Source organism: Pararhizobium sp. PWRC1-1 (assembly GCF_049897905.1).
Lineage (GTDB): Bacteria > Pseudomonadota > Alphaproteobacteria > Rhizobiales > Rhizobiaceae > Pararhizobium.
The window spans coordinates 1-111758 of sequence record NZ_JAFCXE010000007.1; the positions used below are offsets into that span (position 1 = coordinate 1).

The 111758-nt window shown below is 59.1% G+C and carries 116 protein-coding genes, 2 tRNA genes, 1 pseudogene and 1 riboswitch (1 of these 120 running past the window's edge); of the genes and pseudogenes, 71 read left to right on the forward strand and 48 right to left on the reverse strand.

Annotated elements, in window-relative coordinates; translation table 11 throughout:
* Nucleotides 1-258: 258 nt before the first annotated feature.
* Both ACP7E0_RS12665 and lexA read right to left on the reverse strand, forming a co-directional pair.
* Nucleotides 259-729: a hypothetical protein gene (locus ACP7E0_RS12665; RefSeq protein WP_426125331.1), complete on the reverse strand. Its 471-nt coding sequence runs from the start codon at nucleotides 727-729 to the stop codon at nucleotides 259-261.
* Between the two features lie 74 nt (nucleotides 730-803).
* Nucleotides 804-1520: a transcriptional repressor LexA gene (gene lexA / locus ACP7E0_RS12670; RefSeq protein ID WP_426125333.1), complete on the reverse strand. Its 717-nt coding sequence runs from the start codon at nucleotides 1518-1520 to the stop codon at nucleotides 804-806.
* Between the two features lie 341 nt (nucleotides 1521-1861).
* Here lexA and ACP7E0_RS12675 point away from each other — a divergent pair, with 341 nt between their 5' ends.
* A complete protein-coding gene (locus ACP7E0_RS12675) occupies nucleotides 1862-2098 on the forward strand; it encodes a hypothetical protein (RefSeq protein WP_426125335.1) in 237 nt (78 codons plus the stop codon).
* Between the two features lie 118 nt (nucleotides 2099-2216).
* Here the strand turns inward: ACP7E0_RS12675 and ACP7E0_RS12680 are convergent, their stop codons facing one another.
* Nucleotides 2217-2495 carry a hypothetical protein gene (locus tag ACP7E0_RS12680; RefSeq protein WP_426125337.1) on the reverse strand — a complete coding sequence of 93 codons (279 nt, stop codon included), beginning with the start codon at nucleotides 2493-2495 and terminating at the stop codon, nucleotides 2217-2219.
* Nucleotides 2496-2715: 220 nt separating this feature from the next.
* Here ACP7E0_RS12680 and ACP7E0_RS12685 point away from each other — a divergent pair.
* A tRNA-Asn gene (locus tag ACP7E0_RS12685) sits at nucleotides 2716-2790 on the forward strand.
* Between the two features lie 75 nt (nucleotides 2791-2865).
* Here ACP7E0_RS12685 and ACP7E0_RS12690 read toward each other — a convergent pair.
* Nucleotides 2866-3780, reverse strand: coding sequence for an SDR family oxidoreductase (locus tag ACP7E0_RS12690; RefSeq protein WP_426125338.1), 915 nt, complete (start codon nucleotides 3778-3780; stop codon nucleotides 2866-2868).
* A gap of 93 nt (nucleotides 3781-3873) precedes the next feature.
* On the opposite strand from ACP7E0_RS12690, the gene ACP7E0_RS12695 reads away from it, so the two are divergent.
* The 10 genes from ACP7E0_RS12695 (at nucleotide 3874) to ACP7E0_RS12740 (ending at nucleotide 13372) form a co-directional block, all read left to right on the forward strand.
* Nucleotides 3874-4434, forward strand: coding sequence for a TetR/AcrR family transcriptional regulator (locus tag ACP7E0_RS12695; protein WP_426125340.1), 561 nt, complete (start codon nucleotides 3874-3876; stop codon nucleotides 4432-4434).
* A gap of 154 nt (nucleotides 4435-4588) precedes the next feature.
* Nucleotides 4589-5407 (forward strand): APH(3'') family aminoglycoside O-phosphotransferase, encoded by an 819-nt coding sequence (locus tag ACP7E0_RS12700; RefSeq protein WP_426125342.1) that lies wholly within the window; start codon nucleotides 4589-4591, stop codon nucleotides 5405-5407.
* 96 nt (nucleotides 5408-5503) lie between these two features.
* Nucleotides 5504-6136 (forward strand): LysE family translocator, encoded by a 633-nt coding sequence (locus ACP7E0_RS12705; protein ID WP_426125344.1) that lies wholly within the window; start codon nucleotides 5504-5506, stop codon nucleotides 6134-6136.
* A 178-nt stretch (nucleotides 6137-6314) separates the two neighbouring features.
* Nucleotides 6315-7772 (forward strand): cryptochrome/photolyase family protein, encoded by a 1458-nt coding sequence (locus ACP7E0_RS12710; RefSeq protein WP_426125345.1) that lies wholly within the window; start codon nucleotides 6315-6317, stop codon nucleotides 7770-7772.
* The gene (locus tag ACP7E0_RS12715) at nucleotides 7769-9112 is read left to right on the forward strand and encodes an NAD(P)/FAD-dependent oxidoreductase (protein WP_426125346.1); all 1344 of its coding nucleotides are present in this window, start codon (nucleotides 7769-7771) and stop codon (nucleotides 9110-9112) included. The genes ACP7E0_RS12710 and ACP7E0_RS12715 overlap by 4 nt, the downstream gene beginning before the upstream one ends.
* Before the next feature lie 24 nt (nucleotides 9113-9136).
* Entirely contained in the window at nucleotides 9137-9991 is an 855-nt protein-coding gene (locus ACP7E0_RS12720; protein WP_426125347.1) for a DUF1365 domain-containing protein, read from the forward strand.
* A 43-nt stretch (nucleotides 9992-10034) separates the two neighbouring features.
* Nucleotides 10035-11288 (forward strand): SAM-dependent methyltransferase, encoded by a 1254-nt coding sequence (locus ACP7E0_RS12725; RefSeq protein ID WP_113315631.1) that lies wholly within the window; start codon nucleotides 10035-10037, stop codon nucleotides 11286-11288.
* Nucleotides 11281-12621 carry an MFS transporter gene (locus tag ACP7E0_RS12730; RefSeq protein WP_426125349.1) on the forward strand — a complete coding sequence of 447 codons (1341 nt, stop codon included), beginning with the start codon at nucleotides 11281-11283 and terminating at the stop codon, nucleotides 12619-12621. Before ACP7E0_RS12725 ends, ACP7E0_RS12730 begins: the two co-directional genes overlap by 8 nt.
* An 81-nt stretch (nucleotides 12622-12702) precedes the next feature.
* Nucleotides 12703-13059 carry an SMR family transporter gene (locus ACP7E0_RS12735; RefSeq protein WP_426125350.1) on the forward strand — a complete coding sequence of 119 codons (357 nt, stop codon included), beginning with the start codon at nucleotides 12703-12705 and terminating at the stop codon, nucleotides 13057-13059.
* Complete coding sequence (locus ACP7E0_RS12740; RefSeq protein ID WP_426125351.1) at nucleotides 13046-13372, forward strand: SMR family transporter; 327 nt, start codon at nucleotides 13046-13048, stop codon at nucleotides 13370-13372. The genes ACP7E0_RS12735 and ACP7E0_RS12740 overlap by 14 nt, the downstream gene beginning before the upstream one ends.
* Here ACP7E0_RS12740 and ACP7E0_RS12745 read toward each other — a convergent pair.
* Together ACP7E0_RS12745 and ACP7E0_RS12750 are read right to left on the reverse strand one after the other, a co-directional pair.
* Entirely contained in the window at nucleotides 13360-14202 is an 843-nt protein-coding gene (locus ACP7E0_RS12745; RefSeq protein ID WP_426125352.1) for an SDR family NAD(P)-dependent oxidoreductase, read from the reverse strand. The two genes, ACP7E0_RS12740 and ACP7E0_RS12745, sit on opposite strands and share 13 nt — an antisense overlap.
* Nucleotides 14203-14310: 108 nt before the next feature.
* Complete coding sequence (locus ACP7E0_RS12750; protein ID WP_426125353.1) at nucleotides 14311-14958, reverse strand: ChrR family anti-sigma-E factor; 648 nt, start codon at nucleotides 14956-14958, stop codon at nucleotides 14311-14313.
* Between the two features lie 313 nt (nucleotides 14959-15271).
* Between ACP7E0_RS12750 and ACP7E0_RS12755 the strand changes: the two genes are divergently transcribed.
* The 5 genes from ACP7E0_RS12755 (at nucleotide 15272) to ACP7E0_RS12775 (ending at nucleotide 19049) form a co-directional block, all read left to right on the forward strand.
* The gene (locus ACP7E0_RS12755) at nucleotides 15272-16312 is read left to right on the forward strand and encodes a cysteine synthase A (protein WP_426125355.1); all 1041 of its coding nucleotides are present in this window, start codon (nucleotides 15272-15274) and stop codon (nucleotides 16310-16312) included.
* A gap of 8 nt (nucleotides 16313-16320) precedes the next feature.
* The gene (locus tag ACP7E0_RS12760) at nucleotides 16321-17067 is read left to right on the forward strand and encodes an alanyl-tRNA editing protein (protein WP_426125356.1); all 747 of its coding nucleotides are present in this window, start codon (nucleotides 16321-16323) and stop codon (nucleotides 17065-17067) included.
* 3 nt (nucleotides 17068-17070) lie between these two features.
* Nucleotides 17071-17925, forward strand: a complete 855-nt coding sequence (sseA, locus tag ACP7E0_RS12765) for a 3-mercaptopyruvate sulfurtransferase (protein WP_426125357.1) — start codon at nucleotides 17071-17073, stop codon at nucleotides 17923-17925.
* Nucleotides 17926-17930: 5 nt separating this feature from the next.
* Complete coding sequence (locus tag ACP7E0_RS12770; RefSeq protein WP_426125358.1) at nucleotides 17931-18497, forward strand: GNAT family N-acetyltransferase; 567 nt, start codon at nucleotides 17931-17933, stop codon at nucleotides 18495-18497.
* An 81-nt stretch (nucleotides 18498-18578) separates the two neighbouring features.
* The gene (locus ACP7E0_RS12775; RefSeq protein ID WP_426125360.1) at nucleotides 18579-19049 is read left to right on the forward strand and encodes a DUF1203 domain-containing protein; all 471 of its coding nucleotides are present in this window, start codon (nucleotides 18579-18581) and stop codon (nucleotides 19047-19049) included.
* A 54-nt stretch (nucleotides 19050-19103) separates the two neighbouring features.
* Here ACP7E0_RS12775 and ald read toward each other — a convergent pair whose 3' ends face one another.
* On the reverse strand, nucleotides 19104-20222 hold the full coding sequence (gene ald, locus ACP7E0_RS12780) for an alanine dehydrogenase (RefSeq protein ID WP_426125361.1): 1119 nt from the start codon (nucleotides 20220-20222) through the stop codon (nucleotides 19104-19106).
* Between the two features lie 154 nt (nucleotides 20223-20376).
* Between ald and ACP7E0_RS12785 the strand changes: the two genes are divergently transcribed.
* Entirely contained in the window at nucleotides 20377-20838 is a 462-nt protein-coding gene (locus ACP7E0_RS12785) for an Lrp/AsnC family transcriptional regulator (protein ID WP_426125362.1), read from the forward strand.
* A 28-nt stretch (nucleotides 20839-20866) separates the two neighbouring features.
* Here the strand turns inward: ACP7E0_RS12785 and ACP7E0_RS12790 are convergent, their stop codons facing one another.
* A complete protein-coding gene (locus ACP7E0_RS12790; protein ID WP_426125628.1) occupies nucleotides 20867-22108 on the reverse strand; it encodes a diguanylate cyclase in 1242 nt (413 codons plus the stop codon).
* 193 nt (nucleotides 22109-22301) lie between these two features.
* Complete coding sequence (locus ACP7E0_RS12795) at nucleotides 22302-22613, reverse strand: HlyU family transcriptional regulator (protein WP_426125363.1); 312 nt, start codon at nucleotides 22611-22613, stop codon at nucleotides 22302-22304.
* A 110-nt stretch (nucleotides 22614-22723) separates the two neighbouring features.
* Between ACP7E0_RS12795 and ACP7E0_RS12800 the strand changes: the two genes are divergently transcribed.
* The gene (locus ACP7E0_RS12800; protein WP_426125365.1) at nucleotides 22724-23629 is read left to right on the forward strand and encodes an alpha/beta hydrolase; all 906 of its coding nucleotides are present in this window, start codon (nucleotides 22724-22726) and stop codon (nucleotides 23627-23629) included.
* 2 nt (nucleotides 23630-23631) lie between these two features.
* On the opposite strand, the gene ilvA is transcribed toward ACP7E0_RS12800, so the two are convergent.
* On the reverse strand, nucleotides 23632-24879 hold the full coding sequence (gene ilvA, locus ACP7E0_RS12805; protein WP_426125367.1) for a threonine ammonia-lyase: 1248 nt from the start codon (nucleotides 24877-24879) through the stop codon (nucleotides 23632-23634).
* A gap of 179 nt (nucleotides 24880-25058) precedes the next feature.
* Between ilvA and ACP7E0_RS12810 the strand changes: the two genes are divergently transcribed.
* The gene (locus tag ACP7E0_RS12810) at nucleotides 25059-25673 is read left to right on the forward strand and encodes a hypothetical protein (RefSeq protein ID WP_426125369.1); all 615 of its coding nucleotides are present in this window, start codon (nucleotides 25059-25061) and stop codon (nucleotides 25671-25673) included.
* A 4-nt stretch (nucleotides 25674-25677) separates the two neighbouring features.
* On the opposite strand, the gene ACP7E0_RS12815 is transcribed toward ACP7E0_RS12810, so the two are convergent.
* The gene (locus tag ACP7E0_RS12815) at nucleotides 25678-26433 is read right to left on the reverse strand and encodes a competence/damage-inducible protein A (RefSeq protein WP_426125371.1); all 756 of its coding nucleotides are present in this window, start codon (nucleotides 26431-26433) and stop codon (nucleotides 25678-25680) included.
* Between the two features lie 162 nt (nucleotides 26434-26595).
* Between ACP7E0_RS12815 and wrbA the strand changes: the two genes are divergently transcribed.
* Together wrbA and ACP7E0_RS12825 are read left to right on the forward strand one after the other, a co-directional pair.
* Nucleotides 26596-27195, forward strand: coding sequence for an NAD(P)H:quinone oxidoreductase (gene wrbA, locus ACP7E0_RS12820; RefSeq protein ID WP_113315613.1), 600 nt, complete (start codon nucleotides 26596-26598; stop codon nucleotides 27193-27195).
* A gap of 297 nt (nucleotides 27196-27492) precedes the next feature.
* Nucleotides 27493-27735 (forward strand): DUF2188 domain-containing protein, encoded by a 243-nt coding sequence (locus ACP7E0_RS12825; protein ID WP_426125372.1) that lies wholly within the window; start codon nucleotides 27493-27495, stop codon nucleotides 27733-27735.
* 272 nt (nucleotides 27736-28007) lie between these two features.
* Here the strand turns inward: ACP7E0_RS12825 and ACP7E0_RS12830 are convergent, their stop codons facing one another.
* Both ACP7E0_RS12830 and ACP7E0_RS12835 read right to left on the reverse strand, forming a co-directional pair.
* The gene (locus ACP7E0_RS12830; protein WP_426125374.1) at nucleotides 28008-28157 is read right to left on the reverse strand and encodes a hypothetical protein; all 150 of its coding nucleotides are present in this window, start codon (nucleotides 28155-28157) and stop codon (nucleotides 28008-28010) included.
* Between the two features lie 141 nt (nucleotides 28158-28298).
* Entirely contained in the window at nucleotides 28299-28559 is a 261-nt protein-coding gene (locus ACP7E0_RS12835) for a hypothetical protein (RefSeq protein WP_426125375.1), read from the reverse strand.
* A gap of 193 nt (nucleotides 28560-28752) precedes the next feature.
* On the opposite strand from ACP7E0_RS12835, the gene ACP7E0_RS12840 reads away from it, so the two are divergent.
* From ACP7E0_RS12840 to ACP7E0_RS12870, 7 genes are all read left to right on the forward strand, one after another.
* Nucleotides 28753-28837: transfer RNA gene (locus ACP7E0_RS12840), tRNA-Leu, on the forward strand.
* A 39-nt stretch (nucleotides 28838-28876) separates the two neighbouring features.
* The gene (gpt, locus tag ACP7E0_RS12845; protein ID WP_426125376.1) at nucleotides 28877-29374 is read left to right on the forward strand and encodes a xanthine phosphoribosyltransferase; all 498 of its coding nucleotides are present in this window, start codon (nucleotides 28877-28879) and stop codon (nucleotides 29372-29374) included.
* 181 nt (nucleotides 29375-29555) lie between these two features.
* Complete coding sequence (locus ACP7E0_RS12850) at nucleotides 29556-30146, forward strand: hypothetical protein (protein WP_426125377.1); 591 nt, start codon at nucleotides 29556-29558, stop codon at nucleotides 30144-30146.
* Nucleotides 30147-30784: 638 nt separating this feature from the next.
* Entirely contained in the window at nucleotides 30785-34594 is a 3810-nt protein-coding gene (locus ACP7E0_RS12855) for a vitamin B12-dependent ribonucleotide reductase (protein ID WP_426125378.1), read from the forward strand.
* 194 nt (nucleotides 34595-34788) lie between these two features.
* Nucleotides 34789-35775: a D-alanine--D-alanine ligase family protein gene (locus ACP7E0_RS12860; protein ID WP_426125379.1), complete on the forward strand. Its 987-nt coding sequence runs from the start codon at nucleotides 34789-34791 to the stop codon at nucleotides 35773-35775.
* Nucleotides 35776-36002: 227 nt separating this feature from the next.
* Nucleotides 36003-37841, forward strand: a complete 1839-nt coding sequence (locus ACP7E0_RS12865) for an adenylate/guanylate cyclase domain-containing protein (RefSeq protein ID WP_426125380.1) — start codon at nucleotides 36003-36005, stop codon at nucleotides 37839-37841.
* A gap of 354 nt (nucleotides 37842-38195) precedes the next feature.
* Complete coding sequence (locus tag ACP7E0_RS12870; RefSeq protein WP_426125382.1) at nucleotides 38196-38978, forward strand: tetratricopeptide repeat protein; 783 nt, start codon at nucleotides 38196-38198, stop codon at nucleotides 38976-38978.
* Between the two features lie 114 nt (nucleotides 38979-39092).
* On the opposite strand, the gene ACP7E0_RS12875 is transcribed toward ACP7E0_RS12870, so the two are convergent.
* From ACP7E0_RS12875 to ACP7E0_RS12895, 5 genes are all read right to left on the reverse strand, one after another.
* Nucleotides 39093-39494 carry a VOC family protein gene (locus ACP7E0_RS12875; RefSeq protein ID WP_426125384.1) on the reverse strand — a complete coding sequence of 134 codons (402 nt, stop codon included), beginning with the start codon at nucleotides 39492-39494 and terminating at the stop codon, nucleotides 39093-39095.
* Nucleotides 39495-39570: 76 nt separating this feature from the next.
* Nucleotides 39571-39888 (reverse strand): chaperone modulator CbpM, encoded by a 318-nt coding sequence (locus tag ACP7E0_RS12880; RefSeq protein WP_426125385.1) that lies wholly within the window; start codon nucleotides 39886-39888, stop codon nucleotides 39571-39573.
* 1 nt (nucleotide 39889) lies between these two features.
* Nucleotides 39890-40801, reverse strand: coding sequence for a DnaJ C-terminal domain-containing protein (locus ACP7E0_RS12885; protein WP_426125387.1), 912 nt, complete (start codon nucleotides 40799-40801; stop codon nucleotides 39890-39892).
* Nucleotides 40802-40977: 176 nt separating this feature from the next.
* Nucleotides 40978-42030: a hypothetical protein gene (locus ACP7E0_RS12890; protein WP_426125388.1), complete on the reverse strand. Its 1053-nt coding sequence runs from the start codon at nucleotides 42028-42030 to the stop codon at nucleotides 40978-40980.
* Between the two features lie 166 nt (nucleotides 42031-42196).
* The gene (locus ACP7E0_RS12895) at nucleotides 42197-42895 is read right to left on the reverse strand and encodes a L,D-transpeptidase (protein WP_426125629.1); all 699 of its coding nucleotides are present in this window, start codon (nucleotides 42893-42895) and stop codon (nucleotides 42197-42199) included.
* A gap of 309 nt (nucleotides 42896-43204) precedes the next feature.
* On the opposite strand from ACP7E0_RS12895, the gene ACP7E0_RS12900 reads away from it, so the two are divergent.
* From ACP7E0_RS12900 to ACP7E0_RS12930, 7 genes are all read left to right on the forward strand, one after another.
* Entirely contained in the window at nucleotides 43205-44170 is a 966-nt protein-coding gene (locus ACP7E0_RS12900) for a formylglycine-generating enzyme family protein (protein ID WP_426125390.1), read from the forward strand.
* A 14-nt stretch (nucleotides 44171-44184) separates the two neighbouring features.
* On the forward strand, nucleotides 44185-45165 hold the full coding sequence (locus ACP7E0_RS12905; protein ID WP_426125392.1) for an HAD family hydrolase: 981 nt from the start codon (nucleotides 44185-44187) through the stop codon (nucleotides 45163-45165).
* A gap of 258 nt (nucleotides 45166-45423) precedes the next feature.
* The gene (locus ACP7E0_RS12910) at nucleotides 45424-45609 is read left to right on the forward strand and encodes a hypothetical protein (RefSeq protein ID WP_426125393.1); all 186 of its coding nucleotides are present in this window, start codon (nucleotides 45424-45426) and stop codon (nucleotides 45607-45609) included.
* Nucleotides 45610-45618: 9 nt separating this feature from the next.
* On the forward strand, nucleotides 45619-46125 hold the full coding sequence (locus tag ACP7E0_RS12915; RefSeq protein WP_426125395.1) for a hypothetical protein: 507 nt from the start codon (nucleotides 45619-45621) through the stop codon (nucleotides 46123-46125).
* The gene (gene dapA, locus ACP7E0_RS12920) at nucleotides 46118-47044 is read left to right on the forward strand and encodes a 4-hydroxy-tetrahydrodipicolinate synthase (protein ID WP_426125396.1); all 927 of its coding nucleotides are present in this window, start codon (nucleotides 46118-46120) and stop codon (nucleotides 47042-47044) included. The genes ACP7E0_RS12915 and dapA overlap by 8 nt, the downstream gene beginning before the upstream one ends.
* A 334-nt stretch (nucleotides 47045-47378) precedes the next feature.
* On the forward strand, nucleotides 47379-47657 hold the full coding sequence (locus ACP7E0_RS12925) for a hypothetical protein (protein ID WP_426125397.1): 279 nt from the start codon (nucleotides 47379-47381) through the stop codon (nucleotides 47655-47657).
* A 171-nt stretch (nucleotides 47658-47828) separates the two neighbouring features.
* Nucleotides 47829-48164: a hypothetical protein gene (locus tag ACP7E0_RS12930; RefSeq protein WP_426125399.1), complete on the forward strand. Its 336-nt coding sequence runs from the start codon at nucleotides 47829-47831 to the stop codon at nucleotides 48162-48164.
* 78 nt (nucleotides 48165-48242) lie between these two features.
* Here the strand turns inward: ACP7E0_RS12930 and ACP7E0_RS12935 are convergent, their stop codons facing one another.
* A complete protein-coding gene (locus ACP7E0_RS12935) occupies nucleotides 48243-49229 on the reverse strand; it encodes a DUF1775 domain-containing protein (protein WP_426125400.1) in 987 nt (328 codons plus the stop codon).
* 103 nt (nucleotides 49230-49332) lie between these two features.
* Nucleotides 49333-49728 carry a DUF2946 family protein gene (locus tag ACP7E0_RS12940; protein ID WP_426125401.1) on the reverse strand — a complete coding sequence of 132 codons (396 nt, stop codon included), beginning with the start codon at nucleotides 49726-49728 and terminating at the stop codon, nucleotides 49333-49335.
* Nucleotides 49729-49888: 160 nt separating this feature from the next.
* Nucleotides 49889-49976: riboswitch (glycine riboswitch) on the forward strand.
* Between the two features lie 142 nt (nucleotides 49977-50118).
* On the opposite strand from ACP7E0_RS12940, the gene gcvT reads away from it, so the two are divergent.
* The 3 genes from gcvT to gcvP are packed head-to-tail and all read left to right on the forward strand — an operon-like array spanning nucleotide 50119 to nucleotide 54500.
* Entirely contained in the window at nucleotides 50119-51258 is a 1140-nt protein-coding gene (gene gcvT / locus ACP7E0_RS12945; protein WP_426125402.1) for a glycine cleavage system aminomethyltransferase GcvT, read from the forward strand.
* A gap of 15 nt (nucleotides 51259-51273) precedes the next feature.
* Nucleotides 51274-51636 (forward strand): glycine cleavage system protein GcvH, encoded by a 363-nt coding sequence (gene gcvH / locus ACP7E0_RS12950; RefSeq protein WP_060640913.1) that lies wholly within the window; start codon nucleotides 51274-51276, stop codon nucleotides 51634-51636.
* Entirely contained in the window at nucleotides 51636-54500 is a 2865-nt protein-coding gene (gene gcvP / locus ACP7E0_RS12955) for an aminomethyl-transferring glycine dehydrogenase (RefSeq protein WP_426125403.1), read from the forward strand. The genes gcvH and gcvP overlap by 1 nt, the downstream gene beginning before the upstream one ends.
* 77 nt (nucleotides 54501-54577) lie before the next feature.
* Here gcvP and ACP7E0_RS12960 read toward each other — a convergent pair whose 3' ends face one another.
* From ACP7E0_RS12960 to ACP7E0_RS13000, 9 genes are all read right to left on the reverse strand, one after another.
* Complete coding sequence (locus tag ACP7E0_RS12960) at nucleotides 54578-56452, reverse strand: PAS domain S-box protein (RefSeq protein WP_426125405.1); 1875 nt, start codon at nucleotides 56450-56452, stop codon at nucleotides 54578-54580.
* Between the two features lie 119 nt (nucleotides 56453-56571).
* The gene (gene sufA, locus ACP7E0_RS12965; protein ID WP_426125407.1) at nucleotides 56572-56964 is read right to left on the reverse strand and encodes a Fe-S cluster assembly scaffold SufA; all 393 of its coding nucleotides are present in this window, start codon (nucleotides 56962-56964) and stop codon (nucleotides 56572-56574) included.
* Nucleotides 56965-57054: 90 nt separating this feature from the next.
* Entirely contained in the window at nucleotides 57055-57435 is a 381-nt protein-coding gene (locus ACP7E0_RS12970) for an SUF system Fe-S cluster assembly protein (RefSeq protein ID WP_426125408.1), read from the reverse strand.
* 12 nt (nucleotides 57436-57447) lie between these two features.
* Nucleotides 57448-58689 (reverse strand): cysteine desulfurase, encoded by a 1242-nt coding sequence (locus ACP7E0_RS12975; RefSeq protein ID WP_426125409.1) that lies wholly within the window; start codon nucleotides 58687-58689, stop codon nucleotides 57448-57450.
* Nucleotides 58690-58702: 13 nt separating this feature from the next.
* A complete protein-coding gene (gene sufD / locus ACP7E0_RS12980) occupies nucleotides 58703-59977 on the reverse strand; it encodes a Fe-S cluster assembly protein SufD (protein WP_426125410.1) in 1275 nt (424 codons plus the stop codon).
* 11 nt (nucleotides 59978-59988) lie between these two features.
* Entirely contained in the window at nucleotides 59989-60744 is a 756-nt protein-coding gene (gene sufC / locus ACP7E0_RS12985; RefSeq protein ID WP_426125411.1) for a Fe-S cluster assembly ATPase SufC, read from the reverse strand.
* Nucleotides 60745-60755: 11 nt separating this feature from the next.
* On the reverse strand, nucleotides 60756-60983 hold the full coding sequence (locus ACP7E0_RS12990; protein WP_426125412.1) for a hypothetical protein: 228 nt from the start codon (nucleotides 60981-60983) through the stop codon (nucleotides 60756-60758).
* Nucleotides 60984-60996: 13 nt separating this feature from the next.
* The gene (sufB, locus tag ACP7E0_RS12995) at nucleotides 60997-62466 is read right to left on the reverse strand and encodes a Fe-S cluster assembly protein SufB (protein ID WP_426125413.1); all 1470 of its coding nucleotides are present in this window, start codon (nucleotides 62464-62466) and stop codon (nucleotides 60997-60999) included.
* A 145-nt stretch (nucleotides 62467-62611) separates the two neighbouring features.
* The gene (locus ACP7E0_RS13000) at nucleotides 62612-63778 is read right to left on the reverse strand and encodes a cysteine desulfurase family protein (protein WP_426125415.1); all 1167 of its coding nucleotides are present in this window, start codon (nucleotides 63776-63778) and stop codon (nucleotides 62612-62614) included.
* Nucleotides 63779-64002: 224 nt separating this feature from the next.
* On the opposite strand from ACP7E0_RS13000, the gene ACP7E0_RS13005 reads away from it, so the two are divergent.
* Both ACP7E0_RS13005 and ACP7E0_RS13010 read left to right on the forward strand, forming a co-directional pair.
* Entirely contained in the window at nucleotides 64003-64680 is a 678-nt protein-coding gene (locus ACP7E0_RS13005; protein WP_113315586.1) for an alpha/beta hydrolase, read from the forward strand.
* Nucleotides 64681-65004: 324 nt separating this feature from the next.
* A pseudogene (locus tag ACP7E0_RS13010) lies at nucleotides 65005-65718 on the forward strand (DNA helicase).
* 67 nt (nucleotides 65719-65785) lie between these two features.
* On the opposite strand, the gene ACP7E0_RS13015 reads toward ACP7E0_RS13010, so the two are convergent.
* Entirely contained in the window at nucleotides 65786-66979 is a 1194-nt protein-coding gene (locus ACP7E0_RS13015) for a diguanylate cyclase (RefSeq protein ID WP_426125416.1), read from the reverse strand.
* Between the two features lie 103 nt (nucleotides 66980-67082).
* Entirely contained in the window at nucleotides 67083-68225 is a 1143-nt protein-coding gene (locus ACP7E0_RS13020) for an anhydro-N-acetylmuramic acid kinase (RefSeq protein WP_426125419.1), read from the reverse strand.
* Between the two features lie 146 nt (nucleotides 68226-68371).
* Between ACP7E0_RS13020 and tyrS the strand changes: the two genes are divergently transcribed.
* Nucleotides 68372-69625, forward strand: a complete 1254-nt coding sequence (gene tyrS, locus ACP7E0_RS13025) for a tyrosine--tRNA ligase (protein ID WP_426125420.1) — start codon at nucleotides 68372-68374, stop codon at nucleotides 69623-69625.
* 51 nt (nucleotides 69626-69676) lie between these two features.
* On the opposite strand, the gene ACP7E0_RS13030 is transcribed toward tyrS, so the two are convergent.
* Complete coding sequence (locus ACP7E0_RS13030) at nucleotides 69677-73081, reverse strand: DUF3971 domain-containing protein (protein ID WP_426125422.1); 3405 nt, start codon at nucleotides 73079-73081, stop codon at nucleotides 69677-69679.
* Nucleotides 73082-73446: 365 nt separating this feature from the next.
* Between ACP7E0_RS13030 and ACP7E0_RS13035 the strand changes: the two genes are divergently transcribed.
* The 5 genes from ACP7E0_RS13035 to ACP7E0_RS13055 all read left to right on the forward strand — a co-directional run bounded on the left by ACP7E0_RS13035 (nucleotide 73447) and on the right by ACP7E0_RS13055 (nucleotide 78358).
* A complete protein-coding gene (locus ACP7E0_RS13035) occupies nucleotides 73447-73929 on the forward strand; it encodes a peroxiredoxin (RefSeq protein WP_426125423.1) in 483 nt (160 codons plus the stop codon).
* A gap of 2 nt (nucleotides 73930-73931) precedes the next feature.
* Complete coding sequence (locus ACP7E0_RS13040) at nucleotides 73932-74759, forward strand: ferritin-like domain-containing protein (RefSeq protein WP_426125425.1); 828 nt, start codon at nucleotides 73932-73934, stop codon at nucleotides 74757-74759.
* Between the two features lie 97 nt (nucleotides 74760-74856).
* A complete protein-coding gene (locus ACP7E0_RS13045) occupies nucleotides 74857-76173 on the forward strand; it encodes a M23 family metallopeptidase (protein ID WP_426125427.1) in 1317 nt (438 codons plus the stop codon).
* Nucleotides 76174-76383: 210 nt separating this feature from the next.
* A complete protein-coding gene (locus ACP7E0_RS13050; RefSeq protein ID WP_426125428.1) occupies nucleotides 76384-77919 on the forward strand; it encodes a DEAD/DEAH box helicase in 1536 nt (511 codons plus the stop codon).
* Nucleotides 77920-77935: 16 nt separating this feature from the next.
* Nucleotides 77936-78358 (forward strand): NUDIX domain-containing protein, encoded by a 423-nt coding sequence (locus tag ACP7E0_RS13055; RefSeq protein ID WP_426125429.1) that lies wholly within the window; start codon nucleotides 77936-77938, stop codon nucleotides 78356-78358.
* Here the strand turns inward: ACP7E0_RS13055 and ACP7E0_RS13060 are convergent.
* On the reverse strand, nucleotides 78348-78665 hold the full coding sequence (locus ACP7E0_RS13060) for a TfoX/Sxy family protein (protein WP_426125430.1): 318 nt from the start codon (nucleotides 78663-78665) through the stop codon (nucleotides 78348-78350). The two genes, ACP7E0_RS13055 and ACP7E0_RS13060, sit on opposite strands and share 11 nt — an antisense overlap.
* A 115-nt stretch (nucleotides 78666-78780) precedes the next feature.
* Entirely contained in the window at nucleotides 78781-79230 is a 450-nt protein-coding gene (locus tag ACP7E0_RS13065) for a flavin reductase family protein (protein ID WP_426125630.1), read from the reverse strand.
* A gap of 228 nt (nucleotides 79231-79458) precedes the next feature.
* Here ACP7E0_RS13065 and ACP7E0_RS13070 point away from each other — a divergent pair, with 228 nt between their 5' ends.
* The 7 genes from ACP7E0_RS13070 (at nucleotide 79459) to ACP7E0_RS13100 (ending at nucleotide 85417) form a co-directional block, all read left to right on the forward strand.
* Nucleotides 79459-80547, forward strand: coding sequence for a branched-chain amino acid ABC transporter substrate-binding protein (locus ACP7E0_RS13070; RefSeq protein ID WP_426125431.1), 1089 nt, complete (start codon nucleotides 79459-79461; stop codon nucleotides 80545-80547).
* The gene (locus tag ACP7E0_RS13075; RefSeq protein ID WP_426125432.1) at nucleotides 80544-81551 is read left to right on the forward strand and encodes a P1 family peptidase; all 1008 of its coding nucleotides are present in this window, start codon (nucleotides 80544-80546) and stop codon (nucleotides 81549-81551) included. Before ACP7E0_RS13070 ends, ACP7E0_RS13075 begins: the two co-directional genes overlap by 4 nt.
* Before the next feature lie 85 nt (nucleotides 81552-81636).
* Nucleotides 81637-82314: a ribulose-phosphate 3-epimerase gene (gene rpe, locus ACP7E0_RS13080; protein ID WP_426125434.1), complete on the forward strand. Its 678-nt coding sequence runs from the start codon at nucleotides 81637-81639 to the stop codon at nucleotides 82312-82314.
* On the forward strand, nucleotides 82311-83048 hold the full coding sequence (locus ACP7E0_RS13085; protein WP_426125436.1) for a DUF2259 domain-containing protein: 738 nt from the start codon (nucleotides 82311-82313) through the stop codon (nucleotides 83046-83048). Before rpe ends, ACP7E0_RS13085 begins: the two co-directional genes overlap by 4 nt.
* A 20-nt stretch (nucleotides 83049-83068) precedes the next feature.
* On the forward strand, nucleotides 83069-83599 hold the full coding sequence (locus ACP7E0_RS13090) for a hypothetical protein (RefSeq protein ID WP_426125438.1): 531 nt from the start codon (nucleotides 83069-83071) through the stop codon (nucleotides 83597-83599).
* 61 nt (nucleotides 83600-83660) lie between these two features.
* Entirely contained in the window at nucleotides 83661-84962 is a 1302-nt protein-coding gene (gene purB, locus ACP7E0_RS13095) for an adenylosuccinate lyase (protein WP_426125439.1), read from the forward strand.
* Nucleotides 84963-85111: 149 nt separating this feature from the next.
* Nucleotides 85112-85417 (forward strand): PilZ domain-containing protein, encoded by a 306-nt coding sequence (locus ACP7E0_RS13100; RefSeq protein WP_426125440.1) that lies wholly within the window; start codon nucleotides 85112-85114, stop codon nucleotides 85415-85417.
* 71 nt (nucleotides 85418-85488) lie between these two features.
* Here ACP7E0_RS13100 and ACP7E0_RS13105 read toward each other — a convergent pair whose 3' ends face one another.
* Nucleotides 85489-86295: a DUF2189 domain-containing protein gene (locus tag ACP7E0_RS13105; RefSeq protein ID WP_426125441.1), complete on the reverse strand. Its 807-nt coding sequence runs from the start codon at nucleotides 86293-86295 to the stop codon at nucleotides 85489-85491.
* Between the two features lie 226 nt (nucleotides 86296-86521).
* Between ACP7E0_RS13105 and ACP7E0_RS13110 the strand changes: the two genes are divergently transcribed.
* The gene (locus tag ACP7E0_RS13110; protein ID WP_113315566.1) at nucleotides 86522-87076 is read left to right on the forward strand and encodes an RBBP9/YdeN family alpha/beta hydrolase; all 555 of its coding nucleotides are present in this window, start codon (nucleotides 86522-86524) and stop codon (nucleotides 87074-87076) included.
* Between the two features lie 97 nt (nucleotides 87077-87173).
* Nucleotides 87174-89765 (forward strand): sensor domain-containing protein, encoded by a 2592-nt coding sequence (locus ACP7E0_RS13115; RefSeq protein ID WP_426125442.1) that lies wholly within the window; start codon nucleotides 87174-87176, stop codon nucleotides 89763-89765.
* 51 nt (nucleotides 89766-89816) lie between these two features.
* On the opposite strand, the gene ACP7E0_RS13120 is transcribed toward ACP7E0_RS13115, so the two are convergent.
* The gene (locus tag ACP7E0_RS13120; protein WP_426125444.1) at nucleotides 89817-90131 is read right to left on the reverse strand and encodes a DUF1476 domain-containing protein; all 315 of its coding nucleotides are present in this window, start codon (nucleotides 90129-90131) and stop codon (nucleotides 89817-89819) included.
* 233 nt (nucleotides 90132-90364) lie between these two features.
* On the opposite strand from ACP7E0_RS13120, the gene purC reads away from it, so the two are divergent.
* The 7 genes from purC to ACP7E0_RS13155 all read left to right on the forward strand — a co-directional run bounded on the left by purC (nucleotide 90365) and on the right by ACP7E0_RS13155 (nucleotide 93552).
* Nucleotides 90365-91129: a phosphoribosylaminoimidazolesuccinocarboxamide synthase gene (gene purC / locus ACP7E0_RS13125; protein WP_113315563.1), complete on the forward strand. Its 765-nt coding sequence runs from the start codon at nucleotides 90365-90367 to the stop codon at nucleotides 91127-91129.
* A 16-nt stretch (nucleotides 91130-91145) separates the two neighbouring features.
* Nucleotides 91146-91388: a phosphoribosylformylglycinamidine synthase subunit PurS gene (gene purS / locus ACP7E0_RS13130; RefSeq protein ID WP_426125446.1), complete on the forward strand. Its 243-nt coding sequence runs from the start codon at nucleotides 91146-91148 to the stop codon at nucleotides 91386-91388.
* 20 nt (nucleotides 91389-91408) lie between these two features.
* Nucleotides 91409-91666, forward strand: coding sequence for a hypothetical protein (locus ACP7E0_RS13135; RefSeq protein ID WP_426125447.1), 258 nt, complete (start codon nucleotides 91409-91411; stop codon nucleotides 91664-91666).
* Complete coding sequence (gene purQ / locus ACP7E0_RS13140; RefSeq protein WP_426125448.1) at nucleotides 91663-92334, forward strand: phosphoribosylformylglycinamidine synthase subunit PurQ; 672 nt, start codon at nucleotides 91663-91665, stop codon at nucleotides 92332-92334. The genes ACP7E0_RS13135 and purQ overlap by 4 nt, the downstream gene beginning before the upstream one ends.
* Before the next feature lie 50 nt (nucleotides 92335-92384).
* Entirely contained in the window at nucleotides 92385-92792 is a 408-nt protein-coding gene (locus ACP7E0_RS13145; protein WP_426125450.1) for a hypothetical protein, read from the forward strand.
* 410 nt (nucleotides 92793-93202) lie between these two features.
* Nucleotides 93203-93475, forward strand: a complete 273-nt coding sequence (locus ACP7E0_RS13150) for a hypothetical protein (protein WP_426125451.1) — start codon at nucleotides 93203-93205, stop codon at nucleotides 93473-93475.
* Nucleotides 93454-93552: an ArsC/Spx/MgsR family protein gene (locus ACP7E0_RS13155; protein WP_426125452.1), complete on the forward strand. Its 99-nt coding sequence runs from the start codon at nucleotides 93454-93456 to the stop codon at nucleotides 93550-93552. The genes ACP7E0_RS13150 and ACP7E0_RS13155 overlap by 22 nt, the downstream gene beginning before the upstream one ends.
* A gap of 15 nt (nucleotides 93553-93567) precedes the next feature.
* On the opposite strand, the gene ACP7E0_RS13160 is transcribed toward ACP7E0_RS13155, so the two are convergent.
* Nucleotides 93568-93708, reverse strand: coding sequence for a DUF1127 domain-containing protein (locus ACP7E0_RS13160; protein WP_426125454.1), 141 nt, complete (start codon nucleotides 93706-93708; stop codon nucleotides 93568-93570).
* A 192-nt stretch (nucleotides 93709-93900) separates the two neighbouring features.
* On the opposite strand from ACP7E0_RS13160, the gene ACP7E0_RS13165 reads away from it, so the two are divergent.
* Nucleotides 93901-95319 (forward strand): PLP-dependent aminotransferase family protein, encoded by a 1419-nt coding sequence (locus ACP7E0_RS13165; protein WP_426125456.1) that lies wholly within the window; start codon nucleotides 93901-93903, stop codon nucleotides 95317-95319.
* A 99-nt stretch (nucleotides 95320-95418) separates the two neighbouring features.
* Here the strand turns inward: ACP7E0_RS13165 and ACP7E0_RS13170 are convergent, their stop codons facing one another.
* Nucleotides 95419-96144: a glyoxalase superfamily protein gene (locus ACP7E0_RS13170; RefSeq protein ID WP_426125457.1), complete on the reverse strand. Its 726-nt coding sequence runs from the start codon at nucleotides 96142-96144 to the stop codon at nucleotides 95419-95421.
* A gap of 277 nt (nucleotides 96145-96421) precedes the next feature.
* Between ACP7E0_RS13170 and purL the strand changes: the two genes are divergently transcribed.
* The 6 genes from purL to ACP7E0_RS13200 all read left to right on the forward strand — a co-directional run bounded on the left by purL (nucleotide 96422) and on the right by ACP7E0_RS13200 (nucleotide 102571).
* Nucleotides 96422-98656: a phosphoribosylformylglycinamidine synthase subunit PurL gene (gene purL, locus ACP7E0_RS13175; protein WP_426125458.1), complete on the forward strand. Its 2235-nt coding sequence runs from the start codon at nucleotides 96422-96424 to the stop codon at nucleotides 98654-98656.
* 17 nt (nucleotides 98657-98673) lie between these two features.
* Nucleotides 98674-98907 carry a BolA/IbaG family iron-sulfur metabolism protein gene (locus tag ACP7E0_RS13180; RefSeq protein WP_037095612.1) on the forward strand — a complete coding sequence of 78 codons (234 nt, stop codon included), beginning with the start codon at nucleotides 98674-98676 and terminating at the stop codon, nucleotides 98905-98907.
* 8 nt (nucleotides 98908-98915) lie between these two features.
* A complete protein-coding gene (locus ACP7E0_RS13185) occupies nucleotides 98916-99137 on the forward strand; it encodes a hypothetical protein (RefSeq protein WP_426125459.1) in 222 nt (73 codons plus the stop codon).
* A gap of 139 nt (nucleotides 99138-99276) precedes the next feature.
* Nucleotides 99277-99612, forward strand: coding sequence for a Grx4 family monothiol glutaredoxin (gene grxD / locus ACP7E0_RS13190; protein ID WP_426125461.1), 336 nt, complete (start codon nucleotides 99277-99279; stop codon nucleotides 99610-99612).
* 400 nt (nucleotides 99613-100012) lie between these two features.
* Nucleotides 100013-101248, forward strand: coding sequence for a multidrug effflux MFS transporter (locus ACP7E0_RS13195; protein WP_426125462.1), 1236 nt, complete (start codon nucleotides 100013-100015; stop codon nucleotides 101246-101248).
* A gap of 39 nt (nucleotides 101249-101287) precedes the next feature.
* Complete coding sequence (locus ACP7E0_RS13200; RefSeq protein WP_426125463.1) at nucleotides 101288-102571, forward strand: multidrug effflux MFS transporter; 1284 nt, start codon at nucleotides 101288-101290, stop codon at nucleotides 102569-102571.
* Nucleotides 102572-102664: 93 nt separating this feature from the next.
* On the opposite strand, the gene ACP7E0_RS13205 is transcribed toward ACP7E0_RS13200, so the two are convergent.
* The 7 genes from ACP7E0_RS13205 to ACP7E0_RS13235 form a co-directional block, all read right to left on the reverse strand.
* Nucleotides 102665-103240: a class I SAM-dependent methyltransferase gene (locus ACP7E0_RS13205; protein ID WP_426125465.1), complete on the reverse strand. Its 576-nt coding sequence runs from the start codon at nucleotides 103238-103240 to the stop codon at nucleotides 102665-102667.
* 171 nt (nucleotides 103241-103411) lie between these two features.
* A complete protein-coding gene (locus ACP7E0_RS13210; protein ID WP_426125466.1) occupies nucleotides 103412-104002 on the reverse strand; it encodes a Crp/Fnr family transcriptional regulator in 591 nt (196 codons plus the stop codon).
* Between the two features lie 239 nt (nucleotides 104003-104241).
* Nucleotides 104242-105066, reverse strand: coding sequence for an inositol monophosphatase family protein (locus ACP7E0_RS13215; RefSeq protein WP_426125467.1), 825 nt, complete (start codon nucleotides 105064-105066; stop codon nucleotides 104242-104244).
* Nucleotides 105063-105875 (reverse strand): tRNA 2-thiocytidine(32) synthetase TtcA, encoded by an 813-nt coding sequence (gene ttcA, locus ACP7E0_RS13220; RefSeq protein ID WP_426125631.1) that lies wholly within the window; start codon nucleotides 105873-105875, stop codon nucleotides 105063-105065. Before ttcA ends, ACP7E0_RS13215 begins: the two co-directional genes overlap by 4 nt.
* Before the next feature lie 211 nt (nucleotides 105876-106086).
* Entirely contained in the window at nucleotides 106087-107025 is a 939-nt protein-coding gene (locus ACP7E0_RS13225; protein WP_426125468.1) for a glutaminase, read from the reverse strand.
* Nucleotides 107026-107126: 101 nt separating this feature from the next.
* The gene (gene rpsD, locus ACP7E0_RS13230; RefSeq protein ID WP_113244728.1) at nucleotides 107127-107744 is read right to left on the reverse strand and encodes a 30S ribosomal protein S4; all 618 of its coding nucleotides are present in this window, start codon (nucleotides 107742-107744) and stop codon (nucleotides 107127-107129) included.
* A gap of 227 nt (nucleotides 107745-107971) precedes the next feature.
* The gene (locus tag ACP7E0_RS13235; RefSeq protein WP_426125469.1) at nucleotides 107972-108496 is read right to left on the reverse strand and encodes a MarR family winged helix-turn-helix transcriptional regulator; all 525 of its coding nucleotides are present in this window, start codon (nucleotides 108494-108496) and stop codon (nucleotides 107972-107974) included.
* A 121-nt stretch (nucleotides 108497-108617) separates the two neighbouring features.
* Here ACP7E0_RS13235 and ACP7E0_RS13240 point away from each other — a divergent pair, with 121 nt between their 5' ends.
* Nucleotides 108618-108953, forward strand: coding sequence for a cupin domain-containing protein (locus ACP7E0_RS13240; protein WP_426125470.1), 336 nt, complete (start codon nucleotides 108618-108620; stop codon nucleotides 108951-108953).
* A gap of 23 nt (nucleotides 108954-108976) precedes the next feature.
* Here the strand turns inward: ACP7E0_RS13240 and ACP7E0_RS13245 are convergent, their stop codons facing one another.
* The 3 genes from ACP7E0_RS13245 to murI form a co-directional block, all read right to left on the reverse strand.
* Complete coding sequence (locus tag ACP7E0_RS13245) at nucleotides 108977-110491, reverse strand: helicase HerA domain-containing protein (protein ID WP_426125472.1); 1515 nt, start codon at nucleotides 110489-110491, stop codon at nucleotides 108977-108979.
* Between the two features lie 225 nt (nucleotides 110492-110716).
* On the reverse strand, nucleotides 110717-111148 hold the full coding sequence (locus tag ACP7E0_RS13250; protein WP_426125632.1) for a GNAT family N-acetyltransferase: 432 nt from the start codon (nucleotides 111146-111148) through the stop codon (nucleotides 110717-110719).
* 4 nt (nucleotides 111149-111152) lie between these two features.
* Nucleotides 111153-111758: the 3' portion of a glutamate racemase gene (gene murI, locus ACP7E0_RS13255; protein ID WP_426125474.1), read on the reverse strand. It continues 201 nt past the right edge of the window; the window shows 606 of its 807 coding nt (coding positions 202-807); the start codon falls outside the window, past its right edge — the gene reads right to left on this strand; its stop codon occupies nucleotides 111153-111155.

Consider the following 111758-nt stretch of genomic DNA (forward strand, 5'->3'; position numbering starts at 1 on the left):
GGGGGCTTGCCTCAGTGCCAGGGGACATGCCGAGTGTCGCATTTCTAAAGGGCTAAGATGCCGCCCAAAGTGACACATTAACTTTGCTAGGATCCGGACATTTCAATCCTGCCGCCACAAAAAATCGTCTGTAGGGTGGGTTCAAGGATGACGACAGAGACAGTATTGGCCATGATTTCAGGATAATGGAATGGCCGCCCCCCCCCGCGTTTGAAGTTGCGGGACAGCCAGTCGCATCACGATTGTCAATGGAGGTTTCTACGCTGCTGCGAAATCAGCGCGAGTATCCATGTAGACAGACGGATTTGGCTCGCTTTTCATCATCGTCTTTCGCCAAGCCTCTTGCTCGGCATTTATCAGGGCCAACTCCCAAATGCAGGCAATCACGGGTCTCTTTACTGTGTCCATGGGCTCGGTGGCAGAATACAGCTTTCGATAGATATGCTGACAAAGCACCGAACCCTGTATCCACCAGTGAGCCGAAATGGAAACACCAAGTTCGCCAGGATGAATGATCACAAAGCCCATGCCATTGTCATCGCCCTCGTCCGCTACACGCGGTAGAACATCCCGTCGCACAAATGACTGTGCGAGGATTAGCATGGCTTGGTCTATCGTCCGGTTGTCTGCGACAAGACCATAGATTTTAAGTTTGAGACCGGCCATGTCCCATATACCTAAATTTGAAACTCCGCGTGGATGATAGATTTCAATTGTTTTTGAGTTCAAAGTCGCACTCCGCTCGACCTATTGGTGCTAATCGATGATCAATTTGGGGTGCATCTGAAGGGTCGCCTTTCCAGCTAGTGATAGCGGCGGATCAGGCCGACGAGTTTACCCTGGATCTTGACGCGGTCCGGTCCGAAAATTCGGGTCTCGTAGGCCGGGTTGGCGGCTTCAAGTGCGATGGAGGCGCCCTTGCGGCGGAAGCGCTTCAACGTCGCTTCCTCGTCATCCACCAGAGCGACGATGATTTCACCAGGGCTGGCGGTATTCGTATTGCGGATGATGACGGTATCGCCATCCAGAATTCCTGCCTCGATCATCGAATCGCCACGGACCTCTAGTGCGTAGTGTTCGCCGGATCCAACCATTTCGAACGGAACGGAAATATCATGTGTGTTGTTCTGGATTGCCGAGATCGGAACACCTGCCGCGATTCGTCCCATGACCGGTATGGAAACGCTGTCACCATTGGCAGCCGCCGGTTTGACGGCAACGGGCGGGGCCGGTGCCTGAACGCCAAGACTGCCCTGGATGACGCTGGGAGAAAAGCCGCGCTTGGGCTGGAGGCTCATCGAGTAGGCCTCCGGCAACTTGATCACTTCGAGCGCCCTTGCCCGGTTGGGCAAGCGCCGGATGAAGCCCCGTTCCTCAAGCGCTGTAATCAGCCGGTGAATGCCGGATTTCGACGCAAGATCCAGCGCATCCTTCATTTCATCGAACGATGGCGGCACCCCCGATTCCTTCATTCTTTCGTGAATGAACAGAAGCAGTTCCTGTTGCTTGCGGGTCAGCATGAACGATCACTCCAGAGTCGAGAAACAAATCAAGAACGAACACTATCTGTTCCATATGTGTTCCGCAAGTCCCTAAAATTCATTGAGTGTTTTCAAAGACAAATAGCGATTCCGATCGCCGGATCGAGGCTAACATGTTTTCGCCTTTCACCGACTTGCGTTCGCTCACCCATCAGCTTCCCGCATTTCGGAACCTTTGCGTGCCTGCAGCCGTTCATTTGACGCAAATGAATGACTGTTTCAGGAGGCAATGATGGCACGATATGTCGATGAGCGTGGCGATGTCGTTTCCACGGAGGAACAAACCGAACCGTCGTCATGAGTGGCGTGAAGGCACGTCAGTGCCTTTTGGGCCGGCCGGTTTTGATGGTTCTGATGTGCGCCTTTTGCTGGCTTTGATTGCCTGGGCTGGGGCTGAAATGTTTGGCGAAAGCTTGGACAATGATGCCACGACCCGCGCCCAGGAGAATGCGCCCGCAGCCGATGCGGCGGAGCCATCCAACCAAGGAACGGTCGATAATACACGGAACGGCAATCCGTCTCAAATGGCACCGGCCGACAAGGATACCACGCCGTAGACGGGGTCAGGCGGCTAAGACATGCGGACAAACCTACGTCTTTCCGACGGCTGTGTTTTAGACCCCGGAGCCCGTCGCGTGATTCGAACGTCAGGAGATATGACGCGATGGCTCTATTCTAGTTGGATGTCTGCCATTTTCGCGCCCACCAGACCGATAGCTTGCGCCGCCGGCGCCGGACGAAGGCGAGATCATGCGACAGGACCAGCAATCCCAGCGGTACCATCCAGAATCCGAGAACAGGCAGGAAGCCCAGAATGCCGCCGAAGATCAACACGCAGCCGATGGTAATACGCAAAAGACGCGATTGCGGCAGCCGCATCCGCCATGAACCGATAATCAGTTCATGTGTTGCGGCGTCGATGCCGAATTTTTTCGTTTTTTGCGGTTCAGCCATACATTCCACCTATCGAGCCTAAAGCGCGTCCCTGTAATGCTGCAATCCCGCAATGCCAAGGGTTTGGCTTGCGCGGCAGTCAGAATGCGCTGCCTCCCACAGATGGGAAGTTCTCCACAGTCTGACAAGATTGTGCGTTTTTTTTGAAAAACCGCTTGGCAAATCGGAAAAGCATTTGTATTAGCAGCCTCACTTCTGCAGCACACACCGCCGCAGGTGATCCCTGGTAGCTCAGCGGTAGAGCATTCGACTGTTAATCGACAGGTCGCCGGTTCGAATCCGGCCCGGGGAGCCAGTTTTCAAAGGCCTTGCTGAAAAGCAAGGCCTTTTTGGTTTCAGAAGCTATCGCCTCTCGCCTGTTCTTATTTCCCTACCGATAACCGGTGGCGTCCGCCGGTTTCCCCGCGCCCTGTACCTCGGTTATGTAGCGCCAGCAGTCAGGCCGCGATCCGTCGAGATCGGTGAAGCCGTAGATCTTGGCGAGATCACCGCTTGAGGTAGACTGGCCGTTGAAGCGGCCCCGATCCGGATCTGCAGCAAGCGCCGCAACGGCACGGCCGGTAAAACGCGGTGCTTCGGAGATCACGAAATGCGGCTGGACTGCTTTAGCCTCCATCCAGTTTTCTTCACGGACGCCGTAAATATCGAGCATCATTTCGGAGCGCATCCAGCCGGGTGAGATTGCCACCGATGTCGCCGCGTGTGGCGCAAGGTCCTGCGCGTGCGCCCAGGCCATGCGGATGACGCTGGTCTTGGCGAGATCGTAGAACGGGCTGAGCCGGTAATGGGTAGCATTGTATTCCGCTGTACCATCGGTCACCTCCACCAGCAGCCCGCCGGGCCTTTCGATCATCAGCGGCAATGCGTAATGGGCGGTGATCAGATGGGTATCGATTGCCAGCCGTAAAAGTTTCAGGCCCTTTTCGAGCGCGTGTTCCCAGACCGGTTTGTTCCACTCGGTCAAATGCTCACCGCCCCAGATATCGTTGACGAAAATATCAAGTCGTGCTTCCTCCCGGCGTATGCGGGCGACCAGTGCCTCGACTTCCGCGTGGACAAGATGATCCACCCGCACGGCAATGCCTTTGCCGCCGGCTTGGGTAACCAACTCGGCCGTCTCTTCGATCGTTTCCGGGCGGCCGTATTCCGATTGCTGTGTGCGTGTCGTGCGCCCGGTCACATAGACCGTTGCCCCGGCAGCCCCCAGCTCCACTGCGATGCCTCGGCCGGCACCGCGCGTACCGCCGGCCACAAGCGCGATCTTCCCTTGCAGGTCGGTTGCCATGTCATTGTCCTCCTCAATGGAATCGGAACCACAAACAGAGTTGATAATAAACGAACGTTCGTTCATAAACAAAATGAACGCAAGAGGAAATTGATGCCTCGCCCACGCACCCTGTCCGACCAGCACCTTCTTGATCTGGTGCTGACGCTGATCCATGCCGAGGGGCCGGAGGCGGCAACGTTTTCGGCTGTCTCCAAAGCAAGCGGCTTATCCGGCTCGACACTGGTGCAGCGGTTTTCGACCAAGACAGCGATGCTGCGTCAGGCTTTGCTGCATGCCTGGGACGAGCTGGATGCCGAGACGGCGCAGCTGTGCGGCTCAATCCCGAAGACACCTCTAGGTGCCGTCGCGCTGCTTGTCGGCCTGTCGCAGAACTACGGCGACAGCGCCGCCGTCTATGCCGACGGCCTGCGTTTGCTGCGCGAGGATTTTCGCGATCCCTTGCTGCAGGCCCGGGGAGCTGCCTGGGGGCGAACGCTGGTCGAGGCTATCAGCGCGTGTTTTGTGACTGTCAGTCGACCGGAAGTGACCGCCCGGCTGATGCTGGCGCAATGGCAGGGCTCGCTGCTCTGGTGGGGATTTGAGGTAGATGGCCCGGTCGTGCCCTATGTGGAAGCGCAGCTCCAGGAGTTTCTTGCCGAACTTGGCACATAATCCACGCCCCCTCGCCGGCTTTTCATCCGCAAATACGGCCCGGCGTAAAAACTCGGACATTTTCTGTTCGGTGATAGTGAAATCGCGGTTTCCAATATCTATCTCGTGCGGGGGCGTGAAATTGCCTTCGCCAAGCAAGCCGTGGGGGTGATGCGTGACTGACTATCGATCCGGTGCAACCCGGGCGACGGGCTTTTCTCTCGGAAGCCAGTGGATTGCCTATCATCACGGCGAATCGGGTGACGCGCTATTTCGGCGCACCGATGGTAGCGCTTATGCCAAAGTGGCTACCGGCAGCGGCGTGGCGCTGCTGGATGACGAGCGGCGGCGGACTGCATGGCTTTCCCCCTTCAGGATCGGATCTCCCGCAGTTCTCGATTGGCAGGTGTCGGACGACGTCGCGTGCCTCGTGACAAGTGCCGTGCCCGGCATTCCGGCAGATCAGCTCGAAGCGACTGAACTGATCAAAGCCTGGCCTTCGATCGCGGCGCGGGTGCGCGACCTCCACGCGATTCCGGCACAAGATTGCCCGTTTGACCGCGGCCTTCAGACCATGTTCGACCGGGCGGCCGACGTGGTTGGACGTGGCGGCGTCAATCCGGATTTCCTCGATCCAGACGATCAAGACACACCGCCGCAGACCCTGCTCGACCGGGTGCAAGCCGAACTGTCCGAGCGGCTGGTGCAGGAAAGCCTTGACCGTGTCGTTTGCCACGGTGATGCGTGTATGCCCAATTTCATGATCGATCCGGAAACGCTTCGCTGCACGGGAATGATCGATCTCGGGCGGTTGGGCATGGCGGACCGCTATGTCGACTTTGCACTGCTTGTCGGCAATACCCGCGAAACATGGCGCACCGTCGAGGAAGCGCAGGCTGCGCAAAATCGTTTGTTCGAGATGCACGCGATCGCGACTGCCGACCGGGCAAGGCTCGATTTCTATCTGCGTCTCGACCCGCTGACCTGGGCATAATGATCATTCGGCACGGAAGCCCGGCACAACATGTGCACGAGACTTTCTACTGACGGTAGTGTAGAGGAATTCAATCACCCACGACAGGAGCGGACAATGCCGTCGATCGAGTTGCTTATCGCCTTCATAGCCACCACGGCGGTCTTTGCCTATATTCCTGGTCCGGCAATGCTCTATGCGGCGGCCCAGACCATCGCACGCGGCCGTTGGTCCGGACTGATGGCGTCGCTGGGTATTCACCTCGGCGGCTACTTTCATGTCATTGCTGCGGCCGCAGGTCTGTCAATCCTGTTTCATGCCGTGCCAACACTTTACATGATCGTCAAATTTGCCGGCGCGGCCTATCTGATCTGGCTCGGCATTTCTCTGTTTCGTGCAAAGGTCGAGGACGCCGCCGCCCTGCCCGGCATCGCGCCGAAATCCGGCCGCCGCGCCTTCTTCGAAAGCGTCACCGTCGAGGTTCTCAATCCCAAGACGGCGATTTTCTTCGTGGCTTTCCTGCCGCAATTCGTCGATGCGTCGGCCACCTTCCCGGTCTGGCTGCAGCTGGCAATCCTTGGAACGATCGTCAACCTGATGTTTTCGTCGGCGGATATCGTCTGCGTGTTTCTGGCCGGTGCCGTGATGACAAAGCTGCGCCGTTCGAGCTCCGCACAACGCCTGATGCAGCGCGCCGGTGGTACCATGCTGGTCGGTCTTGGGGCGCATCTGGCTTTCCAGAAGAGCTGATCCCTTCCGGCCTCCGATGGCTGCGACTGCCGCTTCTTGCGAAGAAGCGGCAGTTCCAATTTGGTCGGCAGTATTCCCCCGCAAAACGATGAAATAAAAAGCTTTCTCCGCGAAACCTTTGATCCGCCGCACCCGTATCTGCGTAGACGACAACGTTGGATACGATGCGCGGATAAAAATGAAAAACAACGACCTTTCCCAGGAAAACCCTATCATCGTCTGGTTTCGCAAGGACCTGCGGCTGGACGACAATCATGCGCTTCATGCTGCTGCCCAAACCGGCCGCAGTATCATTCCCGTCTATATCCGCGAGCCTTCACAGTACGGCACAGGGCCGCTCGGCGCCGCACAGGCCTGGTGGCTGCATCATTCGCTGAAAGGCTTGGAAAAGGCACTTGGTGACCTCGGAAGCCGGCTTGCCCTTCGCAGCGGCGAGCCGGGTAGCGTATTGGCAAAGCTGATTACTGAGACCGGCGCATCAACCGTCCATTGGAATCGCCGCTATGACCCAAACGGCATCGCTGTCGATGGACCACTGAAAGACACGTTGGCCTCCACGGGAATAACCGTCAAAAGTTTTGCCGGACAGCTTCTCCACGAGCCCACACGGTTGAAGACGGGCTCGGGCACGCCATACCGCGTCTATACGCCATTCTGGCGCGCGCTCGAGGCATCCGGCGAGCCGGATCAGCCGCTGGAGCAGCCAGATGCGCTGGTTTCTCCAGCCGTATGGCCCGGCAGCGAGGATCTGGCCTCCTGGGCACTGTTGCCGACCGCTCCGGACTGGGCACAGACGTTTTCTGAAATCTGGACGCCGGGCGAGGCTGCAGCACTCGAAAGGCTGGAAGCATTCGTCGAGGATGATCTGTCCGGCTACAAGGTCAGGCGCGATCTGCCGGGAACCGACGGCACATCGCGGCTTTCGCCGCATCTGGCCATGGGGGAGATCTCCCCTGCCCGCATCTGGCACGCCACCCGCAATCTGCGGGATGTTCCCGCCGATGACTTGGTCACCTTTCGCAAGGAACTGGTCTGGCGCGATTTTTCCTACCACCTGCTCTTTCACAATCCGGATTTGCCGAAAGAAAATCTCAACCGGAAATATGACGCCTTCGCCTGGAGCGGCACCGACGACGATTTCAAACGCTGGACGAAGGGCCAAACCGGCTATCCGATCGTCGATGCCGGCATGCGCCAGCTTTGGCGGCACGGCACGATGCACAACCGCGTCCGCATGATCGCGGCATCCTTCCTGATCAAGGACCTGCTGATCGACTGGCGCCGGGGCGAGGCCTGGTTCCGGGATACGCTGGTGGATGCGGATCCGGCCTCCAACGCGGCAAGCTGGCAGTGGGTGGCCGGCAGCGGCGCCGATGCGTCGCCTTTCTTCCGGATCTTCAATCCTGTCTTGCAGGGGGAAAAGTTCGATCCCGACGGCATCTACGTCAAAACCTTCGTGCCGGAACTGTCGGACCTGCCCGCAAAATTCGTGCACCGGCCCTTCGAGGCGTCTCGAAGCGTCCTCGATGCCGCCGGTCTAAGACTGGGGGATACATACCCGGAACCGATCGTCGACCATACGAAGGCACGCGACCGCGCACTCGCCGCCTATAACAAGATCAAGGACGCAGCATGAACGCCCTCTTTTCGCAAGGCCAACATCATATTTCTGGCCGCCGCCTGTCGATCGCGGTTATAGGCTCCGGCGTTTCGGGCAGCTCTGCCGCATGGGCGCTCAATCCCGTCCACGATGTCATTCTCTATGAACAGGATACTCGCCCCGGCGGTCACACGGCCACGGTCGATATCGACTACGATGGCACGCCGCTCTCCGTCGATACCGGTTTTATCGTCTATAACGAGGCCAATTATCCAAATCTTAAAGCGCTATTTTCAGAGTTGGACGTCACGACGCATAAGAGCGACATGAGCTTTTCGGTGTCGCTCGATCAGGGACGGCTGGAATGGAGCGGCGACAATCTGGCCACCGTCTTTGCCCAGAAGCGCAATCTCGTCCGCCCCTCTTTCCTGATGATGCTGCGCGAAATCCTCCGGTTCAACCGCATCTGCCTTGAAGATCGAAGCGCGGGTCTGCTCAAGGCCATGTCGATCGGCGACTATCTCAACTGGCGTGGCTTTTCACCCGGCTTCACCAACAACTACCTGGCACCGATGGCAGCCGCGATCTGGTCGTCGCCGACAGCCAAGATGCTGGATTTTCCGGCTGAGAATTTCATTCAGTTCTTCGACAATCACCGGCTCATCTATTCCAAGCCGCACCCGTGGCGCACGGTGACCGGCGGCAGCCGAAACTATCTGCGCAAGCTGTTGCAGCCGCTTGGCGACCGGGTCCGTCTTGGATGCGGCGTGACATCAATCCGGCGGGAAGACGGCAGGGTGAGCATCACCGACGAGCGCGGCTCGACAAAAATCTTCGACAAGGTGATCATCGCCGCCCACAGCAACCAGGCACTGGCCATGCTTTCTGATCCCACCCCCGCGGAAAGCGCGCTGCTGTCGGCCGTTCCCTACCATCCAAACCGGGTCATCCTGCACCGCGATACCGCATTGATGCCGAAACGAAAAAAAGTCTGGGCTTCCTGGAATTACCTGCGCGCGACCAAACCCTGTGGATCGCAAGGTGTCGCCGTCAGCTACTGGATGAACCGTCTTCAGGGCATTGCGCCACAGCATCCATTGTTTGTGACGTTGAACCCGGAGCGCGAGCCAGCACCCGGGACCGTGTTTGCCGAATTTTCCTATGATCATCCGCAGTTCGACGCAGGCTCGATGGCCGCCCAGCGTGCCCTAAAGGCGATCCAGGGCGATAACGACACCTTCTTTGCCGGCGCCTGGACCGGATACGGCTTTCATGAGGATGGCCTGGCATCGGGGCTTGCTGCTGCAGAGGAACTTGGCGGTATCATCCCCTGGCGCCAGCAGATATCATCGGTGTTCAGGGAGGCGGCAGAATAGATGCGTGCGTCATCCGGATCGGACATGACGAGGAACGGCGCGCCGCCGCAGGCGGCGGCAGCGCTTTATGCCGGCCAGGTCATGCATCAGCGGATGAAGCCGGTCGGCCACCGTTTCAGCTATGATGTCTTTTCTCTGATGATCGATCTCGACAGGCTCGACGAGGCGGATAGGCTGAGTAAGGTCTTCTCCGTCAATCGCCGCAATCTTCTGTCGTTCCACGAGAAGGATCATACGGGCGATAGTGCAGTGTCGCTGCGCCGCTACGTCGATACGCTGTTGCGGCAGACTGGCATGCCGATCCTTCCGGCGCGAGTGCTTCTGGTCTGCTACCCGCGTATCCTCGGTCTCGTCTTCAATCCGCTTTCGGTCTATTACGCCTATGAAAACGACGGCGCCCTGAGTGCGATGATCTACGAGGTTCGCAACACGTTCGGCGAACGCCACACCTATGTCTGCCCGATCGGACCGGATGATGTCTCGGACGCCGGCATTCGCCAGCAATGCGACAAGCTGTTTCACGTCTCGCCGTTCATTCCGATGGCCATGCGCTACCAGTTCCGCATGCTGCCGCCGGGAGATGCTATCCGCTGGCGCATTCTGGAGACCGACAAGGACGGGCCTTTGCTGGCTGCAACCTTCTCCGGTGTTCAAGTGCCGTTGAAAACAGGCAAGATTTTGCGTCTTGTTGCCCGCATTCCGCATCTTACACTCAAGATCGTCGCAGGGATTCACTGGGAGGCCTTGAAGCTCTGGATCAAAGGCGTCCGCTATATCCCGCGGCCGCAGGCGCCCGAACCGACGAGCGCCTGGAAGGAGGGCCGCAGGACAAGCCACGATTTTTCTCATGAATCCCAGGTTGGCGGCCCGGCGGAATGAGGCTATTTTGTGTCACGAGCAATGATTGCTGAGGAACTGTCGAATGAGCACAGCAGGCACCGGTTATTGTGACCCGAAAGATGGAGAGCGTCTTTCAACGGAAAATTTATCGCGCATTGTCAAAGGCCTACCCGCAAAAGCTCAGATGGTTCTGCGTGGTCTTGTCCATATGCAGGCGGGATGTCTGAAGCTGACATTGCCTGATAGCCGCACCGTGGTCGTCAAGGGCAAGGCGCAAGGGCCTGTCGCTTCCGTCACGCTGCATAACTGGAACCTGCCGCAACGGGCGCTGACCGGCGGCACCATTGCCGTTGCCGAAAGCTACATGGACGGCGACTGGGACAGCCCGGATGTTGGCGCATTTCTGGAACTCTTCCTTGTCAATACCGACGTCGGCCGCAATTTCTCCAATGGCGCACGCGGCGTGCTGCGGCTGGTCGAAAAATTCCGCCACTGGATGAACGCCAATACCAAATCCGGTTCGAAGAAGAACATTTCCGCCCATTACGATCTTGGCAATGCCTTCTACAAGCAGTGGCTCGATCCGACGATGACCTATTCCTCGGCCCTCTATTCGACGGGTGCCAATGACCTGCAATCGGCCCAGCGCGCCAAGTACAAGGCGTTAGCGGATGCCGCCGGTATCAAAGCCAGCCACCATGTGCTGGAAATCGGCTGCGGCTGGGGTGGTTTTGCCGAATATGCGGCAAGTGAGATCGGCTGCAAGGTGACAGGGCTGACGATCAGCCGCGAACAGCTTGCTTTTGCCAACGAGAGGATGAAGAACGCCGGCCTGTCCGACAAGGTAGAGATCAAGTTCCAGGACTATCGCGACGAGGCCGGGATGTATGACCGGATCGTCTCCATCGAGATGTTCGAGGCCGTCGGAGAAAAATACTGGCCGGCCTATTTTTCGCAATTGCAGCGCTGCCTGAAGCCGGGCGGCAAGGCCGGACTGCAGATCATCACCATCAAGCCGGAAGCCTATGAAGAATATCGCGCCAATCCGGATTTCATCCAGAAATATGTTTTTCCGGGCGGCATGCTGCCGACCCCGCAACATCTGATCGATCTCGGCCGCAAGGTGGGTTTGAAGATCAGCGGCGATTTCGGTTTCGGGCTGGATTACGCTCGCACGCTCGCTGAATGGCGCGAGCGCTTCTGGAACGTCTGGGACAAGGTCGAACCGCTCGGTTTCGATATCCGCTTCAAACGGCTTTGGGAGTTCTATCTGTTCTATTGCGAAGCCGGTTTCCGGGCCAAGAATATCGACGTCAGACAGATCGTGTATGAATAAACCCGCAACCGGCGGCGGTGCCGAGATGCAGATCAGCCGCCGGATGCTTTTCGCCTACGCCCTTCCTGCAGCGCCGCTCGCAGCCCTCGGCCTGCCGCTCTATTCGCTTGTTCCTACCTACTATACAGAAACTCTCGGCCTGCCGATTGCCTCTGTCGGTTGGGCGGTGCTGATCGTGCGCCTGTTCGATGCGGTCACCGATCCACTTGCAGGCTATGCAGCAGACCGGATCAATCCGGGTTTCGGCCGCCGCCGGCTGCTCTTCCTTCTGTCCTTGCCTATCGCTGCCCTGTCGGCCTTGATGCTCTATTGGCCTGCAGACGGCGCCGGCGTTGCGTGGCTTACCGTCTGGGGCATGCTGACATCGCTGGGCTTCACGCTGGCGGTCGTGCCCTACTCCGCCTGGGGTGCCGAGCTCGTCTCGGACTATAATGGCCGTACGCGGCTGACTTCGACGCGGGAAGGCCTGACGCTGGTCGGGACGCTGATCGCCATCGTTTTGCCGTTTGCAATAGGCTTTGAGCAGAAGGGCTTTTCCGGTCTTGCGGTGCTGGGCATCGCCGTCGCCGCGATGCTCTTGCTGTTTGGCAGCCTCACCGTCTGGCTCGTTCCCGAACCCGTAGACACAACAAAAAGACGGTTGCCGTTGCTGCAATCGCTGTCCTTCCTTGTAGCCAACAGGCCTTTCCTGCGGCTGATCGCTGCATTTTTCCTCAACGGTCTCGCCAACGGTATTCCGGCGACGCTGTTTCTCTATTTCGTCTCAGCTCGGCTGCTTTTGCCGGAACTCCGCGGGCCGTTGCTCTTCCTGTATTTCCTTAGCGCCATCGTGGGCGTACCGCTTGCCGCGCTGGCGGCGCGAAAGCTTGGCAAACACCGTGCATGGTCTGTCGCGATGATTGCCGCTTGCGCCATTTTTTCAATGGCGCCCTTTCTGTCCTCCGGCGCAGCCATCCCTTTCGCGCTGATCTGCTCGGCAACCGGCCTGTTGCTTGGTTTCGATCTGGCTCTGCCGCCCTCGATCCAGGCCGATGTCATCGATGCCGATACCGCCGCCTCCGGCGATCAGCGCAGCGGTCTCTACTTCGCCGCCTGGGGTCTTGCGACAAAGCTTTCGCTGGCAGCCGGCGTCGGCATAGTTTTTCCGTTACTCGGCTACTTCGGTTTCAATCCTTTTCCCGATGCGCATAACGACGAAACGGCGCTATTTGCCCTTGCCGCGATATATGCCTGGGTGCCGGTAGCGCTGAAACTCGCAGCGATAGCACTGATGTGGAATTTTCCGCTGGATAAGACTGCCCAGAACGAATTGCAGGCTCGTATCCGGCAATAACGTCACCGCCCGCTTTACCGCCTTCTCCGAAATGCCTATGGAAGCAGCAGTTTTCCAACTGCTAGTATCGAAGGTGACGGCGTGCGTCTTGCATGGATTTTTCTGGCGCTTGCCATTGCAACCGAAGTGATCGGCCTGACCGTGATGAAGGCAGCGTCCACAGGCGGCGGTGTCTGGGGCTATGCCGTCATGTATGTATCGATTGCCCTCTCCTACGTTTTCCTTGCCAAGGCCGTGAAGAGAATCTCCGTCGGCGTCGCCTACGCGATCTGGGAAGGGTCCGGCATCGCGCTGATAACCCTGGTTTCGGTGTTCGTTTTCAATCATGTGCTGAACTATCAGGAAATGATCGGCCTGATGATGGCGGTTGGCGGGATCATCCTGGTCAATGCCGGCGAAGTGCACGAAGAAGAGGAGGTTGCCGATGACCTCGCCTAACATCTATTTCATCTTCGCTGTTCTGGCCGGTGTGCTGGATGTCGCCGCCAATCTTGCCTCCACCAAGTCGAACGGCTTTGCCCGCCGCGGCTGGGGTGTGCTGTCCATCCTGCTCGTGCTTGCAGCCTTCGCCTTGCTGGTCGAGGCTGTCAAGGGCATGGAACTGGCGATCGCGTATGCCATCCTCGGCGCAACCGGCATTTTCGGCACGGCGATCTCGGCCCGCATTCTTTTCGGCCAGAAGCTGAAGCCGATTGGCTGGGTAGGACTTGCTCTTGTCTTCGGGGCAGTGATCGTCCTTCACACCGCCTGAGGATCCCGCTCAAGCACATCGACGGCATGCCCACCGGTGACCAGCGGCCGCGTTTTCCATCCGGTCGCCCTATTGATCAGCCAGAAATAAACGCCATAGGGCAAGAGGTTTAGCAGCTTCATGACGTAGGTGAAGCGCCTTGGAAACGTGATCTCGAAGCCGCTGGATTTCAGGCCTTCTGCAATGCGATCGGCCGCCACCTCGGCACTGACGAGGGCTGGCATCGGAAATGCATTCTTTGCCGTTGCCGCTGTTTCAACGAAGCCGGGATTGATGATCTGCAGGCGCACCCCCACCTTGTCGAGATCGAACTTCAGGCTTTCCGCCATGTTGATCAGCGCTGCCTTGGTTGCGCCATAGGCAGCACTTGTCGGTAGGCCGCCATATCCGGTGACCGAGGACACGATAGCAATCTGGCCATGCCCCGTCGCCTTCATATGACGCACGGCCGGCAGCAGACAGTTGACCGTTCCGTTCAGGTTGATTGCAAAAGTCTTTTCGAAATCCTCACGGTGCAGGTCTTCGCCGTGAACGGCAACGTAGACGCCGGCATTGAGAACCGCGAGCACCATCGATCCGTGCTCGTATTCGATAGCAGCCAGTATCCGTTCCATATCGCGCGGATCGGTCACGTCGCCGTCGAGCACGATAACCTTGCCAGGTCCGGGTGATTCATGCTGCAACTGGACCAGTTTCTCGTGATCACGCGCGGTGACCACGACGTTGAAACCGTCCCTGACCAGCCGCAGAGCCAGGGCCCGGCCAATGCCGGAGCTTGCTCCCGTGACCCAGGCCAGACCCATCTCGGGGTGTGCGACAAAATCGGTCATGGGGTTTCCTTTCGCTGCTTTATCGCGGACCCCGGAAACCGGGATCACCAAACAATACGCATTGAAATGTAGTTTGTTCCCGCATTCGGGCCATTGTTCGGCAAAATGTCAGCCGATCATGTCACCGAGCAATTGTCTCCATGAGCCGGTCAGCTTGACGGGTGCCTGGGAGACGGCAAAGCCAATGCACGGGCATTCGGCTTCCGCCACGGGACGGTGGTCGATGCTTTCGTCTGCCACCGATATGTCACCTTTGGCAAAGCGCCCGCGCGTATCGTTGAAGGCGCCGTCGAGAACCAGCGAAAGCTCATAGCCTTCATGCGTATGGGCCGGAATCACGCGTCCCGGCTTCAGCCAGAAGAAGCTGACATCGCAACCGTCGATCTTTCCAAGGCTGTATTCCTTGAAGCCCGGCAGCTTTCGTTTCCAGGGGATTTCAGCGGCATTAAGCCCGGCAAAATCGCGAATGGCCTTTGGAAAAAAGGCGTTTACAGGCTGTGCGGATGCCGTGTCAGCCATTGCCAGAGGGGCTGCCGCGAAAACGGCTTTCAATGCTTCGTCTCTTAACCTGAGAGAAACCGGCTCCATGTGTTCCAAGATATCGCCGACGACCGTTTCGTACTCGGCAACCTGGGGTCTATTAACGGATTGCATCTCAAGATGCGCTTCGACGAGTACACGCGCCGGCTCCGGCAGAATGCCGGCAGCATATCGTGCCATCAAGGCATCTACTGTATCCAGCTGAACATCAGCCATTGATTGTCTTTACCTGTTTTGCCGCAGGGCGAAGCGGAAACTACCGCCTCACTACGCTAAGGGTCAAGAAATGGATCACCCCGGTTGTGAAACGCCGTCCTCCACTTTTGGGTCGATTTTTGCCCGCGACAGCGTCAAGGTGAAACGCTATTTCTTGCTTGAGCAGCAGCGTCGGCCGAAAAGACGCTAGGATTTCGGTATGTTGAACTGCAAGGGCTTTTGTGGCTCAGGCAGTTCCATCATGTCCTGTTCAAATCCTCATCCGCTTCAGGTTCCTGCCTGACGCAATTATCCGCAGCCGAGAGGTTTACTCATGCCCGTTCTGACTTCCGTTCTCGATGCCATCGGCAATACGCCGCTGATCCGCCTCAAGGGTGCCTCGGAAGCAACCGGGTGCACGATCCTCGGCAAGGCCGAGTTTCTCAATCCGGGCCAATCGGTCAAGGATCGTGCCGCGCTGTCGATCATCCGTCACGCCGAAAAAACCGGCCAGCTGAAGCCGGGCGGCGTCATCGTCGAGGGCACGGCCGGAAATACCGGAATCGGCTTGGCGCTGGTTGCCCAGACGCTCGGCTACCGCACGGTCATCGTCATTCCGGAGACGCAGAGCGAGGAAAAGAAGGACGCGCTGCGTCTTCTCGGCGCCGAACTCATCGAGGTTCCCGCGGTTCCGTACAAGAACCCCAACAATTACGTAAAACTGTCCGGCCGTGTCGCTGCTGAACTGGCAAAGACGGAACCGAACGGCGCGATCTGGGCAAACCAGTTCGACAACGTCGCCAACCGCGACGCCCATGTCGAAACCACCGCACCGGAAATTTGGCGCGATACCGATGGCAAGGTCGATGGCTTCATCTGCGCGGTCGGCTCCGGCGGCACGCTGGCCGGCGTCGCCCTTGGCCTGAAGGCGAAGAACCCGGACGTCAAGATCGGTATCGCCGATCCGGAGGGCGCGGCACTCTACAATTTTTACGCCCATGGCGAGCTGAAATCGGAAGGTGGATCGATCACTGAGGGCATCGGCCAAGGACGCATCACCGCCAACCTCGAAGGTTTCACGCCGGATTTTGCCTATCAGATACCGGATGCCGAAGCCGTACAGTTGGTGTTCGATCTTGTTGAAAAGGAAGGCATTTGCGTTGGCGGTTCCTCCGGCATCAACATTGCCGGCGCCATTCGCCTGGCAAAAGATCTGGGACCGGGACATACCATCGTGACGATCCTCTGCGACTATGGTAACCGCTATCAGTCGAAACTGTTCAACCCGGCATTTCTGAAATCCAAGGGCCTTCCTGTTCCGGCCTGGCTGACGCGAAATTCCGGAATAACGGTGCCATACGAACCCGCCGGATAAAGCATCTCATGACCACACTTCCTCTTTTTCGCGACGATTTCTATCTTTCAACCACGGAAGCAATCGTCACAGGAATACGGGAAGACGGCGGCATCGAGCTGGACCAGACCTGTTTTTACGCGACGTCGGGTGGTCAGCCCGGCGATAACGGTTTCTTCGAGCGCGCCGATGGCAGCCGCATCGAGATCGAGACCACCTGCCACGGTGACACCAAGAATATCATCATCCATGTCCCTGCTGCCGATCAACCCTTAGCGCTGGTCGGGGAAAAGCTGGTTCTGCACATCGACTGGGCACGCCGCTACAAGCTGATGCGCATGCACACGGCCTGCCACCTGCTCTCGGTTGTCTGTCAGTATCCGATTACGGGTGCCGCCGTCGGCGAAGATGAGAGCCGCGTCGATTTCGACATGAGCGAAACCATAGACAAGGACGCCGTCACCGCGGCGATGATGGCGCTGGTCGAGGGCAATCACCCGATATACCTGCAATGGATCACCGACGCGGAACTGGCGGCCAATCCCGATATCGTCAAATCGAAGAATGTCCGCCCGCCGATCGGCCTCGGCCGTGTCAGCCTTGTCTGCATCGGCGAGAACGCATCGGTCGATAGCCAGCCCTGCGGCGGCACGCATGTGTCCGAAACCCAGGAGGTCGGTGCGATCTACATTGCCAAGATCGAAAAGAAGGGCAAGGAAAACCGGCGTTTCCGCATCCGTTTCGGCACGCCAGACGCCACGTCCACCGGAGAGTAATCGATGACCGAACAGAAAAGCGCTTTCGTCGTTTCCGCCGATTGGTTGCAGCAGCGGCTGACCGATCCTTTGGTGAAGGTTGTCGATGCAGCCTGGTATCTGCCAGCACAGAAGCGGGACCCGAAGGCCGAATACGCCGCTGGACATATTCCCGGCGCCATCTTTTACGACCAGGACGCCATCGCCGACCTGACGAGCGGCCTGCCGCACACCATTCCCTCGCCCGAATCGTTTGCAGAATCGGTCGGCAAGCTGGGCATCAGCGAGAACGATACGATCGTCGTCTATGACGGCCCGGGTATCTTTACCGCGCCGCGCGTCTGGTGGCTGCTGCGCAGCATGGGTGCGAAGTCGGTGTTTGTCCTGGATGGCGGCATCGATGGCTGGAAGGCGGAGAGCCGCCCGGTCACCACGGATGTCCCGCAGCCAAAACCTGCAACATTCCATCCAACGTTCAACGCTGAGGCCGTGAGCTCGTTTGCGCAAATGCGTGACATCGTCGCAACCGGCTCTCGCCAGATTGCCGATGCCCGCGGGGCCGCACGCTTTACCGGCGAGGAAGCCGAACCCAGAGCCGGAATGCGCTCCGGCCACATGCCCGGCGCCAAAAGCCTGCCTTCCGGTGTCTTTTCGACTGGCGGCAAGCTGAAATCGCTCGACGCCCTGCGCGAAACGATCGAGGCGGCGGGTATCGATCTCGACAAGCCAGTTGTCACCTCCTGCGGTTCCGGCGTCACCGCAGCGATCATCATGCTGGCATTGCAATCGCTGGGCCACACCGACAATACGCTCTATGATGGCTCGTGGTCCGAATGGGGCAGCCGGGCAGATACACCCGTCGTTACCGGGAAAGAATGATCAGCATGGCCAAGGACAAAGCAGTCGAAGCGCTCGACGTTCGCGTCACCGAACTGGAAATGACCGCACCACCCAAGCAGAGCCTGCCGGTGCCGGTCAATATCCAGACCGCGATCATGCGCGTTCCGGAAATTCCGCTGCCCTTCTATCGCTTTCTCTACCTGCAGGTCGGCAAACGCTGGAACTGGGTCGATCGGCTGCGGATGAGCGATGCCGACCTTGCCGGCGCCCTGCACGACAAGCGCAATGCCGTCACGGTGCTCTACGTCAACGGCGCGCCCGCCGGTTTCTTCGAGCTGCTGCAGGTGGATGAGGATACTGTCGAACTCTCCCATTTCGGCATGTTCGAACATGCGCTTGGCCTTGGGCTGGGCAAATGGTTCCTGCTGCAGACGCTCTATGCCGCCTGGAACTTAAATCCGAAGACGGTGCGTGTCGCGACCAACACCCTCGATCATCCCCGCGCGCTGCAACTCTACCAGCGATTCGGTTTTTCCCCGGTCTCGACCCATGATGCCAAGGTCCTGCCGCTCAGTGACGACGAGCTGCTGGGGTTCGCACGCGGGCTCTGACGTTCGCAACGGCAAGTATCGGGTGTCGCTCCATGTCGGCACATGGCATTTCCTTCGGCATTGAAACCGGAGGAACCCGAGATGCCCCTACGTTACCAACCGATGCCGAGCGATCTTGCCGCGCGCTACCGCCGCCGCGAGCCTGATGCCTACGGCCTGACACCGGAACTGCATGTCTCCGATGGCCACGGCATGCCCTGCCGTCATTGCCTCGCCAATATCGCCGAGGGTGATGGCTATCTGATTCTTGCCTATAGCCCCTTTCCAGAGCTTCAGCCCTATGCGGAAACCGGACCCATTTTTCTGCATGCGGACCAATGCGAGGCCTATATCGGTGGCGAGGCCGTCCCGCCGATCCTGACCACCAGCAAGGATTATCTTTTGCGCGGCTACCGTGCTGACGACCGGATCGTCTATGGCACCGGCGCAGTCATTCCGGTTACCGGTATCGATGTCCGGGCAAGCGAGCTGCTGGAGAAACCTGAGGTAGCCTATATCCATGTTCGCTCGGCCCGCAACAATTGTTATCAATGCCGTATCGAGCGCGCATGAAAACGGGGCCGGAAGATGCCGGCCCCGCCTACATCAACACTTCTGACGATGGGATCACGCGATCTTCAATACCGCCTCCGGGGCATAGCTCTCATAACCAAGAGCCTCAGCAACCGCCTTGTTGGTGATGCGCCCCTTGTGAACATTGAGGCCTGCACGCAGATGCCGGTCCTCGGCAATCGCCTTCAGGCCACGGTCGGCCAACTGCAGGCCGTAGAACAGCGTCGCATTGTTGAGCGCATGTGCCGATGTCACCGGAACGGCTCCGGGCATATTGGCGACGCAATAGTGCACGACGCCATCGACTTCATAGGTCGGATCGGAATGCGTCGTCGCATGCGAGGTCTCGAAGCAGCCGCCCTGGTCGATGGCGACATCGACGATGACAGCGCCCTTCTTCATGCCGGACAGCATCTCGCGCGTCACCAGTTTCGGTGCTGCGGCACCGGGGATCAGCACGGCGCCAATCACCAGATCGGCAGAAAAGACTTCCTCTTCCAGCGCATCGATGGTCGAAAACCGGGTATGGACGCGCCCGGCAAACAGATCGTCGAGCTGGCGCAGGCGGGGAATGGAGCGGTCGAGAATGGTCACGTCGGCCCCAAGTCCGGCGGCCATGCGCGCGGCATGTAGACCGACGACGCCACCGCCGATGATTGTGACCTTGGCGGGCAGAACGCCTGGCACGCCACCGAGCAGGATACCGCGGCCGCCGTTGGCTTTCTGCAGCGATGTGGCGCCGGCCTGGATCGCCAGCCGCCCGGCAACCTCTGACATTGGCGCCAAAAGCGGCAGGCCGCCACGATCGTCGGTGACTGTTTCATAAGCGATTGCTGTGACGCCGGAGGCAAGCAGCCCCTTGGTCTGTTCCGGATCGGGAGCAAGATGCAAATAGGTGTAGAGGATCTGACCGTCGCGAAGCTGCGCCCATTCGGCCGGCTGCGGCTCCTTGACCTTGACGATCATGTCGGACTTTTCAAAGACGTCCTTGGCGGTGGCGACGATTTTTGCCCCGGCCGCTCGGTAGCTGTCGTCTTCCGCGCCAATGCCTGCGCCGGCCTTTGTTTCGATGATCACCTCGTGGCCATGCGCCACATATTCCCTCACAGATCCGGGTGTTAAACCGACACGATATTCATGGTTTTTGATTTCCTTCGGGCAACCGACACGCATCTTCGCGTTCCTCTCCTATGCAGCTTTCGCCATCGTTGTTTTACCCGCGTAGCGAAACAGAAAGATCACCGTATGTCCTTGCAAAATGACGGGTTGATCGCGTAATATTTGGTAGATTATTGCGTTTTTGATGGAAAATTCGAAGGATATTCGATTGGCGGCAATGGATGCAATTGATGCTGCGATCTTGAGGATTATGCAGCAGAACGGTCGGATCGCCAATGCTGAACTGGCCGAAAAAATCGGCCTGTCGGATTCGGCCTGCTCGCGCCGGGTCGATATCCTCGAAAAATCCGGCGTCATCAGCGGCTATCACGCGCGCCTGTCGCACAAGGCGCTCGACTACCGCATCATGGTCATCGTCCATATCTCGCTGTCAGGCCAGTTTGCCAAGACCTTGACGGAGTTTGAGGCAGCGGTGAAACTCTGTCCGAATGTGCTGGTCTGCTATCTGATGTCGGGAGAATACGACTATATCCTGCGCGTCGCCGCCAAGGACCTTGAGGACTATGAGCGCATCCACCGGGATTGGCTGTCGGCCCTGCCCCACGTGGTCAAGATCAATTCCAGCTTCTCGCTGCGGGAGATTATCGACCGGCCGAATGTCGGTGTTTGAATGCCGCTATGGGATAGTTTCCAGCGCTTCAGACCACGCAATTGCGCCCTCTGCGCTTGGCTTCATATAACCGCAAGTCGGCCTTCGACAGCAGATCGCGGGTGGTCGTTCCGTCGATAGGTGTCGAAGCAATGCCGATGCTGACGGTAACGGCAGATTGATCCGATGTCGTCACGTCACTGAGAACACGTAGCCGCAACTGCTCGGAACGTGATAAGGCGCCGTTGTGATCCAAACCATCACACAGGACGACGAATTCCTCTCCGCCGTAGCGAAAAAGGTGATCACTCGGGCGCAGGCCTGCCTGGATGGCGTCGGTAATAGATTTCAGCACCCGGTCGCCTTCGAGATGACCAAAGCGGTCGTTAATGCTCTTGAAGTGATCGGCATCGATCATGATCAGGCTGATGGCGCTGCCCGACGTCACCGCGTGGCGGATCAACCGCGGCGCTTCGAACTCGAAACGGCTGCGATCAAGCACACCGGTCAGCATATCTCGCCCCGACTTCGATAGCAGGTCCTCGTAACGCTCCCGGAATGTCAGCGTGTTGAAGATGTCACCGATCGGCTGCCGCAGGACGGACAGGACCGAATGACTGGAAAAATGCAGATAGGCACCCAGAATCAGCGAATAGACGACCGCCGCCCCCATCTTGGCAATCCAGCCGCCCCAGAACACTTCGGCCGGAGCATCGTTGAGTGCATGCAGAGCGAGATGGAACCCAGCCTGGTCGAAGGTCAGCACCACGACGCCGCAGATGAGAAAGCGCAAGGTAAGAAACCCGCGCATCCAACGGCCGATCCGCTCGTAAAGCAGGATGATCAGCAGCGAGTCGAGATAGAGCAGCAGCGTCCCCCACAGCATCAGCCAGCCCATCTCGTCGATGAACGCGAGGTCCGCACTGCGATTGGGAACGGCCGCAACTGTCTGATGCATCTGTAAGAGCAGGCTGAGGGCGACGGTGAGAAAATTGCCTGCCAAAAGGCCGTAGATTGGCTGACGCACGGTTGCTGCGTCCTCCTTCACGTAAAGAAGGAGGATCATCATCAACTTGCCGGCAAACAGCACGGCAGAACCCGGCGAAATCACGCCGAACGGCAGGTGCACGTAGAAAACAGCTGCCAGATAGGTCTCGATGAAATGCAGGACGCCGAGAGCTGCGATAAAGACGCCAAGGCCCAGACGGTGGCGCAGGTGTAGCAGCGTGACCATGACTGCGAGGTAGACAAGGCCTTCGCAGAAAAACAGGGCTACATTGCTCATCGCCAGATATTCACTCGAATTTTCACTGTGCGAATCTATAAACGGCAAATTTAAAGAAACGTTTAGGGTTTTGCGGCCGCTTGTTAAAAGCGAAACGATGGGGGCGCCTCAAAGTCGATCGCGTGCGGCCCTTCAATTTTCCGCAGCAAGAACTTCTGCCGACGGCAGTTCGAACAACAGAGTTTTCAAATGTCCGGAGTTATACCTGCCGGGAGGCAACGTCATCGGCAAACAGCGACGGGCCGTGCTGGTCGATGATCTGATGCGCTTTGCGCAGCGTCGCGTCGATCACATCCTGTTCCGACGTGAAAACGTCGGCACGGATGAACGTGCGGACACGTATGCCCCCTTCGATCTCCTTTTCAACCGAACCAGCCAGCCGGAACTGTGAACCCTCGCGGATCGGCGTGGCGCGAATCAGGCAGTCGCCATAGGTCTCCGTCTTGCCCGAAGACGCAGCCGGCTCGGAGCCCTTGGAAAAACCGAACAGTTTTGACAGAAAAGAAGCCATGCGAAAGACTTACTCATGGCAAACAGGGCTGTCAAAGGCTAAGTTCTGCCCATCCGCGATCCGCTCGCAGGTTCGAGGAAAAATGGAATGACAAGGGTGCTGCCGCGATCATGACATCGGGTTTTTCGGCCATCGGATCGACTGACTGTGTCGAAGCATATCTCGCCGCCAGCGAATCGGCCTTCCCCGATATCAGGCCGGGATTGGCCAAGCAGGTCGTCTGGGCCGATCCTCTCGCAAAGCACCGAACGCCGCTTGCGATTGTCTACATCCATGGATTTTCCGCGTCCAAGGGCGAGGTTCGTCCCCTGCCCGATCTCGTGGCGACGGCGCTTAACGCCAACCTGTTTTACACGCGCCTTGCCGGACATGGCCGCAGCGGCGATGCAATGGCTGAGGCCTCGGTGGACGACTGGCAGGAGGATATGCGCGAAGCGCTGGATATTGCCGCGCTGCTCGGCGACAGAACGCTGATCATTGCAACCTCTACCGGCGCGACACTCGCCACCTGGGCTCTTTCGCAGCCCCCATTGGCCGCACGCATCGAGGGCGCCGCTTTTCTGGCTCCCAATTTCCGGATCAGGGGACGTGGCGCGTTCCTTTTGACGGCGCCGCTTGCCCGCCTGAGCTCGCGTCTCATCCTTGGCCGCCGCCGCTCTTTTGCCCCGCTGAACGCCCTTCACGCTGCCTATTGGACCACGGACTATCCGGTCTGCGCGCTCCTGCCTGTGGCATCACTGGTCGCGAAAGCCCGGTCGCTACCCTTTGAAACGATACCGACCCCGACGCTGTTCATTCAATCGCCGGCGGATCAGGTTGTCGATGCGCGGCAAACCTCTGCTGTCGCCGCGCGTTGGGGCGGCCCGGCAGATATCCTCGACCCAGGTGAAATCGGCGATCCCTATGGGCACGTGGCCGCAGGCGACGTCCTGTCGCCAAAAACGACAGACCGGCTGGCGGATATCATCATTGATTGGTTTAATAAAGCCAATCAATGGTCGGATATTAAAGAATAATATTAGATTACCAAGTTAGCCAATATCTCATTGTCGGTGATATCCTGATAATGCAGTCCGGCCCGGTCGAAAGCCGCTTTCAGCCTTGGAAAATTCTCCGGATGTTTGGTTTCGATGCCGATCAGGATCGAGCCGAAATTGCGCGCCGATTTCTTCAAATATTCGAACCGGGCGATATCGTCCTCCTCGCCGAGCAGGCCGAGAAAATCCTTCAGCGCGCCGGGGCGCTGCGGCATCCGCAGGATAAAATATTTTTTCAGGCCGGCATGCCGCATTGCCCGTTCCTTGACGTCAGGCAGGCGTTCGAAGTCGAAATTGCCACCGGAAACCACGGCGACAACCGTCTTGCCCTCCAGCGCCGCTCGGCCGAGCGTTTCCAGAGCCGTGATCGACAAGGCACCCGCCGGTTCCAGCACGACGCCTTCGACGTTCAACATGTCGGTGATCGTGACGCAGATGGCATTTTCCGCCAGAAGCAGAACTTGATCTGTTGAGAAATGCTTCAGCGCCGCGAAATTCAGGTCACCGATACGCCCGACTGCAGCGCCATCGACGAAATTATCGATCTGGTCGAGTGTTACCACCGACCCTATCTCTAAGCTACGGCGCAGGCTCGGCGCGCCCTCCGGCTCACAGAAGATGAAGGCTTCGGGCCGGATACGGTCATTCAGATAGCCGGTCATGCCGGCCGAAAGGCCGCCGCCGCCGACCGGCATGATCACCAGATCCGGGATGACGCCGTCTGGCAACTGCTCAACCATCTCGGCGGCCACCGTCGCCTGGCCTTCGATGATATCGGCATGGTCGAACGGCGGCACCATGACACCGGCGATCCGCTCCACATGCTCGCGTGCCGCCTGATAGCACTGGTCGAAGAAGTCGCCGACCAGCTTGATGGTGATGAACTCGCCGCCGAATATCCGCGTCTTGTCGATCTTTTGCTGCGGTGTCGTCACCGGCATGAAGACCACGCCCGGCACGCCAAAATGGCGGCAGACAAAGGCAAACCCTTGCGCGTGATTGCCGGCAGACGCACAGACGAAGGTCTTTCCGGTTCCACCAGTGGCAATCACCTTGCGGAAAAAGTTGAACGCGCCCCTGATCTTGTAGGATCGCACCGGCGAAAGGTCCTCGCGCTTCAGATAGATCGTCGCGCCGTAACGCGCGCTCAGATGATCGTTGAGCTGCAGCGGCGTTGCCGGGAACAATGCGCGCAAAGCCTCGACGGCATTATCAACGTCCTGCTTCATGGAATGCGGTCTTTCGTTCGGGTTCGGATCGCCCTGCCTATGCCACATCGCAGCCGGCTAAACCACAGCTATTCGTCATTAAGTGGATTAGATTACTCACCTTTTTGAGTGTTGGCCCGCCTTGACTCCGGCCGGCAAATGCCGAACATCCGTAACAATGCAGGATCAGGGGAGAGGCAATGCGCAACGGCAATCGAAAAGGCGGCCTGACAGGCGCAATCACCGCAGCCCCTCTCCTGTTGCTGTTGGCCAACCCTGCTCTCGCCGGACCTTTCGCAGAGGCAGCAACGAAGGCGGAAGCGCTGGCAGCGGCCGGCGATACGCTCGGTGCCCATGATGCTATGCGCTCTGCAATCAGCGCATTTTCAGCGACGTTACCCTTTTCCGTCGGCAAAGCGGTGTTCGTCGCAGCTCCTCCTATTGGTTACGCCATGTATGAGCAAAAGCCGCAGCCGGTGTTCAAGCCGGGTGAAGCCCTCATCTCCTATGTCGAGCCGATAGGCCTGAATTGGAAAACGTCGGCGGTTGCAGGCAAGGTAGAAACGCATTTTACGGTCGATTTGGACATTCTCAGCGCTTCGGGCGAGGTGCTGGGCAATAAGAAGGCTTTTGGTGACTTTACGTTCACCAGTTTTTTCCACAACCAGGAAATCTATGCGACGTTGACCACGGACGTCAGCGGCGCTGCAGCAGGCGATTATGTTCTGCGGTTTCATTTCAACGATCTGAACAGTGGCAAGTCCGCAAGCGTCGATCAGAAGTTCACGATCGCTGCCGCACCTCCAGCGCCGTAACGGCTCAGGCCTTGTTCTTCGACGCCGCGATCATGTCGATCATCATCTTCACATCCGCCTCCGCCGCGTCGAGAAGGGCTTCGTCGCGGGCGCGGATGACGAGATCAGTCGAAAATGATGTGCCGTCGAATTTCGGATAGGACCCGATGCTGGTCAGGGGATGTGCCTTCTGCACCTCGCCGAGCGGTCCGCCGATATCGCCTTCCCCGAAAGGAGAGCGCACGGTGCGTGATTTGACGACCATACCGCTTTCAAGCTGCGGCAGGAGTGCATCCAGCATGGCCTGGAACACCTGTGGCACACCGGCCATTACGTGGACGTTGCCGATGATGAAGCCGGGCGCCGTCGATACGGCGTTCGGAATATGACGCGCGCCGTTCGGCATGCGCGCCATCCGCCGACGCGCTTCGGTGAACTCCAAGCCGCGCCGCTCGTACATGGCGCCAAGCAGGGTCATCGCATCCGGGTCGTGAATACATTCGACGCCGAACGCCCGCGACACCGCGTCGGCGGTGATATCGTCATGGGTCGGGCCGATGCCACCCGAGGTGAAGACGTAGTCATACTCGCTCCGCAACCCGTTGAGAGCTGCCACGATTGCCGGCTCGTCATCGGCAACGATGCGAACCTCCTTCAGATCGATACCTGCGAGTGTCAGCACATCTGCCAGATGGCCGATATTCTTGTCCTTGGTTCGGCCGGAGAGCAGTTCGTCGCCGATGGCGAGCATGGCGGCGGTGACGATTTTTTCGCTGGTCATCGGAAAGTCCCGTGTAAACTGAGATTGTTCAGTCAAAAACCCGACTGTCTCTTATTTTTGAACAGTCTGTCGCCCGCTTCGCTTCTGACAACGGACAGGTAAACTGATAAATCCTATCTCCAGCGGCAATCAAGCGGAATTGCCAACTCAAAGGAGAATACGATGGCTAAGGTATTGGTGCTCTACTATTCGGCATATGGACATATCGAAACCATGGCCTACGCGGTTGCCGAAGGTGCAAAGTCCGCCGGTGCCGAAGTCACCGTCAAGCGCGTGCCGGAACTGGTCCCGGCCGACGTTGCCAAAGCCTCTTATTTCAAGGTCGATCAGGCCGCCGAAATCGCCACTCCGGATGAACTGGCCGATTACGATGCCATCATCTTCGGCGCCGGCACGCGTTTCGGCACCGTTGCATCGCAGATGCGCAATTTTGTCGATCAGACCGGTGGGCTGTGGATGAAGGGCGCGCTGGTCGGCAAGGTTGGCTCGGTGTTCACCTCGTCGGCAACCCAGCACGGCGGTCAGGAATCGACGATTCTCGGCTTTATCCCCACCCTGATGCACCAGGGCATGGTCGTTGTCGGCCTGCCCTATGCCTTCCAGGGCCAGATGGGGCTGGAAGAAATCAAGGGCGGCTCGCCCTATGGCGCATCGACGATCACCGGTGGTGACGGTTCCCGTCAGCCGTCCGAAATCGAACTGGAAGCTGCACGCTACCAGGGCGCCCATGTCGCCAAGATCGCGGCCAAGCTGTCGGCCTGAGGCGCAAGCCACACCCACACAGTGAACGTCAAGGGCGGCCGTAAGGTCGCCCTTTTTACGTCTGCGCCGGAAGGACGGATGACGGCTGCAGCAGTTGGGTAGCCGGAGTGCCCATCGCGCGGGCCGGAAAACTGGAAAACCCCTCCGATTTCGTGCTACCTTTGGGTGCCGCGACGCAAGGCAAGAATTAGCAACGCGGATTTTAGCGATTGGAACGTTTGCCTCTATTGGCCGTTCCTGTCCGGTCACGTCGACTCCATGAGATATTGGAATGCGGCGCACTCCAGGGAGTACGAAATGACCAAAGTGATCTATGCAATCGTCGAGCATGACGGCGGGTGGGCCTATAAGCTTTCCGACGTATTTTCCGAAGCTTTCCCGAACCGCGACATGGCTGTAGCGGCTGCTAAAGCCGCAGCGGCTGAGCAGCAAGTCGGCGGCGATGATGAGGAAATCAGCTTTCAGGATCAGAGCGGCCACTGGCATTTCGAGCATGCCGATGGCGGCGACCGTCCCGAAGCCGTCGTCGAGGATCAATAATTCCAGGCGACGGGGGCAGCTTGCCAGACTGCAGTTCGAAAGGAGATGCCCCTCTCCGGCGCCGGAGAGAGGCGTATTTTTTGGTGCTGAAAATGCCGAGTTTCCCTCCCTCGGCACCATCCTTAAAGCCTGACGGGGCGCACACATCAATCGAAAGCTTTGATTAACCTTCACAGGTAGGGTTAATCGCCACGTCTGAAAATGATCGGGGGGCCTACGCTCAAGGCGCCATCAGGATCACGACCGAAAGGCCAGCCGGCTTTCGCTTCCAGTTAAGCCGCCTTGGCGGTGTTTTCCTTTGGGGTCTGCTGCGCCTCGAGTATGGCCATGCAAATGAGATAGCTCAGGATGACATCCTGCTGGGCATCGGCTAGCAACTTTGCAGCCTGCAGAAGGTCCGTGACATGCACGCGGTGTGACATCGAAGCTCCCTTTCAAACGATTGCAAAGTCAATAGTAGTATCATCATTTGATAATTCAACTATAAGTTATTAACGATGATTATCCATAGTTGCGCATTACCTGTTTACGCCGCGAGGTTGATTGCGCCGTCATGGTCCAGCCTATGACGGCTGCATGTCTTCAAGCAAACCTGCCTGCCGAAACCATTGCTCGACGCTCGCCTGTACGGCAGCCATCGCTTCATCTAATGTGTCGGCCGACTGAAAATCGAACCGGATGGTGCCGTTGCAACTGGAGACCATCCACTTCCAGTTTTTCTGACCATCATGTTGCAACACATAGGCCAGTTGCTGCTGGCCAAGCATGCCTGCAAACGAGTGGTTTCTGATCGGCTTCCATATCAATGGGATTTCCTGCAACACGTGGGTTCTCGCTCCATGTTCTTTCTTGACTCCGAAGTGTAATGGACCCGCCATTTGCACATAACCCTGCCGTTTAAGGGGTTTTTCAAAATCCGGCCTTGCTTATGAACGGATTGTGGAATTCGTTGTCAGGAACGTGTTTTAACAAACAGCCTATTGACCTTGATGCCCGAGTGTTTGAAAGGAAAAGCAGGCGGACGTGGCGAAACTGGTAGACGCAAGAGACTTAAAATCTCTCGGAGAGATCTGTACGGGTTCGACCCCCGTCGTCCGCACCACTCCCGAAACCGGATGCCTCTATCAACTGGAGCTTGAGCATGTCACTTCCTGAAAAAGCATTTCCCGTTTCCTGGGACCAGTTTCACCGTGACGCACGTGCGCTTGCCTGGCGTCTCGCCGACAATGGCGGTGAGTGGAAGGCGATCGTCTGTATCACCCGTGGCGGTCTCGTCCCAGCGGCCATCGTCTGCCGTGAGCTGAACATCCGGCTGATCGAGACTGTCTGCGTTGCCTCCTATCATGACTATGATGCGCAGGGGCAGATGTATGTGCTCAAGGGCATTTCGGAGGAATTGAAGGCTGATGGCGGCGAAGGCGTTCTGATCATCGACGACCTCACCGACACCGGCAAGACCGCAGCCGTGGTCCGCGCCATGCTGCCCAAGGCCCATTTCGCCGCTGTCTACGCCAAGCCGAAGGGCCGGCCACAGGTCGATACCTTCGTCACCGAAGTCAGCCAGGATACCTGGATCTACTTCCCCTGGGATATGGGCCTTACCTATCAGGAGCCGATCGCCAAGGGATCGCGCGACTAGAGCATTTTTGGTGAAGCGTCCACAGCTGCATACAAGACTTATTGAATATTCCTGTTTGAACAACGAACTGTTCTGCTAGATTGAACCATCTTCTGCGGCACTATCGCGGCAGAAGCAGGCGCCCAGACGGAATGCCCCAAGGCTTTCTCAACGGATCGCATGATCGCATGGGAGAGGACGGATGATCGTGGGCAGGACGTTCTTCATCGCTTCGGCTAGCGCGGCGCTCAGCCTGATGCAGATCGCGCCATCAATGGCTGGTGACGTTCACGTCGAGCCGGTTACGGCCTATGTCGAGGCCAATATCCGGGCGTGGATCGAAGACCCGGTCATCATCGAAGCGCTGAAGAGCCAGAATGTGCTCCACGCCCACCTCACCCAGGCTGCAATCGACGATCTGGACGCCATGTGGCGCACCGAATTTGCAAGCGACGCCCATCCCCTGATCGATACGGTCGTCGGCAATCCACTGTCGATGTTTCTCAAGGACAGGCAGATCGCCTCGGGCGGCGTCATTACCGAAATTTTCGTCATCGACGCCAAGGGTCTGGCCGTTGGCGAAAGCGAAATCAGTTCCGACTATTGGCAAGGCGACGAACTGAAATGGCAAAAAACCTATCTTGCCGGGGCTTCGGCCCTCTTCGTTGACGCGGCAGAGAAGGACGAATCGACACAAATGCTGCAATCGCAGGCCAGCTTGACGATCTCCGATCCAAACACCGGACAGCCGATCGGCGCCATCACAATCGGCATCAATCTCGACGCGCTCTAACCCGGCAGCAGCTTTCCGAATCAGTTTTCGCGAGGCGCCACATTTCGCGTGCCATGGCTATGGCTAGGGGCACCATGGTAAATATAGTGTGGTTTCTGACCCGCAAAATTTCGCAAAATTGCGTGCCGCTGCGGACGGTGCTGGAGGGAACCCGGCGAAGCGTCTGATTTTACTGAATTTGCCCGCTGTCCCCGTTTTCCACAGGCCACACACACAACATCTGGTGTTCGCAATTACGACACAAACCACCCCTTGACGGACTCGGGTCGAATGCCGTTAATGGATTCTACGTTGCGGCGGCGGCGGGACCGGAAAGTAACGAGGCCGGTTCATTTCAGAAAAAATCGTCTGTGTTTTCAAAACTGTCCGGTGGATGATCTACTGGTCGTGACGGTTATTTTTTGTGATCTCTCCAGGCGCCAAACACGTCACAAAAAGCTGGCGTAAGGAAGTTGTTGATACTATATTTAGTGTTTGCAGCCAAAATCAGCACAAGATACAGGGTCTCCCGAGGCGGGTTTCCCATCAGAGCGGAAAACGGAAACTGGCTGCGCATCAATCGCGTGGCCGGATGCGAACAATTGCGCCCTGAGCCTGGATAGGTTCGGGCCTGCGGCAAACAAAAGGACACGGGACAGATGCAGATCGAACGTCGTTTCACCAAGCCAGGCCAATCGGCCTATGCTGAAATAGAGTTCCGCAAGGCCATCAGCGAGATCAAGAATCCCGATGGCTCGATCGTGTTCCGTCTCGCGGATATCGATGTCCCCGCGCAGTTTAGCCAAGTCGCGGCCGACATTCTGGCGCAGAAATATTTCCGCAAGGCAGGCATTCCCGCGCGGCTGAAGAAGGTCGAGGAAAACTCCGTTCCGTCCTGGCTGTGGCGTTCCGAGGCGGACCTTGCCGCCATGAAGGATCTACCGAAGGAAGAGCATTACGGTTCGGAAACCGACGCCCGCCAGGTTTTCGATCGCCTGGCCGGCACCTGGACCTATTGGGGCTGGAAGGGCAATTACTTCGCATCGGAAGAATCCGCCCTCGCCTTCCGCGACGAGCTCGCCTACATGCTCGCCACCCAGCGCGTCGCACCGAATAGCCCACAGTGGTTCAACACCGGCCTGCACTGGGCCTATGGCATCGACGGTCCGGGCCAGGGCCATTTCTATGTCGACCCCTTCACCAACAAGCTGGTGAAGTCGAAGTCGTCCTACGAACATCCGCAGCCGCATGCCTGCTTCATCCAGTCGGTCGGTGACGATCTCGTCAACGAAGGTGGCATCATGGACCTGTGGGTGCGTGAAGCCCGCCTGTTCAAATACGGCTCCGGCACCGGTTCCAACTTCTCCTATCTGCGCGGCGAAGGCGAAAAGCTGTCCGGCGGCGGCAAGTCGTCGGGCCTGATGTCGTTCCTGAAGATCGGCGACCGCGCCGCCGGCGCCATCAAGTCGGGCGGAACAACGCGCCGTGCGGCCAAGATGGTCGTCGTCGATATCGATCACCCGGATATCGAGGATTACATCAACTGGAAGGTCAAGGAGGAGCAGAAGGTCGCAGCCCTCGTCACCGGCTCGAAGATCGTCGCCAAGCACCTGAAGGCGATCATGAAGGCCTGCATCAATTGCTCGGCTGAAAACGACGCATGCTACGATCCGAAGGAAAACCCGGCCCTCAAGCGCGAGATCAAGGCTGCCAAGCAGAGTCAGGTTCCGGAAAACTACGTCAAGCGCGTTATCCAGTTCGCCAAGCAGGGTTATAAGGACATCGAGTTCAAGACCTATGACACCGACTGGGATTCGGAAGCCTATCTGACGGTCTCCGGCCAGAACTCCAACAATTCCGTCTCCCTGAAGGACGACTTTTTGCGCGCTGTGGAGGCCGATGGTAACTGGAACCTCACCGCCCGCAAGGACGGCAAGGTCATGAAGACGTTGAAGGCCCGCGACCTGTGGGAACAGATTTCCCACGCCGCCTGGGCATCGGCTGATCCGGGCCTGCATTTCAACACGACCATGAACGACTGGCACACCTCGCCGGCCGCAGGACCGATCCGTGCATCCAACCCCTGTTCGGAATACATGTTCCTCGACGACACCGCCTGCAACCTTGCCTCGCTGAACCTGCTTCAGTTCAAGGATGCTGCCACCAAGAACATCGACATTGCCGATTACGAGCATGCCGTGCGCCTGTGGACGCTGGTTCTTGAAATCTCTGTCATGATGGCGCAGTTCCCGTCGAAGGAAATCGCCGAGCGCTCCTATGAGTACCGCACGCTGGGCTTGGGCTACGCCAATATCGGCGGCCTGCTGATGTCCTCCGGCATCCCCTATGATTCGACCGAAGGCCGCGCCATTGCCGGTGCGCTGACCGCCATCATGACCGGCGTCTCCTATGCCACCTCGGCCGAAATCGCCGCCAAGCTCGGCCCGTTCCCGGGCTTCAAGCCGAACCGCGAATCGATGCTGCGCGTCATCCGCAACCACCGCCGCGCCGCCCATGGCGAAACGCAAGGTTATGAAGGCCTGTCGGTCGATCCGGTGGCGCTGATCCACGGCGAATGCCCGGATCAGGACCTGATCGTTCACGCCAAGGATGCCTGGGACAAGGCATTGACGCTCGGCGAAAAGCACGGCTACCGCAATGCCCAGGTCTCGGTCATTGCGCCGACAGGCACGATCGGCCTGGTGATGGACTGCGACACGACGGGCATCGAGCCCGATTTCGCCCTGGTGAAATTCAAGAAGCTCGCCGGTGGCGGTTACTTCAAGATCATCAACCGCGCCGTTCCGGAAGCCTTGCGCACTCTTGGTTATTCCGAGAGCCAGATCGCCGAGATCGAGGCCTATGCCGTCGGTCACGGCAATATCAACCAGGCACCGGCGGTCAACCCGGGCTCGCTGAAGGCCAAGGGCTTTACCGACGACAAGATCGAAGCGATCAACGGCGCCACCAAGGCTGCCTTCGACATCAAGTTCGTCTTCAACCAGTGGACGCTCGGCGTCGATTTCCTAAAGGACACGCTGAAGGTCACCGACGAGCAGCTCGCCGACATGAGCTTCAACCTGCTTGAGCATATCGGCTTCTCCAGGAAGGACATCGAAGCGGCCAACGTGCATGTCTGCGGTGCGATGACGCTGGAAGGTGCGCCATTCCTCAAGAACGAGCACCTGCCCGTGTTCGATTGCGCCAATCCCTGCGGCAAGATCGGCAAGCGTTATCTTTCTGTCGAAAGCCATATCCGCATGATGGCGGCTGCCCAGCCGTTCATCTCCGGGGCGATCTCCAAGACCATCAACATGCCGAACGAGGCGACGGTCGAAGATTGCAAGGCCGCCTACATGCTCTCCTGGAAGCTGGCGCTGAAGGCCAACGCGCTCTACCGCGATGGCTCCAAGCTCTCCCAGCCGCTCAACGCCTCGCTGATCGAGGACGATGAGGACGAGGATGCGATGGAGGACTTTTTGGCCGCGCCCGCCGCTGCCCAGGCCGTCACCGTCACCGAAAAGATCATCGAACGCGTCATCGAGCGGGTCACCCGCGAGCGCGAAAAGCTGCCGAACCGCCGCCAGGGCTACACCCAGAAGGCAATCGTCGGCGGTCACAAGGTCTATCTGCGCACCGGCGAATTCGGCGATGGCCGCATCGGCGAGATCTTCATCGACATGCACAAGGAAGGTGCTGCCTTCCGGGCGATGATGAACAATTTTGCCATCTCCATCTCGCTTGGCCTGCAATACGGCGTGCCGCTGGAAGAATTCGTGGAGGCCTTTACCTTCACCAAGTTCGAGCCGGCTGGCATGGTGCAGGGCAATGACGCGATCAAGAACGCCACGTCGATCCTCGACTACGTGTTCCGCGAACTCGCCGTCTCCTACCTCAACCGCCATGATCTGGCGCATGTCGATACGTCCGATTTCTCCAACACGGCGCTCGGCAAGGGCATCCAGGAAGGCAAGACCAACCTGCTCTCCACCGGCTGGACCCGCGGCCACAAGCCGACCCTGATCCAGGGCGGCCAGATCGATCGCACGTCCGGCGAGCCGAAGGGGGCTGCGACTGCGGCTCCTGCCAAGGCATCCTCCGGCGGCGCCAATGTCACCGCCTTCTCCGGTAGTGCCGCCCGCAAGCTCGAACCGGCAATCTCCATCGCCACCTCAGAAATCGTCGCCTTCAAGCGCGATTACGAGGAGCGCGCCGTCGAACTCACCGAAGAGATAGCCGACGACGCCAACAGCGAACCGGACGTCACCGCCCTCTTCTCCGACAAGGCCGCAGCCGAAGCCGCCGCCGCCAAGTCCGACGCCAAGAAACTGGAAGCCGCGCGCCGCATCCGCTCGATTGCGCAGGGCTATACGGGCAACATGTGCTCGGAGTGCCAGAATTTTACGATGGTGCGCAACGGCACATGCGAGAAGTGCGACACGTGCGGCGCCACGAGTGGGTGCAGCTAACATGTCTTGAACCGTTGACGGACGGATGCCTCGAAAGGGTCCTTGATCTCCCTAGGTGTGGAGCCTCAACAACCAGAGCCGGTAGATTTCCGGGCGATTCCATCGCCCGGAAACTTTCAATTTTAAATGCAGGCAATGCCCCGGCGCGACTGACGCGCCCTCTGACCGTTTAAGATACAGAGAGGTGGCCGAGCGTGAGGATTGGCATCACATTCGATCTGCGCGAAGACTACGCGCGCGAAGGGTATGACGAAGAAGAAACGGCTGAGTTTGACCACCTCGATACCATTCTAGCGATTGAGTCCGCTTTGCATTCGCTTGGTCACATCACGGATCGCATCGGCCACGCGCGCGCCCTTGCCAAGCGATTGGTCGATGGTGACCGTTGGGATCTCGTTTTCAATATTGCGGAAGGAATGCACGGCTTTGGCCGTCAGGCCTTGGTGCCAGCACTGCTCGATACATACCGGGTGCCCTACACCTTCTCCGATCCGCTCGCCCTCGCCGTCACGCTGCATAAGGCAACCGCGAAGCGCGTTGTTCGCGATCAGGGCCTTTGCACAGCCGATTTTGCCGTGGTCGAAACTCTGTCAGATGTCGAGTATGTGACACTGCCCTTTCCGTTGTTCATAAAACCTGTTGCCGAAGGTACGAGCAAAGGCATTTCAGCCGCATCCAAGATCCGCGACCTGAGCGAGTTGAGGCGAGAATGCGAGAGATTGCTGGCGCGTCATTGCCAGCCGGTACTGGTTGAGCGTTACCTGCCGGGCCGCGAATTCACCGTGGGAATCCTTGGCACAGGATCGGCCTCGACGGTGCTCGGCGTCATGGAGCTGGAGTTGCGGGCAGAGGCCGAACCCGAGATTTACTCCTACGAGAACAAGAAACACTTCGAAGAACGGGTCAAGGCTCGCCTGGCAATGGATGCCGTCGGTCTTGCCGCCGCTGAACTGGCGCTTTCAGCCTGGAGAGGACTTGGCTGTCGCGACGCAGGCCGCATCGACGTGCGATGCGACGCAGAAGGCAAGGTAAACTTCCTCGAGGCGAACCCTCTGGCGGGGCTGCATCCCAAAGACTCCGATTTACCTCTGCTTGCGCGATTGAAGGGTCTTCCATACCGCACATTGATTGAGGGGATCATCGCTTCAGCGTTGAGCCGTGTCGCCAAGAGCGCCACCTGAATAGTATTGCCCGCTCAGTAAAACCTTATCTTGCTAAAATGCTCAATCACGCTCAAGGTATATTAGAGTATGCCGATGTACTCGTTGGGGCGGCTTGCACATTTTCTTGATCGCTCGGTGCACAACGGCCGAATGATCCCACCTTTTCTGCAGAGCCGAACTGACGCCCGGATACGCGTGTTTCATCCGGGTCGAATGCTGCGAAAGTGGCTGAAGTGGAAGGGTTGATGCAGCGCAGGCTAGTCACAATTCTAGCGACGGATGCGGTCGGATATAGCCGTTTGGTCGCAAGGGATGAAGACGCAGCTCTTGCGCTCTTCAAGGAGCATGCTGTGATCATCGAAGACCTTATCCGGGTCCACGAAGGCCGCGTCTTCGGGGGCGCGGGCGACAGCCGGATAGCGGAGTTTCCGAGCCCGGTTGAAGCGATGCGTTGCGCGGTCGAAATTCAGAACCAGCTGGCCCATCTGGATGAGACGCTCGATGAGGATTGGCGCATGCGATTTCGCGTCGGCCTCAACCTCGGGGATGCCGTCGTCGAGCAGGACAATCTCTATGGCGAGGCTGTCAATGTGGCCGCGCGTCTGGAAGGGCTGTCCGAACCGGGCGGTATCTGCGTGTCTGGAACACTCTACGAGCAGGTGAAGCACCTGCCGAACATCGGATTTCACGATCTGGGCTCACGCAAGTTGAAGAATATCCCGACACCGGTGCACGCCTATTCCGTGAAGGGAGTAAGCGCTCTCACTGCGCGCAAGCGCTATATGCGGTGGCCCTGGGCCGCTGCTGCAACAGCGCTTCTGGCGATCGTCGCGATCCCTGTCGGCTGGATTTACATGCCGGAAATGGCCGCAAGCAATAACACATCATTGCAACTGCTGCCTCCAATACAGCCATCGATCGCAGTCCTGCCGCTCGACAATCTCAGCGATCCCGCACACGAATACTTCAGTGAAGGCCTGACCAACGATATCACGACCGATCTGTCCAAATTCTCCGGTCTCTTTGTCATCGCCTACAACTCCGCATCGACGTTCAAAGGCAAACCGACAAAAGTTCAGGACATCGGTAAAGCCCTGGGTGTTCGTTATGTCCTGGAGGGAACGGTACAGAAAACCCCGGAGCGGCTGCGCATCAATGCGCAGCTCATCAATGCCGAAACCGGATTTCACGTCTGGGCCGAGCGTTATGACCGGATCCTGGGTGATACCTTTACCGTGCAGGAAGATATTACCAAGAACATCGTGACGGAACTTGCCGTCCAAGTCACTGCGGCCGAGGAGCAGAGGTTGGGGCGGAAGTTGACGGGAAGCATGGACGCCTATGACTATTACCTGAAAGGCAAGGCAATCTGGTCGGATCCGGATAAGGTGACGCCGGAAGGGAATGAGGAAGCGCGCCAGCTGTTCGAATCGGCAATCAAGCTGGATCCGTTCTACTCGTCCGCCTATGCGGAACTCTCCTATTGCCATGTCCGAGCCTATCAGAACGGATGGAGCCCCGATGGTAAGGCCTCCCTGCGCGAGGCAAAGCAACTTGCCGAGAAAGCCCTGAGCCTCAACGACGATTTCGGTGGCCACTGGAATCTCGCCGTCGTTGCCTGGAACCAGGGGGAGTTCGACAAAAGCCTCCACGAATATGAGACGGCGCGCCAGATCAACCCCAACGACCCGGATCTTGCCGCGGATATGGCCGAAGCGCTGGTCTATGGCGGTGAGCCTGAAAGGGCGATCGAGCAGATCAGGGGTGCAATGCTGCGCAATCGCTTTTATCCCTTCTGGTACACTTGGAATTTCGCCCGCGCATTTTACATGGCCGGCCGCTACCAGGAAGCAATCGATGCCATCGCAACAATGACCGATCCTCCCAATGATGTGCGGTTGATCACCGCTGCAAGCGAGGCGCAGCTTGGACACCTTGCCAAGGCGCGGGCGATTATGGCGGAGTTCAGCAAGATAGATCCGGATTGGTCGATCGAACAGTCGGCCGCCTACTATTATCGAAGGGATAGCGACCGTCAGCATTGGGTCGACGGACTGAGAAAAGCCGGGCTGAGAGAGAAGTAAAGTGGATGAGGAACGGTATCAATCGCGGAAATACAGCCGTAAATGTACATTATTATACATCTACGGCAGCTTTGGTTACGTTGACAACTATAAGTTCAAGCGTAAATTGACACAATTCAGATCAGGAATAAGGGGCGCTGTTGGTTGAGACCCTTCGCAGAGCGTGCGGCGTTTTGCCCCGAAGGGCCTGTTTCGGCGTGAAACTCATCGAGTGCAGATACGCTGCCAGCACGACCGTCAGATGTAACACCTGTCTACGATGCATGATTTCAGACCTGCAAGTTGTATGAACTTGATGCGCGCGCACCGCTATTCTGGCGGGCGCCGGAACAATATTGGCCAATGGGGGATAGCATGATGCAGACCGCCCAAGACTACTGCCGCGAAGGAAGACAGCAGCCCTTGACCCCGGAAGGGAATGAAAAGGCGAAGGAATGTTATGAGAAGGCAATCAAGGAAAACGACAAATACCTGCCCGCTTATGCCGAATATTCCTATGTCCATCTCCGCGACTGCCAGAATAGATGGACCCCGGATCGGGAGGCCTCCCTCGATGAGGCCGAGCGGCTGGCGGACATAGCTGTGGCGCTGGGCAATGATGTAACCAGCGGCTGGCACAATGACTTCAGGGGGCGCTGGTATCGAGCCATGGTGTATTGGAACCGGGGTGATTTCACGACGAGTTTTCAGGAGTTTGCCGCCGCCCGCGCGCTCATCACCGATCCGAAGCGGATCGACACGGATACGGCTGACCTTGATGCCGATATGGCAGAGGCGTACATATATTACGGTGATCCCAAGCAGGCTCTTGCATTGATCGATGGTGCGGCAGCACGTCATCCAGCTCCTCCGTATTGGCACGGTTGGAACCGCGCCCGTGCCTATTACATGGCGAAACGGTATGACGATGCGCTGGCAACCATCCGCGGGATGAGCTCCCCGCCCAACGATGTCCGCCTTATCGAGGCTGCGAGCGAAGCTCAACTCAAACATCTCGATGATGCGAGACGAATCATGGGAGAATTCAGCAAGATCGAGCCCGGCTGGACGCTTCAGAAGTCGGGTGAATACCGGTACGGCGACAACGCTGCGCGGGACCATTGGTTGGATGGGTTGAGTAAGGCAGGGTTAAAATAGAGCCCGCTCCCCCCGCTGGCAAAATCTTTATGCGCGGCACTAAGCCGAGTTGCCGTGTTCCTGTTTCAGGTTTCTAAAGTTTCCGATCCATGAGAAGCCATGCCCGCGAGGACCTCACCCGCCCGCAACCGCGCTGGTATGATCGTTGATCTCGATCCAGTACCCATCCGGGTCCTGGACATAGGCCTGCCGGAACCCATCGCGGCGGATGCCAATCTGGCCGACATTTCCCGGCCAGTCATAAAATGTCACGCACTTGGCCGAGATATCGGCGACGAAGGCATCGAGGTCTTTGATCCGGAGCGCAAAATGCGTGTCCTTGGTGAGGTGCGTCCCACCAAAATCGCCCTGGATCAGATGGATCGTATCGAGCCCACCGATCGTCAGCCACGCCACATTGGCGCTGCCGGTTCGCTCGATCGGGGTAAAGCCTAGGATATCGGTGTAGAAGGCGACACTGCGATCGAGGTCGCGGACCAATAGGGCAAAATGGTCGAGGCTATAGGTATGCCGCATCGAAAGATTCTCCCGTCATGTTGGTATCGTGGCAAGGCAAGTCCGGCAGCGGAACGTCAAGCACGCCTCTCATCCGTTATCGCATGCCCTCAAGCTTCTTCACCACGCGCTCCGCAATATCGGCGTCCTGCTCGCGAACCGCATCGGTCAATGCGTGCAGTTTGGTGCGCAGGCCGTGCACCTGATCGACAAGCGCCATGATCACATCGATGCCGTCCTGGTTGACGCCCATGCTTTCGGAGAGGTCAAGGATCAGCAATCCCCGCGCCAGGTCGGCGTCATGAAACGCCTCGGCCTGCTCGGTCAGTTCCGGAATGATCCATTGACGGTCGATCCATATCGTCAGTGTGGAGGAAACGATGCTGAGACGCTCGCAAAACTCCAGATGGTCCATGTCAATCTCCCCAGGCTTTTCGAGGATTGTGGGCTTGGCCCGCGGCCCAGTTGGTGGCGAAGGCCGTCAGTTCGGGATCGGCAGCATCCGGCAGCATGATCTTGAGCGTAATATACTGGTCGCCATTGCCGCCGCCGCGCTTGGCGACACCCTTGCCCTTCAGCCGTAGCGTCTTGCCGGTATTGGAATGCGGCGGCAGAGTGAGCATGACGCTGCCCGATACCGTCGGGACATTGACCTTGCCGCCAAGAATGGCTTCCCGCAACGAGATCGGCATGTCGATCCGGATATCGTCACCATCGCGGGTGAAGATGGGGTGGGGTCTGACGTGGATTTCGATCAGCGCGTCGCCGGCCGGACCACCGCCGGAACCGGGATTGCCCTTGCCGCGCAGCCGCAGCGTCTGGCCCTCTTGCGTGCCGGGCGGCACCTGCAGGTCGAGAACGGTTCCGTCCGGCAACGTGATCTTCTCCTTCGAGCCATTGGCGGCATCGAGGAAATCCACCTCCATGGAGAATTGCAGATCCTTGCCCTTTGCGCGCATTGGCCCCCGGTCCCGCCGTGAAAAGAAGCTGGAGAAAATATCGTCGGTATCGGTAAAATCGGAAAATCCGCTGCTGTTCTGGTAGCGCGCGTCGTTGCCGGGAGCGCCGGCATATTCGCGGTAATAGTTTCGCGGCGCCTGCTCGGTTCCCGCGCCATCGATCTCACCCTTGTCGAAACGGGCCCGCTTGTCCTCGTCGCCCAGCACCGAATAGGCCTCGGAGACCGTCTTGAAACGATCCTCGGCACTTTTGTCGCCCGGGTTGAGGTCAGGGTGAAGCTTTTTGGCAAGCTTGCGATAGGCACTCTGGATTTCTTTTTGCGTCGCGGTTTTCGCCACGCCGAGGGTTTTGTAGGGGTCGTTGGCCATGGGGCTCCCGCCGAAGCATTGTCGTGATTGTGAAGATAGGCCATCTGCGGGCGAGAGCAAGCGTTTGCACCGCGCCAGATGGTACTGGGAGTGGAATAGCAGAACGGAGCGGCATGGCCAGGATAAACCAGCGCCGACAGCGCGCGCACCATCCGTCGCGTCACTAATCGGTGATGCTAACGCCCGTCAAAAGGATCGGCCAGGGCAGCATCTGGGCGGCTGATCGGATATTTTGTGCCGGAAATGCTGGCGGCCAGCTTTTTCGGGCCCTGCGCCTTTAACAGCGCCCGAAAACTCGGATGCATGCCGCCATCCGAATAGGCGCTGAGTGTCGAGCTGGCGGGAACGGACCCGGTAATCGCCGTGTCCAGCTTGCGGTCTTCCGCCTCTATCCTGGCCATAGCCTGCGGCTCGAGCTGATTGACAACCGGCGGGCAGGCCGCCAGCGGATCGGTCGGCTCGCCGCCCTCGAATTCCTTGTTGAAGACATAACGGCGCTCGCAGACCGAAACCTTCGGTTGCCGGCGCGTCACGTCGAAAGCATCGTAACCCTCTTTCATCGTGCGCCAGAACGACATGTTCGGATCGCCGCGATGGCTGGCCATATTCTCAGCCGTCATGCGGAAAGGATAGGCCTGGACCTGAAACTTCTCCTGACCGCTCGATAGCGCCTTCTGGACGACCGCGTAGATTTCGCCGACGCCCTGGTCGGTCATCGCAAAGCAGCCGGACGACGAGCAGGCGCCGTGCACCATCAGCGCCTCGCCGGTATAGCCGAGCGCCGATTCCAGCTTGTTGGGATAACCGAGATTGAAGGAGACATAGAACTGCGAGTTCGGGTTCAGCATGCCCGCCGAGACATGGTAAAAGCCTTCCGGCGCGTGGCGGTCGCCGACCTTCGTCTTCGGGCCGAGTTCGCCGGACCAGCGGCAGATCGGGTAGGTCTTCAACAGTGCATAAGCACCCGTCTTGTTGACCTTCCAGACTTCCAGCTCGCTCTCCTGCTTGAAGATGCGCACCAGAACCGGGCTTTCCGGCTTCATGCCCTTCTTCGACATTTCCGCGATCATCTTGCCGGACAGTTTCGGCGGCGCCTCGGAGAGGTCGTCGAGCGCCATGCAACCCGACAGCGCAACGCCAAGGGCAAGCGCCGCCAATGTCCGCGACACAACCGTGCGGGCAGAGCTGAAGCGCGTCGAGGCGTGATAAAGGGCAAGCAGAGAATTCATGAAAGCGTCTATCGCTGGAAATCGTGCCAAAGTTTTGTCGGGCGTGTCAAATCGGAACAATCATCCGCCCGGCCATCGAAGAATCGGTCATCGCGGTTAGCGTCCGGTTAATATCCGCCCTGCAACTTGCGGGAGGCAGGCGCGGTTGCGCCCGCCCCTCAAAGTCCTACTGCCAGACGACGATCTTCGCCTTTGCAGGAACGCGCTGGTAGAGATCGATCACATCCTGGTTCATCAGCCGAACGCAGCCGGACGAGACCGCCTTGCCGATCGACTTCCATTCCGGATTGCCGTGCAGACGGTAGAGTGTGTCCTCGCCGTTCTGGAAGATATAGAGCGCACGGGCGCCCAGCGGGTTTTTCAGGCCCGGCTCCATGCCGCCATTGGCGATCGAGTATTTGGCAAGGCTCGGCGTGCGCGCCACCATTTCGTTCGGCGGCTTCCAGCGCGGCCAGGCCTGGCGCCAGTGGATGACGCCGTCACCCTGCCAGGCAAAACCCTCGCGGCCGATGCCGACGCCGTAGCGCATCGCCGTGCCGCCGGGCTCGATGACGTAGAGCAAGCGCGATGGCGTATCGACAACAACGGTGCCATGCGCTTCGCCTGTGCGGTCGGCAACGCGCTGGCGATAGAATTGCGGATCGATCTGCTGGTACGGGATAGCCGGTATCAGGTAGCCGCCGTCCTCAACGGGACCGTACATCACCTGCAACTCGGCGTCCGACGGCGGGCCGATCGGCCGGCTGAGTCGCCCAGGCGTCGGAGCGTTGCTTCCGCCCGGCATCGTTGTGGTACACCCGGCAAGCGTGCCTGCCGCAAGAACGCCGAGAAAACCGCGGCGGGAAAAATTGTGATCGGTCGTCATAAGCCCCATCAATTCGCTATTCGGCAATATTGTCCGGCCCATCTGGACGAAGCAGCCGGCATGCTCGCCAGTCAAGCATTGCGTCACGCGTTTTCATCCCGCAGGAATCGGATCAAAGCCCTTATGCAGCCAATCGCAGCCCTTTCCAACGGGACCTTGCTTTCTGGCGTCAAGTTTCCCGCCCGGTAACCACATCGTGATGTGTCGTTGCGTGAAAGACGCAGCTGCCCGGGAGGCGTTGTTACTGTAACGTACTTACGGATGCACATCGCGGTTGCGATGTTGCAGCATCGAAATTCGGAGGCTGCCATGGCTTTGGCATTGGATAGCGGAAAAGACAGTTCATTGGCGCTGAGCGAGATGCTCTGGATACCAGGCCGCACCTTCACGATGGGATCTGACAAACACTATCCCGAGGAGGCTCCCTCTCACCCTGTCAAGGTCGATGGCTTCTGGATTGAAGCGACGCCCGTGACCAACCGGCAGTTCACGGCATTCGTAAAAGCCACGGGCTATGTAACCTTCGCCGAAAAAGCGCCGGACGCCAAAGATTACCCAGGTGCTCTTCCGGAGATGCTGAGAGCCGGTTCGCTCGTCTTTACGCCACCCAAATCGGTCAACGGACCGGATATCAGTCAGTGGTGGGCTTTCAAGTTCGGTGCGAACTGGCGCCGCCCCTATGGTGGCTTGAGCGACCTTCGCGGCAAGCTCGACCATCCCGTCGTGCATGTGGCGCTCTGCGATGCGAAGGCATATGCCGATTGGGCGGGCCTCGATCTTCCGACGGAAGCCGAGTGGGAGCTGGCCGCGCGCGGTGGGCTTGACGATGTCGAGTTCGCATGGGGCGATGAACTGACCCCCGGAGGCGTCGCCATGGCAAACACCTGGGCCGGCACCTTTCCGACCCACAGCACCAAGCCCGCCGGCAAGGACCGGACGACGCCGGTCAAATCCTTCGCGCCAAACGGTTACGGCGCCTATGACATGATCGGCAACGTCTGGGAATGGACGACAGATTACTGGTCCACACGCCATCCAGAGCCAGCCGCCAAATCGTGTTGTATTCCGCAAAACCCGCGCGGCGGGGCCGTTGATGCAAGCTATGATCCGAATGTGCCGGATATCCGCATTCCCCGGCGGGTCCTGAAGGGCGGATCGCATCTCTGCGCGCCGAACTATTGCCGCCGTTACCGCCCTGCCGCCCGCCATGCTGAGCCGGAGGATACCTCCACCAGCCATGTCGGTTTTCGCTGCGTGAAAAGACCTGCAAATTGATCCGGGAGAGATCCATGCTGAATTTTGTTCGTGTATTCCTAGTCGTGCTTTTGTTGCCTCTGGCAGCACTTGCTGATGATCTGCCATCGTGGAACGACGGCACGTCGAAACAGGCGATCGTCGATTTCGTCACCAAGGTCACCGACGAGAAGAATGCCGATTTCGTCAAGCCGGAAGACCGCATCGCCGTCTTCGACAATGACGGTACGCTCTGGTCGGAACAGCCATTCTATTTCCAGCTGGGCTTCATGCTCGACCGGGTGAAGGCGCTCGCGCCCGACCATCCGGAATGGAAGGAAAAAGAGCCGTTCAAATCCATCCTGGCCGGCGACCTGAAAGGGATGGCTGCGAGCGGCGAGAAGGGCATTGTCGAGCTTGGAATGGCCACCCACGCCGGCATGACCACGGACGCATTCACCAAGATTGTCACCGACTGGTTTGCTGCCTCCAAACACCCGAAAACCGGCAAGCCCTACAATGAGATGACGTTTCTGCCGATGCGCGAATTGCTCGATTATCTCAGGGCCAACGGCTTCAAGACCTATATCGTCTCCGGCGGTGGCATCGAATTCATGCGGCCGATTACCGAGCAGGCGTATGGCATCCCCCCCGAGCAGGTTATTGGCAGTAGTATCGCCACCGAATATGCGCTTGTAGACGGTGAGCCTGTTCTCAATCGCCTGCCGAAGATCGATTTTGTCGATGATGGTCCGGGCAAACCCGTCGGAATCAACAAGTTCATCGGTCGCCGCCCGATCTTCGTGGCTGGAAATTCCGATGGCGATTACGAGATGCTGCGTTGGGTGACCGGCGGAAAACCAAACAGCTTTGGGTTGATCGTGCACCACACCGATGCCGCGCGCGAATACGCCTATGACCGCGAATCGCACTTCGGCAAACTCAACAAGGCGATGGACGAGGCAGCGCAGCGCAAGTGGTTGCTCGTCGACATGAAAAACGACTGGAAGAAGATCTACGCGTTCGAAACACCCTGAACGCGCTATAGCTGTCACGACAACGAACAATGGCTCCTCTCTCGTTTTTATTGACGAAAGAGGAGCCAATTTTATGATCAGCGTTCGCTTTTTACCTGGCACCTGCTCCAGTCAAGACCATTAGATCTGCAAGATCGAAGGTTCGCCTCCTTAAATCGTTCTCCTATAAAACCTTTATCTCTTGGCCGTTGTCCCGGAATGGATTTCAAATGCGGCACGGCTCTAGCATCCAGGCATTCGAAACAGGTCACTGCCACGATGCCCATGCTCCACGTTCATCCTTCCCATTTCTCGACACAAAAGATCGAGCAGCGCAGTCGCTCCCGGGCTGAAGCTTCAATATCGTCCCGCAGGCAGCGCCGCGCCCGTCTCACGGCGGCGCTGAATGCTGCCGCGATCTTTCTCTCCATCGCCGGTATTGCTCTCATTCTGGTCATTGCCTGAGACATGGCCATGGGCACGATATCGACACCGCCGGTCAAGCAATCGCCGGCCAAAACCATCCGTCCTTCCGAACGGATGGCCGCGCAAGCGGCACTCTCCAGCCTGATTGCCCGGGTCTGCGCCGCGCGGGTTCTGCGCGAGCACCATATCTGGGAAGCCGTGCGCATTCTGCCGGAGATCGCCGGCCTGCCGGATGACATCAAGCAACTGCCGGAGTTTCGCCGTCTGATGGAAAAGGAGGCGTTTACCGCCGCTCTTCGCCTTCTGGCACAATCCTGCCAGCCGGCCCGTGACATCCGCGATCTTGACCCGCAGGGAGATCATTGGGTCGCCACCCTGTCTGTTCGCAGTGCCCTTTCTCAGCCGCGGCGGCGCAAGCTGCTGCGCGCCGAACATAGAGATCCCCCGGCTGCCGTCCTGATCGCTCTTCTGAGCAGCACCATCCGCAAAGCCAGACCGTTTGTGCACCGAAGACGGAAAAACGCAGCCGTGCAAAAGGAATTTGGAAATGAGTGAACGCCCCCGGATCGACACCACGCCACAAGGCGCAATCTGCGACCTCGTCACCCCCTTTCAGGGCGATCAACTGGACGAAGCCGCCTTCGCTGACCTCGCCGAATGGCAGATCAACAGCGGCATCTCGGGCCTGCTCGTTGCGGGGCCGGCCGGTGAGCCCTGGGCGCTGACCGATGACGAACGGACACGATTGATCAGGCTTGCCGTCGCAGTTGCCGGCAATCGCGTCCCGGTTTTCGCAGGTACCGGCACGAATTGCACCGAAACAACAGTCGCGCAGACGGCGGAGGCGAAGAACATGGGGGCCACCGCGGCCTATGTGGTGACGCCTTATTATAGCAAGCCCGCTCAGGAAGGTCTGTTCCGCCACTATCAGGCGATCACTAATCGGGTCGACCTGCCGCTCATTGTCGGCGTCTCACCGCAGCGAACGGCGATAGATCTTTCTCCCCGTACGCTGGAACGGCTGGCAAGCCTGCGGTCCGTCGTTGGTATCGCCGATGAAACTGGAGACATCGCCCGCCTTGCGGCAATGCCTGCGGCCCTGCGTCAACGGTTTGCGCTCTATTCCGGCCACGATCTGACCGCCATGCCCTTCACCCTCATGGGCGGCCGCGGCGTTATCTCGGCCGCCGCTAATCTGGTGCCGCGACTGACCGTTGCGCTGCATCAGGCGCTCGCCACCGGAAACCAGCAATCGGCGCAAAGCCTGCAGGAAAGGCTCAGCCCGCTGTTCCAGGCGCTGGAGCGCGAACCGAGCCCCGCTGCGATCAAATACGGTCTCAGTCTGTTCAGAGGTATCAGCGATGATGTCCGGCTGCCGCTGACGCCAATCGTCGCGGAAACCACTGCGGCGATCCGCATGGCACTGGCGCCGGTGCTGTGCAAACCGGCGTCAGTGCGCCGGCAATTCCTATGAGATTTTAACAACAAACCCGCCGGCCACGCATGGAACGGCAATGGCAGAGTGCATATTTTCTCTTGGAAATCAGTGCGTTACGGATTGCAAGTATCTCAACCGAAAGAGCAGGTCATGCAACCCTACGCCCGGCAAAATTCAACAGACAGGCAGGCAGCGGCGCCAATGACATCGGATCGCAGCAGCCTGTCGGGCGCCGTCATCCGTCTGGTTGCAGTCTTTGCCTGTGCCGGCACTATTCAGATTCTGGCAGGCTGGTTTCTGCGCTGAGGCGCGCAATCAGCACCACACCAGTAGCAAGCCACCATTAACAACACGAAGGTCTACAAGGATCATGGGCAGTCGATACCCCCTCACGAACACACATTCTGCAACGCCGCGCTTCACCGTCGGCTGCGATCATCACGGCTGGTGGGTCGTGCACGACCGGCTGGGCCGGGTCGGCGGATTGTTTGCCAGCGAAGCAGCGGCCCTGCATTTTGCCGATGAAGAAAGCAATCACGATGCGCGCGCGGTGTGCCGCGCACCGGCCGGAAAATGCGTCGAGTTTGACGATATATCGGCAACAACAGCCGCAGCAACGCGGAATACCCCTGCGCGGCGCTACGCCTGAACCTTTGGGGCGCGCGCTTTCCCCGGCGGTCTGCGCCCGCTTTTTCCATCGGATGATCGATAAGATTTGCCTTAAATGCCAGCGCGCGATTTCACCGGGATGAAACGGCGGCCAGGCTAAAAAGGATCGATTGCCACATCCGAAGGAGTGCCCGGCACGGGCAGATCGTCCATGACCCTGGTCGTTACCATGTCAGCCAACACGGCGGCTTACGCGGCGCAAGCCATCAAGCCGTCCGCCCGCGTGAGCGGCGATGGCCCGACCGACGAGGCGATCACCCTGCTTTCCGCGCGGCCAAAGGATGACGCGGCAAACACCCACGCCTCGGTTGCTGCCCTTCGTAGCCCGACCGCGCTGTCCCTGATGCTGATGACGTCCAATGGCCGCCTGCCGCAAGGTACGCGCGGCGAAGCGGTCCGCCGCTACATGGAATTCGGCCCGGATGAGGTGGAATCCGATGAGAGCGACGAGGCATTGAGCCCGGACGACGAAGCGACAGACAACTAACCGAGCCAAACAGACGCAGGTCAAACATAACGGCGCAGTTTCCTGCGCCGTCATGCGTCCCGCAAAAATCGGCAGGCTTTACTTGTGCTTGTGCGCACCACCGGCAGCATTGCCGACGGAAAGCACGTAATCGACCTTGCCTGCCTTTTCAAAGGTCAGCGTTACTGGGATGCTGTCACCCTCGGTGAACGGCTTTTTTACCTCCATGAACATCAGGTGCAGCCCGCCGCTCTGTAGCGTGACGGTTTCGCCGGCCGGAACGGCAATACCCTCCTCCAGCTTGCGCATCTTCATCACGTCGTTCTGCATCGTCATCTCATGCAGTTCGACACGGCCGGCAGCCGGGCTCTCGACCGAGAGCAACGTGTCGTCTTCGCTGCCGTCGTTCTTGATGATGAAGCCACCGCCGCCGACTTTTGCGCCCGGCAACATTGCCTTGAGCGCCCCGCCGGAAATCTCCAGCGAACCTGCCTTGACCGGTGCGTCATCGGTAGCGCCCATGCCGGCCATCGCCGCCATATCGTGATGATCATGGCCACCGGCCTTGGCGGGCGTCACCGTCACTGTCGGCGCCGGATGCTCCAGCGAATGCGCGCTCTGGCCTTCGGCCGGGATCTCATCCCAGACGACCTTATCTGAAACGCCGCACAGCTGCGTGACCGGGAAGGCGATCTGCGTCTCCTTGTCGAATCCCGAGATTTTGCCGCTGATCACGAAGGTGTCGTAATAGTCGTCCGACAGGTTGCCGTTCTTCCAGCGAATTTCCAGTGGGCCGGAAGTGACCGTCTTTCCGTGATTGTCATAGCTCTTCTGGTAATCGCCCTTGACGATCTCGAGCTCCCAGCCGGCCTTGGGCTGCGGCTTGGCGAAGACGAAGCCTTCCGGCAATTTGACCTGCACCTCGGTGGTCGCCTTGCCATCGCAACCATGCGGGATCTGCAGCACGGCCTTGAAGCTGCTTTCGGATGCCACTTCATCGGTTTCGAACGAAGCATGCGCATGAGCCGAGGCGGCAGTGCCCAGCGAAAGTGCGAGTGCGAGAAGTGTGGTTCTGGTCTGTGTCATCGATCTGTCTCCGTACCGTTCTCCACCATTCGAATGGCAGGACGGTCAATACCGCGTCAGGCGGCTGGCTCTGAATGTCTAAAAATCGCCCGTGGCGATACGGTCAGAGCGAGAGCGGAGGCGCGCGCGATTGCGGCATGAGGCGAGGATACGAAACGAAAACCGCAGGAAAATCCGGCCTGCTGTCTAAAAGTGCAGCAACGCGGATGGCCAGATAGCCGTCGCCTGGGGGCGATGGCAGGGCAATGGAAGCCGACAACCGGCAATAATCGCAAACCGGCGCCAAGGCTTCATGCGATGAGCCGTGTTCCTTGCCATCGACACCATCCATGCCAAAGCAGATGTCGCCGATCGAGCCGTCCGGCAGCATATAGTCTGCCGCCACCGAAGGGCTGATCTGGCGGGCGAACGCCGGCTGATGGGCAAAGGACAGGAACAGCAGCGCCAGCGCTGAAAGCACCCGCACCGCCACACGCATCTGTCGCCCGGCTCTCGCCATTGATGATCTCCGTCTCCGCGAATTGCGTTATCGCCTCGACGGCAAAAAAGCAAAGGCCGATTTTCTATTCTGTCCGCAACCACGAAACAGCCACGACAAAAATCTGTTCGGGCGCGACATTTTGCGCTTGCCAAGCAGTCGGCATCGCCGTTATCTGAAATCGATCTTGTTGGGAGAATCCGGGTAACACCGGTGCCGAAGGAGCAACCGCCCCGGAAACTCTCAGGCCAAAGGACCAGCAAGGTGCCGGTAGGACTCTGGAGAGAAGCATTTCCGCTCGCCGAAGGGATAACAATCTCAGGCAAAGGGACAGAGGGGGCTCGAGGAAACGTCGCACGATATGCGACGTGGAGATGAGCCGGCGCGTCGCGCCAGACCTGGAGGCCGGACTTGAACGAACATTCCCCATTGAAACAGACGCCGCTGCATGCGTTGCACGTGTCGCTTGGCGCCCGCATGGTGGCGTTTGCCGGCTACGACATGCCGGTGCAATATCCAGCCGGCGTGATGAAGGAGCATCTTCACACCCGCTCCGCCGCCGGCCTTTTTGATGTTTCGCACATGGGACAGGTGATCCTGCGCCCAAAATCCGGCCGCATCGAGGACGCAGCGCTGGCGCTTGAAAAGCTGGTGCCTGTCGATGTGCTCGGTCTTGCCGAGGGCCGCCAGCGCTATGCGCTGTTCACCAATGACGGGGGTAGTATCCTCGACGACCTGATGATCGCCAACCGCGGCGATCACCTGTTTCTCGTCGTCAACGCTTCCTGCAAGGAGGCCGATTTCGCCCATCTGCAAAAGCATCTTGGTGACACTTGCGAGTTGACCCTGCTTGACGACCGCGCGCTGATCGCGCTGCAGGGACCGCGCGCCGAATGTATCCTGGCCGAACTCTGGGCCGATATCGTCGCCATGCGCTTCATGGATGTGGCCGAGGCTGCCCTGCACGATGTTCCCTGTATCATCTCGCGCTCGGGCTATACCGGTGAGGACGGCTTTGAAATCTCCATCCCGGCCGCTTCGGCCGAGGACGTGACGCGCCGGATACTCGAACATCCCGACGTCATGCCGATCGGCCTTGGCGCCCGCGATTCGCTGCGTCTCGAGGCTGGCCTGTGTCTCTATGGCAATGATATCGACACCACGACGACGCCGGTTGAAGCCGGCCTGGAATGGGCCATGCAGAAGGCGCGCCGCGCAGGCGGAGCCCGCGCAGGCGGCTTTCCAGGTGCGGATGTCATTCTTCGCCAGTTCGCCGAAGGTGCGAGCCGCCGCCGTGTAGGCCTGAAGCCGGAAGGCAAGGCGCCGGTGCGCGGTGGTGCGCCGCTGTTTGCCGATGCCGAAGGCAAGGTGCCGGTCGGCACCGTAACCTCCGGCGGCTTTGGCCCGAGCGCCGATCACCCCGTCGCCATGGGCTACGTCGATACCGCCCACACCGCCAATGGCACCCAGGTTTTCGCGGAGGTGCGCGGCAGATATCTGCCGATTACCGTCGCCGCCCTTCCCTTCGTCACCCCGACCTACAAACGCTGATCAGGAGCTGAACCCATGCTGAAATTTACCGATGAACACGAATGGCTGAAAATCGAGGGTGATATCGCAACCGTCGGCATCACCGCCCATGCTGCCGAACAGCTCGGCGACCTCGTCTTCGTGGAACTGCCGGAAGCCGGTACCGCGCTCGATAAGGGCGCCACCGCCGCCACCGTTGAATCCGTCAAGGCAGCCTCCGACGTCTATTGTCCACTTGATGGCGAGATCGTTGAATCCAACCAGGCCATCGTCGATGATCCGGCCCTGGTCAACAGCGATCCTCAAGGCGCCGGCTGGTTCTTCAAGCTGAAGCTCTCCGACCCGTCGGCCGTCAACGCCCTTCTGGACGAAGCCGCCTACAAGGAGCTGATCGCCTGATGAGCATGCCGAAGGATTTCACCTTTACCGACTACAAGCCGTATGACTTCGCCAACCGGCGTCATATCGGCCCCTCGCCCGATGAAATGACGGCGATGCTCAAGGTCGTCGGCTACCCTAGCCTCGACGCCATGATCGACGACACGGTTCCGCCGTCGATCCGCCAGAAGGCCCCGCTTGCCTGGGGCGCTGCCATGACCGAGCGCGAAGCGCTCGACAAGATGCGCGAAACGGCAAACCTCAACAAGAAGCTCGTTTCGCTGATCGGCCAGGGTTACTACGGCACAATCACGCCGCCGGTCATCCAGCGCAACATCCTGGAAAACCCTGCCTGGTACACCGCCTATACCCCCTACCAGCCGGAAATCAGCCAGGGCCGTCTCGAGGCTTTGCTCAACTACCAGACGATGGTCTGCGACTTGACCGGTCTCGACGTTGCCAATGCCTCGCTGCTCGACGAGGCAACCGCCGCCGCTGAAGCAATGGCAATGGCCGAGCGCGTGGCAAAGTCCAAGGCCAAGGCTTTTTTCGTCGATGAAGGCTGCCACCCGCAGACCATCGCGCTTCTGAAGACCCGCGCCGAGCCGCTCGGCTGGTCGATCGTCATCGGCAACCCGTTCACCGATCTCGATCCGGTCGATGTCTTTGGGGCGATCTTCCAGTATCCGGGCACCTATGGTCACGTTCACGATTTCACCGGCCTGATTGCCCGGCTGCACCAGACGGGCGCAATCGCCACGGTCGCTGCCGATCCGCTGGCGCTGGCGTTGTTGAAATCTCCGGGCGAAATGGGCGCCGATATTGCCATCGGCTGCACCCAGCGTTTTGGCGTTCCCGTCGGCTACGGTGGCCCGCATGCGGCCTACATGGCCGTCAAGGACGCCTACAAGCGCTCGATGCCTGGCCGTCTGGTTGGCGTCTCCCAGGATAGCCGCGGCAACCGCGCCTACCGCCTGTCGCTGCAGACCCGCGAACAGCATATCCGCCGCGAGAAAGCGACGTCGAACATCTGCACCGCGCAGGTTCTGCTCGCCGTCATGGCCTCGATGTATGCCGTCTTCCACGGCCCCAAGGGCATCAAGGCGATCGCCCAGAGCGTTCACCAGAAGGCTGTTCTGCTCGCTCTCGGCCTTGAAAAGCTCGGCTATGCCGTCGAACCGGACGTGTTCTTCGACACGGTCACCGTCGATGTCGGCAAGCTGCAGGGCATCATCCTGAAGACCGCCGTCGCCGAAGAGGTCAACCTTCGCCGCATCGGCACCACCAAGATCGGCATCAGCCTCGACGAGCGCTCGCGGCCGGTGACGCTGGAAGCCGTCTGGCGGGCATTTGGCGGCGATTTCAAGGTCGAGGATTTTGACGCCGGTTACCGCCTGCCCGAAACCCTACTGCGCACCAGCGCCTATCTGACCCATCCGATCTTCCACATGAACCGTGCGGAAAGCGAGATGACCCGATATATCCGAAGGCTGTCGGACCGGGACCTGGCGCTCGACCGCTCGATGATTCCGCTCGGCTCCTGCACGATGAAGCTGAACGCCACAGCTGAAATGCTGCCGATCACCTGGCCGGAATTTTCAGAAATCCATCCCTTCGTGCCCGCCGATCAGGCCGAAGGTTATCGCCACATGATCACTGACCTCAGCCAGAAGCTCTGCCAGATCACCGGTTATGATGCGGTCTCGATGCAGCCGAATTCGGGCGCACAGGGCGAATATGCCGGGCTTCTGACCATCCGGGCCTATCACCTCGCCAATGGCAACGACCATCGCGATGTCTGCCTGATTCCAACCTCCGCACACGGCACCAATCCCGCGTCCGCCCAGATGGCCGGCATGAAGGTCGTCGTCGTCAAGGTCAGCGACAACGGCGATATCGACATGGACGATTTCCGTGCAAAAGCAGAGCATTATGCGGAAAACCTCTCGTGCTGCATGATCACTTACCCCTCGACGCACGGTGTGTTCGAGGAAAATGTCCGCGAAGTCTGTGACATCGTCCACAGGCATGGCGGCCAGGTCTATCTCGATGGTGCCAACATGAACGCCATGGTCGGCCTTGCCCGTCCCGGCGACATCGGCTCCGACGTCAGCCACCTCAACCTGCACAAGACCTTCTGCATTCCGCATGGTGGCGGCGGTCCTGGCATGGGGCCAATCGGCGTCAAGGCGCATCTCGCCCCTTACCTGCCCGGCCATCCGGAAACCGATGGCGGCGAAGGTGCAGTGTCGGCAGCTCCGTTCGGCTCGGCCTCCATCCTGCCGATCTCCTGGAGCTACTGCCTGATGATGGGCGGCGAAGGCCTGACGCAGGCGACCAAGGTGGCGATCCTCAACGCCAACTACATCGCTGCCCGGCTGAAAGGCGCCTATGACGTGCTCTACAAATCGGCCAAGGGCCGCGTCGCGCACGAGTGCATCATCGATACCCGCCCGCTGGTCGACAGTGCCGGTGTCACGGTCGATGATGTTGCCAAGCGCCTGATCGACTGCGGCTTCCACGCTCCCACCATGAGTTGGCCGGTGGCCGGCACGCTGATGATCGAGCCGACGGAATCGGAGACTAAGGCCGAAATCGACCGCTTCTGCGACGCAATGCTCGCCATCCGCGCCGAAGCGCAGGCGATCGAAGACGGTAAGATGGACCGGACGAACAATCCGCTGAAGAACGCCCCGCACACGGTCGAAGACCTGGTCGGCGAATGGGATCGCCCCTATTCGCGCGAACAGGCCTGCTACCCGCCAGGAGCGTTTCGTGTCGACAAATACTGGTCACCGGTCAACCGCGTCGACAATGTCTTTGGCGACCGCAACCTGGTCTGCACCTGCCCGCCGCTGGAAGATTATGCCGAGGCGGCAGAGTAAGTTCGAAAAACGGAAAGGGGCGCTCGATGCGCCCTTTTTCATCACAGCGGAGCTGCGAACCAACGTCTACTCGCGTCTTACATTGCGTGAGATTGGTCCGGCAGCGTCACCACGAACCGTGCTCCTTGCGTGAATGCCGTATCAAGCGCGATGGAGCCGCCGTGGCTCTCGGCGATCCGTTTTGCCAGCGCCAGTCCGATACCCGTGCCGGGATAAATAGATTCATCCCGGTGCAGGCGCTGGAACACGTCAAAAATCTTCTTGGAAAACCGCGGATCGACGCCGATTCCATTGTCCTCGAAAATCACCCGGACCGTATCCGCGTCCGTCTCGGCATAGATCCGAATTACCGGTTGCACATCCTCCCGGCGGTACTTGATGGCATTGCCGATCAGGTTCTGGCAAAGACGCTTCAAGAGTTCAGGATCGCCTTTCAGCTGCGGAAAAGCCGAAACGTTGATGCTGGCTCCAGCCTCCTGGATGAAACTATCGAGATTGAGGATGGTATCGGAAATCACATCGGTCATTGAAACGATCTGCCAGCTGCCGATTTCGTCGGCAATCTGGGCATAGTCCAGAAGGCTGTCGATCAGCTGGTCCATCCGCCGCGCACTCTGGCGCAGATGGCCGGCATAAATGGGCAGTTCCTGGTGATTGCCGCCGGCCACATCCTCGACGATCATGTCCGAAAACATCGACATGTGCCGCAGCGGCGCTTTCAAGTCATGCGACACCGTGCCGGTAAACTGATTGAGCGCCTCGTTCTTGCGCTGCAACTCAGCGCCCTGCTGCGCGATGCGCTGCTGCTGTTCTTTCAGTTCGGTGACGTTGCGGCCGACAGTGACGTACTCGATCAGCTCGCCGCCATCGAAAAGCGCGATATTCGACCAGAACAGCCAGAGATCGCCGCCATCGGGTAATTTCCGGTGTTGTTCGCGCGCCGCAAGCGGTTCCTCAACCGACAGTTTTTTCAGCACATCGGCCAGGCTCTCGCGGTCCTTTTCTGGAACGAAATCGAGCAACGGTTTTCCAATGAGATCATCGGCCGCCGTGCCGACAAACTGCGCATACCGGTCGTTGACGAACGTATATCTGAGATCGGGGGAGATACGGCAGATGAAATCCGGGATATTCTGGACCAGCGTATAATATTCCAGCCGTTGCCTATCGAGCGCGATCTCAGCCCGCTTCAAATCGGTGACATCGATACGAAGTGCTACGGTATTGCCGTCGCGCGTTTTGAAGTCCTCGACACGCAGCCAGCGGCCATCGCCGTATTCGAAGATCTGGTTGTCGCCGCCGGGGTGTCGAAAAGCCCGCAGCCGGTTCTCCAGCCAAGCCTTGGCCTGTGGTGATCCGATGGGGGCATTGGGGTAATATCCCACCTCGTAGACGGCGATCATGATCTCTTCTGCGGTCATGCCGATTTTCAGGCTTGGTCCTGCCGCGCCGCAGATCCGCCTATAGGCATCGTTGTAGACGATGATCCGCTCATCCGCGTCGAAGATTGCAAATCCTTCCGGAATGGCCTGCAGCGCAGTGTCGAGAATTTCGCTGACTTTCCGGCGCTCGCGGTCAAGTTCGAGATAATCGGAGATATCGTGAACGATACCGGCAAATCCACATGTCATACCATCCGCATCGATAACCGGCGTCACCCGCAACCGAGCGTTGAACATCGTACCGTCGCGGCGGCGGTAGCGGTAGATGCCTTCTGTAAATTGTGTGTTTTCAGGTTCCTCCACTTTGTGGAAAACAGCTGCTTCAAAGTCATGGTCGCTGGCATAGAGCCGTTGTATCGAACCACCGATCATTTCATCGGCGGCATAGCCGAACTGCTCGATAGCGGCGGCATTAACGGACAGCACAATGCGATCGGCATCGACAAAGATGACGGGAGAGGGAAAAATATCATAGATCGCTTGAACGAAATCAGTCTGCGACGCAGTCATCGGTTACTCGGTCACGCTCCGCCCCATATTCACAGAGATATAAAAACAGAAAAAGAGACTGGCGCAAACCAGTCTCTATGCGAACTCAAGATATAGGCCGCACCATGGCGGCGAGATGCTTAGGTGGCGCGAACGACCGCATCGCCTTTCGCTACGAGTGCTGCAAGATCGGCGGGCTTCAGTTCGACGGATTCGCCGCAGCCGCACGCCGATGTCTGGTTCGGGTTGTTGAAGGTAAAGCCCGAACGCAGCGTCGTCACTTCGAAGTCCATCCGGGTTCCGAGCAGATAGAGCACGGCTTCGGGAGCAACCCAGACCTTGGCGCCCTGATGTTCAACCAGATCGTCCTTCGGGTTCGGAGCGGTCACCATGTCGATGGCGTATTCCATACCGGCGCATCCGCCCTTCTTGATCCCGACGCGAATGCCCAGGGCATCGCCACCGGCATTTTCAACGATCGCCTGGACGCGGCCAGCCGCCGCATCGCTCAAACTCATAACTGCAAAGCCCATAGGCCGTTCTCCTTGTAACAATCAGGTTCAAGGCCTGATGCTTTCCGAGTCCAGAATGTAATGCGCAGCGGTTAAGGGATCAATACGCGATCAGTACCAGCCGACCGCAACCTGCGCTTCTTCCGACATGCGATCCGGCGTCCACGGCGGATCGAACGTCATCGACACTTCGACGCCGGATACGCCTTCGACAGCACCGACTGCGTTTTCAACCCAGCCCGGCATTTCGCCGGCGACCGGGCAACCGGGGGCCGTCAGCGTCATGGCGATCTTCACCATGCGGTCGTCTTCGATGTCGATCTTGTAGATCAGCCCGAGTTCGAAAATATCGGATGGAATTTCCGGATCGTAGACTGTCTTCAGCGCGGAAATGACATCGTCGCTCAGACGCGCCAGTTCGTCCGCCGGAATTGCGGAATGGACAATCCCTTCCCGGACGTCGATCTTATCTTCAGTCGTATCAAGGCTCATCGTCATATGTCCCTACGCAAAGAATTTGCGGGCTTGCTCGAGCGCATCCACCAGCACGTCGACTTCGGCCCGCGTATTGTAGAGGCCAAAGGATGCACGGCATGTGGAGGTGACGCCGAAGCGTTTCAAGAGCGGCTGGGCGCAATGCGTACCGGCCCTGACCGCCACCCCTGCCCGATCGATCACCATCGACACATCATGGGCATGGATACCCTCAAGTTCGAAGGAGAAGATACCACCTTTGCCCGGAGCCGTCCCGATGATGCGCATGGAATTGACGGACGACAGGCGTTCCCGCGCGTATGCGGCGAGATCGGCCTCGTGGGCGGCAATCGCGGCCCGGCCGATATTGTCCATATAATCCAGAGCATAGCCGAGACCGATCGCCTGCACGATCGGCGGCGTGCCGGCCTCAAACCGATGCGGCGGTTCATTGTAGGTAACTGCGTCTTCGGTGACCTCGACGATCATCTCGCCGCCGCCCATGAACGGACGCATTTCCTTCAGCCGCTCCATCTTGCCGTAGAGCACGCCAATGCCAGAAGGACCGTAGAGCTTGTGGCCGGTCATCACATACCAGTCGCAATCGAGATCCTGCACGTCGACCGGCATGTGGACGGCCGCCTGGCTGCCATCGACCAGAACTGGAATGCCGCGTTCACGGGCGATCCTGCAGATTTCCTTGATCGGAACGACGGTGCCGAGCGCATTCGACATATGGGTGATGGAAATCAGCTTGGTCTTGTCGGTCAGGCACTTGACGAAATCATCGATATGAAACGCACCCTGATCGTCAACCGGCGCCCAGACCAGCTTGGCACCCTGGCGTTCGCGAATGAAATGCCAAGGCACGATATTGGAATGATGCTCCATGATCGAGATGACGATCTCGTCACCATCACCGATTTTCGGCATGCCATAGCCATAGGCAACCGTGTTGATCGCCTCGGTCGAGGATTTGGTGAAGATGATGTTGTCGACCGAAGGCGCGTTCAGGAACCGCCGAACTTTTTCACGGGAACCTTCATAGGCATCGGTCGCGGCATTCGACAGGAAATGCAGGCCGCGATGGACATTGGCATATTCGTTGGAATAGGCATGGGCAACGGCGTCGATGACTACCTGCGGCTTCTGTGCCGAGGCGCCGTTGTCGAGATAGACCAGCGGCTTGCCGTAGACGGTCCTCGACAGGATCGGAAAATCCCTGCGGATCGCTTCGACGTCATAGGCCGGAACCGGCACCGTGTGTTCCATGTCAGAAATCCAATCAGGCGTGCTTTTCGAGCCAGGCGGCGATGATCGTTTCCAGCGTCTCGATCAGGCCTTCATGTTCGAGTTCCTCGACAATCTCATCAACGAAGGCGTTGACCAGCATGGCACGCGCCTTGTTTTCCGGAATGCCGCGGGCACGCATATAGTAGAGATGCGTCGGGTTGATATCGATGACGGTGGCACCATGGCCGCACTGAACATCGTCGGCAAAGATTTCCAGCTCCGGCTTTGCCGAGAAATCGGCATCGTCGGAGAGCAGCAGCGTGTTGCACGCCATCTTCGCATCGGTCTTCTGTGCGTCCGGAGCAACCCGGATCTGGCCCTGGAACACACCCTTGGCGCGATCGAACAGCACGTTGCGGAGAATTTCGGTCGATGTCGTGTTCGGCACGTCATGGCCGAGCGTGAATGTCACGTCGGTATGGGTTTCGCCGCCGAGCAGGTTGATGCCGCGCAGCTTGAAATCCGCACCTTCGCCTGTGGTGACGCCATGCACTTCCTGGCGCACCAGCTTGCCGCCGGCATTGATGATGAACAGCCGGAGCTTGGCGTTGGTGCCGAGGTCGAAATTCACCTGGGCAAGATGGCTGTCGCCGGCGCCCTGCTGCTGCAGGATGATCCAGGTGATTTCAGCGCCTTCATCGAGGATCAGGTCGCTGACAACCGTGACAAGGCTGGCCGCATCGTTGACCGAAAGATGGCGCTCGATGACTGTAGCCTTGGTGTTGGCACCGAAGGTGACCGGGAACCGGCTGTGGCTCTGGCCGGCGCTCTGCACCAGCTGCAGTTCGAGCGGCTGTTCAAGCTCGGTGCCCTCGGGCACCTCGATCTCGAAACCGTCGCGCACGAAGCTGCCATTGATCCGTCCGATGGCGTCGTCTTGATCGCGTTCGATGAGGTCGGCGGCGGCGACACCGTCGATCAGGCTTTCGGCGTAGGAACGCACATTGATGCCGGCAGGCAGGTTCTTGGTATCAGCCTTGCCGTTCAGCACTGCAAGCACCGAAGAGCCCGGAACCAGCGGATCCACCTTCTGCGCAAACGCCGTCGGATCGTAGGCTGGAACCGCACGCAAAAGCGCACGCATGTCCGTGTAGTGCCAGGATTCGACGCGGCGTGTCGGTAGCCCCTGTTTCCGAAGGCTCGCCAGCAGGCTATCGCGGGCCGACAGCACGGCGCCTTCGCCGGGCAGTTCACCGATCTGGGCAGTATAGGCATCGACGAGGGCCGTCTCGGCGGCTGTCATCGTGATTGCCGTTTGCATGTTCATCCCGGTACTCCTCAAGCCGCCGCATCGATGATGTCGGCATACCCATTAGCTTCAAGATCAAGCGCCAGCGACTTGTCGCCCGACTTGATGACCTGGCCCTTGTAAAGAACGTGGACGGTGTCCGGCACGATATATTCAAGCAGCCGCTGGTAATGGGTGATGACGATGACGGCGCGATCCGGAGAGCGCAACGCATTGACGCCGTCTGCAACGATCTTCAGTGCGTCGATGTCGAGGCCGCTATCGGTTTCGTCGAGGATGCACAGCTTCGGTTCAAGCAGCGCCATCTGCAGGATTTCGGCACGCTTCTTCTCGCCGCCGGAGAAACCGACATTGAGAGGACGCTTCAGCATATCCGGGTTGATCTGCAGCTTGGCGGCGGCTTCCTTGACACGGCGGATAAAATCCGGCGTCGAAAGCTCGGCTTCGCCGCGGAACTTCCGCTGCTCGTTAAGCGCGACCTTCAGGAACTGCATGGTGGCAACGCCCGGGATTTCGACCGGATATTGGAAGGCAAGGAAGATACCCTTGGCAGCACGCTCGGAAGGGTCGAGCTCAAGAATGCTCTCGCCATTGTAGAGGATGTCGCCTTCGGTCACTTCGTAATCGCTGCGGCCCGACAGGATGTAGGACAGCGTCGACTTGCCGGAGCCGTTCGGACCCATGATGGCAGCGACTTCGCCGGCCTTCACGGTGAGGTTCAGACCTCGGATGATCTCGGTGCCATCTTCGGCGATACGGGCATGGAGGTTTCTGATTTCAAGCATCGTAGTTTCTCTCAATCTTCTTTTCTTCCGCGAAGGAAGCGATCTAGCGTCTCATTTCTAACGCCGGAGCTGAGCCAAAAGACAATCGCCAAAATGCCCCCGGAAACAATTCCCAAAGTCTTTGCGATCTGCCAGCCGAACACCAATCCGGCAAAGCCGAGGAAAAGACCCATCACGGAAACGAAAATGATGAACACCATCATCTTCATTCCCAGCGTCATGTCTTTGGACCCGGCCAAAATACAATCCCGATTAGCCCACCGAGCCTTCCAGCGAAATCCCGATCAGCTTCTGTGCTTCGACCGCAAACTCCATCGGCAGTTCCTGGATGACTTCCTTGACGAAACCGTTGACGATCAGTGCGATCGCCGCTTCCGTCGGGATGCCGCGCTGCAGGCAATAGAACAGCTGGTCTTCGGAGATCTTCGAGGTTGTCGCCTCGTGCTCGAACTGGGCCGAGGAATTGCGCGCCTCGATATAGGGCACCGTATGGGCGCCGCACTTGTCGCCGATCAGGAGTGAGTCGCACTGGGTGAAGTTACGCGCGTTTTCCGCCTTGCGATGGGTCGAGACCTGGCCGCGATAGGTGTTCTGGCTGAAACCCGCAGCAATGCCCTTGGAGACGATGCGGCTCGAGGTGTTCTTGCCGAGATGGATCATCTTGGTGCCTGAGTCGATCTGCTGGTGGCCGTTGGAGACGGCGATCGAATAGAACTCGCCGCGGGAACCATCGCCACGCAGAATGCAGGACGGGTATTTCCAGGTGATCGCCGAGCCGGTTTCGACCTGCGTCCACGAAATTTTCGAGTTCTTGCCGCGGCAATCGCCACGCTTGGTGACGAAGTTGTAGATGCCGCCCTTGCCGTCCTTGTCGCCCGGATACCAGTTCTGGACGGTGGAATACTTGATTTCGGCATCGTCGAGCGCAACAAGTTCGACAACCGCCGCATGCAGCTGGTTTTCGTCGCGCTGCGGCGCGGTGCAGCCTTCCAGATAGGAGACGTAGGCGCCCTCTTCCGCGATGATCAGCGTGCGCTCGAACTGGCCGGTGCCCTTCTCGTTGATACGGAAATAGGTCGACAGTTCCATCGGGCAGCGAACGCCCTTCGGGATATAGACGAACGATCCATCGGTGAAGACGGCGCAGTTCAGCGTCGCATAATAGTTGTCGGTGGTCGGAACCACGGTGCCGAGATATTTCTTCACCAGATCCGGATGTTCGCGGATGGCTTCCGAGATCGACATGAAGATCACGCCGGCCTTTTTCAGCTCTTCCTTAAAGGTCGTGACGACCGAAACGGAATCGAACACCGCATCGACGGCGATGCGCGGCGTTTTCACACCAGCGAGGATTTCCTGTTCGCGCAAGGGAATGCCGAGCTTTTCGTAGACCCGCAGAAGCTCCGGATCAACGTCGTCGATCGACGTCGGGCCGGGCGTGCTCTTCGGCGCCGCATAGAAATAGATCTCGTTGAAATCGATCTTCGGATAGTTGACGCGCGCCCAGGTCGGCTCTTCCAGCGTCAGCCAGCGCTGATACGCCTCCAGACGCCATTCGAGCATCCATTCCGGCTCGTTCTTTTTTGCCGAAATGAAGCGGATGATGTCTTCGGACAGACCCTTGGGCGCCTTGTCCATTTCGATCGTCGTTTCAAACCCGTATTTGTACTGGTCCACATCAATCAGGGCGACCTGATCGATTGTTTCCTGCACAGCAGCCATGTCGTTCTCCAATCTCGCCGGATACAAGGTCCGGCAGCTTGTCAGCACGATACAATGTCGTTGTATCGCCTATGTAATGGGCTTAAGGGGCATTTTCACCCCGTTTGCCAAGCGGAAAATTCAATTTCCGCAATTTAATTCAGTATCACGCCGCCGCCCCCGAAAGCCTGCGTCGCGCCGAGACCTTGGCAAAGACCTCGGCACACCGATCTATGTCGGCTTCCGTCGTTGACGGCCCTATCGAAATCCGCAGCGCACCATGGCGCAGATCGTGCCCCATTGCCGACAGAACATAGCTCTGGCCGACCTTGCCGGACGAGCAGGCGGAACCAGCCGAAAGGGCGACACCCTCGAGATCAAAGGCAATCTGTCCGGTCTCGGACTTCAAGCCGGGCAGCGTGAAGAAGCACGTATTGCCGACGCGCTCGCCGCCCTGGCCATGGATGATGACGTCGGGTGCTGCTGCGATCATCGCCGTCTCCAGCGTGTCGCGCAACGCCGAAACCGCGATCATCCGCTGGCTCGGATTATCAGCCGCAAACCGGGCAGCAGCGCCAAATCCGGCAATCGCGGCGGGATTTTCCGTTCCGGAGCGATGCCCTTTTTCCTGGCCGCCGCCACGGACCAGCGCCGTGGGCATCAAGATTTCGCCGCGCGCCACCAAAGCGCCCGCACCCTTCGGCCCGCCGATCTTGTGGGACGAGACGATCAGGAAGTCCGCACCAAGCGCTTCTATCGACAGCGGCAGGCGTCCGGCCGCCTGGACCGCATCGACGAGAAGAATACCGCCAACGGCCTTGACCAGGCGGGCTACGTCACCGATCGGCTGGACGATGCCCGTCTCGTTGTTGGCCAGCATCACCGCGACCATCGGCAGACCGGACTGGCGGTCATGGGAAGCCAATGCCGCTTCGAGTTCGGCCAGATCGATCGTACCCGCCGGCGTCACGGCGATTTCGCTGATATCAGCCTTGCCGAACCGCCCGCCTTCGCGAACGGCCGGATGCTCGATCGCCGAAATATAGAGATGGCCGATCGTCAGCGGCGTCTTGCCCATGCGAAAATCGGGCGTCAGAACCCAGTTTGCCGCTTCCGTCGCGCCACTGGTAAAGGTCACGCTGGAAGCCGCAGCCCCGCAAAGGGCGGCTACATCACGGCGGGCATTTTCGATCAACGTGCGAATTTTACGGCCTTCGCCATGCACCGAGGATGGGTTGCCGAGCAGATCAAGCGCATCAAGGCACGCCGCGCGCGCGGCCGGCATGAGCGGCGCGGTTGCATTCCAGTCCATATAGATGCGCTCTTGTCCCATATTCCCTTGCCAAAGATGAACCGGCTGCCATGTAAAGGCATGCGGCCGGTGCATTTTCCTTGAATTTTTCGCTTCGCTTGCCGTAAGAGACAGCACTCGCCACGGAAAGTCCGTGTCAAAGTTTTGAATGGTTCTAAACTGGTTTTAGAAAAGCTGACTGCTTTCGTCAAGACTGCATCAGCGCTGAAACGGTTTTTAGTACCAGAATCAAGCCCGGAGAGCCAATGCCCGAAATCATCTTCAACGGACCGGCCGGTCGCCTCGAAGGCCGTTACCAGCCGTCCAAGCAGAAGAACGCCCCGATCGCCATCGTCCTGCATCCGCATCCGCAGTTTGGCGGCACGATGAACAACCAGATCGTCTACCAGCTGTTCTACATGTTCCAGAAGCGCGGCTTTACGACGCTCCGGTTCAATTTCCGCTCGATCGGCCGCAGCCAGGGCGAATTCGACCACGGCGCCGGTGAGCTGTCGGACGCCGCATCGGCGCTCGACTGGGTGCAGAGCATGCACCCCGATTCGAAGAGCTGCTGGGTCGCCGGTTATTCGTTCGGCTCCTGGATCGGCATGCAGCTTCTGATGCGCCGCCCGGAAATCGAAGGCTTCATGTCGATCGCGCCGCAGCCCAACACCTATGACTTCTCGTTCCTGGCACCCTGCCCGTCGTCCGGCCTGATCATCAATGGCGACCTCGACAAGGTGGCGCCGGAAAAGGATGTCAACACACTGGTCGATAAGCTGAAGGCCCAGAAGGGTATCTTGATCACCCACAAGACCGTGCCGGGTGCAAACCACTTCTTCAGCGGACAGGTCGATACGCTGATGGCCGAATGCGAGGACTACCTCGACCGGCGGCTGAACGGCGAACTGACGCCGGAACCGGCGGCAAAGCGCATTCGCTAAACCAGCCGTGGCTGGTTACGGCCAGCCCCGATTTTTTTCCAAATGGCACTCCGCGTTCTCAATCGTCGCAGAGTGCCATTTTTTTTGAGGCTGGAGAACTGGCGGTTCGGCTACGCAACACCGCGACAGGCGGCGTCGACCACATGCCTCCATCTTGTTCCGATTTCCCCTTCAGGCTATAGGTCATGGCACAGGCTTGGCCCGCGCCTCCTCCCTCCAATCGGGGAAGTATCGTTCATATGGGGTATTGAAATCATCGAGCCATCTGTTCGAGCGCCGCATAAGGAGGGATTGCGTTTTCCTGCTCGCAATGGAGGTTCCGTGATGAGGCTATCCGCCCCAATCTACCAACTGAAACGCCGGGCCAAACTTCTGGCCCGGGACGAAAAAATCCCCCTGCATGCCGCCTTTGACCGCATAGCGCGCGGAGAAGGTTTTGCAGGCTGGAGCCTGCTTGCTGCGCAAATTGCGGGGAGTTCCGACCAAAGAGACATCCTCTCCCGGCTCTCTGATGGAGACATCGTGCTGCTGGGCGCCCGTCCCGGACACGGCAAGACACTGTTGGGCCTAAAACTCCTGCTCGATGCCATCAGCGATGGTAGGAGGAGCGTGTTCTTCACCCTGGAATATAGCGAGCGGGAAACCAAGCAGCGTATCCGCGCGCTGGAAGGAGAAACACCCGGCCTTGGCGAAGCACTGGAGATCGTCACGGATGACCATATCTGCGCCGACTAAATCATCCACCATCTTGCAGAAGCCCCGCGCGGAACGGTCGCGGTCATCGATTATCTGCAAATCCTCGACCAAAGTAGAAACAAGCCCGTGCTTTCAGAACAACTCGGCGCTCTTCAAGCCTTTGCACGAAAGGCCGGCATTATTCTCGCCTTTCTGTCTCAGATCGATCGTTCCTATGATCCGGAAAGCAAACCACTGCCGGACTTGCAGGACATCCGCCTGCCCAATCGCGTCGATATGAGCCTCTTCTCCAAGGCGTGCTTCCTGCATGAAGGCAAGGCGCAGTTTCAAGCCATAACTTGATTTTCAAGCCTGCCGGTGCGCTTGCCTTATGTCCCGGCAGCCGTTTACCGGACCACAAACAGGGGTGTCAGGCCTGCGCCTGCCACCCCTCCGGGCTGGAGGATATCGCTTGCCCGGCGCGGTTTACCCGGTTGCGGCCACTCTTCTTGGCATCATAGAGCGCAGCATCTGCACCCTTGATCGTATCAACGATCGTGTCACCTGGCGCGGCCAGCGTGCAAACGCCAAAACTCGCCGACAGGCGGACTGTGTCCGGCAAGCCGATGATCGCAAGCGATGAAAAGCTGTTTCGAAGCCCCTGTGCAAACAGGTAACCCGTTGCCTCGCCGGTCGATGGCAGGAAGATGGCAAACTCTTCACCGCCGAAGCGCGCGCAGATTGCCTCGGGCGGTGCATGCCCCGCAATCATCCGGCCGAAGGCCAGGATCACCTGATCGCCGGCAGCATGCCCATAGGTATCGTTTACGACTTTGAAATGATCGAGATCGCACACAATCACGCTATGCGGATAAGCGGACATCGGGCGGGCAAGGACCTGGCTCACTCGTGCGTCGAAACCGCGCCGGTTCAAAAGCCCTGACAGAGGATCGATTTCGGAGGTCGCCTTGGCGTCATCCATGATTTCGACAACAATGACGGCGAGCAATGTCAGCCCTGTCGAAACGACCAGAACGGCACTGAGGCTCTGGGAGACCAGCGCATAAGTGCTGCCGAGATAGGCCTGCGCTGTGTCACCGCCGCTGAATTTGACCGCAAAATAGACTTTGCTGGCAAAATTCCCGGCCGTGATCAGCAGCAATGCCATGAGTATCCGGTCGGCTGTCTCGCGCCGCCCGGACCGGTAGACCGCCACCGCGCAGATCAGTTCCGCAATCGCGAACGGCAGCTGGTAGCCGAGCGAATGGGCAAATGTGCCGCGCGGCAAATCATAGATCATCAGGTTGAGGGGCAGTGCCGCACACAGAAGCGCCGTGATGGTCCAGATGTTCGCCGGCACCGCGTACAGGCGGCCAATCCCGACGCGGATCATCAACAGCGCACTTAGAAGGGAGCTGAATGCTCCGAAGCTGGCAATCCGGTCGAAATCGCCATAGCGGATCATCACCTCAAAGACTGCCGACAGCGAGGCGACAGCAAATGCAGCAGCAAACCAGCGTCCGGCCGACGGAATGCGGCTGCGCCTGGCGATGACCAGGAAAAAAGCGCAAAAAAGCTGCGCTATCAGGAAATTGACCGTCAATAGGAAGAGCGCGCCGTTCATCAATATGTCCGTTTCGAGAACACACACGCCGCGCGTTCCCCTCCGCAGGCCCCAAGGCTTTGCAGATTCGTGCGAATGGTATCTGCGTCCGGCAAAAGAAACGTTAATCTGGAGTTTGCGGCAGAGGTTCCAAAACCGGATTGAAGACGCCGCCAGTGACCGGTTTTGTCACTCCCGTCGTACCGGGAAATGTCAGCGGTAATCCTTCAAGCGAACGCACGGCAAGGTAAGCCCATGCCTCTGCCTCCATGGCATCACCGTCCAAGCCGGCCTCTTCGGCAACAATAACTGTCACATCGTCCTTTGCCCCAAGCCTGCGAAGGTCGTGCATGATGACAGGATTGAGCCGCCCGCCCCCACATATGACAAGGGTCCGGGGCTGCTCTGGCAGGTGTCTGGACGATTTGAGAATGGCTGCCGCTGTCACATACGCAAGTGTGCGCGCGCCGTCCGCCAAGGCGGCATCTGCATCGGCCGGCGGTGAAAAGTCGTTGCGATCAAGCGAGCGGCGCTGGTTGGATGAAAAAAACGAATGGTTGAGATAACGGTCTGCCAGCCCGGGAATGATCCTGCCAGCACCGGCGATCGTGCCATCTTGATCGAAGGCGCCGCCCGTATGGGTCTCCACCCATTGGTCGATCAACGTATTTCCCGGGCCGCTGTCATAGGCGACGATATCGCCTTGCGTGCCAATGAAGGTCAGATTGGAGATGCCGCCGATATTGACGAAAACCAGTGGCGCGGTTTGCCCGGCGCTTCGGGCGAGAGCGGCATGATAGACAGGAATGAGAGGCGCGCCCTGCCCGCCATATGTCATGTCATTGGCGCGCATGTCATGGACGACGGCGATACCTGTCAATTGCGCCAGCAGCGCGCCGTCGCCCAACTGCACGGTCAGCGCCTCATTCGGGCGATGAAGAACGGTCTGCCCGTGAAATCCGATCACGTCTATATCGGCTGGCAACAGCCCGTTGCAGGCGAGAAAATCATTGACCGCAACGGCATGCCGTAGCGTCAGGTTTCGCTCGACGGCTCCCAGATCGCCCGGACGCTCCATCCTGTCTGTCAGCGCGCGCGCCTCGTCCAGGGCCAGTTTCAGCCGGTTCCGGAAAGCCGGTTCGTAAGCAACGCCCATGAAGGGGCCACGCTCGACCCGGTCGCGGCCATCGGTTCGAACCAGCGCAATATCGATGCCGTCCATGCTGGTGCCGCTCATCAGCCCGATCGCCGTCTTCATCTGCGCCATCCTGCACTCAACTCCCAACCAAACATTACCGATGCAAACATTCCCAGCGCAAACAGGTGCACTTTTCACCAAACAGTGCTAAACGCCGCGCAAATATCCAGCAAGCACTCATTCTTTTCCAAACAGCCCACCGAAAGAGACAGGTCATGTCCGAATTCAAGTCCGATTTCCTGCACACCCTCCACGAACGCGGCTTCATCCACCAGACGTCCGACAATGCCGGGCTGGATGCGCTGTTCAACAAGGAAACCGTGACGGCCTATGTCGGCTATGATGCAACAGCCACCAGCCTGCATATTGGCAACCTCATCTCGGCGACAATGCTATATTGGCTGCAGGAAACGGGCCATCGGCCAATCGCTTTGATGGGGGGCGGCACCTCCATGGTCGGAGACCCCTCATTTCGTGACGAGCAGCGCAAATTGCTCACGCCCGAAGCAATCGATATCAACATTGAAGGTATCAAGCGTATCTTCTCGCGTATCCTGCGCTTTGGCGACGGCCCAACGGACGCGTTCATCGTCAACAATGCCGAGTGGCTTCTAAAGTTGAACTATGTTGAATTCCTGCGCGATGTGGGCAGGCACTTCTCGGTCAACCGCATGCTGAGCTTCGATAGTGTCAAACTTCGGTTGGACCGGGAACAATCACTGTCGTTCCTCGAATTCAACTACATGATCATGCAAGGCTACGACTTCGTCGAGCTGAACCGCCGTCATGGCTGCCTGCTGCAGATGGGCGGATCGGATCAATGGGGCAACATCATCAACGGGGTCGATCTCGGCCACCGGATGGGCACACCGCAAATGTATGCACTGACAACCCCGCTGCTCACGACATCTTCGGGCGCCAAGATGGGGAAATCAGCAACGGGTGCTGTTTGGTTGAATGAGGATGTCTTCAGCCCCTACGATTTCTGGCAATACTGGCGCAACACCGAAGACGCCGATGTCGGCCGTTTCCTGAAGATCTTCACGCGGTTACCGATGGACGAAATTGCCCGTCTGGTGGCGCTTGGCGGATCGGAAATCAACGAAGCTAAGAAGATCCTGGCAACCGAAGCAACCGCTATCGTTCATGGCCGCGAGGCGGCAGAACGTTCAGCTGAAACAGCAAAGCAGACCTTCGAAGAAGGCGCCCTTGCAGCCAACCTGCCATCCATCGATGTACCGGCGGCAGAGCTTGAAGCCGGTGTCGGTGTTCTCGCGCTGTTCGTACGGGCTGGTCTGGCCGAATCGAACGGCAAGGTGCGGCAGTTCCTGAAAGATGGTGCGGTCCGTATCAACGATGCGGTAGTCAATGACGATCGCCAGGTGATCGGCACCGGTGACGTGATGGCAGATGGTGTCATCAAGCTGTCGCTCGGCAAGAAAAAGCACATTCTCGTCCGGCCGGCCTAAACGCCTCGTACGACAAGCGACATGAAAACCGGCGGCGATCCCGCCGGTTTTTTATTGGAATTCAAAGATGCTGCGGAACACGCCGGGGGCGATGATTGACAGCGGATTGATCGTCAGATTCGGCTTGGCGAAGGGGCCAACCAGCTTGAAGGTAATCCCGAGCAGGCCCCGGTCGCGGCCATTGCCGAGAAGAACGCCGATGATCGGCAATTCGCCGAACAGACGATTGAGCCCGTAGGCCGGCATGAACGTTCCGGTCATGTCCATGTTGCCGTTCGCGTCGCGCACCGTGCCCTGGAACGTTGCGCCGACATCAACCCCGCGCACGACCCCGCTGTCGATCGCAATCGATCCATTGTCGAGCGCGATATTGGCAGAACCACGCTCGAAGCGGGCAGAACTGACATCGATATTCTTCTTCACCGCCTGGTTCAGGCTTCTGCCATCGGCGCCTGTCGGGGTGGAGACGATCGATTGCAGCCGGGCTTCGTTGACCAGCGAAAACTTGCGAATATCGACATTGCCTCGCCAGGAACTGCCGCCGCGATCGCGCAGCTTCAGATTAAGCAGCCCGCCACGCATGTTGCTGTAGATATTGGCGAAGCGGGCGAGCGATCCAGCATCGCCGCTGGTCAGTTCCAAGGTATTGTCAGCACCGTTTTTCGTCAGCTTGGCAACAACGGCCTGACCACTGTCGGTCACCGCCGACAGATCGATGGCATCGATCTGCTTGCCTCTGGCCGCATAGCTCAGATTGACGTTGGACAATGTCTCAGAGTGGAAGCCGGTCACCTGTTGAAGGTTGGCATTGATGGAGATCCGCTTGCCGCCGCCATCGCCATCACCATCTCCATCTCCTGACCCGCTACGCAAGCTTTCGATGACTGGGCGCATATCGGCGGACGAGCCATTCACGTTGACGGCAAAGCCACCTTTCTGGCGCTTGATGCTGACGGCATAATTATCGCCCTTGGAGAGTTGGACCGAGGAAAGCTCTCCGGAATTCAAACCTGACTTGTCGAGCACGAGTGCGCCTGCGGCACCAAAGCCATCGCCCGTGAGCTTTAGATCATCGATATGCGCCATGTCGTCGGAGGTTGAGACTGAAAACGTCGCCTTTGCGCCAATCCCCGCTCCCTTTGACCAACCTATCCAGGGAAGCGAAATCTGCGCATTGCCGAGATCGGCCGAAACTGTCTGCCGATTAGAATCATCGATCTGGATATCTAACGACACAGGTCCACTGACAATCCCAGCAAGCCCCGGAGCGAGCTTCGCAAGCGCCTGGTCATTCAGCGTTCCGGAAACCTCACGCTTTCTTTTGACGGTGCTGTCCGCACCGACGGGCTCGACAAGGGAAATAGTCATCGGCCCGCCATCAATATCGGCTTGCGCTTCCAGCACCGCCTGCTGTGGATCGATCCTCAAGCTCCCCTTGATGTCGGAAATCGACCGTCCGGCAATGGGTTTATTGACGGTGACGCCATTCAGCAGCATCTGTGCCTGCCATTGCGGCGGCGGTGGTTTTTGGGCGGTGACGAGACCGAAACGCGCACCGACCTGCGCCGTCATTTCTCCAGAAAAGTCCTCTGGCTTGAAAGGCGTTCGCTGCAGGGCAAGAATGGGCCGGTAGCTGACAAGCTCGGCAATCGCATCCGCCTGCCCCCCGACATCCAGTTTCATTTCAGCGATCAGCGGCTTTTCGTAGGTGTTGGGGATGACAAAGTTACCCCCGTTTACCGTGGCGGAGCGACCGGACGGGAAATAGGCCGTTCCGCGTTCGATCTCCACATCAAGATACTCGCCCTTGAGCTTGAACACGCCGGCTGCATCGCGCAATGGCGGAATGTCGCCAGCCAGATTGACCCGCGCATCGGCGATGTTGAATTGAACGCTCAACTCCTCGGCGTTCAGATCGATAGGACCGACGGTGCGCGTGATGCGTCCCATCGGAAGGAAGACTTCAATTTTACCATCGGTGACAGTACCGCCGAAGATATTGTTGATCACCCACCGGCGTGCCGTCTTGCCGACCCACCAGGGCCATAATTGCTTGACCGCAGCGGACTGAATCTTGCTCGTCAGAAGCGCAAAGCTGATCTGCGGTGATGTATCCCCGAATGTCATGGAGAGAGAGCCGGCGGCCGTGCCGAGAGCGCTGGCCACCGTGAGTTCCTGAAATACCAGTTCGTGCGTTTCCGGCAGGAATCGCCCCTGTGCCTTGGCATCGAAGATCAGCGGGGCCTCGGAGACATCGACAGGAGACGAACTGGCTGATTGCAGCAGAAGGTCGATCGAAAATCCCGGTTTTCCGGCTGTAGCCGCCGGATCGAGATCGGCAATTGCCCCCGTAAACGGAAACGTCGATCGGCCGATCCGCACCATCGACGGAAGAATTTCTATTCTGTCACGGCCAAAGTCATAGGTGATGTTGACTTCGGAGGGCTTCAGTTCCGACGAAAATCCGCCGGCATCGAAGACCCCCTCCGCCGACTGCCCTTTCAGTTGCAGGGTCGGCATCAAACCTTGGCCGGCACGTGTCGCATTGATACTCAGATCGGCGCTGCTTCTGATCCCGAATGCCTGTTCCGTCTCTGTCTGATTGCGATGGAGAAAGGCGGCCAGCGGCAGTCCGGTAGCAGCGCCGTCAAGGCTGGCTATCCGTCCATTTGCGCCGTTGGCGCGAAGATGCAGCTCCGCCGATTCTCCGTCTATGGAAAAAAGCCCGTCAATCTGCATGGAGCCATCGTCACCGCGCTTGAAATCGAGAGATTTCACCACGACCGGAATAGCCCGCTTCCGGGGACCTGCAACGGACAGCTGCAGGTCCGCAAGGCGCACGGTCTCTGTATTGCTGCGGCTAATCAGTTGCGAAATGCTGTCTATCTGGTTGAACACGACCTCCAGCCCGCCGGCAACATCGGCAACCCGGATGGCCGTCAGATCGATCGGCTTGCCTTGGGGCAGAAGTGACGGATCGAGCGTCGCACCTTCAGCTTCCAGCCGTGACATGGCAATTCGGCCGGTCAGCAAGGCAAGAGGATTGAGTTCGATAAAGACGGAATTGGTGGTCACCAGACGTTTGTTGGAGGCGTTTTCCACCAACGTCACGTCCTGCGCTTTGAGCGCGAGAGCACCATTCGAGTTCACGCGCAATACGGTGCTGCCGACCTCGGCATGATATCCGCTGCCGATGGCGGAATTCAGGGCCGTCTGCGCCCGCGCGTTGAGCGGCCCGTCGAGGAACCCGCCTTCTATGGCTGCCAGAACAGCTGCCCCAAGAAGCAGAAAAATTGCCGTAATAACGATCGTTGTTGTGACAACGAGATGTGCAACCCCACGCTTGTTCGGCGCGTGAACGATACATGGATCATGGGCCTGCGCCGATGGCAGGGAATGCAGAACGACAATGTCTTCCTTGCGAAACGATACTTTTTCGCCGCGGATTTCATTCATCAGCGCCGGTGACCTCCGGAAGTGTGAAAAAGAATCATGCGGTATTTTCCAATCTGCTGCGATTCCACTTCGCGGCATCAGACGAAGATATGCCCATGATGCCAAACGCACATCGTACGCGGTTGATTTATCTCATGTTCTCGCCCGAAAATACCAATGGCGCATCGGCGCACCTTTCGGCATCTGCATTCGTTGCACAGTAATTAAAGAACGATCCCGGGGCAAACGATGTCTGCCCTTCCACCCATCTTCCCTGTGCGCGAGACATCCCCCGGTCCCTCCGGCGCTGGACGGGTCGGGTTCCGATTGGCTATGCCTCTTGCGACACACTTTGGCGGCACATGCCCCAGAATAAAGGAATAACCATGGCGAACCCGATCGAAGGCGCAATTGCACCGGACTTTACCCTGCCCCGCGACGGCGGCGGAACCGTCTCGCTGTCGGATTTCAAGGGGCAATCTGTCGTGCTTTTCTTCTACCCGAAGGACGACACTAGCAGCTGCACCACCGAATCGATCGCCTTTAGCGGACTGCTGAGCGAATTTTCAGCAGCTGGCGCGGTGGTCATCGGCATGTCGCCGGATTCGGTGAAAAAGCACGACAAGTTCGCCAAGAAATACGATCTGTCGGTCATCCTTGCGTCGGATGAGGACCTAGCCGTCCTGAACAGTTATGGTGTTTGGGTCGAAAAGAGCATGTACGGCCGCAAGTATATGGGCGTCGAGCGGACGACCCTGCTGATCGGACCCGATGGCGTCATCCTGCGCATCTGGCCGAAGGTGAAGGTTGCCGGTCATGCCGAAGAGGTCCTTGCCGCAGCCAAGAGCCTTGCCAACGGAACAGCGTGACGATGACGAACCTGCCGGCGATTCGCAGCCTTCGCGACGGGGCCGTCCGCGCAATCCGCGCAGCCGATCTGGATATCAAGACGCTCTTGACCCAGGAGACGGCCCGCCGCTGGAGCGAACGGACCCTGTCGCTGCGCTCGCCGCTCGATACGCCTGTGCCAGATCGTCCCGGAAGGCCGGAAAAGCCGGAACTGATACCGCCAAGGCAAATGCCAAAGCGTGCGCTGACCACAGACAAGGGCAGGATCGCCCTGCTCCACGCCATTGCCCATATCGAACTCAATGCTGTCGATCTGGCACTTGATATCGTCGCCCGCTTTGCCGCGGAGCCCGTTCCCAACTCCTTCTTCGACGGCTGGATGAAGGTGGCCTTTGAGGAGGCCAAGCATTTCCGCATGGTGCGCGATCGTCTGCGCCAGCTTGGTGCCGACTATGGTGATCTGCCGGCCCATGACGGGCTCTGGCAGGCAGCCCATGATACGCGCAACGATCTTACGGCACGCTTGGCGGTCGTACCGCTGATTCTCGAGGCGCGCGGCCTCGACGTGACGCCTGCCCTGCAAGCCAAGATGCGCGAGGCTGGCGACATGGAAAGCGCTGCCGTGCTTGACGTGATCTACGAGGATGAAAAAGGCCATGTGGCTGTCGGCGCCAAATGGTTCCGTTTTCTCTGCGCCCGGCAAAAGAAGGACCCGGCAGCGGCGTTCCAGGCCCTGGTCAGGGCCAATTTTCGAGGTCCGCTGAAAGCCCCGTTCAACGATATCGCCCGTGCCGAAGCCGGCCTGACGCCATCATTCTATCGCTCGATGACGGCCTCCGTAAACACCTGACAGGCCGTCACAAAACCCGCCCAGCAAAGCTTTGTTAACCTTAACGGTGTCTAATCGCCCCATCAGGACGGGCAGAATCGCACGCGGTGGGGGTGAGTTGGTGTCTACGGAAAGCCAAGTTTTCGGCAAGCGCGCACAAAAGCACATCATCATTCTGGCCAGCGGTGACAAGGTTCGCCACATGACCATTCAGCCCTGGATGGCAGCGCTGTCGGTTTGTTTTGTTTCGGTTTTTTCGATCGGCTATCTCGCTGCAACCTCCTATCTGGTACTGCGCGACGACCTGATCGGTGGCGCGATGGCCCGCCAGGCGCGCATGCAGCACGAATACGAGGACCGGATTGCCGCCTTACGCGCGCAGGTCGACCGCGTCACGAGCCGCCAGCTCCTTGATCAGCAAGTCGTCGAAGACAAGGTCGAAAAGCTGCTCCAACAGCAGATGGCATTGTCATCACGCCACGGCCGCCTTGGCACACTGCTCGACCGCGCCGAAGAATCCGGTATCGCCGAGAAGGAAGTTCACCCTGCAGAGACAGCACCCCTCGCCTACGAAAAACGCGCTGACGCCAGTGGTGGCCTAAAAGCCATCGAACGGTTGATGGGCATGGGCGGTAAGGCGCCTCAGCAGAAGATCGCGCTTGCCTACACACCACAATCCGCCTCGGACGGACAGGAGGCGATGGCGGACCGTGCCGACCGGCTGTTTTCGAAGGTGACATTGTCGCTCAAGGATATCGAGCAGGAACAGAAAACCCGTATAGACAGCCTGACGGCAGGCGCATCGGAAGCCACCGATGCCATCATGACCATCCTTGCACGCACCGGCGTCAAGGTGGCCGCAGATGAAGTGGCGGAAACTGCAGCCGTTCCGGGAGATGACGATGCTATTGGCGGCCCGTTCGTCGAGCCGGAAACCACCGAGGCCTTCGACAGCTCTCTGGTCGGGCTCGATACAGCACTTGGCCGTCTCGAAAGCGTTCGCAGCCAGGCGAGGAAGCTGCCATTCAACAATCCGTCGCCGGCCAGCGACATTACCTCAAGCTTCGGCAACCGCCTCGACCCGTTCCTTGGCCGGTTGGCGCTGCATGCCGGCATCGATTTTCGCGCGCCGACCGGAACACGGATCCTCGCAACGGCGCCCGGCACGGTGATCACCGCAGGCAAGACCGGCGGTTACGGCAACATGGTCGAAATCGACCATGGCAACGGCATCACCACCCGCTACGCGCACCTCTCGACGATCCTGGTCAATGCCGGCGACAAGATTACCGCCGGTGAGGCCATTGCCCGTTCCGGCAGCACCGGCCGCTCGACCGGCCCGCACCTGCACTACGAAGTCCGCCTCAATGGCGAGGCCGTCGACCCCATGCGGTTTTTGACCGCAGGCATTAAGCTCAGCCACTACATCAATTGAACTTGACGGCTTTGTGGCCGCTCTTGACGTAACGGCAGGCTTTTTTTCGCTATCCTGTTGTTGGCAGTCCATTATTGACTCTTTCGCCGATCAAACCACCGGTTTTCTTGACTTTGCTTGGCTATGGGACTAAGAGCCCCAGCGACGGCAGTTAACGCTTGCGCCGATTGACCAGAGTTCGACCGAACCGGAACGGAAACAGATTTCCCTTTGACCACTTTTTCAGACCTTGGCCTGAGCCAAAAAGTTCTTACCGCAGTGACAGATGCGGGCTACACCATCCCTACACCGATCCAGGCAGGCGCCATTCCGCCAGCCCTGCAGCGGCGTGATATTCTGGGCATCGCCCAGACGGGCACGGGGAAGACGGCATCCTTCGTGCTGCCTATGCTGACGCTTTTGGAAAAGGGCCGCGCTCGTGCTCGTATGCCGCGCACGCTCATTCTTGAGCCGACGCGCGAACTGGCTGCCCAGGTTGCGGAAAACTTTGAAAAATACGGCAAGAATCACAAGCTCAATGTCGCACTGCTGATCGGCGGCGTGTCCTTCGATGAGCAGGACCGCAAGCTTGAGCGTGGCGCCGATGTGCTGATCTGCACGCCAGGCCGCCTGCTTGACCATTGCGAACGCGGCAAGCTTTTGATGACCGGCGTCGAAATCCTCGTCATCGATGAGGCCGACCGCATGCTCGACATGGGCTTCATCCCCGATATCGAGCGCATCGCCAAGCTGATCCCCTTCACGCGCCAGACCCTGTTCTTCTCGGCCACCATGCCGCCGGAAATCCAGAAACTCGCTGACCGGTTCCTGCAGAACCCCGAGCGTGTCGAAGTGTCGACGCGGTCTTCGACGGCAACGACCGTGACGCAGCGTTTGGTCGCCACTCACAGCAAGGATTACGAAAAGCGCGCTGTGCTGCGCGATCTGATCCAGAAGCAGGACGAACTGAAGAACGCCATCATCTTCTGCAATCGCAAGCTTGATGTGGCCGAACTGTATCGCTCGCTTTCGCGTCACGGTTTCTCAGTGGGCGCGCTGCACGGTGACATGGATCAGAGTTCGCGCACGAAAATGCTTGCGGGCTTTAAGGACAATGCGATCACGCTGCTGGTTGCCTCCGACGTCGCCGCCCGCGGTCTCGACATTCCGGATGTCAGTCATGTGTTCAATTTTGACGTGCCGATCCATGCGGAAGATTATGTCCACCGCATCGGCCGCACCGGCCGTGCCGGTCGTTCGGGTGCCGCGTTCACGCTGGTTTCCAAGCGCGACACAAAATTCGTCGATGCCATTGAAAAGCTGATCGACAAGAACATCGAGTGGCTGAACGGCGATCTGTCCGCCCTGCCCGCTCCAATGGAAAGCCACGAGAGCAGCAAGCCGGAGCGCGGCGGCCGTGACGGCAAGCGCGGTGGACGCCGCAACGACAGGGATCGTGAACACGCTCCCCGGCCCGTGGCCAGTCACAAATCGGACATCAAATCAGACGATAGTCCGGCAGTCGTAGCAGCCCCCCTCGAACCGGTAGTAGCAAAGGCAGAACCTGTGAGATCAGAACGCAAGGCAGAAACGAAACCGCAGAATGCCGGCCGTAACAGCAACCGTCCTGCTCCCCAGCCGAATCCTGCCAATGACGACAACCGCGATCGCCGCAACCGCTATCGCCGCGACCAGGACGACGGCCCGACGCCGGTCGGCTTCGGCGACGATATCCCGGCTTTCATGCTGATTGCCGGCAAGGCCTGAGCCTTCACGCAGTCGCATGGCATATCCAGGCATAGATTTTCCCGGTGTGGGATCAGGGCTTGCCGTCTTTAGTGACGGCAAGCTTTTGCTTTGCAAGCGCTTGAAAGCACCGGAATCTGGTCACTGGAGCATTGTCGGCGGCAAGGTCGATCATATGGAACCGGCAGCCGACGCCGCCCGCCGCGAGGCGGAGGAAGAGAGCGGCCTGACAATCCATTCGGCGCGTTTTCTCTGCCTCAGCGAACAGCTGATCGAAGCCGACCGGCAACACTGGATTTCGCTGATCTACGTGACCGACGATTTCTCCGGCGAACCACAATTGACGGAACCCGACAAACTTTCCGCAATAGGCTGGTATCCGCTCGACGACCTGCCGCAACCGCTCTCCCTGTTTGCCCAGGATGCGGTCAAGGCGTTGCGGGCGCTGGCTATTTCTTAGCGCGCAAGGCCGCCTCAAAGGCAAGCCGCACCCAGCGGGCCATTTCATCGGGATCATCAAAAGCTTCTTCTGGAACGGACCAGTAGGGCATCTTCACCAGTTTGCCCTTGCCGTCATAGCTCCACTGCGAACTACCGGCCGCCTCGAATTCTCCGGCGCTCTCGCCGTCTGCTTTCAACAGAATGTCGCCGCTCACCTCCAGCGCCAGAATCCGGCCTTCGAAATAGATGCCCTTGCCGCCAAACATGCGTTTGACCGTCACCGGCCCCAGAGCCGAAAACATCTCCTCGATTGCCGCATTGTCCATGTCTGTCAGCCTTTCAACATGCGAATGGTAAAGCCGGCTGCTCCATCAATATGCGGCAGCATGGATCGCGAGCTGCGGGGCAGCAGCGGGAACCGCTTAGCCGGTGCAAGGAAATCTATAACGTGCGGTAGTCGCGGTCCAGATAGACCAGCGCCGGTTTTTGTTGGCCAAGCGTCACCGCGACGACCTGTCCGAACAGGACGATATGGGTGGCCACCGTCTTGATATCGATCAGCCGGCAATCGAACGCAGCCACGGCCTCGGCAAGGATCGGCGCGCCGGTCTTCAGTTCTCCCCAGGTGCCGTGGGAGAAGCGCTCTGACGGATCGACCGGATTCTTGCCGGAAAAGACATGGGCGAGATCCATCTGGTCGGCGCCGAGAAGATTGAGCGCGAAGCTGCCGCTGTCGGCAAAGATGTCGTTGCGCGGATTGGCACCGTTGAGGCAGACCAGTAGCGTCGCCGGATCGTCGGACACCGAGCAGGCGGCCGTGATCGTCACGCCACGCCGCACGCCGTTATGGGCCGCCGTCACGATATGCACGTGGCCAGCCAGCCGGCTCATGGCATCACGGTAGGTCAGCGGGTCCAGTTGGGTCTTGTCCAACACGGCAGTCTCCAGATCGATGTATGTTTTTAACACATAGACATTGCAACGAAATATGAAACCCGCTGTCTGGTTTTTCTTCGTCATTTACGGCAATTGTCGTCCACCTGACGAAGGTTCCGATCTTTTCCTTTGACCCTTGCAGCCACATCTTTAAAACATGGGCATTCTCAACTGGATAAGCGCATGTTTCGTTCGATTTTCGCCAGCCTTGTGATTGCCGGATCGGTTCAGGCCGCCCCCGCTTTGGCTGCGGGCCTGAAGATCGCCGTCGTCGCGCCGGCCGACGGACCGTTTGCGCTTCTGGGGCAGCAGATGCTGGACGGCGCCCGCTTTCAGGCAGAGGATCGTGGCTCGGAAATCATCGCCATCCCGGAAACCTGCGAGCCGAATGATGCGGAAAGCCTGACGAAAGCTCTGCTCGCCAGCGGCGCCGAGGCGGCGATCGGCTTCCTGTGTACGGAAAGCCTGGAAGCGACGCTGCCGGCACTGGCCGAGGCCGGTATTCCCGCCCTGACGCTCAGCGTGCGCTCCGATATTCTGATGGAAGACGCGCTGAAGAAGAAATGGCCCTTCTTCCGGCTGGTCCCGAGCGCCAAGGCCGAAGCGGCCAAGGCGACGGAGATCATTTTGTCGCGCTGGAAGAACGAACCGCTCGGGCTGATCGAGGACGGAACGATCCATGGGCGCGAACTGGTGGAAACTGTGCGCGGCGCGCTGGCCGAAATCGGCCTGACCCCAACCTTCTCCGACACCTATCGTCCCGCCCAGGAACAGCAGGTGAGCCTTGTTCGACGGCTCGCCAAGAGTGGAGCGACGCATGTCTTCACCGGCGGCGACCGCGCCGATACCGCCATCATTGCGCGCGATGCGGCGTCCGAACAGGTGGCACTGACGCTGATGGGCGGCGAGGCGCTGGATGCGGCTAACCTGCCGGTTCCGCTCGCGAATGGCATTCTGGCCGTATCCCTGCCGGACTATGCCACCCTGCCGGACGCCAAGGTCACCGTCGATGCCATGACGTCGGCAAAATTGCTGCCGGAAGGCTATGTATTGCCCGCGTTTGCAGCCGTCACGCTGCTGGAGCAGGCGAAGGACCAGGCCGGCAAGGATGGCGGCCCTGTACTGGATGCGCTAGCCAAAGGCCCCTACCAGACGGTTCTTGGCCCCCTCCGTTTTAACGCCGGTCACGAATTGGCAGAAAACCCCTATCGGCTGCTGGAATGGCAAAACAACCGGTTCATTACCGCTCCGGCCGTTTCGGGAAGCCAATGATGCGCCCCGGCCCGCGCAATTCGATCACCGATGTCGGTGGCCTGAGGGTCGGCAATGCCGAGGACCATCGGCTGAAATCCGGCGTCTCCGTCATCGTCTGCGATCAACCGGCCGTCGCCGCCGTGCAGGTGCTGGGTGGTGCTCCCGGTACGCGCGAGACTGATCTGCTCGAACCGCACAATACGGTACAGACCGTTGATGCCATCGTTTTGTCGGGCGGCTCGGCCTTCGGGCTTGATGCGGCATCTGGCGCACAGGCCGCTTTGCGCCAGATGGGACGCGGCTTTCCTGTCGGCAACCTGCATATCCCGATCGTTCCCGCCGCCATCCTCTTCGACCTGATCAATGGTGGCGACAAGGATTGGGGTCTCTACCCGCCCTATCGCGAACTTGGGTATGCGGCAGTTCAGGCCGCAGCGCTGGAATTTTCGACAGGCACCGCCGGCGCCGGAACAGGCGCCCTGACCGCCACGTTCAAGGGCGGGCTCGGCACAGCCTCGGCGATCCTCGACAACGGGATCACCATCGGCGCATTGGTCGCCGTCAACGCGCTCGGTTCAGCGACCATCGGTGACGGCAGGCATTTCTGGTCGGCACCGTTCGAGGAAGGCGCAGAGTTCGGCGGCCTCGGCATGCCGCATCCGTTCCCGAAGGACGCACGCGACCTGCGCATCAAGTTTCGCGGCAAGCAGAGCGAAACGAAAAACACCACGATCGCCGTCATCGCCACCGATGCGGTGCTGAGCAAGGCCGAGGCGAAACGGCTGGCGATCGCCGCTCATGACGGCTTTTCCCGTGCAATCTGGCCATCGCATACGCCGCTTGACGGCGACCTGGTCTTTGCGCTGGCGACGGGAACAAGCGGCAAAGCCATTTCGCTGCAGGATTTTATCGATCTAGGGGCTGCGGCAGCATCCACCATGGCCCGCGCTATTGCCCGTGGCGTGCATGATGCGACGGCTCACGAAAACGATCTGCTGCCCGTTTGGGCGGCGCAAACCTAGACTCCGGCGATGGCGAAGTGGCAACATCTGTTGTTTGCCGTGAAAAGCGATGCTATTGCCCGCAAAACAGTTGGAGCCCCACACCATGCCCCTGCCTATCCGCATCGCCCCCTCCATTCTCGCCGCCGATTACGCCAAGCTCGGACAGGAAGTGCGCGACGTCGTTGCCGCCGGTGCCGACTGGATCCATCTCGACATCATGGACGGCCATTTCGTTCCCAACATTTCGTTCGGCCCCGATGTGATCAAGTCGCTGCGGCCGCACACACAAGCCTATTTCGACTGCCACCTGATGATCGCGCCAGCCGATCCCTATCTCGAAGCTTTTGCCAAGGCCGGCTGCGACAGCATCACCGTGCATGCCGAAGCAGGGCCCCATCTCGATCGTTCGGTTCAGGCGATCAAGGCGCTTGGCAAAAAGGCGGGCGTTTCGATCAATCCGGCAACGCCCGAAAGCGTGCTCGACTATCTGCTCGACAAGATCGACCTCGTTCTAGTGATGACGGTCAATCCGGGTTTTGGCGGCCAGAAATTCATTCCCGCCATGGAAGAAAAGATCCGCAGCATAAAGGCGATGATCGGCGACCGGCCGATCGACATCCAGGTCGATGGGGGCATCGCGCTGGACACGATCGCGCTTCCGGCGTCCGCCGGTGCCAACGTGTTCGTAGCAGGTTCGGCCATCTTCGGCGGTGGGCATGTCGATGCCTACCGCAAAACCATCGACACCTTGCGCAGCAACGCCGAAGGAGGCCGCGGGTGAGATTACCGGGCGGAATCGCGGCTGCATTGCTTGCCTCGGCGCTTTTTTCCGGCGCGGCCTGTGCTGGCGATTTCGCCTCATTCCAACCGCTTGGCTTTTCGGCGGATGGCAATGTCTTTGCCTTCGAGGAATATGGCGTTCAGGACGGCTCGGGCTTTCCCTATTCGAACATCTATTTCGTCGATACCCGCAAGGACACCTTTTTACCCGGAACGCCGATCCGGCTGCGCGTCGATGAAGAAAACACCAGCCTTGCCAAGGTGAGAGCACAGGCGGCCGCAAAGGCCGCCCCGCTTGTCGAGAAATTCGATCTTGGCGCCAATCCCGGCCTGCTCGCCGCCTTCAATCCTATCACGGAAACGGACAGCGCTCCTCATCGCCTGACATACCGGCAATATGCCGTCGAGCCGCCGGTCGGTGGAAACTTCACGCTCTCGCTCGATGCCATCCCCCTCGCCCCCTCCGCACTCTGCAAGGATGTCACGCCCCAGTCGACCGGCTTTCGTCTCGCCTTTAAAACAGAGGACGGAAAGTCATCGGACCGCGTGCTGCACACCGACACGGCCATTCCCGACAGCCGCAAATGCCCGACGGGTTACCGTATCGGCGGCGTCATGGTGCATAATCCGCAGCAAGGCGAACCGGTCCACGTTGTCCTCGTTCAGGTCTTGAGCGTCGGTTTCGAAGGCAGCGATGGCCGTTGGATCGCCGTTCCGGCGCCCGCAACGCCATGAGTGCATCCGGGCATTCCAGAATGGACGCACAGCGCGTTCTGACGCGGAAAATAGCGCAGCGGCTGCGTGAGGCTCTGCCGAGCCTGTGGGAAATTCTGCTTGGTGCGCCGTTGTGGGGCATGATGATGGCCGTATCGGCGCTCGCCGCACTGTATCTGCGCAACGGCGCCGAGACCTCTCATCTCTCCAGTATTCTTGTGCTGTTCTTCTTGGGTGGTCTGGTTTCCTGGCCATTCGCACTTGTGCTTGGCCGTTTCGGCGCGATCGGCAGAGGCCGGGAGACCCGCTTTGCCGCATTCTTCCTGTGCTTGACCCTCTGTACCATCGCCACCACGGCTGTTCTTTTTGCCCTCGATTACCGATCCTTCTATGCCCGCTGGCATGCTCCGTTCGGCACAGGCACCTGGGCCTACCAATTCACGTTCACCTCGGCGAGCGCCATTTATCAGTTCGTCGTCATGGGCATCCGCCTGTATCTGCCGCTCGGATTTGCCGCTCTCGCACTGACCAGCCTGTGGCTGACATGCCGGATGCCAGAACAGCGACGTTGAGATTGCCGTCTATCTTTGCTAGAGGCTCAGCCAACTCCCATCGTCACGAAAGCTAAAGCCCATGATCCCCCGTTACTCCCGGCCGGAAATGGTGGCCATCTGGTCGCCGGAAACCAAATTCCGCATCTGGTTCGAAATCGAGGCCTATGCCTGCGACGCACTGGCCGATCTCGGCGTCATCCCCAAGGACGCCGCCCGGACGATCTGGGAGAAGGGCGGTTCTGCCACTTTCGACGTCGCGCGTATCGACGAAATCGAAGCCGTCACCAAGCATGACGTCATCGCCTTCCTGACGCATCTGGCCGAATTCATCGGCCCCGACAGCCGGTTCGTCCACCAGGGCATGACCTCGTCCGACGTGCTCGACACGACGCTGAACATCCAGCTGGTGCGCGCCGCCGACCTGCTGCTTGCCGATCTCGATCGCGTTCTGACAGCGCTGAAGACCCGCGCCTTCGAACACAAGGATACGGTCCGCATCGGCCGCAGCCACGGCATTCACGCCGAGCCGACCACGATGGGCCTGACCTTTGCCCGATTCTATGCCGAGATGAGCCGCAACCGCGGGCGCCTCGTCGCTGCCCGCGCGGAAATCGCCACCGGTGCCATCTCCGGCGCTGTCGGCACCTTTGCCAATATCGACCCCAGCGTCGAGGAATATGTCTGCGAAAAGCTCAGCCTCGTGGCTGAGCCGATCTCCACGCAGGTCATCCCGCGCGACCGTCATGCGATGTTCTTCGCGACGCTTGGTGTCATCGCCTCCTCCATCGAAAACATCGCCACCGAAATCCGCCATATGCAGCGCACCGAAGTTCTGGAAGCGGAGGAGTTCTTCTCGCCGGGCCAGAAGGGCTCATCGGCCATGCCGCACAAGCGCAATCCGGTCCTGACCGAAAACCTGACCGGCCTTGCCCGTCTGGTGCGCATGTCGGTGGTTCCCGCCATGGAAAACGTCGCTCTCTGGCACGAGCGCGATATCAGCCATTCCAGCGTCGAGCGCGCCATCGGCCCAGATACGACGATCACCCTCGACTTCGCCCTCAACCGTCTGGCCGGTGTTATCGAGAAGCTGGTGATCTACCCGGAAAACATGCTGAAGAACATGAACAAGTTTCGCGGCCTGGTAATGAGCCAGCGGGTGCTTCTGGCCCTCACCCAGGCCGGCGTGTCGCGAGAGGACAGCTACCGTCTCGTGCAGCGCAACGCCATGAAGGTCTGGGAAAAGGGCGCCGATTTTCTTGAGGAACTGCTGGCCGACGCGGAAGTGCGCGCGGCTCTGCCGGAAGCGGAAATCCGCGAGAAATTCGATCTTGGCTATCACACCAAGCATGTCGACACGATCTTCCGCCGCGTCTTTGGCTGATCTATCCCCTGCGGAGAGCGCACCGCTCTCCGCAACAAACTTGTGTTTGATTTCGACCCAGTTTGTTCGATTGTGAACGAATTTCTCAAGCTTTTTGTCAGTTTTCCGTGAGAAATTGCGAAAAATGAATGGAGAGGAGTCGGGTGAACATGCCGTACCAGCAGACGATCGAACGCAAGGCCGTGCGCACGACAACAAAATTCACCGGCGAAGTGACCTGCAAGGGCGGATCAAGCCGGGGGATTGTCAAAGACCTGTCAGCGGCCGGCATTTGTTTTCAACTCTATTTCGACATCAATGCCACGACCGGCCAGCAAGTCTCGATCAAGAGCGACGAGTTCGGCCATTTGACCGGTGTTGTGCAGTGGTACCGCGGCGACAAGATCGGTATCCGCCTTGACGCGTCCTCCAACACATCGGCGCAGATTTCGTCCTATTACAAATATTTCCGCTAAATCAGACGTAAAGCAGCAATACAAGCGCCGCCGCGGCGGCGGCACTTCTGGCAATTGCCGGATACGCCGTATTACTTGCCTTCCGGGGCGACAACCATCTTGCGGTAGAGGTGCCACGTCGCATGACCGAGGATCGGCATGATGACGGCGAGACCGACGAAAACCGGGATCGAGCCTATGACCAGACCGGCAGCAACGATCAATCCCCAGACAGCGACCGGAATCGGATTGGCAATCGTCGCGCGCACCGACGTCTCGACCGCGGCCACGACACCAACATCCCGATCAAGCAGCAACGGAAACGACACGACCACGGTCGAAAGCACGATAACCGCGAAGACGAACCCAATGGCATTGCCGATCAGGATCAGGCTCCATCCCTGTTCGGTTCCAACGACCTGATTGTAGAGCGCCGAAAGCGATGCCGCAGGCATGTCGCCGAACAGTTGGGTGTAAAGCGACTGCGCAACCACAAGCCAGACGACGAACAACACCAACAGCATGAAGGCGAGCGCGAGGATCGACGCAAGCGCTGGGGAACGACGCACATCGAACGCGTGCCGCCATGACGTGTCCATGCCGATTTCCCGCCGTCTGCTGATCTCGTAGAGACCGATGGCGGCGACCGGGCCCAAAAGGGCAAAGCCTGAAACCAGCGGATACACCAGAGGCAGCATATTGACGCCCGAACTCCAGGTGGCCAGAACGACGCCGGCGATTGGATAGATCAGGCAGAGAAAAACGTAGTGGGACGGCTTTGCGTTGAAATCCTGCCAACCGAGACGCAGCGCGTCGAAAACGTCGGCTACACCGATCCTGCGAATGTCCGGATGTGCGAGACCTGCGCCGGATCCTGCCATTACATGAAATGCTGTCATGACCAATTCTCCTGCTGAAACACGCGGTGTCACGTCATTCGAGAACAATCAGTAGTGTCGGCTTGAAGGACAGTCCGGTAAGATGGACCGAAATGCGATGCTCCCGGTATCGACGTCTTTTTCGCCACGGAGCGTCGTGACCAATCGCGCCGTGCAATCAGCATATATCAAATCTGTCAGTCTGACACTTGACTTCCGCTCTCCTCGACCTCAAATCGCCGTTATCATGAAAGCATCCGAAGCAGATATCCTGATCGTACCCGGTTACACCAATTCCGGACCGGACCATTGGCAAACGCGATGGCAGAACAAACTTGCCTCGGCGCGGCGTGTCGAGCAGGCTGAGTGGGCCAAGCCCGTGCGCGAAGATTGGGTGAAGAGGATGATCGACGACATCAATGCGGCGACCAAGCCCGTTGTGATCGTTGCGCACTCGCTTGGTGTTGCAACGGCGCTTCATGCTCTGCCGCATGTCGAAAAGAAGATCGCCGGCGCCTTCCTCGTTGCGCCGCCAGAGGTGACCAATCAGAAGATCCGCCCGAAACACCTGATGACGTTCGGCCCCTACCCGCGCGATCCGCTGCCGTTTCCGAGTCTGGTCGTGGCAAGCCGCAACGATCCGTTCGGCACCTATGAACATGCAGGCGACATCGCCAATGCCTGGGGCTCACTGCTCGTCGATGCGGGCGAATCCGGACATATCAATAGTGAATCCGGACACGGCCCCTGGCCGGAAGGCACGATGGTCTTTGCCCAGTTTCTCAACAAGCTTCAGCCCTGATCCTACAACCTGCATAGCTAGTTTAGGGCCCTCACATTAAGGGGGCTTTCATTGTCGTCGGTCATGATGCTCAAAATCGCGCGAGATCGACGGACACGTGAAGACCGCCAGCTACAACCGAAATCTACGGGCAAAGCCGGCAACGGCCGTTCCCTTGCCGGATGGTGACAGTCTTGTCGAGGCTTCGCCGGTCGGGTTGTGCCTTCTCGAAAAGAACGGCCATATCGTCAGTATGAACACTGCGTTCGCGGCAGCGCTTGCACTTCCGGTCGAAGCGCTCACAGGCGAACATATTCTCCGGTTCATCGATGATGGGGATATTTCAACGGTCAATGCGGTAATCGAGGATGTCCTGCAAGGCCGTCCCTCGTCATTGCCATATGAAATCCGCCTGATCGGGCCAACCCAATCCTTTTGGGTCCACGCCTCGTTTGCGCAGGCGGCTGAAGGCTCACCCCGGATCATTTTACAGGTACAGTCTATTGACGCACTCAAACAGGCGCTGGCGACGCTGCAGAAAAACGAGACCCGATGGAAATACGCGCTCGAAAGCGCCCATCAGGGGGTCTGGGATCATGATTTCAGCACCAACGATCTGTTTTATTCCGCGCACTGGAAAACCATCCGCGGCATGAGCGCTGATGCAACGGTCGATGGCTCGCTGGACGTATGGATCGAAACCGTGCATCCGGCAGACCGTCAGCACGTTATTGAGTGCATCCGCCGCCAGGATGACGGCGATGTCGCCTTCAATACGTTCGAGTATCGCGAACGCCATGCGGACGGTCATTGGGTGTGGATCGAAAGTCGGGGTGCCTCCATCGAATGGGGCAAGGATGGAAAACCGAGCCGCATCATCGGTACGGATACCGATATCTCCGAGCGGAAGAAGGCTGAGGCACAGCTTGAAGAAACGTCGCGGCGGCTGAGGCTTGCTCTGGATGTTTCAAAGGTCGGCGTCTTTGAAGCCAACCTGGACACAGGTGTCGTCGTCCGCGACGAGCAATTGCTTCGCATCTACGGACTTGAGGCCGTCAGCGCCAACCAGAACGGCGCTGTCTTCGAGCAACGCCTCCATCCGGACGACCGCGCCGGCGCGCTGGCAAGAGTTGAAGCGGGCATAGCCTCGACCGTTCCCTTTTACAACGCCTTCAGGATCGTGCGTCCAGATGGAGAAATTCGCCATATCCGGTCCAGCTCTGTCACCTTTACCGACGCGGAAGGCGAGCGCAAGCTCATCGGCGCCAACTGGGACGTGACCGAGGATGTGGTCTTGCGTGATGATCTCGAACAGGCAAGGCAGCTGGCAGAGGCGCGCAATCTCGAACTTGAAGCCGCCCGCACACGCATCGAATACAACGCGCTGCACGATCATCTCACCGGTTTGCCGAACCGGCGCTTTCTCGACCAGCGCCTCGACGAATGGATTGCCGATAAAGTCGACTATTGTGCCATCCTTCATATCGATCTTGACCGGTTCAAGCAGATCAACGACACGCTGGGCCATCAGGCAGGCGACGCGATGCTAGTCCATACGGCCCAGGTTCTGACTTCGATCATTTGCGGCAACGATTTTGTTGCCCGCATTGGCGGCGACGAGTTCCTGGTGCTGTGTGATGCAAGCCAGACGCAGGAGGCTGTCACCAGTCTTGCCGACCGGATCATCGATACCTTGCGCCAGCCAGTGGTCTATGACGGGCATCTCTGCCGGTTCGGTGCCAGCGTTGGAATAGCCTGGTCGGCTGATAGTACCGCCGATGCCAAGCAATCACTGATGAACGCTGACATCGCTCTCTACCGCGCCAAGGGACTTGGCCGAAACCGTTACGAGTTTTTCACCAAGCAACTGCAAACGCAGATCCATCACGCCAAACGAACCGCCGACGAGATCATCAAGGGGCTTGAGGACGGTGAATTCGTCCCGTTCTATCAGCCCCAGTTCGACGCGCGGACACTGGATATCACCGGTGTGGAGACGCTGGCCCGCTGGGTGCATCCCCGGCACGGCCTGCTCGCACCGGACTATTTCTTGAAAATCGCCGAGGACATCAATGCACTGACTGCGATCGACCGGAGCATTGCCGAACAGGCGTTGCGGGATTTGGGATATTGGGACATGCACGGCCTGAATGTTCCGCGAATCTCCGTGAACGTCTCCTCGCCGCGATTGCGCGAGCTGGGTCTGATCGACAGCTTGAAACAGCTGAACATACCGCGCGGGCGACTATCGTTCGAACTGCTGGAATCGATCTTTCTCGACGATCTCGATGAAAATGCCTCGCAAACCCTCAGCGACCTGAGGGCGCTCGGCATCGATATCGAAATCGACGATTTCGGAACCGGTCATGCATCGATCGTCGGCCTGATGAAGCTCAGCCCTAGCCGTTTGAAAATCGACCGCGCCCTCGTCGGACCGATCCTCGAGGTTGCCGAGCAGCGTAAGCTGGTTGGGTCCATCATCGACATCGGTCACTCGCTCAGCATCGAGGTCGTTGCCGAGGGGGTCGAAACCATCCAGCACGCACATATCCTGCGTGATCTGGGTTGCGATACCTTGCAGGGCTATGCCTTTGCCAAACCGATGGCCAAGTCGGACCTTGAGACTTTCATTCGTGCCGGCAAATGGCGCCCCCGTGCGATACCGGTGGGACACACGCGCAGCCGTATCCGCAGCAATTTCCCGGGATAGAAAAACCGCCCGAAACAACGGACGGTTGAAACAGGCGGCAATGAACGGATATCAGCCGTTCTGGATCTGTGTAACGGCTTCCGACAGAAGCTCAAGCATTTTCAGACGGATCTGGTCGTCGGTCAGGGCGATACCAGCCGCATCGAAATCAGCGCGGATCTTGCGCACGACATCCTCGTGGCCAACCTCTTCAAAATCGGCGGCGACGACATCTTTCGCGTAAGCTGCAGCGTCGCTCTTGCCCAGAAGCTCGGCGGCCCAAAGACCGAGAAGCTTGTTGCGGCGCGCCTCGGCCTTGAATTTCAACTCTTCATCAAGAGCAAACTTCGATTCGAACGCCTTTTCGCGATCCTGCATACTGGTCATCTCCGATCTCCCAAAAAAACCGTTTTTCGTTTAGCTTTTCGCCCATAAACCAAAAGGCCGCCGAAAGTGCAATGCGAAGTTTTCCGGTATGGCGACTTTCATGCTACCCTGGACCTAATTCGGGGGATCGGATCAGACGCCGATTGTGAAATGGTTTCATTTCAGTTATGGACCGCCTTAGAAAATGCCGCGTGCGCAGCCCAAGAGCGCCGATAACCATAGAGACACCATTCATGAACCGTCGCCGCCGTATCTACGAGGGCAAGGCCAAGATCCTTTACGAAGGTCCTGAGCCGGGCACTCTGATTCAGTTCTTCAAAGATGATGCTACGGCCTTCAACGCCAAGAAGCACGAGATCATCGACGGCAAGGGTGTGCTCAACAACCGGATTTCGGAATACATCTTTACACATCTGAACCGTATCGGCATTCCCACGCATTTCATTCGCCGCCTCAACATGCGCGAACAGCTGATCAAGGAAGTGGAAATCATTCCGCTTGAGATCGTTGTGCGCAATGTTGCTGCCGGTTCGCTCTCCAAGCGTCTCGGCATCGAGGAAGGCGTGGTCCTGCCGCGCTCGATCATCGAGTTTTACTACAAGGCCGATGCGCTCGACGACCCGATGGTCTCCGAAGAGCACATCACCGCGTTCGGCTGGGCAAGCCCGCAAGAACTCGACGACATCATGGCGCTCGCCATCCGCATCAACGATTTCCTCACCGGCCTGTTCCTCGGTGTCGGTATCCAGCTGGTCGACTTCAAGATCGAATGCGGCCGCCTGTTTGAAGGCGACATGATGCGCATCATCCTGGCCGACGAAATTTCGCCGGACAGCTGCCGTCTGTGGGATGTCGAAACCAAGGAAAAGATGGACAAGGACCGGTTCCGCCGCGACATGGGAGGCCTTGTCGAGGCTTACCAGGAAGTGGCCCGCCGCCTTGGCATCATGAACGAGAACGAACCACCCCGCGGCTCCGGCCCGGTATTGGTGAAGTAAGCAGGAAAAGACGACAGTGATCAACGCACGCGTAACAGTGACGCTGAAAAACGGCGTTCTCGACCCCCAGGGCAAGGCAATCGAGGGCGCCCTTGGCGCCCTCGGCTTCGACGGTGTCGGCCATGTCCGTCAGGGCAAAGTCTTCGATTTGCAGATCGAAACCGCCGACAAGGCAAAGGCTGAAGCCGAAGTAAAGGCGATGTGCGAGAAACTCCTCGCCAACACGGTGATTGAGAATTACACTATCTCACTCGCCTGATGGTTGAATGAGGTAGTCAGATGACCGATGTGTCCAACGAACTGATGTACGAACTGCTGAAGCGTGTTCATGCAGACGTTGCCAGCGTAAAAGATGGACAACGGGAAATTCGCACAGAATTGAATGCCATGCGCGGGACGATGATTTCCATGCACCAAGATATACACAATATTTATGGCATTCTTGCCCGGCACGACACACGCCTCGACCGTATCGAAAACCGCCTCGAATTGCGCGAGCTTGCCGAGGCCCAATCCAGGTTTGAACCGCACCCATGAAATCCGCCGTCGTTCAGCTTCCAGGCCTCAATCGTGACCGCGACATGATCGCAGCGCTGACCAAGATTTCCGGCAAGGCGCCGGTCACCATCTGGCAGACTGAAACGGACATCCCGGATGTCGATCTGATCGTCATCCCCGGCGGTTTCTCCTACGGTGACTACCTGCGCTGCGGCGCGATCGCGGCGCGCATGCCGGTGATGCAGGCGATCAAGGCCAAGGCCGAGGCCGGCGTCAAGGTGCTGGGCGTCTGCAACGGCTTCCAGATTCTCGTCGAAGCGGGCCTTCTGCCGGGCGCTCTGATGCGCAATGCCTCGCTGAAATTCGTCTGCAAGGAAATCAAGCTCGAAGTCGTCAACGCCAATACCGACTTCAGCCGGGCCTATGAGCAGGGCCAGATCATCCGCTGCCCGGTTGCCCATCACGACGGCAATTATTTCGCCGACGCGGAAACGCTGGCGACGATCGAAGGCAATGGCCAGGTGGTTTTCCGCTATGCCGCAGGCACCAATCCGAACGGCTCGATGAACGACATCGCCGGGATCGTCAATGCTGGAGGCAACGTCCTTGGCATGATGCCGCATCCGGAGAACCTGATCGAAACCGCACATGGCGGCTCGGACGGACGCGGATTGTTCGCTTCAGCGCTCGATGTAATCGCTGCTTAACATTCGACCTGCTAGAAGGCACCCTAGAGACCGAATCAAAAGGGGCTTTCATGCGCGCTGCAGCTTTCATCCGTTTCATGGCTACTGCCGGCTCCGTCGCCCTTCTCGGGCTTGTCGCCGGTTGCCAGACAGCGGCCCCGCCGGCGCCGGCCCGCAATACCGCCGCATTGCCCACCATGGAGCGGGTTGCCCTCGGCGCCAACGCCTGCTGGTTCAAGTCAGGTGACGAAACCTTCAAAGCCTATCGCCTCGCGCCGGAGCTGAATTCGTTCTCCGGCCGCCCACGCATCCTGATTGTCAAGCGCAATTCACCCGAATCACGGCCACTCGCAGTGGTTCAGGCGGAGGGGCACCCCGCCCGGCTTCAGGCCTTCGGCCCACTTTTCAGTGAGTCCGTAGGCGCCAGGATGACCACGGATATCAGGCGTTGGGCTGCCGGCGGCGAAGGCTGCCGCTAAGCGAGCGGTTCGCCGCCGAATTTTGCAGCGGGTGAGCCGGGCGGCATCCCTGCTTATCACGTAGGACGAAACTCCCCCCACCGGCCTCTTTGCACGGACTGCCGGTTCGCGCCAGTAGCACCCTGCATTAAAGCCCCACTCCCTGCCCAATCGAAATGGGCGGTGGAACAATGGCGTATCGCTATTTCTTGCAGCTTTTCATTCTTGCGCTTTTGCGGAACAATCAACTCAAGACTTCTCCCGCCGATTCCACACAACCCAAGAACGTATTTTTGCGCAACAAACCAGAGAATAATATTCTTGCAGCTGTCACAAAGCCGCATTCATTCTCATGTTAGGCGCAGACCATCCTTCTGGCACACCTCTCGCCAAATCTCCGATTGTTCCCATAGACACCCAAAGGCACACTCATGACCGTCATGATTTATCACAATAGTGATTGCGATACGTCCCGTTCGGTTCTCAAGATAATTCGAGATGCAGGAATTGACCCTGCCATTATCGACTATATGGCAGCGCCGCCAAGCCACGAGGACATGCTGGCTCTTCTGCTCGCCATGGACATGGCGCCGCGCCAGTTGCTGCGGACCACGGAGTCCACATACCTCTCGCTCAAGCTCGATGACCAGAGCGCAAGACGGACCGGCAGATTATCGACGCCATGCTGGCCCATCCAGAGCTGATACAGAGACCCATCGTCGCGACGGAAAAGGGCGTAAAACTCTGTCGTCCGAAGACGAAGGTCCTGGACCTTCTGTAGCCTGCAACAACGCTGTCAGTTCCAGAACGGCTGCGCCGCCTCCCGGCGTGCCTCTGCGGGCGTGACGCCGATATCGGCAAGCTGTTCATCCGTCAACTCGGAAAGAGCAATGCGACTGAGTCGCTTTTCTTCACGGCCAATCATCCAGACGATCATCAGCCAACCGAGCGACTTCAATCGCGAGACGAGGCCTCGTGGTTGAATTATACCTATCGGCATGGAGCATGCGGCTCGATCATCGGTGCAAATTGTACCCATTGTCATCACCCTATCGATTGCAACGGTTTCATTTCGATATTGCATTGTCATAATTGACAGAAAAACCGATGCAATGTAGAAATTGTCACCATGACAACATGGATGCCAGACCCGAGCCAAGGCCAAGGCCCGCTTTACGCACGTATCGCCGATCAGATCGAGCAGGCGATTGCCGGTGGCGTATTGGCGGTCGGTACGAAATTGCCGCCACAGCGCAACCTTGCCTTCGATATCGGCGTGACAATCGGGACAATCGGACGCGCTTATCATCTGGTGCGCGAACGTGGGCTTGTCAGTGGCGAAGTGGGGCGCGGCACCTATGTGCTCGACAATGCCGAATTGCGCCCGGCCGAACAGCCCGATCCGATGAGCGCGGCCCTGGCCGGCACGAGAGCGCTGAAAGCGGCGCCCGGAAAACTCCGGTTCGACAGCACGGCAGCCCCCGATATCGGCCAGGGTGCATCGCTTGAAAAGGTGCTGGGCGAAATCAGCCGCGTTCACCACGCCGATATCGCCAGCTACGCCCGCGATTTTCCGGCACACTGGTTTACTGCGGGAAGTCAGTGGCTTGCCAAGGGCTCTTTCCGCCCGCAACCCGACCGTATCGTCCCTACCCTCGGCGCCCATGCCGGCGCTGTCGCTGTCATCGCGGCGGTCACGGCACCGGGCGACAAGATCGCCTTCGAGAACATCACCTATTCCCAGATCAGCCGCAGTGCCGGGCTGATCGGGCGTCGAACGATTCTCTTGCGCACCGACGATTATGGCCTGGATCCTGACGATTTCGAGCGGGTCTGCGCTCAGCAGCACCCGAAACTGGCCTTCCTGATGCCGACCGCGCAAAACCCGACAGTGGTGACATTGTCGCTTGAGCGGCGCCAGGCGATCGCCGACATTGCCCGCCGCTATGGTGTCTGGTTGCTGGAAGACGATCTTTATGGCGCCATGACCGGCGATATGATGCCACTGTTGGCTGAACTTGCGCCTGAGCGGACATTCCTGGTCGGCGGCCTGTCGAAATCGGTGGCTGCCGGCGTGCGCGGTGGCTGGGTCGCCTGCCCTCCGCATTTCAGCCAGCGTATCCGCATCGCCCACAAGATGGTCAGCGGCGGCATGCCGTTTCTGCTCGCCGAACTCTGCGCCCGGCTGGTTTTGAGTGGCGAGGCTGCAAGCTTGCGGACGCGTTGCATCGACGAGATCAGAGCTCGCGAGCAGATGGCGCGCGAAATCTTTGCCGGCATCGACTTCAACTCGCATCCGCATGTGCCGTTCCTCTGGCTGAAACTGTCGGAGCCATGGTTCTCCGGAACGTTCAAACATGCGGCATTCGAGGAGGGCGTGCTGGTCGATGACGAGGACGAGTTCAAGGCCGGACGGACGGAGAGCGTCTATCACCGGGTCCGGATCGGCTTCTCCTCACCCGCCGACCGCAACGAGGTGCGGCGCGGTTTCCTGACGCTGCGCCGCCTGCTCGACAGCGGCAGGACCGGCTACGACAGCTTTGCCTGAGATGTCCGCGCTATCGGCGATCGCACCACGACAGCAAGGGCGCGCAATCGAGAGCGGTCGTTGGTGCGGGGAGCGCGAACGCCCTCCCCGCCGCTTGGTTCAAGAGAACCCGAGATTTGTCGGTTGCAACGGCAGCGTTTTCGCCTCATGCGATCGCGACCGGATGATTTCGGTAACCTGAACAGTCTCATCGACGGCTTCCAGCGACAGGCCTCGTGCGAAGACAGCGCCGCTGCCGCGAAGGTACAAGCCAAAATTGACGCTCTTTGCCGCTGCAGGTACATCGAGAACGATCGAACGGCGGACCCATCCGCTCGTTCTTCGTACCGCCCCGTTTTCTTCACGCTGCTCCATGTTGTCGAACCCGAGGATATTGCCGCGCTCGTCGTCAATGCGCAGCCAGATCGTTGCCGCCGAAATTACCTCCTCGGTCCGGAGCGATGCTGTGAAGCGCACCTTGCCTCCAATAAACATGTCGGCGAGGATGCTCTGCATCAGAGTTCCAAAGGGCCTGCCCGCATCGTCTTGCCCCTCCGTCTCCGCCCTCCTCCGGATGACGGCGATCGACTCAACTCCCTTCCTCTCAACGCCCATGTCGTAAAAATCTGGCCGCGAGCCCCCGACGAACCAGCCTTCGGGTGGAGCATGAGCGGGTTTGTCGTGCGATTCGCATGAAAGTTTCGAAGCAAGGACATTCCAGTTCTCGAAGCCGAACTGGCGAGCGACAATTTCGAGGCTCTCGCTGCGGCCGATCCTGATCTCCTTCAGAGCTAGAACTTCGGACAGCATTTTTGCCATCACTTTCGCATCCCGAAATGTGCGCATTTTTCGTTCCCTATCTAGGGCAGTCAAGGATGTCACTGCTCGCCTTGCTGACATGACCGCCCGAAACAGGGTTCGATCGTAAAATCCCTGCATTCACCATGTCCGATTGGACGCGAGCGGCAGGTCGCAGGGAACCTTAACCAAGGTAAAAAGAACGCTGCTCACCTGTCAAGAGTTAAGCTGTAGCATGTGATTCCCGTGATTTTCCTGTCGCACCCGCCTCCAGCTTGCGGTAAAGAGACCGCAACGCTCTCCCAAATGGATTTGACGGCACACGATGACCATTTCCAATACCCGCCCCATCACCCCCGAGTTGATTGCCTCGCATGGCCTGAAGCCGGATGAGTATCAGCGTATTCTCGGTCTGATTGGCCGCGAGCCAACCTTCACGGAACTCGGCATCTTTTCGGCGATGTGGAACGAGCACTGCTCCTACAAGTCCTCGAAGAAATGGCTGCGCACGCTGCCGACCACCGGTCCGCGCGTTATCCAGGGTCCGGGCGAAAATGCCGGTGTCGTCGATATCGATGATGGCGATGTCGTCGTCTTCAAGATGGAGAGCCACAACCATCCGTCCTATATCGAGCCCTATCAGGGCGCGGCGACCGGCGTTGGCGGTATCCTGCGCGACGTGTTCACCATGGGTGCGCGTCCGATCGCGGCAATGAACGCGCTGCGTTTCGGTTCACCGGATCATCCAAAGACCCGCCACCTCGTCTCCGGCGTTGTTGCCGGTGTCGGCGGCTATGGCAATTCCTTCGGCGTACCGACGGTTGGCGGCGAGGTTGAGTTCGACGCCCGCTATAACGGTAACATCCTCGTCAACGCTTTTGCTGCCGGCCTTGCCAAGTCTGATGCGATCTTCCTGTCGGAAGCCAAGGGCGTCGGCCTGCCGGTCGTCTATCTCGGCGCCAAGACCGGCCGTGACGGTGTCGGCGGTGCCACCATGGCGTCGGCCGAATTCGACGAATCGATCGAGGAAAAGCGCCCGACCGTCCAGGTCGGCGACCCCTTCACCGAAAAGTGCCTGCTCGAAGCCTGCCTCGAGCTGATGAAGACCGGTGCCGTCATCGCCATCCAGGACATGGGTGCTGCCGGCCTTACCTGCTCGGCCGTCGAAATGGGCGCCAAGGGTGGCCTCGGCATCGAACTTGAGTTGGACAAGGTTCCGGTGCGCGAAGAGCGCATGACCGCCTATGAAATGATGCTGTCGGAAAGCCAGGAGCGTATGCTCATGGTCCTTGAGCCTGCCAAGGAAGAGGTCGCCAAGGCGATCTTCGTCAAATGGGGTCTCGATTTCGCCATTGTCGGCAAGACCACCGACGACCTGCGGTTCCGCGTTCTCCACCAGGGCGAGGAAGTCGCCAACCTGCCGATCAAGGAATTGGGCGACGAAGCCCCGGAATACGACCGTCCGTGGACACCGGCGAAGGTCGCGGCACCGCTCGCAGCCGGCGACATTCCGCAGGCAGACATCGCCGATGCGGTTCTGTCGCTGGTCGGTTCCGCCAACAATTCCTCCCGCCGTTGGGTCTATGAGCAATACGACACGCTGATCCAGGGCAATTCGCTGCAGCTTCCCGGCGGCGATGCCGGTGTGGTCCGCGTCGAAGGCCACCCGACCAAGGCGCTGGCCTTCTCCTCGGACGTCACCCCGCGTTATGTCGAGGCCGATGCTTTCGAAGGCGGCAAGCAGGCCGTGGCCGAATGCTGGCGCAACATCACGGCAACCGGCGCCCTGCCGCTGGCCGCCACCGACAATCTCAACTTCGGCAATCCGGAACGCCCGGAAATCATGAGCCAGCTCGTTCATGCCATCAAGGGCATCGGCGAAGCCTGCCGCGCGCTGGATTTCCCGATCGTCTCCGGCAACGTCTCGCTCTACAACGAGACCAACGGCCAGGGCATCCTGCCGACCCCGACCATCGGCGGCGTCGGCCTCATGGCTGACTGGTCGCAGATGGCCCGTATCCGCTTTGCCGCCGAAGACGAAACGATTTTGCTGGTCGGTGCACCCGAAGGCCTTGGAACGCATCTCGGCCAGTCGGTCTATCTGCGCGACATTCATGGCCGCACAGATGGCCCTGCCCCGCATGTGGATCTCGCCCATGAGCGCAAGACCGGCGACTTCGTCCGTAGCCTGATCACCGACGGCCTCACGACGGCGGTGCATGATTGCTCGTCCGGCGGACTGGCGCTCTCGGTTGCCGAAATGGCAATGGCATCGGGGATCGGCGCCAAGGTATCGGCCGTTACAGACCGCGATGCGATCGAAGTCTTCTTCGGCGAAGACCAGGGACGGTATGTCGTGACCGTCAAGCCGGAACACGCAGCGGTGGTTGCAGAGCGGGCAAAGGCTGCCGGCGTGGCAGCCCCCGTCATCGGCAGCACCGGTGGCACGGAAGTTGTGCTCGGTTCGGCCAGGCCGCTTGCAATTCTGCAATTGCGCTCGGCACATGAATCATGGTTCCCTGACTTCATGGACGGCGAAACACAGATCGCCGCCGAGTAATTCAGGGAGTACAGACCATGCCGATGGCACCTGGCGATATTGAAGACATGATCAAGTCGGGCATTCCCGGCGCAAAGGTGACAATCCGGGATCTCGCCGGTGATGGCGATCATTACGCAGCCGAAGTTGTCGCGGAAGCCTTCCGCGGCAAGAGCCGGGTACAGCAGCACCAGATGGTCTACAATGCGCTGAAGGGCAACATGGGTGGCGTGTTGCACGCACTCGCCCTTCAGACATCTGCGCCGGAGTAGCACGCCCGATGGCCAACCTGATGAAAGAGCTGGTCAGCGGCGTGGTCGAGAGCGTTCTGAAGGAAATCCTGAAGAAAGCTGGCGGCACCACGACAACAAAACGGCAAAAGCGGCAGACCCGCTCGGCAAGCACGGGCCGGTTCAAGAAGGCGCCGGCGGCTAAGGCGAAACCGGCAAAGAAGCAGGTGAGCCGCCGCAAGACAGCTGCATCCCGCGGCAGGATACGCTAGGACTGCGCCGTTCACTGTTGCAGTCGTGCAAGTCATCAATTTTTGTTGTATTCAGGTGGTGAAAATCACCCGCGTGCATGTTATCTAACAGACATCGACACACCCCGGCCCTTGAAGCGGGATGAGGAAGGACTACGCCATGAGCGGTATCAACGATTTCATCGCCAATGAAGTGAAGAGCAACGATGTCGTTCTTTTCATGAAGGGCACCCCCCAGTCCCCACAGTGTGGGTTCTCCGGCCAGGTCGTGCAGATGCTCGATTACATCGGCGTCGATTACAAGGGTATTAATGTGCTCGCCGACGCCGACCTTCGCCAGGGCATCAAGGACTATTCCAGCTGGCCGACCATTCCGCAGCTCTACATCAAGGGCGAATTCATCGGCGGCTGCGACATCGTGCGTGAGATGTTCCAGGCTGGCGAACTTCAGTCGCATTTCGAAGAACACGGCATCGCGGTCAAGGGCGCAGCCTGAAACCTGATTGAGCCACAGTGACACCTGAAAAAGGCGGGTCACCGCCTTTTTTGATTCCGTAAGATTGCGACGAAAAGCTAATGTTGCACGCCCTTTTTTAGCTGAAACCAAAGTGATCCGCTGTCACAAGCCGGTCGCGATACTGGGAGTATGCACACGCGGTGCCGATGGCCGGCGCGCAGTCAATGAGGCCGATCTGACCTCCCACATATATTGGTAATTGCTGGCGTCGTTTTGCCGGAATTGCTTCCAGACCGGCGAGCCCGGTTGCCGTTTTGAAAGCGCTTCGGAGCCGCGCTTTTGGTTCGATCGTCTATGCTGGCTCCAGCATCTTCATCTGCGCCGGAAACGTTTCCGTTTCCAGTTTCAGGCGCCCGGCACAATCGCCAGGAACATCCCTATGACCACAACGTCCGAAGCGCCGGGCCTACCGGCTCTGTCAAAACCACAATTCATTGCCCTGATGGCCATGCTGATGGCGATCAACGCGATTTCGATCGACATCATGCTGCCAGGTCTTCAGGAAATTGGCGCAAGCCTTGGTGTCGTCGATGAAAACACCCGCCAATATGTCATCACCGCCTATCTCATCGGCATGGGCTGTGCGCAGCTGGTCTTCGGCCCGCTGTCGGATCGATTCGGCCGCAAGCTGCCCCTTCTCGGCGGCCTTGGTCTCTATGCGCTTTGCGCCCTTGCCATCGTCTTTGTTCCCTCGTTTACCGGATTGCTGGCGCTGCGCTTCATTCAGGGCATCGGCGCAGCCGCCACCCGCGTCATCACCGTCTCGATCGTCCGCGATGTCTATGGTGGCCGGATGATGGCGGAAGTCATGTCGCTGGTGCTGATGGTCTTCATGATCGTGCCGGTCATTGCGCCCAGCGTCGGCCAGCTGATCATGATCTTTGCCGAATGGCACATGATCTTCGTGGTCATCTGCCTGTTTGCGATCTCCGTCGCGACAGTGGTGATGCTGCGCCTGCCTGAAACGCTGTCGGTCGAGCACCGCCGGCCGTTCACGGTCACGTCCATCCTGGCCGGCTTCCGCATCGTCCTGACGAACCGCGTCTCGCTCTGTTACTCGCTGGCGGCTGCGTTTCTGTTCGGATCGCTGTTTGGCTTCATCAATTCGGCACAGCAGATCCTCGTCGGAATCTATGGGCTGGGAACCTGGTTTCCGCTGGTCTTCGCCGGCTTTGCCAGCATGATGGCGCTCGCCTCCTTCACCAATTCGCGGCTGGTCAAGCGCTATGGCATGCGCCGCCTGTCGCATGGGGCGCTGATCGGTTTCGTCTTGACCAGCCTGATCTGGGTCGCAGCGTCGGTCTCCGGCCTGCTTCCCTTCTGGCTGTTCGCCCTGCTCTATGCCTGCGCCATGTTCCAGTTCGGGCTGATCGGCTCGAATTTTAACGCCATGGCCATGGAGCCCCTCGGTCACGTTGCCGGAACGGCCTCCTCGGTTCTGGGCTTCACCCAGACGATCGGTGGCGCGACCATCGGCGCGCTGATCGGCCAGGAGTTCAACGGCACCATCACGCCACTCGCCATCGGCTTCCTGACCGTTTCCATCATCGGGCTCGCTTTTGTTCTCACCGCCGAAAAAGGCAAGCTTTTCAGCCCGCACAATCCCGCAGTTTAAATTTCCCTGTCTCCTCCCAAGACATTCATAGGTTTCTTCATGTCCGCCACCACCACTGAACACGTCGAAAATATCGGCTCATCCCGAATAGGCCTCGGATTTTTCGAGTTCATCATCACCATCGCCCTGATGACCGCGAGCGTCGCCATCGCCATCGACATCATGCTGCCGGCCCTGCCGGCCATCGGCCAGTCGTTGAATGTTGCCAATACCAATGACACGCAGCTGGTCATCGGCATCTTCTTCCTCGGGTTCGGCTGCTCGCAAATCGTCTTCGGCAGCCTCTCCGATACATTCGGACGCCGCAACATCCTGCTCGCCGGCCTTGTCTTCTTCACGCTGACGATGTTCGGCGCAGCCTTGACCCAAAGCTTTGAAATGCTGCTTCTCTTGCGTTTCGTGCAGGGCATCGGCGCCGCAGCCGTTCGCATCACCACGATGGCAATCGTGCGCGACTGCTTCGGTGGCCGTGAAATGGCTCGGGTGATGTCCTATGTGATGATCGTCTTCATGATCGTGCCGATCGTCGCGCCATCGCTCGGCCAGGCGGTCATCTACTACGCCAACTGGCACTGGATCTTCATCCTGCTCGGCTGCGTCGGCGCCATCCTGTTCATCTGGGCCGGCATGCGCCTGAGGGAATCACTGCCGGCAAGCGAGCGCCTGCCACTGTCGGTCGCCTCCGTCACTTCCGGCTTCCGCACAGTGCTGACCAACCGCGTCACCTGCGGCTACATGATCGGTCTGACGTTGTTCACCGCCGTCATCTGCGCCTATATCGTCACCGTCCAGCAGATCTTCGGTGAGGTCTATGGCCTTGGCGATTGGTTGCCGATCGCCTTTGCCGGCACGGCCGGCGGTATCGCGGTTGCCAATTTCGCCAATGGCTATTTCGTCCGCAGTTTCGGCATGCGGCGCATTTCGCATGTGGCGATGATCCTGTTCACGCTGCTTTCAGGCGCAGGGCTGTTGCTATCGCTTGGTGGCCGCCCGGACTTCCTCGTCGCCTACCTGCTGTTTTCCGTGCTTTTGATGATGTTCGCGGTGATCGCCACCAACTTCACCGCGATCAGCCTGGAACCGATGGGGCACCTGGCAGGCACTGCCACCGCCATCACCGGCTTTGTTTCCACCACCGGCGGCGCGCTGATCGGCGGCACTATCGGCCAACTGTTCAACGGCACAGTCCAGCCGCTGTTCGCCGGCTTTACCGCGTTTGGCGTGGTGACCATCCTCGCCGTACTCTGGGCAGAAAAAGGCAAGCTCTTCACCCATCCGGGTGACGACCATGCCACGCTCGAAGGCGCTGGCGGACATATGTAACCGCGCAAGCGTAGGCACAAACAAGAAGCTTCGCCGGGGAACCGGCGGAGCTTTTTTTGCTCTTGCGGCAGCGACAGGACCGTGTTTTCGGCCTCAAATCCTCCGGCGCCGGATGCGATAAACGCTGGCGGGCGGAAGATTGAACGGCACCCAGCGCCGGAAGGACGCTTCAAGCTCAAGCGCGGCAAGAATAGGCGCCGGGACAGGGCAGCGCGGCCCGTAGGTAAACTGGAACAGGCAAGCGTCATCGGCCAGATGCCGAAAGACGGCAGCAAGAATGTCCCGCACAATCGGTTTCGGCATGGACAGCAATGGCAGGCCGCTGATCGCAGCTCCAACCTTGCCTGCCGCCGGCAGGAGCAAATGCTGCGCATCCCCTTCGATCAAGGTCGCCTTGGGAAACCGCTGGCGCAGCAGCATGGCGAAGGCGGGATTGCGCTCCACCAGGATCAGCCTTTCCTCGTCAACGCCATCCTGCAGAAGCCTGCGCGTGAAGATGCCAGTGCCCGGTCCAAGTTCAAGGACATCACCGGGAGATGGTCCCACTTCGGCGGTCATTGCAGCGGCCAGTCTTTTCCCCGATGGCGCAATCGACGCGACCTCCAGCGGGCTTGTCAGCCATGAGCGGAAGAACAGCAGCGTGTCCGATGCGGTATTGCTATTGGTCAAGGTCAGGGCTCCCGTTTTGAATAAAACGGTATCGCCCATGACCGATCCCAGCGCATTAACCCGGGTTAAGCCGGGAGCATTTCTGTTTTTCTTCGAATCGAAAACGCTCTATCTGATTGTTCTAATGCAATTCGGGGCGCAAAATTGCTGTGCACCTTTGCTCGAATTGCTCTAGTAACCGGCCTCTGACCGGACGCGAGCGGCAATGCGGCTGAGGCCCACTGGGGTGATGCCGAGATAACTCGCCAGATCCTTCTGCGGCACACGCGTAACCACATTTGGCTCCTCGCGGACCAGCGAGCGAAAGTGCTCTTCGCGGTCAAGCGTCAGGAACTGGCGCTCGCGGCGCTCCTTGCGTTCGCCATAGATCATTAGAGCATTCCGGATCATTCTCGACCATCCAAGATCGGCATCTGCGAGGTCTCTGAGCGTCACGAATGGAACTCTCTCCAGCCGGCAGGCCTCGATCGCGATTGCCGAGAAGCTCGCCCGGCCGGCCGGCGCAAGCGCAGAGAGGCTGGCGAAGAACTGCCCTTCGACAATAAACGACTTGATCCATTCCTCGCCGTCCGATCGCAGATAGGTGAATTTCAAGAGGCCGCTCTCGACAACATAGAGATAGGGGTGCAGATCATCCTGGGCGAAAATAGTCTCGCCGGGCTTCACCAGGCAAAGCTGGACCGTATCGGTCAAACGCTCCGCCTGCGCCAGCGGCTGACCGGCAATACGTTCGAATAGCGAAATCGCCGCTCGACCCGGCATGTTAACCCCAGTTAATACCATCCCCGTCCCCTGCTGCATATTCATATCTCGAGCACGGGAATTGTAGCATGGCACGGTATGTCGTCACTGGGGCAAGTTCGGCAATCGGACGGCAAAGCTTTTGCTGTTGCGGCAGTTCATCGCACCGCCGCTGGCCGCCGCAATCATCCGCAAGCTATGAGCAGAAAGTATCTTGCCCGCCGGCCGCCACCGAGGTTTCGCGCTTCTCCAGTCGCAGCCTAAACGGTAAACACCTCACGGCGCAGCATCTCCCAGCAGTCCTTGTCGGAAGCCAGAAGCAGGCCGCCATCTACGTGATGCGGCAGGTACGGCGAACCATCGAATCGGGCGGCGTAGGCGCCGGCTTCCTGCGCAATCAGCGTACCGGCAAGGTGATCCCAGGGCATCAGCTTCTGGTACATCAGGAAATGAAAGTGGCCGCCGGCAAAGCCGCGATATTCGTGTGCCGCGCAGCGGTAGCTGGTGGCGATGCGGACCTTGGCCATATTGCCCATGACGATGCGGCGGTTCTCAGGCGAATAGAAGCCGGTCGAAGCGCAGCCGACCAGGCTTTCCAGCGGCACGGACGGAACCGTCAAAAGCTGCTCCTGCGAACCATCAGCCTTGCACAGCCAGGCGCCGGAACCCTTTTCGGCAATCACCCAGTCATTGCCCATCGGATCGTAGATGAGGCCGGCGACCGTCTCGCCCTTGGAGACGACGGCGGCCATGACGCCGAATAGCGGCAGGCCCGCCGCATAGTTGAACGTGCCGTCGATCGGATCGACGACGACGGCGAGATCGGCACCGGCCAGGCTGGCGAGCAGCGCCGGGTTGGCGGCGACAGATTCCTCGCCGATGAACAGTGCATCGGGTGCAAGTTCCGCTATCCGCGCCTTGATCAGCCGTTCGGCGGCTTCATCCGCCTCCGTTACCAGATCGATCGCCTCCGACTTCATCCGCACGTCGCCCGCGCCGAGATTGCGGAATTTTGGCAGGATTTCCTTGAAGGCGGCTTCCTGCAGGATATTGGCGATGGCAGCGATATCGATGGCAGACGTCATGCTTTGGGCTCCGCGAAGAGAGATTGGAAATCGAACAGCATTGGGTCGAGCAGATGCGACGGATTGACGTGGCCGAGTGCCCGCAGCATCGTGTCCTTGCGGCCGGGCATGCGGCGCTCGATGTCCGACAGCATCGCCTTCATCGCATTGCGCTCCAGTCCATCCTGCGTGCCGCAGAGGTCGCAGGGTATGATCGGAAACTCCATGGCAGCCGCAAATTTGGCGAGATCGTCTTCGGCGGCATAGGCAAGCGGCCGCATGACCATCAGATCGCCTTCGTCATTCAAGAGCTTGGCCGGCATGGTTGCCAACCTGCCGCCATGGAAGAAGTTCATGAAGAAGGTTTCGAGGATATCCTCGCGGTGATGACCGAGCACCAGCGCATCGCAACCTTCCTCGCGGGCGATCCGGTAGAGATTGCCACGGCGCAGGCGCGAACAAAGCGCGCAATAAGTACCGCCGGCCGGTACCTTTTCCTTCACGATCGAATAGGTATCGCGATATTCGATCCGGTGCTTGACGCCGATCGATGTGAGATATTCCGGCAGGACATGCTTGGGGAAATTCGGCTGGCCCTGATCGAGATTGCAGGCGACGAGTTCGACTGGCAGCAGGCCGCGCCATTGCAGATCCATCAACAGTGCCAGCAGGCTATAACTGTCCTTGCCGCCGGAAACGCCGATCAGCCAGCGCTTCTGGCCTTTCAGCATGCCGAAATCCTCGATCGCCTGGCGCACCTGCCGCAGCAACCGTTTGCGCAGCTTGTTGAACGAGACGGAGGCCGGCATCTTTGCAAAGATCGGATGCATCACATCGTCGCCAGCGATGTCGGTGCTGGGTGGAAAATCTTCGAGGTCAACAGTCGGCGGCTGAATGGCAATATCCATGACAAAGTCCCGGATGAAAGGGCGCACAGACGAAAAAACAGCGCGCGAAAACGATGCCCTGCACTTGCCTGTCTAAAGCAGCAAGATCAAGGAAAATGCACAGGATCCGGTGTGAAACTTCCGTAACGGCTGCTTAAGCGCCGAACACGGACCATCCGGTGCGGCTGGCCAGCATTTCAAGCGCCAGCGAACCGAGCAGCGAATTGCCGTTGTGATTGAGCCCCGGCGACCAGACGGCAACGGACGCCTTGCCCGGCGCGACACAGAGGATGCCGCCGCCGACGCCGCTCTTGCCCGGCAGGCCGACGCGATAGGCGAAATCCCCAGAACCGTCATAATGGCCGCAGGTCAGCATCAAAGCGTTGATACGCCGCGCCCGTTGTTTCGAGACGACGGAATGTTTGGTCAGCGGATTGGTGCCGGACGCAGCCAGAAACAGCCCGGCCTTGGCCAGCTGGACGCAGCTCATCGCTAGCGCACATTGATGGAAATAGACGCCGAGCACATGCTCGACGGGGTGATCGAGCTTGCCGAAGGAGCGCATGAAATTGGCCAGCGCGAAATTCCGGTAGCCGGTCGCCTCCTCGGAACGCGCCACGTCGGCGTCGATGAGGATATCGTCCTCGTCGGCCAGATAACGCACGAACCGGACCACTTCACCGATCGCTTCCTTCGGCGTATGACCGGCCAGCACCAGATCGGTAATGGCGATCGCCCCGGCATTGATGAACGGATTGCGCGGGATTCCGTGTTCGTGCTCAAGCTGGACGATCGAGTTGAAAGCAGACCCGGAGGGTTCGCGGCCGACACGCTTCCAGATGTTTTCGCCGTGCTTGCCGAGCGCCAGCGTCAGCGTGAAAACCTTGGAAATGCTCTGGATCGAGAATGGCACCTCAGCATCGCCGGCCATAAGCACATCGCCGTCGACGGTGACGATCGCCATGCCGAAACGCTTCGGATCGACGCGGGCGAGCTGCGGGATATAGTCGGCCACCTTGCCCTCGCCGAGCCGTGGCGCAAGCTCGCGGTGGATATCATCGACAATCGACTGCAGGTCCAACGGGCCGGGCATCGGTCATTCTCCGCATGAGATTTGGTGGAGATTGGGCAACAAAAAAGCCACCCATCTCTGAGTGGCTTTTCCGAATTTCACAAGGTCGGGCCTCTAAGAAATTATCGCGAATAGAATTCGACGACGAGGTTTGGTTCCATGATGACCGGGTAAGGAACGTCGGCCAGGGCAGGAATACGGGCGAAAGTCGCAACCATCTTGTTGTGATCGACTTCGACGTAATCCGGAACGTCGCGTTCAGCGAGCGAAACGGCTTCGAGAACCGAAACGAGCTGCTTGGATTTTTCGCGAACTTCGATCACGTCGCCAGCCTTGCAGCGGTACGAACCGATGTTGACGCGAACGCCGTTGACCTTGACGTGGCCATGGTTGACGAACTGACGGGCAGCAAAGACCGTCGGAACGAACTTGGCGCGGTACACGATCGCGTCGAGGCGCGATTCGAGCAGGCCGATCAGGTTTTCAGACGTGTCACCCTTGCGGCGGTCAGCTTCGGCGAAGATCGCACGGAACTGCTTTTCGCGGATGTCGCCGTAATAGCCCTTGAGCTTCTGCTTGGCGCGCAGCTGCACGCCGAAGTCGGAAAGCTTGGACTTGCGGCGCTGGCCGTGCTGGCCAGGACCGTATTCGCGACGGTTCACCGGGGACTTCGGACGGCCCCAAATGTTCTCGCCCATACGGCGGTCAATTTTGTACTTAGACGATTCGCGCTTGCTCATCGTATTTCCCTTCAACAGGTTACACCGGTCTGTTGCCAAACCGGATCAAGGAAACACGCCCTCCTCTGAACTTCTTTTGAAAGCTCTGACAGGTTTCTCACATTACGCTAACGGAGAATCCACGGGACATGTCAAATAAAACACCGGGCATTTCGGCCCGGCGTTGTGGCGGCTTTAGTCACTTCACCCCTTGTTGTCAAACGAATTTGCGTTTCCGCGCACGAGATTTAACGCGTATCGCCCTCCGTCCGCCGCTCCACCGAGACCAGCAACTTGCGCAACAAGGCCGCCAAGTCCGTTCGCTCCTCAGCGCTCAAATCCGCCACGAAGGATGCCTCGCTGGCCATATCAACGCGAAACGCCGCCTCGGCAAGCCGTATGCCCTCCTCCGTCAGGCCGACGACCATACTGCGTCCGTCGGCCTGCGAACGCTCGCGCAGGATCAGCCCCGATGTCTTCAGCCTGTCCAGCCGATGCGTCAGCCCGCCGGACGAGATCATCAGCGACGTATAAAGCTCCGTCGGCGTCAGCCTGTATGGCGGTCCTGACCGCCTCAGCGTCGATATGACATCGAACTCGCCCCGATCGAGACCGAAGGACGCAAAGGTCGCCTCGATCGACGGACGCACCAGATTGGCCAGCCGGTAGGCGCGACCCAGAATGGCCATGGGTTGGGTGTCGAGATCAGGCAACTCCCTTTGCCACTGCCCGCGCAGACGGTCCACGTGATCGGTATTTTCCTTGTCTTCCATCACCGGTGCGCCTTTCAGAAATCCAAACTATCTTGACGAGAAGACAGTTTCGTATAATATCTTCCTGTCGAGATATATAGTCCTTTGTTCTAATTCACCAGACCGCAAAACGGAGGCCAGCATGTTCCATGTCATTCCCCGCACCGAGCAGGATCAGCGGTCGAACAGGACAGTCCTGTTCGAGGGCGCAGAGTACGACACGCCAATTTCGATTTTCCTGGTCGACAACGAAACCGGCCAGGGACCGGCGCTGCACACGCATCCCTATAGTGAAACCTGGATCGTCCGATCCGGCCACGCGCAGTTCACCGTCGGGCTTGAAACGCTCGATGCTAAAGTGGGCGATATCATTGTGGTCAATGCCGAAACACCGCACCGTTTCGTCAATACGGGACCCGACAGGCTCGAGCTCACCTGCATTCACGCATCCGAACGCGTCATCCAGACCTGGGTCTGACAATCCCGCGATTGTTGACGGCCTTATTCCGCAGCGTTCCGGCTACCCGCATCATCATAAACAGCATCGGCGGCACCGGGTGCCGTCTCCACCTGCAAATCCGGAAACGCCACGATCCGTTTGCCTGAAAGATCGCTGTGAACCACGATCAGGCCCTGCTCTTCGAAATAACCGAGCAGACGGCGGGCGCGGCGGGCGGAATGCGTGCCATAGGCCCGCGCGATCATCGCATCCGACGGGCATGGCAGATTGCGAACGGCGGACTGCGCCACAAGCAGGAACACGCCCTGCAGATCGTCCGTGACATTGCGCGACAGGCTGAGCGCAGACGCCCAGATTTCGGTCGCAGCCGTCTCTGCATCGACGCCGGATCGGGCAACGGCCATCTTGCGGCGGAAAGCGCTCAGCGACAGCGGTGCGCCGGGCACGCGGCGGATGCGGCAGCGGACGAGAAAATCCTGAAACAGTTCGGCATCGGCGCGGAACGCCGCATCGGGATGTTCGAGAATCTCAGCCAACAGTCCGTCAAGCAGCGCTTCACGCTCCTGAACCGGCATTTCCGGCACCGGCGCCTTCGGCTCCGCAAGCCCGATCGGTTCCGGGCGCGGCCGCGAAAGCTCGGCCAGGATATCGGTGGCCGGGCGCGGCTGGGCGCTGGGACGGCGCATGATCGGCCGGATCAGTTCGTCCGGGTCCGGCGTAAAGATCAGATCTTCGACATCGGCGACCGCTTCGGGCAGCGGCGTCAGCTTCGGGCTGGTGGAGCGGGCCGAGGTTTCGACGTTGCCGATGGTCACCGGCAGCGGACGCCGCGACAGAGCCGGACCGAGCGCCACGAATGATCCGCGCTTCAGGTCACGGAACATTTCGGCGGTGCGGCGGTCCATGCCGAGCAGATCGGCGGCGCGCGCCATGTCGATATCGAGGAAGGTGCGGCCCATCAGGAAGTTGGAGGCTTCGGCGGCAACGTTCTTGGCAAGTTTGGCCAGGCGTTGCGTGGCGATAACACCGGCCAGGCCGCGTTTACGGCCACGGCACATCAGGTTGGTCATGGCCCCGAGCGAGATTTTTCGCGCTTCTTCCGAGACATCACCGGCAACCGACGGCGCAAACATCTGCGCTTCATCGACAACCACCAGCACCGGATACCAGTAGTCGCGATCAGCATCGAACATGGCATTGAGGAAGATACCGGCGCTGCGCATCTGCTGCTCGATATCCAGTCCCTCCAGCGAAAGCACGCAGGAGACCCGGTGCTGACGGATACGGCTGGCGATGCCGATCAGTTCGGCTTCCGTGCGCTCGCCCTCGATCACCACATGGCCAAACTTGTCGGCCAGCGTGACGAAATCGCCTTCCGGATCGATGATGCACTGCTGCACCCACGGGGCGGACTGTTCCAGCAGACGGCGCAGAAGGTGCGATTTTCCCGAGCCGGAATTGCCCTGTACCAAAAGACGCGTCGCCAGAAGCTCCTCGATATCGAGCGGAACGGACGCGCCATCGGACGCCGTCCCCATGTCGATGCCGACTTTCATATCCACCTCGTTCAAAATGCTGCTGCATAACTCCTTAAATCGAATCGATTTAAGGAGTTATGCAGCAGACCTAAAGTGTTACAGCGACCTTTGCGCGTCATATTTGATGCGCGGCGCTGTAATGCGGATGCGCCGCCACGAACCCGCAAGCGTTGACCCCTACCATCAAACCGCCTGTGTGGCGCGCCAGTCGCAGCAAAACCCACAGCTAAGACAGCAGTATCTTCAGAAATAAAGCCTGTGCGTGACTGTGTTGTTTTCCAGAACCGGCGAAAACCCAAGGCGTTCATAAAATTCGAACGCTTGCGGCGGTGCTCTTGTGTTCAAAAAGCGGAAAAAATCAGCCGCGTCCCTGACGATGAAGCGGACCAGTTGGCTACCGATCCCTCTGCCCCGATGAGCCGATGTCACATAAAGATGCCGAACGCGGCCAGCAGAAGCGTCGCCGGCGAACGGGTCGACATTGCGGCCGCAGACACCGGCAAGCACACCATCGACAATCGCCCCGGCAAGGATTTCGCCTGGGCGATCGAACCGGTTGAGGCCGGAAATCCAGTTTTCCTGCAACCGGGCAAGCATGCGCTGCCCCTCGGCAACGCTTGCCTCCCGCAAAGCCGCGAATCCATCAAAGTCAGGCGTTATCGGCACGATCTGCATCACGTCAGATAGCCTGCGACACCGTGAGCCCAAATCCTTGCAGCAGTCGGCGTGTAGTAAAGTCCGGGCGCCCCGACGTGAAGATCGCCGGGTCGATACCGTTCAAGGGCTCAAAACCATCCGGCAGCGCCACAAGGCTGCGGGCCCGCCGGGCAATCGCCTCGGCCGGGTCGAGCCAGTCCACCGGCCAGGGTGCCAGGCGGCGGAAGACATTGGCCATGAACGGATAATGCGTACAGGCCAGCACGACGATGTCGGTCTTCTTGCCATCCTTCTCGACAAAACACTGCTCGATCTCGGACAGAACCGCGCCGTCATCGATTGCCTCGCCACGAATATAGGCTTCCGCCATGCGGGCCAGATTTTCAGAGCCGACAAGGCGGACATGGCATTGCGTAGCAAATGACTGGATGAGATCGCGGGTATAGGCGCGTTTGACGGTGCCGGGCGTTGCCAGAACCGAGACAAGGCCGGAGCGCGTCCGCTCCGCCGCAGGCTTGATCGCCGGTACCGTGCCGACGAAGCGCATCCCGGGGAAGGCCGCGCGCAGATCGGCGCCGACCAGCGTGAAGGCGGTGTTGCAGGCGATAACGCAGATTTCGGGATCGTG

Bases quoted from the DNA above. Each gene is read 5' to 3' on its own strand.
- ACP7E0_RS13000 (WP_426125415.1), bottom strand. From the start codon at position 63,778: ATGGGACAAGAGCGCATCTATATGGACTGGAATGCAACCGCGCCGCTC.
- ACP7E0_RS13155 (WP_426125452.1), top strand. From the start codon at position 93,454: ATGCTGGCCCATCCAGAGCTGATACAGAGACCCATCGTCGCGACGGAA.
- ACP7E0_RS12875 (WP_426125384.1), bottom strand. From the start codon at position 39,494: ATGCGGCATACCTATAGCCTCGACCATTTTGCCCTATTGGTCCGCGAC.
- ACP7E0_RS13015 (WP_426125416.1), bottom strand. From the start codon at position 66,979: ATGAACGGCGCGCTCTTCCTATTGACGGTCAATTTCCTGATAGCGCAG.
- ACP7E0_RS12850 (WP_426125377.1), top strand. From the start codon at position 29,556: ATGATCGTGGGCAGGACGTTCTTCATCGCTTCGGCTAGCGCGGCGCTC.
- ACP7E0_RS13225 (WP_426125468.1), bottom strand. From the start codon at position 107,025: ATGCCCGGCCCGTTGGACCTGCAGTCGATTGTCGATGATATCCACCGC.
- ACP7E0_RS13060 (WP_426125430.1), bottom strand. From the start codon at position 78,665: ATGGACAATGCGGCAATCGAGGAGATGTTTTCGGCTCTGGGGCCGGTG.
- ACP7E0_RS12695 (WP_426125340.1), top strand. From the start codon at position 3,874: ATGCCTCGCCCACGCACCCTGTCCGACCAGCACCTTCTTGATCTGGTG.
- ACP7E0_RS13145 (WP_426125450.1), top strand. From the start codon at position 92,385: ATGCGCGCTGCAGCTTTCATCCGTTTCATGGCTACTGCCGGCTCCGTC.
- ACP7E0_RS12865 (WP_426125380.1), top strand. From the start codon at position 36,003: ATGCAGCGCAGGCTAGTCACAATTCTAGCGACGGATGCGGTCGGATAT.
- ACP7E0_RS12910 (WP_426125393.1), top strand. From the start codon at position 45,424: ATGCCCATGCTCCACGTTCATCCTTCCCATTTCTCGACACAAAAGATC.
- lexA (WP_426125333.1), bottom strand. From the start codon at position 1,520: ATGCTGACCCGCAAGCAACAGGAACTGCTTCTGTTCATTCACGAAAGA.
- sufB (WP_426125413.1), bottom strand. From the start codon at position 62,466: ATGGCTGCTGTGCAGGAAACAATCGATCAGGTCGCCCTGATTGATGTG.
- ACP7E0_RS13195 (WP_426125462.1), top strand. From the start codon at position 100,013: ATGACCACAACGTCCGAAGCGCCGGGCCTACCGGCTCTGTCAAAACCA.
- ACP7E0_RS12715 (WP_426125346.1), top strand. From the start codon at position 7,769: ATGAACGCCCTCTTTTCGCAAGGCCAACATCATATTTCTGGCCGCCGC.
- ACP7E0_RS12855 (WP_426125378.1), top strand. From the start codon at position 30,785: ATGCAGATCGAACGTCGTTTCACCAAGCCAGGCCAATCGGCCTATGCT.
- dapA (WP_426125396.1), top strand. From the start codon at position 46,118: ATGAGTGAACGCCCCCGGATCGACACCACGCCACAAGGCGCAATCTGC.
- grxD (WP_426125461.1), top strand. From the start codon at position 99,277: ATGAGCGGTATCAACGATTTCATCGCCAATGAAGTGAAGAGCAACGAT.
- ACP7E0_RS12815 (WP_426125371.1), bottom strand. From the start codon at position 26,433: ATGACCAGCGAAAAAATCGTCACCGCCGCCATGCTCGCCATCGGCGAC.
- ACP7E0_RS13005 (WP_113315586.1), top strand. From the start codon at position 64,003: ATGCCCGAAATCATCTTCAACGGACCGGCCGGTCGCCTCGAAGGCCGT.
- ACP7E0_RS13200 (WP_426125463.1), top strand. From the start codon at position 101,288: ATGTCCGCCACCACCACTGAACACGTCGAAAATATCGGCTCATCCCGA.
- ACP7E0_RS12750 (WP_426125353.1), bottom strand. From the start codon at position 14,958: ATGGCTGATGTTCAGCTGGATACAGTAGATGCCTTGATGGCACGATAT.
- ACP7E0_RS12770 (WP_426125358.1), top strand. From the start codon at position 17,931: ATGGCCAAGGACAAAGCAGTCGAAGCGCTCGACGTTCGCGTCACCGAA.
- rpsD (WP_113244728.1), bottom strand. From the start codon at position 107,744: ATGAGCAAGCGCGAATCGTCTAAGTACAAAATTGACCGCCGTATGGGC.
- ACP7E0_RS13075 (WP_426125432.1), top strand. From the start codon at position 80,544: ATGATGCGCCCCGGCCCGCGCAATTCGATCACCGATGTCGGTGGCCTG.
- ACP7E0_RS12960 (WP_426125405.1), bottom strand. From the start codon at position 56,452: ATGACTGCGTCGCAGACTGATTTCGTTCAAGCGATCTATGATATTTTT.
- ACP7E0_RS12825 (WP_426125372.1), top strand. From the start codon at position 27,493: ATGACCAAAGTGATCTATGCAATCGTCGAGCATGACGGCGGGTGGGCC.
- ACP7E0_RS13250 (WP_426125632.1), bottom strand. From the start codon at position 111,148: ATGCAGATCGTGCCGATAACGCCTGACTTTGATGGATTCGCGGCTTTG.
- ACP7E0_RS12895 (WP_426125629.1), bottom strand. From the start codon at position 42,895: ATGACGACCGATCACAATTTTTCCCGCCGCGGTTTTCTCGGCGTTCTT.
- sseA (WP_426125357.1), top strand. From the start codon at position 17,071: ATGACCGAACAGAAAAGCGCTTTCGTCGTTTCCGCCGATTGGTTGCAG.
- wrbA (WP_113315613.1), top strand. From the start codon at position 26,596: ATGGCTAAGGTATTGGTGCTCTACTATTCGGCATATGGACATATCGAA.
- ACP7E0_RS12705 (WP_426125344.1), top strand. From the start codon at position 5,504: ATGCCGTCGATCGAGTTGCTTATCGCCTTCATAGCCACCACGGCGGTC.
- ACP7E0_RS12885 (WP_426125387.1), bottom strand. From the start codon at position 40,801: ATGGCCAACGACCCCTACAAAACCCTCGGCGTGGCGAAAACCGCGACG.
- purB (WP_426125439.1), top strand. From the start codon at position 83,661: ATGATCCCCCGTTACTCCCGGCCGGAAATGGTGGCCATCTGGTCGCCG.
- ald (WP_426125361.1), bottom strand. From the start codon at position 20,222: ATGCGTGTCGGTTGCCCGAAGGAAATCAAAAACCATGAATATCGTGTC.
- sufC (WP_426125411.1), bottom strand. From the start codon at position 60,744: ATGCTTGAAATCAGAAACCTCCATGCCCGTATCGCCGAAGATGGCACC.
- ACP7E0_RS12915 (WP_426125395.1), top strand. From the start codon at position 45,619: ATGGGCACGATATCGACACCGCCGGTCAAGCAATCGCCGGCCAAAACC.
- ACP7E0_RS13215 (WP_426125467.1), bottom strand. From the start codon at position 105,066: ATGACGTCTGCCATCGATATCGCTGCCATCGCCAATATCCTGCAGGAA.
- purC (WP_113315563.1), top strand. From the start codon at position 90,365: ATGAACCGTCGCCGCCGTATCTACGAGGGCAAGGCCAAGATCCTTTAC.
- ACP7E0_RS12720 (WP_426125347.1), top strand. From the start codon at position 9,137: ATGACGAGGAACGGCGCGCCGCCGCAGGCGGCGGCAGCGCTTTATGCC.
- ACP7E0_RS12810 (WP_426125369.1), top strand. From the start codon at position 25,059: ATGCGCAACGGCAATCGAAAAGGCGGCCTGACAGGCGCAATCACCGCA.
- ACP7E0_RS13020 (WP_426125419.1), bottom strand. From the start codon at position 68,225: ATGGCGCAGATGAAGACGGCGATCGGGCTGATGAGCGGCACCAGCATG.
- ACP7E0_RS12940 (WP_426125401.1), bottom strand. From the start codon at position 49,728: ATGGCGAGAGCCGGGCGACAGATGCGTGTGGCGGTGCGGGTGCTTTCA.
- ACP7E0_RS12870 (WP_426125382.1), top strand. From the start codon at position 38,196: ATGATGCAGACCGCCCAAGACTACTGCCGCGAAGGAAGACAGCAGCCC.
- ACP7E0_RS13235 (WP_426125469.1), bottom strand. From the start codon at position 108,496: ATGGAAGACAAGGAAAATACCGATCACGTGGACCGTCTGCGCGGGCAG.
- ACP7E0_RS12710 (WP_426125345.1), top strand. From the start codon at position 6,315: ATGAAAAACAACGACCTTTCCCAGGAAAACCCTATCATCGTCTGGTTT.
- ACP7E0_RS13160 (WP_426125454.1), bottom strand. From the start codon at position 93,708: ATGATCGTCTGGATGATTGGCCGTGAAGAAAAGCGACTCAGTCGCATT.
- ACP7E0_RS12880 (WP_426125385.1), bottom strand. From the start codon at position 39,888: ATGGACCATCTGGAGTTTTGCGAGCGTCTCAGCATCGTTTCCTCCACA.
- ACP7E0_RS13165 (WP_426125456.1), top strand. From the start codon at position 93,901: ATGACAACATGGATGCCAGACCCGAGCCAAGGCCAAGGCCCGCTTTAC.
- ACP7E0_RS13135 (WP_426125447.1), top strand. From the start codon at position 91,409: ATGACCGATGTGTCCAACGAACTGATGTACGAACTGCTGAAGCGTGTT.
- ACP7E0_RS13120 (WP_426125444.1), bottom strand. From the start codon at position 90,131: ATGACCAGTATGCAGGATCGCGAAAAGGCGTTCGAATCGAAGTTTGCT.
- ACP7E0_RS13170 (WP_426125457.1), bottom strand. From the start codon at position 96,144: ATGCGCACATTTCGGGATGCGAAAGTGATGGCAAAAATGCTGTCCGAA.
- ACP7E0_RS12905 (WP_426125392.1), top strand. From the start codon at position 44,185: ATGCTGAATTTTGTTCGTGTATTCCTAGTCGTGCTTTTGTTGCCTCTG.
- ACP7E0_RS12890 (WP_426125388.1), bottom strand. From the start codon at position 42,030: ATGAATTCTCTGCTTGCCCTTTATCACGCCTCGACGCGCTTCAGCTCT.
- gcvH (WP_060640913.1), top strand. From the start codon at position 51,274: ATGCTGAAATTTACCGATGAACACGAATGGCTGAAAATCGAGGGTGAT.
- gpt (WP_426125376.1), top strand. From the start codon at position 28,877: ATGTCACTTCCTGAAAAAGCATTTCCCGTTTCCTGGGACCAGTTTCAC.
- ACP7E0_RS13150 (WP_426125451.1), top strand. From the start codon at position 93,203: ATGACCGTCATGATTTATCACAATAGTGATTGCGATACGTCCCGTTCG.
- ACP7E0_RS12755 (WP_426125355.1), top strand. From the start codon at position 15,272: ATGCCCGTTCTGACTTCCGTTCTCGATGCCATCGGCAATACGCCGCTG.
- ACP7E0_RS12900 (WP_426125390.1), top strand. From the start codon at position 43,205: ATGGCTTTGGCATTGGATAGCGGAAAAGACAGTTCATTGGCGCTGAGC.
- ACP7E0_RS13070 (WP_426125431.1), top strand. From the start codon at position 79,459: ATGTTTCGTTCGATTTTCGCCAGCCTTGTGATTGCCGGATCGGTTCAG.
- ACP7E0_RS12930 (WP_426125399.1), top strand. From the start codon at position 47,829: ATGACCCTGGTCGTTACCATGTCAGCCAACACGGCGGCTTACGCGGCG.
- ACP7E0_RS13240 (WP_426125470.1), top strand. From the start codon at position 108,618: ATGTTCCATGTCATTCCCCGCACCGAGCAGGATCAGCGGTCGAACAGG.
- ACP7E0_RS12690 (WP_426125338.1), bottom strand. From the start codon at position 3,780: ATGGCAACCGACCTGCAAGGGAAGATCGCGCTTGTGGCCGGCGGTACG.
- ACP7E0_RS13030 (WP_426125422.1), bottom strand. From the start codon at position 73,081: ATGAATGAAATCCGCGGCGAAAAAGTATCGTTTCGCAAGGAAGACATT.
- ACP7E0_RS13065 (WP_426125630.1), bottom strand. From the start codon at position 79,230: ATGAGCCGGCTGGCTGGCCACGTGCATATCGTGACGGCGGCCCATAAC.
- ACP7E0_RS12975 (WP_426125409.1), bottom strand. From the start codon at position 58,689: ATGGAACACACGGTGCCGGTTCCGGCCTATGACGTCGAAGCGATCCGC.
- ACP7E0_RS13210 (WP_426125466.1), bottom strand. From the start codon at position 104,002: ATGCCGGGTCGAGCGGCGATTTCGCTATTCGAACGTATTGCCGGTCAG.
- ACP7E0_RS12725 (WP_113315631.1), top strand. From the start codon at position 10,035: ATGAGCACAGCAGGCACCGGTTATTGTGACCCGAAAGATGGAGAGCGT.
- rpe (WP_426125434.1), top strand. From the start codon at position 81,637: ATGCCCCTGCCTATCCGCATCGCCCCCTCCATTCTCGCCGCCGATTAC.
- ACP7E0_RS13035 (WP_426125423.1), top strand. From the start codon at position 73,447: ATGGCGAACCCGATCGAAGGCGCAATTGCACCGGACTTTACCCTGCCC.
- ACP7E0_RS13180 (WP_037095612.1), top strand. From the start codon at position 98,674: ATGCCGATGGCACCTGGCGATATTGAAGACATGATCAAGTCGGGCATT.
- ACP7E0_RS13245 (WP_426125472.1), bottom strand. From the start codon at position 110,491: ATGAAAGTCGGCATCGACATGGGGACGGCGTCCGATGGCGCGTCCGTT.
- ACP7E0_RS12730 (WP_426125349.1), top strand. From the start codon at position 11,281: ATGAATAAACCCGCAACCGGCGGCGGTGCCGAGATGCAGATCAGCCGC.
- sufA (WP_426125407.1), bottom strand. From the start codon at position 56,964: ATGGGCTTTGCAGTTATGAGTTTGAGCGATGCGGCGGCTGGCCGCGTC.
- purQ (WP_426125448.1), top strand. From the start codon at position 91,663: ATGAAATCCGCCGTCGTTCAGCTTCCAGGCCTCAATCGTGACCGCGAC.
- ttcA (WP_426125631.1), bottom strand. From the start codon at position 105,875: ATGCATCCGATCTTTGCAAAGATGCCGGCCTCCGTCTCGTTCAACAAG.
- ACP7E0_RS13100 (WP_426125440.1), top strand. From the start codon at position 85,112: ATGCCGTACCAGCAGACGATCGAACGCAAGGCCGTGCGCACGACAACA.
- tyrS (WP_426125420.1), top strand. From the start codon at position 68,372: ATGTCCGAATTCAAGTCCGATTTCCTGCACACCCTCCACGAACGCGGC.
- gcvP (WP_426125403.1), top strand. From the start codon at position 51,636: ATGAGCATGCCGAAGGATTTCACCTTTACCGACTACAAGCCGTATGAC.
- ACP7E0_RS12760 (WP_426125356.1), top strand. From the start codon at position 16,321: ATGACCACACTTCCTCTTTTTCGCGACGATTTCTATCTTTCAACCACG.
- ACP7E0_RS13185 (WP_426125459.1), top strand. From the start codon at position 98,916: ATGGCCAACCTGATGAAAGAGCTGGTCAGCGGCGTGGTCGAGAGCGTT.
- ACP7E0_RS12830 (WP_426125374.1), bottom strand. From the start codon at position 28,157: ATGTCACACCGCGTGCATGTCACGGACCTTCTGCAGGCTGCAAAGTTG.
- ACP7E0_RS12970 (WP_426125408.1), bottom strand. From the start codon at position 57,435: ATGAGCCTTGATACGACTGAAGATAAGATCGACGTCCGGGAAGGGATT.
- ACP7E0_RS13105 (WP_426125441.1), bottom strand. From the start codon at position 86,295: ATGACAGCATTTCATGTAATGGCAGGATCCGGCGCAGGTCTCGCACAT.
- sufD (WP_426125410.1), bottom strand. From the start codon at position 59,977: ATGAACATGCAAACGGCAATCACGATGACAGCCGCCGAGACGGCCCTC.
- ACP7E0_RS13090 (WP_426125438.1), top strand. From the start codon at position 83,069: ATGGACGCACAGCGCGTTCTGACGCGGAAAATAGCGCAGCGGCTGCGT.
- ACP7E0_RS12775 (WP_426125360.1), top strand. From the start codon at position 18,579: ATGCCCCTACGTTACCAACCGATGCCGAGCGATCTTGCCGCGCGCTAC.
- ACP7E0_RS13110 (WP_113315566.1), top strand. From the start codon at position 86,522: ATGAAAGCATCCGAAGCAGATATCCTGATCGTACCCGGTTACACCAAT.
- ilvA (WP_426125367.1), bottom strand. From the start codon at position 24,879: ATGAAGCAGGACGTTGATAATGCCGTCGAGGCTTTGCGCGCATTGTTC.
- ACP7E0_RS12745 (WP_426125352.1), bottom strand. From the start codon at position 14,202: ATGACCGATTTTGTCGCACACCCCGAGATGGGTCTGGCCTGGGTCACG.
- ACP7E0_RS13040 (WP_426125425.1), top strand. From the start codon at position 73,932: ATGACGAACCTGCCGGCGATTCGCAGCCTTCGCGACGGGGCCGTCCGC.
- ACP7E0_RS12800 (WP_426125365.1), top strand. From the start codon at position 22,724: ATGACATCGGGTTTTTCGGCCATCGGATCGACTGACTGTGTCGAAGCA.
- ACP7E0_RS13055 (WP_426125429.1), top strand. From the start codon at position 77,936: ATGGCATATCCAGGCATAGATTTTCCCGGTGTGGGATCAGGGCTTGCC.
- ACP7E0_RS12795 (WP_426125363.1), bottom strand. From the start codon at position 22,613: ATGGCTTCTTTTCTGTCAAAACTGTTCGGTTTTTCCAAGGGCTCCGAG.
- ACP7E0_RS12680 (WP_426125337.1), bottom strand. From the start codon at position 2,495: ATGGCTGAACCGCAAAAAACGAAAAAATTCGGCATCGACGCCGCAACA.
- ACP7E0_RS12740 (WP_426125351.1), top strand. From the start codon at position 13,046: ATGACCTCGCCTAACATCTATTTCATCTTCGCTGTTCTGGCCGGTGTG.
- ACP7E0_RS12925 (WP_426125397.1), top strand. From the start codon at position 47,379: ATGGGCAGTCGATACCCCCTCACGAACACACATTCTGCAACGCCGCGC.
- ACP7E0_RS12935 (WP_426125400.1), bottom strand. From the start codon at position 49,229: ATGACACAGACCAGAACCACACTTCTCGCACTCGCACTTTCGCTGGGC.
- purL (WP_426125458.1), top strand. From the start codon at position 96,422: ATGACCATTTCCAATACCCGCCCCATCACCCCCGAGTTGATTGCCTCG.